Consider the following 115,343-nt stretch of genomic DNA (forward strand, 5'->3'; position numbering starts at 1 on the left):
CTTCAAGACGCTGTGCCTATGACTTTAGGGCAAGAGTTTGAAACTTATGCGTTGATGGTTGATAGGGATATTGAGCAGGTTTTAGACGCTAGGAATTGGGTAAGAGAGCTTAATTTAGGCGGCACGGCCATTGGCACAGGGATCAATTCGCACCCGGATTATCGCAGTTTGATTGAAAAGAAAATCCAAGAAGTAACGGGCCGCCCCTTTGTCATGGCTAATAATTTGATAGAAGCCACTCAAAGCACGGGAGCGTATGTGCAAGTGAGTGGGGTGTTAAAGCGTATTGCGGTCAAACTTTCTAAAGTTTGTAACGATTTGAGGTTGCTCAGTTCAGGCCCTAGAGCCGGGTTGAATGAAATCAATTTACCTAAAATGCAGCCGGGCAGCTCTATTATGCCCGGTAAAGTCAATCCGGTGATCCCTGAAGTGGTCAATCAAGTGTGCTTTGCGGTGATTGGGAACGATTTGAGCGTAGCGTTAGCCGCAGAAGGAGGGCAATTGCAACTCAATGTGTTTGAGCCGGTTATCGCTTACAAGCTTTTCCATTCCTTTGTGATTTTAGGGCGCGCGATTGAAACTTTGACGACTAAATGCGTGGAAGGCATCACGGCTAATGAAAAGATTTGCCACGATTATGTCTTTAACAGCATTGGCATCGTTACCGCGCTAAACCCTCATATCGGCTATGAAAAATCCGCTATGATCGCCAAAGAAGCTTTAAAAAGCGATCGCTCTATCTATGACATCGCTTTAGAAAAGAAAATCTTAACTAAAGAGCAACTGGACGATATTTTCAAGCCAGAAAACATGCTAAGCCCTCACGCTTTCAAAAAGCATAAAGACTGAACGCTTTGCAACACTCACGCCTTCAAACTTTACGCTCCCTTTATATGGAGCGTCTTTTGGGCGAAACTTATACGGATATTAGCCTTATAAAGCCCCAAAATAAGCCCCTTAACAAACAAGTTCATGAGGGTATAGAAAATTGTAATTTGTGCAAACGCCACCAACATTCAAAACCGGTGATCGGGCTTTTTAACCCCACTTCCAAGCTCGCTTTCATCACGCTCACCCCCATGTTGGATAGCCAATTACATTTCTTAAACAATTTAAAAGCGGCCATGTTAGAGAGCATTATCCAAAAGGTTTTTAACTACCCCTTAAAAGATTGCAGTATTTTATCGCTTCTTAAATGCGACTCTAACAGCCTCAATTTAGAAGAAGAAATCAACGCATGCCTGCCTCATTTAACATGGCAATTAGACAACAGCGCTTCAAAAGTCATTGTGGTATTTGGCGAGGTTTTGCCCAAACGCCTTTTAAACCTTTCTAAAGAAGAATCCTTTGGGCGCATCGTGTCTTTAAAAACCAAACATTTTTTAAGCACCTACGCTTTAGAAGACATGCTCAAAAACCCCACGCTCAAAAAAGAAGCGTTAGCGCATTTTAAAATAGCACTCCAATTTCTCAATCAGTCTTAAAATACGCCTTATTTTTTAACCCATCTCCTTACAGCACGCAACAAAGGTAAGGATTTTTGATAGGCTTTGCGATAGATTTTAAAAGTGGTGTTTTGAGAGAGTTCTAATAAAGGTGAAGCGTTTTGCAAAAGGCGCTCATAATTAACCCTCAAATCATCATAATTAACCCTCAAATCATCATAATTAACCCTCAAATCATCATAATTAACCCTCAAATCATCATAATTAACCCTCAAATCATCAATAGATATTAAAGGCTCATTCAAATCACGATAGAAAATGAAAGGATTATCGTGATAAATCGTGTCGTTTTCTAAAATCGTTTTAAAAAAATCTAGGATTTTTTTAAAACTCAAATCTTGGTAAAAGTAAGCTTTCCCATCAAGGGTGTTTAAAGGGTTTTCATAGAGCATGTCTAAATAAGCGTTTGGGTGCGTGTGCAAGTATCTCACGTAATCAATCGCTTCATCAAAATCTTTAAAATCACAAATGTTCACAAAACTTTTGGGGTTAAAGTCTTTCGCCACGCTAGGACTCCCCCAATAAATAGGAATGGTATGGCTGAAATAAGCGTCAATGATTTTTTCAGTTACATAGCCATAGCCTTGAGAGTTTTCAAAACACAGGTTGAACTTGTATTGGCTTAAAAATTCGCTCTTGTTTTTGACATTATAGCCTAAAGTGTTTTTCACGCTCCCTCCCCCAGTAACTGGCTCTATGGAATTTAAAGCGTCATAGAAAGCGTTTCTTATAGGGGCGTTAGGGTTGCTTGCGACAAAGCTCGCAAACCCTCTTTTCAAAGGATCGCTCTCATCATTCACTACTGCGCACAAATTAGGGTGGTTTTCTTTAAAATGATGGGAGGGTTTTTTTAAAGCATAAAGGCTGTCAGGTTTGAGTTTGTAGGGCGCAGTGGTGTCATTCACGCTCTCGGCTTTATGGTGTAGCCTATCATAATATAAAGGCATCCTCAAATAACGATCTCTAAAATCTAATTCATCAAAGCCTATGGCGTAATCAAAGAGGTTGAAATTAGGGACTTCGTTTTCACCGGTGTAAAACACCCTTTTAGCGTTTTGATAGGATAGGATTTTTCTGGCTGATCCAAGGGGGTTACCAAAAACGATGTCCGCAGGTTTATTAGGGTTTCGTCGTAAAGTGATTGTGTAATGCTGGCTTAAAATGAAATACAGAATGTTCTTTTTAAATTCTTTAACCTCTTCATCTCCCCACCAATTCGCCACAGCGATTTTTAGGGGGGGGGGGGGGGGAGATTTAGAGGCCATTTTTTCAATGGAAGCGCTGTCTATAAAGGCGTCTAGTAAGGGTTGGAACATGGTTATCCTTATGATTTAAAGGAGTATTTTACAAAAAAAAATTTTTTAAATCAAAGGCTTGATTAGGGCTAAATTAGGCTCATTGATGCAATGCGTGGCGTGCTGTTTTAAAATTTCTTTAGCGTTGAAAGCGATTTTGATATGAGCATGTTTGAACATGCTCAAGTCATTCGCTCCATCGCCCACGACTAAGGTGCGATCTTTACTGATATTTAATAAGCGTTGTAAGGCGAGGAGCATTTCACCTTTAGAGTGTGAAAACATCATATGCCCGGTAACCAAGCCGTTTAAGGCGTTATTTTCCACGATCAGCGTGTTACTGAAAGCCGCATCTAAATGCAATAAATCCCTGTAATGATTGGTCGCTAGATCAAAGCCCCCACTGAAGCAAACCACTTTGTAATTTTTCTCTTTTAAGGCACTAATGAGATCAAACGCCCCCTCAAACAAAGGCAGACTTTCACAAACTTCTTTGGCTAGTTTTAAGGGCATGTTTTTGAGTTTAGAAACCCTTAAAATAAGACTTTTATGAAAATCTGTCTCGCCATTCATAGCCTTCAAAGTGATTGTTTTCACTTCATCAAACACCCCCCACGCCCTCGCTAAAGACTCAATCGTCTCAGCATTGACTAGCGTGGAGTCAAAATCAAAAACGGCTAGTTTTTGCACCCAATACCCTAAAATTAAGATTTCCTGCTTTTAGCGATCCCTTTGATATATTGATCAGCCAAATACAAGCCATGGTTTTCATTACCAATCAACTCAATTTTATCCAAAATATCCTTGAAAAGCACTTCTTCTTCATGCTGTTCAGACACATACCATTGCAAGAAATTGAAAGTCGCATGATCTTTGCCTTTTATGGCGTGATCGACGATATTATTAATGGACTCGCTGATGTGTTGCTCATGTTCATAGGCTTTTTGGAAAATTTGAGTCAAACCTTCAAACTTATGCTCAGGCGCACTGATGCTGGTCAATTGCACAGGCACATTGTTTTCATTCAAGAAGACGATAAGCTTTTTGGCATGCTCGTATTCTTCAGCCGCATGGTCAAACAAGAAAAGCCCCGAGCCGTCTAAGCTATGGGTATAGCACCAAGAACTCATGCTCATATACAAGTTGGAAGAGTTCATTTCCTTATTCACTTGTTCGTTTAGCAACTTAATGATGTCTTTTGATAACATAGTATCTCCTTTGTGTTGGTTTAAGTTGTCCCATAATTATAGCATAAATGATAATGAAAAAGTAAACAAGAGTATGAAAATTTTTAAAAACTTATAAAAATGACTTATAAAAATGAGAAAGAACACCAGCTAAAAAGCATTCTTCAATCCAAAAATGCTACAATGTTTATCTTTAAAATGAAAGGCGATTTAACCATGGACTTTTTAGAAAAAGTATTAGACAATCAAGTTACTGAAAGTAAAGAATTAGTGAAGCTTTATGATTATGATTTATACACGCTAGGGGAAGCAGCGGATCAAATGCGTCAAAACATGCACCAAAAAATCGTGTATTTTAATGTCAATAGGCATTTAAACCCTAGTAATATTTGCGCGGACGCTTGCAAGTTTTGCGCTTTTTCAGCTCACAGAAAAAACCCTAACCCCTATGAAATGAGCTTAGAAGAAATCCTAGAAAAGGTTAAAAACTCCTACAACAAGGGGATTAAAGAAGTCCATATCGTGAGCGCTCATAACCCTAACTACTCTTATGAGTGGTATTTAAAGGTATTTGAAACCATCAAACAAGAAATGCCTAACTTACACCTAAAAGCCATGACCGCTGCGGAAGTGCATTTTTTAAGCACCAAATTCAACAAACCTTTTGAATTGGTGTTAGAAGACATGCTCAAAGCCGGGGTGGATTCCATGCCGGGTGGGGGGGCTGAGATTTTTGATGAAGAAGTTAGGCGTAAAATCTGTAGTGGTAAGGTGGGATCTTCTCGGTGGTTAGAAATCCATGCTTATTGGCACAAATTAGGCAAAATGAGTAACGCTACCATGCTTTTTGGGCATATTGAAGATAAAATCCATCGCATCGATCACATGCTAAGGATCAAAAAAATCCAAAGCCCTAAAAATAAAGTGGAAAACAAAGAAGGGGGCTTTAACGCATTCATTCCCTTGCTGTATCAAAAAGAAAACAACTATTTGAAAGTGGGAAAATCCCCTAGCGCGATAGAAATCTTAAAAACCATCGCTATATCTCGCATTCTTTTAAACAATATCCCTCACATTAAAGCCTATTGGGCGACTTTGGGCTTGAATTTGGCTTTAGTGGCTCAAGAATTTGGCGCTAACGATTTAGACGGCACGATAGAAATAGAGAGCATTCAAAGCGCGGCAGGCGCGAAAAGCCGGCATGGTTTAGAAAAAGAAGATTTGATATTTAAAATCAAGGATTCTGGCTTTGTTGCGGTAGAAAGGGATAGTTTGTATAATTTTATACAAAAATTTTAATGATTTTTAGCGTTTTTAAGAATGATTAGTTATAATAACGCTACTAACAACACTCAAGCTAAAATCTATTAAGGAAATCAGTATTAAAAAATTTATTCTATCCTCTCTTGTTTTCGCATGTATCAATACCAGCGTTGAAGCTTTAGAAAATGACGGCTCTAAACCAAACGATTTGACTCCACCAAAAGAAGCCTCTCAAGAATCTCAAAGAAATGAAGCTCCAAAAAATGAGACTCAAAAAGAAACTTCTCAATCCAATCAAACGCCTAAAGAAATGAAAGTCAAGTCCGTTTCTTATGTCGGGCTTTCTTACATGTCTGACATGCTCGCTAATGAGATTGTAAAGATTCGTGTGGGCGATATGGTGGATTCTAAAAAAATAGACACCGCTGTTTTGGCTTTGTTCAATCAAGGGTATTTTAAAGACGTTTATGCCACTTTTGAAAGCGGCATATTAGAGTTTCATTTTGATGAAAAAGCCAGGATTGCCGGGGTAGAAATCAAGGGTTATGGGACTGAAAAGGAAAAAGACGGCTTAAAATCCCAAATGGGGATCAAAAAGGGCGACACCTTTGATGAGCAAAAATTAGAGCATGCTAAAACGGCTTTAAAAACAGCTTTAGAGGGTCAGGGCTATTATGGGAGCGTGGTGGAGGTGCGCACCCAAAAGGTCAGTGAGGGCGCGTTATTAATTGTGTTTGATGTGAATAGGGGGGATAGCATTTATATCAAACAATCCATTTATGAGGGAAGCGCGAAATTAAAACGCCGCATGATTGAATCTTTGAGCGCGAACAAGCAACGCGATTTCATGGGCTGGATGTGGGGCTTGAATGACGGAAAATTGCGTCTAGATCAATTAGAATACGATTCTTTGCGTATCCAAGATGTGTACATGCGTAGGGGTTACTTAGACGCTCATATTTCTTCGCCTTTTTTGAAAACGGATTTTTCTACCCATGACGCTAAGCTTCATTATAAAGTCAAAGAGGGGATCCAATACAGGATTTCAGATATTTTAATAGAGATTGACAACCCGGTAGTCCCCTTAAAAACCTTAGAAAAAGCGCTTAAAGTTAAAAGGAAAGATGTCTTTAATATTGAGCATTTAAGAGCGGATGCGCAAATTTTAAAAACCGAAATCGCCGATAAGGGCTATGCGTTTGCGGTGGTGAAGCCAGACTTGGATAAAGATGAAAAAAACGGGCTTGTGAAAGTCATTTATCGTATTGAAGTGGGCGATATGGTGCATATCAATGATGTCATCATTTCAGGGAACCAGCGCACGAGCGATAGGATCATTAGGAGGGAATTGTTACTAGGGCCTAAGGATAAATACAACTTGACTAAACTCAGAAATTCCGAAAATTCTTTAAGGCGTTTAGGGTTTTTCTCTAAAGTCAAAATTGAAGAAAAAAGGGTTAATAGCTCACTCATGGATTTATTAGTGAGCGTAGAAGAGGGGCGTACTGGGCAGTTGCAATTTGGTTTGGGCTATGGCTCTTATGGAGGGCTCATGCTTAATGGGAGCGTGAGCGAAAGGAATCTTTTTGGCACAGGGCAAAGCATGAGCTTGTATGCTAACATCGCTACAGGGGGGGGTAGATCTTATCCGGGCATGCCAAGAGGAGCGGGGCGTATGTTTGCGGGGAATTTGAGCTTGACTAATCCAAGGATTTTTGACAGCTGGTATAGCTCTACGATCAATCTTTATGCGGATTATAGGATAAGCTACCAATATGTCCAACAAGGCGGTGGCTTTGGGGTGAATGTCGGGCGCATGCTAGGTAACAGAACCCATGTGAGCTTAGGGTATAACTTGAATGTTACCAAACTCCTTGGTTTCAGCAGCCCTTTATACAACCGCTACTATTCCTCTGTTAATGAAGTGGTCGCTCCAAGGCAATGCTCTACCCCCGCATCGGTGATTATCAATCGCTTATCAGGCGGTAGAACCCCCTTACAACCTGAAAATTGTTCTAACCCTGGAGCGATCACCACTTCACCAGAAATAAAAGGTATTTGGGATAGGGATTACCATACGCCTATCACCAGCTCTTTCACCCTTGATGTGAGTTATGACAACACTGATGATTATTATTTCCCTAGAAATGGGGTTATCTTTAATTCCTATGCGACAATGTCTGGCTTGCCAAGCTCTGGCACGCTCAATTCGTGGAACGGGTTAGGCGGGAATGTCCGTAACACCAAAGTCTATGGTAAATTCGCCGCTTACCACCATTTGCAAAAATATTTATTGATAGATTTGATCGCTCGCTTTAAAACGCAAGGGGGCTATATCTTTAGGTATAACACCGATGATTACTTGCCCTTAAACTCCACTTTCTACATGGGGGGCGTAACCACGGTGAGGGGCTTTAGGAATGGATCGGTTACGCCTAAAGATGAGTTTGGCTTGTGGCTTGGAGGCGATGGGATTTTTACCGCTTCTACTGAATTGAGCTATGGGGTGTTGAAAGCGGCTAAAATGCGCTTAGCGTGGTTTTTTGACTTTGGTTTCTTAACCTTTAAAACCCCAACTAGGGGGAGCTTCTTCTATAACGCTCCCTTCACAACAGCGAATTTTAAAGATTATGGCGTTGTAGGGGCTGGGTTTGAAAGGGCGACTTGGAGGGCTTCTACAGGCTTGCAGATTGAATGGATTTCGCCCATGGGGCCTTTGGTGCTCATATTCCCTATAGCGTTTTTCAACCAATGGGGCAATGGCAATGGCAAGAACTGTAAAGGGCTGTGCTTCAACCCTAACATGGACGATTACACGCAACATTTTGAATTTTCTATGGGAACAAGGTTTTAAAATGCGCATTAACAGAGAAGAAATTTTGGATTTAATGAAAAACGCGCCCTTGAAAGAATTAGGGCAAAGGGCTTTGAGGGTGAAGCAATGCTTGCACCCTGAAAACTTGACGACTTTTATTGTGGATAGGAATATCAATTACACCAATATTTGTTTTGTGGATTGCAAGTTTTGCGCGTTCAAACGCACCTTAAAAGAAAAAGACGCCTATGTGTTGAGCTATGAAGAAATTGATCAAAAGATTGAAGAATTGCTCGCTATTGGCGGCACGCAGATCCTTTTTCAAGGGGGGGTGCACCCGCAGCTAAAGATTGACTATTATGAAAATTTAGTCAGCCATATCGCTCAAAAATTCCCCACTATCACCATTCATGGTTTTAGCGCGGTTGAAATTGATTACATTTCTAAAATCTCTAAATTGTCTTTAAAAGAAGTTTTAGAAAGGTTGAAAAACGCCGGTTTAAGCTCCATTCCAGGAGCGGGAGCAGAGATATTAAGCGATAGGGTGCGCGATGTGATCGCTCCTAAAAAATTGAGCAGCGATCGGTGGATTGAAGTGCATAGAATGGCCCATCTTTGCGGGATTAAAAGCACGGCTACCATGATGTTTGGGAGCGTGGATAATGAAGAAGATGTAATAGAGCATTTACAAAGGGTGCGCGATTTGCAAGATGAAACCGGCGGTTTTAGGGCTTTTATTTTATGGAGTTTTCAGCCCAACAACACCCCTTTAAAAGAAGAAATCCCAAGCATTAAAAAAGCGAGTTCCAATCGGTATTTACGCTATTTGGCATGCAGTAGGATTTTTTTGGATAACATTCAAAACATACAAAGCTCATGGGTTACTCAAGGCTCTATGATAGGGCAGTTAGCCTTATTGTTTGGAGCGAATGATTTAGGGAGTGTGATGATGGAAGAAAATGTAGTGAAAGCAGCCGGAACGAGTTTTTGCATGAATGAAGCGGAAATGATAGAGCTTATTGAAGACATTGGGAGCGTGGCGGCTAAACGAAACACCGCTTATGAAATCTTAAAGCGTTATCCGGCTAAAGCAAAGGTATAAAGAGCATGAAAAAATTTTTAATCACTTTATTATTAGGAGTTTTTATGGGGTTACAAGCGAGCGCTTTGACACACCAAGAAATCAATCAAGCTAAAGTCCCTGTGATTTATGAAGAAAACCATTTATTGCCTATGGGGTTTATCCATTTAGCTTTTAGAGGGGGTGGGAGCTTAAGCGATAAAAACCAGTTGGGTTTGGCGAAATTATTCGCGCAAGTTTTAAACGAAGGCACTAAAGAGCTTGGTGCGGTAGGGTTTGCGCAACTTTTAGAGCAAAAAGCGATCAGTTTGAATGTGGATACCAGCGCAGAAGATTTGCAAATCACTTTAGAATTTTTAAAAGAATACGAAGATGAAGCCATCATGCGCTTAAAAGAGCTTTTAAAATCCCCTAATTTCACGCAAAACGCTTTAGAAAAAGTCAAAACCCAAATGTTAGCCGCGCTTTTACAAAAAGAAAGCGATTTTGACTATTTGGCTAAATTGACTTTAAAGCAAGAACTTTTTGCTAACACCCCTTTAGCTAACGCAGCTTTAGGCACTAAAGAGAGCCTCCAAAAAATCAAGCTAGACGATTTGAAACAGCAATTTTCTAAGGTCTTTGAACTCAATAAACTCGTGGTGGTGCTTGGGGGCGATTTGAAAATCGATCAAACCCTTAAGCGTTTAGATAACGCTCTTAATTTCTTGCCGAAAGGTAAAGCGTATGAAGAGCCTTATTTTGAAACGAGCGATAAAAAAAGCGAAAAAGTCCTCTATAAAGACACTGAACAGGCTTTCGTGTATTTTGGTGCGCCCTTTAAAATCAAGGATTTAAAACAGGATTTAGCGAAATCTAAAGTCATGATGTTTGTGCTTGGGGGGGGGTTTGGCTCTCGTTTGATGGAAAAAATCAGGGTTCAAGAGGGCTTGGCTTATAGCGTGTATATCCGCTCCAACTTTTCTAAAGTGGCGCATTTTGCTAGCGGGTATTTGCAAACCAAGCTCAGCACTCAAGCTAAAAGCGTTGCATTAGTTAAAAAAATAGTCAAAGAATTTATAGAAAAAGGCATGACGCAACAAGAATTAGACGACGCTAAAAAGTTTTTACTAGGCTCTGAGCCTTTAAGGAATGAAACGATCTCTAGCCGCTTGAACACCACTTACAATTATTTTTATTTAGGTTTGCCTTTAAATTTCAACCAAACGCTGCTCAATCAAATCCAAAAAATGAGTTTGAAAGAAATCAATGATTTCATTAAAGCGCACACCGAAATCAATGACTTGACTTTTGCCATTGTGAGCAATAAAAAGAAGGACAAATGATGCCATTTGAAGCTGTAATCGGGCTAGAAGTCCATGTCCAACTCAACACCAAAACCAAAATCTTTTGCTCTTGCTCTACAAGCTTTGGAGAAACCCCCAATTCTAACACCTGCCCTGTGTGTTTGGGTTTACCGGGAGCTTTACCGGTATTGAATAAAGAAGTGGTTAAAAAAGCCATCCAATTAGGCACAGCCATTGAAGCCAATATCAACCAATATTCCCTTTTTGCGAGGAAAAATTATTTTTACCCTGATTTGCCTAAGGCTTATCAAATTTCGCAGTTTGAAGTCCCCATTGTGAGCGATGGGAAGTTAGAGATTGACACTAAAGACGGCGCAAAAATCGTGCGTATTGAAAGGGCCCACATGGAAGAAGACGCCGGTAAAAATATCCATGAGGGCAGTTATTCTTTAGTGGATTTGAACCGCGCTTGCACCCCTTTATTAGAGATTGTCAGCAAGCCGGATATGAAAAATAGTGAAGAAGCCATAGCGTATTTGAAAAAGCTCCATGCTATCGTGCGTTTTATAGGGATTTCTGATGCGAACATGCAAGAGGGGAATTTCAGGTGCGATGCGAATGTGTCCATTAGACCCAAAGGCGATGAAAAGCTTTACACGAGGGTGGAGATTAAAAATCTAAATAGCTTTAGATTCATTGCTAAAGCGATTGAATACGAAATAGAGCGCCAAAGTGCGGCGTGGGAAAGCGGGCGTTATAATGAAGAAGTCATTCAAGAAACGCGCCTTTTTGACACTAATAAAGGGATCACCCTTTCTATGCGCAATAAAGAAGAATCAGCGGATTACCGCTATTTTAAAGATCCGGATTTGTATCCTGTTTTTATTGATGAAAAACTTTTAAAAGAAGCTCAAAAGATCAATGAATTGCCTAGCGCAAAAAAAATCCGCTATGTGAGAGATTTTAACCTTAAAGAAGACGATGCGAATTTATTGGTGAGCGATCCTTTATTGGCGGAGTATTTTGAAAGCATGCTCCATCTTGGGGTTAAGGCTAAAACGAGCGTAACATGGCTTTGCGTGGAATTATTAGGGCGCTTGAAAGCCGAAATCACTTTAGAAAATTGCGGAGTTAGCGCTCACATGTTAGGTGCTTTAGCCAAACGCATTGATGAGGGCAAGATTTCGGGCAAGAGTGCTAAAGATGTGTTAGACAAGCTTTTAGAAGAGCAAGGGGGCGATGTGGATACCCTTATTGAACAAATGGGCTTGTCTCAAGTCAATGACGCGGAAGCGATTGTTAAAGTCATAGAAGAAGTGTTAAAAAGCAACGCTGATAAGGTGCTTGAATACAAAAGCGGTAAGGATAAGCTTTTTGGGTTTTTTGTAGGGCAAGCGATGAAAAATCTAAAAGGCGCTAATCCTAGCGTAGTGAATGCTATTTTGAAAGAGAAATTGGGTTGATGAGGAAAATTTTTTCTTATGTTTTGAAGGCTTTGTTGTTTATTGGGATCGTTTATGCAGAGCCGGAATCTAAAGTGGAAGCCTTAGAAGGGAGGAAGCAAGAGTCTTCTTTGGATAAAAAAATCCGCCAAGAGATAAAGAATAAGGATTTGAAGAATAAGGATTTGAAAAATAAAAAAGAAGAAAAGAAAAACACCGCAGAAAAGAAAGAAACAAAAGCCAAAAGAAAGCCCAGGGCAGAAGTCCATCATGGGGATTCCAAAAATCCCACTCAAAAAATAACGCCTCCTAAAATCAAAGAGAGCACTAAAGGCATGCAAAATCAAAGCATACAAAATAATGCACCAAAACTTGAAGAAAAAGAGACAACCTCTCAAACTCTTGAAAAAAATAAAGGGACAAGCCCTAGCTCTCAATTCAATTCCATTTTTGGTAATCCTAATAACGCTACCAACAACACCCTTGAAGATAAGGTCGTAGGGGGCATTTCATTGCTTGTTAATGGCTCGCCTATCACGCTGTATCAAATCCAAGAAGAGCAAAAAAAATCTAAAGTGAGCAAAGCTCAAGCCAGGGATCGTTTGATTGCGGAGCGCATTAAAAACCAAGAAATTGAACGCTTAAAAATCCATGTAGATGATGACAAGCTAGACCAAGAAATGGCGATGATGGCGCAACAGCAAGGCATGGATTTGGATCATTTCAAACAAATGCTTATGGCTGAGGGGCATTATAAACTCTATAGAGATCAGCTTAAGGAGCATTTAGAAATGCAAGAATTGTTGCGTAATATCTTACTCACCAATGTGGATACCAGCTCTGAAACCAAAATGCGCGAATATTACAACAAACACAAGGAGCAATTCAGTATCCCCACAGAAATAGAAACCGTGCGCTACACTTCAACGAGTCAAGAAGATTTAGAAAGGGCTATGGCAGATCCTAATTTGGAAATTCCAGGAGTGAGTAAGGCCAATGAAAAAATAGAGATGAAAACCTTAAACCCCCAAATCGCTCAAGTCTTTATTTCGCATGAGCAAGGTTCTTTCACGCCCGTTATGAATGGGGGTGGGGGGCAGTTTATCACCTTTTATATCAAGGAAAAGAAGGGTAAAAACGAAGTGAGCTTCAGTCAGGCCAAGCAATTCATCGCTCAAAAATTAGTGGAAGAATCTAAAGATAAGATTTTAGAAGAGCATTTTGAAAAATTGCGCGTTAAGTCTAGGATTGTGATGATTAGAGAGTGATTTTTAGATTGTGCAACACTTCAATTTCCTCTATAAAGATTCTTTATTTTCTATCGCTTTATTCACTTTCATTATCGCTCTTGTGATTTTATTAGAACAGGCTAGGGCGTATTTCACCCAAAAGAAAAACAAAAAATTTTTACAAAAATTCGCCCAAAATCAAAACGCTTATGCGGGCAGTGAGAATTTAGACGAGCTTTTAAAGCATGCTAAAATTTCCAGTTTGATGTTTTTAGCCAGAGCGTATTCTAAAGCGGATGTACAAATGAGTATTGAAATCTTAAAAGGGCTTTTGAATCGCTCCTTAAAAGATGAAGAAAAAATCGCTGTTTTAGATTTATTAGCCAAAAATTATTTTAGTGTGGGGTATTTGCAAAAAACAAAAGACACCGTGAAAGAAATTTTGCGCTTTTCCCCAAGGAATGTGGAAGCGTTGTTGAAACTTTTGCATGCGTATGAATTAGAAAAAGATTATTCAAAGGCTTTAGAGACTTTGGAATGTTTGGAAGAATTAGAAGTGCCTGAAATTGAAACGATTAAAAATTACCTCTATTTAATGCATTTAATAGAGAATAAGGAAGAGGCGGCTAAAATCTTGCATGTTTCAAAGGCGTCGTTAGATTTGAAAAAAATCGCTCTAAATCACTTAAAATCGCATGATGAAAAGCTTTTTTGGCAAGAAATTGATGCCACCGAGCGTTTAGAAAATGTGATCGATCTTTTATGGGATATGAATATCCCTGCTTTTATTTTAGAAAAACATGCCCTTTTGCAAGACATCGCGCGATCCCAAGGGTTGCTTTTGGATCACAAACCTTGCCAAGTTTTTGAATTAGAGGTTTTACGCGCTCTATTAAATAGCCCTATGAAAGCGAGTCTGACTTTTGAATACCGCTGCAAGCATTGCAAACAAATCTTCCCTTTTGAAAGCCATAGATGCCCTGTGTGTTACCAGTTGGCGTTTATGGATATGGTGCTTAAAATTTCTAAAGAAAGCTATGGGGGTGGATTGAATGCAAGAAATTGAAATTTTTTGCGATGGCTCTTCTTTAGGCAATCCCGGGCCAGGCGGCTATGCGGCGATTTTACGCTATAAAGATAAAGAAAAAACCATCAGTGGGGGCGAAAATTTCACCACGAATAACCGCATGGAACTAAGAGCGCTCAATGAAGCGTTAAAAATTTTGAAACGCCCATGCCATATCACGCTTTATAGCGATTCACAATACGTGTGCCAAGCGATCAATGTGTGGCTGATTAATTGGCAAAAAAAGAATTTTACTAAAGTTAAAAATGTGGATTTATGGAAAGAATTTTTAAAAGTCTCTAAAGGGCATTCTATCATGGCTGTTTGGATCAAGGGGCATAATGGGCATGCCGAGAATGAACGATGCGATAGTCTCGCTAAATTAGAGGCGCAAAAACGGGTCAAAACGACCACTTAAAGGGAATAATGATGAAAAACAAACGCTCTCAAAATAGCCCTTATGTAACGCCTAATAACCCTTATCTAACGCTAGAAAAAGCTTTAGGGTATTCTTTTAAAGACAAGCGTTTATTGGAACAAGCCCTAACGCATAAATCATGCAAGCTCGCTTTAAACAATGAGCGCTTGGAATTTTTGGGCGATGCGGTGTTGGGCTTGGTGATAGGGGAGTTGCTATACCATAAATTTTATCAATACGATGAGGGGAAACTCTCTAAATTAAGGGCTTCTATTGTGAGCGCGCATGGTTTCACGAAATTAGCGAAAGCGATTTCTTTACAGGATTATTTGCGCGTTTCTTCTTCTGAAGAAATTTCTAAGGGGAGGGAAAAACCCTCTATTTTGTCAAGCGCTTTTGAGGCTTTAATGGCTGGGGTGTATTTAGAAGCAGGGTTAGCTAAAGTGCGTAAAATCATACAAAATTTACTCAATCGCGCTTACAAGCGTTTGGATTTGGAGCATTTGTTTATGGACTATAAAACCGCCTTACAGGAATTAACCCAAGCGCAATTTTGCGTGATCCCTTCGTACCAATTGCTCAAAGAAAAAGGGCCAGACCACCATAAAGAATTTGAAATGGCTCTATACATTCAAGATAAAATGTATGCGACCGCTAAAGGCAAAAGCAAAAAAGAAGCCGAACAGCAATGCGCTTATTATGCGCTTCAAAAACTTAAGGAAGCCAAATGAACACTTTGGGGCGTTTTTTAAGGCTAACGACCTTTGGGGAATCGCATGGGGACATGATAGGGGGGGTATTAGACGGCATGCCTAGCGGGATTAAAATAGACTATGCACTATTAGAAAATGAAATGAAGCGCCGCCAAGGGGGGAGGAACGTTTTCATTACGCCACGAAAAGAAGACGATAAGGTGGAAATAACAAGCGGGGTTTTTGAAGGTTTTAGCACAGGGACGCCCATAGGGTTTTTAATCCACAACCAAAGGGCTAGGAGCAAGGATTACGATAACATTAAAAACCTTTTCAGGCCTAGCCATGCGGATTTCACTTATTTTCATAAATACGGCATCAGGGATTTTAGGGGTGGGGGGAGGAGTTCGGCCAGAGAGAGCGCTATAAGAGTGGCTGCTGGGGCGTTTGCTAAAATGCTTTTAAGAGAAATTGGCGTTGTTTGTGAAAGCGGGATTATTAAAATTGGGGGCATTAAAGCCAAAAATTACGATTTTAATCACGCCTTAAAAAGCGAGATTTTTGCCCTAGACAAAGAACAAGAAGAAGCGCAAAAAACAGCCATTCAAAACGCTATCAAAAACCACGATAGCATTGGGGGCGTGGCTTTGATTAGGGCAAGGAGCGCAAAAACCAATCAAAAACTCCCCATTGGCTTGGGTCAAGGGCTATACGCTAAATTAGACGCTAAAATCGCTGAAGTCATGATGGGGCTTAACGGGGTGAAAGCGGTTGAAATAGGCAAGGGGGTAGAAAGCTCTTTACTAAAAGGCTCAGAGTATAACGATTTAATGAGTCAAAAAGGGTTTTTGAGCAATCATAGCGGGGGGGTTTTAGGGGGCATGAGCAATGGGGAAGAAATTATTGTTAGAGTGCATTTCAAACCCACGCCAAGCATTTTCCAACCTCAACAAACCATAGACATTAATAATAACGAATGCGAATGCTTGTTGAAAGGCAGGCATGATCCTTGCATTGCGATTAGAGGGAGCGTGGTGTGCGAGAGTTTGCTTTCGTTGGTGTTAGCCGATATGGTATTACTCAACTTGACTTCAAAAATAGAGTATTTAAAAACGATTTATAATGAGAATTAAACGAAATTGGATACAATCAGCTTAAAAAGGATACAAATGGAAAAATTACCTAAAAAACGAGTTTCTAAAACCAAATCACAAAAACTTATCCATAGCCTAACCACCCAAAAAAACAGAGCCTTTCTCAAAAAAATCAGCGCTAATGAAATGCTTTTAGAGTTAGAAAAAGGGGCGTTCAAAAAAAATGAAGCCTATTTTATTTCTGATGAAGAAGATAAAAATTACGTTTTAGTGCCGGACAATGTGATTTCTCTTTTGGCAGAAAACGCCAGAAAGGCTTTTGAAGCCAGGCTTAGGGCGGAATTAGAAAGGGATATTATCACCCAAGCGCCGATTGATTTTGAAGACGTGCGCGAAGTTTCCTTGCAATTATTGGAAAATTTACGCCAAAAAGACGGGAATTTGCCCAATATCAACACCTTAAACTTTGTCAAACAAATCAAAAAAGAACACCCTAATTTATTTTTTAATTTTGACAACATGTTCAAACAACCCCCTTTTAATGAGAATAATTTTGAAAATTTTGACAATAGCGATGAGGAAAATTTTTAATGCAAACCATTGATTTTGAAAAATTTTCACAATACTCCAAGCCCGGCCCACGATACACCAGCTACCCCACAGCGGTGGAGTTTAAAGAAAATTTTAATGAAGAGAGCTTGAAAACGGCGTTTTTTAACCATGACCATCTCAAAAACCCCATGCCTTTATCGCTTTATACGCATTTGCCCTTTTGCAGGAGTGCGTGTTATTTTTGCGCTTGTTCAGTCATTTACACCAGCTTAGAAGAGAAAAAAACCCGCTATATCAGCTACCTTAAAAAAGAACTCGCTCTTTTAAAAAACGCCATGGACACTAACAGAGAAGTGTCGCAATTCCACTATGGAGGTGGCACGCCGACCTTTTTTTCACCCATTCAATTAGATGAGATCACGCAAAGCATTCAAGAAGTTTTCCCCAATTTCAGCAAAGATGTTGAAATGAGTTGTGAGATTGATCCTAGGCATTTCACTAAAGAACACATGCAAACCTTGTTTGATAGGGGGTTTAACCGCTTGAGTTTTGGGGTTCAGGATTTTGATTTGGAAGTTCAAAAAGCCATTCACAGGATCCAGCCTTTTGAAATGGTTCAAGAATCGGTGAAACTCGCCAGAGATTACGGCATCAAATCCATTAATTTTGATTTGATTTATGGCTTGCCCAACCAGACTAAAGAGAGTTTTTTAAAAACCTTGGAATCAGTTTTGAAATTAGATCCGGACCGATTAGCGGTGTTTAATTACGCGCATGTGCCTTGGGTGAAAAAAACGATGCGTAAAATTGATGAAACCTTATTGCCAAGCCCTAGAGACAAGCTAGAGATTTTAGAATCCCTTATTAGTTTTTTAGAAAAAGCCAACTACCAAATGATAGGCATGGATCATTTCGCTAAAAGCGATAATGAATTGTATCTAGCCCTTCAAAAAGCGGAATTACGGCGTAATTTTCAAGGCTATACCACGAAAAAATTCACTCAAACCATTGGCATTGGCGTTACAAGCATTGGCGAAGGGGGCGATTATTACACGCAAAATTATAAGGATTTGCACCATTATGAAAAAGCCCTTGATTTGGGGCATTTACCGGTAGAAAGGGGTGTAGCGCTCAGCCAAGAAGATGCGTTGAGAAAAGAAGTGATCATGCAAATGATGAGCAATTTAAAATTGGATTACTCTAAGATTGAAGAAAAATTTTCTGTTGATTTTAAAGTGCATTTTAAAAAAGAATTAGAAAAATTAAAGCCTTATGAAGAAGCGGGCTTGCTTTCTTTCAATTCTAAAGGCTTTGAGATGACAAAAACAGGGGGCATGCTCGTAAGAAACATGGCTATGGAGTTTGACGCGTATTTGCGTGGGGGCGAAAAACATTTCAGTAAAACGCTATGAATGAAAATGTTAATGGAAATATCTTTGAAGAAGTAGGGGACGCTTGCGTTAAATGCGCTAAATGCGTGCCAGGTTGCACCATATACCGCATTCATAAAGACGAAACGACTTCGCCTAGAGGCTTTTTAGATTTGATGCGCCTAAACGCTCAAAACAAGCTCCAATTAGACACGAATTTAAAACACCTTTTAGAAACTTGTTTTTTATGCACCGCTTGCGTGGAAATTTGCCCTTTTCATTTGCCCATAGACACTTTAATAGAAAAAGCCAGAGAAAAAATCGCTCAAAAATACGGCATCGCTTGGTATAAAAAATCCTATTTTTCCCTTTTAAAAAACCGCAAAAAAATGGATAGGGTGTTTTCAACTGCGCATTTTTTAGCCCCTTGCGTTTTTAAGCAAGTAGGGGATAGTTTAGAGCCTAGGGCGGTGTTTAAAGGCTTGTTCAAACGCTTCAAAAAAAGCGCTCTGCCTCCCTTAAATCAAAAAAGTTTCTTACAAAAACATGCAGAGGTTAAGCCTTTAGAAAAACCCATTCAAAAAGTGGCCATTTTTATAGGGTGCTTGAGCAATTACCATTACCAGCAAGTGGGGGAAAGCTTGTTGTATATTTTAGAAAAACTCAACATTCAAGCGATCATCCCTAAGCAAGAATGCTGCTCAGCCCCTGCGTATTTTACCGGCGATAAAGACACCACGCTTTTTTTAGTGAAAAAAAACATAGAATGGTTTGAAAGCTATTTAGATGAAGTGGATGCGATCATCGTGCCTGAAGCCACATGCGCTAGCATGCTTATCAATGATTATTACAAGGTGTTTTTAGGCGAGAAAGATAAGGATTTGTATGTGAAGCGCTTGGAAAAGATCACGCCTAAAATCTATCTGGCGAGCGTGTTTTTAGAGAAACACACCCCTTTAAAAAGTCTTTTAGAAAAAATCCCTAAGGGAAAAAAAGAGGTTATCACCTATCATAACCCTTGCCATGCCAAAAAAACCCTAAACGCTCATAAAGAAGTGCGAAACTTGCTCAATGCGCATTATGAAATTAAAGAAATGCCGGACAATTGCTGCGGTTTTGGGGGGATTACCATGCAAACCGAAAAGGCGGGATTTTCTTTAAAAGTGGGGCTTCTTAGGGCTAAAGAAATCATGGACACTCAAGCTAGAATTTTGAGCGCAGAATGCGGGGCATGCCACATGCAATTAAACAACGCTCTAAAGTCTTTAGATGACCCTAACACCCCCTCTTTTTCACACCCTTTAGAACTCATCGCTAAAGCTTTAAAAAGCGCTGAATAAAAAGCCTTTTTAACCCCACTTTCTAACATCTTTTTATATAATACAGAACTTTAACGCCACTAAAAGGAATGAAAAATGCAAGAAATCAGCGCCTATAAACTCATCAAAGAAAAACTGCACGCCATACCCAACCTTCGCCATAAAGGGAGCTTGTTTGAAAAAATTTCTAAGCAATTTTTACAAGAGCATGACAGCGCTAACGAATACGAGTCTATTGATCTTTGGTATGATTGGGAATTAAGGGGGAAGGAGCGCGATAAGGGGATTGATATAGTCATTACGACCTCAAACAAAGAATACATCGCCGTGCAATGCAAATTCCATCAAAACAGCATCTCATATAACGACATTTCACCTTTTTTAACCCAATTGCAAAGCGGGGTAGGGGAGGTCAGGTTTAAAAAAGGGATCATCATCTCCACTTCTAATTTAACCTCTGAAGCCCTTAAAGCAATTGAGCAAATCAGAAGCACAGGAATGGGGATTGACATTGATGAAATCACTGAAGAGGATTTCATTTATTCTCGTATTGATTGGGAAAAGTTTGATCCCACAAAAACCGAAGACGAAATCCCCTTATGCGATAAGAAAAGGCCGCGCCCTCACCAAACAGAAGCGATTGAAAAGACTAAAGAATATTTTTCTGACCCTAAAAACGCTAGAGGCAAGCTCATTATGGCATGCGGGACCGGCAAAACCTATACTTCTTTAAAAATCATGGAAGCTTTAGACCCTAAGATCACGCTTTTTTTAGCGCCAAGCATCGCCTTGCTTTCTCAAACTTTTAGAGAATACGCACAAGAAAAAAGCGAGCCTTTTTACGCTTCTATCGTGTGCAGCGATGATAAAACCGGGCAAAGCAAGAACGAAGACAATGATGATATTAAATTTTCTGAGCTCCCTTTAAAGCCCTCCACTCGCCTTGAAGACATTTTAAGCGTTCACAAAAAAGCGCAAAAAGAAAACAAGCGCTTCATTATCTTTTCAACTTATCAAAGCACGTTGCGTATTAAAGAAGCGCAAGAAGCGGGTTTGAATGGAATCGATCTCATCATTTGCGATGAAGCCCACAGAACGGTAGGGGCTATGTATTCCACGAATGAAAGGGACGATAAAAACGCTTTCACGCTTTGCCATAGCGATGAAAATATCAAAGCTACAAAACGCCTTTACATGACCGCCACGCCTAAAGTTTATAGCGAAAGTTCCAAAGCTAAAGCCAAAGAGAAAGATAATGTTATCTATTCCATGGACGATGCAGAGATTTTTGGCGAAGAAATCTATACGCTCAATTTTGAACGAGCGATCGCTTTAGATCTTCTCACAGACTACAAAGTCATGATTTTAGCGGTGAAAAAAGAAAATTTAAGCGGCGTTACTAACAGCGTGAATAAAAAGATCAGTCGGCTTGAAGCCGAAGGCACTAAATTGGATAAAAGCTCATCAATAACGAATTTGTTTGTAAGATTATCGGCACTCATAAAGGGTTAGCCAAGCAGGATCTAATCGTTTTAGATGATGAAAACAAAGAAGATCACAACTTGCAAAACCAATACGACACCGCTCCTTCTCAAAGAGCCATAAGCTTTTGTAAAAGCATTAACACGAGCAAGAACATTAAAGACTCCTTTGAAACGATCATGGAATGCTATGATGAAGAGCTCAAGAAAAAGAGTTTTAACAACCTAAAAATCAGCATCGATCACATTGATGGCACCATGAATTGTAAGGATAGGCTTGAAAAATTAGAAAACTTGAACGCATTTAAGCCTAACACTTGCAAGGTTTTAAGTAATGCTAGGTGTTTGAGCGAGGGGGTGGATGTCCCAGCGTTAGATAGCGTTATCTTTTTTGATGGCAAAAGCGCGATGGTGGATATTATCCAGGCGGTGGGTAGGGTGATGCGAAAAGCCAAAAACAAGAAAAGAGGCTATATCATTTTGCCTATCGCTTTAGAAGAGAGTGAAATCAAAAACTTAGATGAAGCTGTCAATAACACCAATTTCCAAAACATTTGGAAAGTGATAAAAGCCTTAAGAAGCCATGATTCAAGCCTGGTTGATGAAGCCACTTTTAAAGAAAAAATCAAAATCTTTGGAAGCGATGATGCAAGCAATTTAGACGATGAGGAAGAGTTACAAAAAAATAAAACCGAGCAAGCCCCAAACGATCCCAAACAAGCCCAAAAAACCCTTTTTGACGCTATCTTATTGCAAGATCTAGCGGACGCTGTGTATAACGTCATGCCCACTAAATTAGGGGACAGGAATTATTGGGAAAATTTCGCCAAAAAAACGGGCAACATCGCAAAAACCTTGAATGAGCGCCTGAAAGACATTTTTGGCAAAAACCCTGAAATTTTTGACAACTTTTTAACTTCGTTAAGAGGCAATATCCACCAAAACATCAAAGAAGAGGAAGCCTTGGACATGATCACTTCTCACGTCATCACTAAGCCCATTTTTGATGCGATTTTTGGGGACAATATCCAAAACCCTATCGCAAAAGCCTTGGATAAAATGGTTTTAAAACTCTCCGATTTAGGATTAGAAGGGGAAACCAAAGATCTTAAAAACCTCTATGAAAGCGTGAAAACCGAAGCGGCGCGCGCCAAAAGCCAAAAAACCCAACAAGAACTCATTAAAAACCTCTACAACACTTTCTTTAAAGAAGCCTTTAGAAAGCAGAGCGAAAAACTGGGGATCGTTTATACGCCTATAGAGGTGGTGGATTTCATTTTAAGGGCCACTAACGGCATTTTGAAAAAGCATTTCAATACGGATTTTAACGATAAAAACATCACGATTTTTGATCCTTTCACCGGCACCGGGAGTTTTATCGCTCGTTTGCTTTCTAAAGAAAATGATCTCATTAGCGACGAAGCCTTAAAAGAGAAGTTTCAAAAAAGTTTGTTCGCTTTTGACATCGTGCTTTTGTCTTATTATATCGCTTTAATCAATATCACCCAAGCCGCGCAAAGTAGGGACAGCTCGTTAAAAAATTTCAAAAACATCGCGCTCACGGACAGCCTGGATATTTATGAGGAAAAAAACGATAAGGGGGTATTCTCATTTTTTGAAGATTTGAAAGAAAACAAAGACATCAAAGACACTCTAGCCGACCAAAACATCAGAGTCATCATCGGCAACCCGCCTTATTCAGCCGGCGCCAAAAGCGAAAACGATAACAACCAAAACCTAACCCACCCTAAGCTTGAAAAATTAGTTTATGAAAAATACGGCAAAAATTCCACCGCCCAAGTGGGGAAAACCACACGAGACACGCTCATTCAAAGCATCTACATGGCAAGCGATCTTCTCAAAGATAGGGGGGTGCTAGGCTTTGTGGTGAACGGGAGCTTCATTGACTCTAAAAGCGCGGACGGGTTCAGGAAATGCGTGGCCAAAGAATTTTCGCGCCTTTATGTGCTGAATTTGAGGGGCAATCAGCGCACTTCAGGGGAAGTGTCAAAAAAAGAGGGAGGGAAAATCTTTGATAGCGGATCCAGGGCGACGGTAGCGATTGTCTTTTTTGTGAAAGATAAGAGTGTTCCCAATAATACGATTTTTTACTATGAAGTGGGAGATTATTTGAAAAGAGAAGCCAAACTCAATTTGCTCGCGGGTTTTGAAAATTTGGAATCGGTGCCTTTTAAGGAAATCACCCCGAATGACAAAGGCGATTGGATCAACCAAAGGAATGACGAATTTGAAAAACTCATCCCTTTAAAAAGAGACCCAAAACTCAAAATATTTGATACTATTTTTGATCTCAATTCTAATGGGGTGGCAACTAATCGTGATCCTTGGGTGTATAACTTTTCGCCAAAAATTTTAATGCAATCGGTGCAAACATGCATTGACACTTATAACGCTGATTTGAAGCGCTTCAATGAGCGTTTCAGGGAAGCCTTCAAACAACGCACGGCTAAAGATAAAGGTATCAAACCAGCCGATCGTTACAAACAACTTAATGATAAAGAAATCACCACCGATAAAACGAAAATCGCATGGACTCGTAGTTTGAAAAAAGGATTTATTAAAAATACAAATCTGCCAGAAAGCAGTGAGGAGCGCATGCGATTGGCCATGTATCGCCCTTTTAACAAACAATGGCTTTATTTTGATAAAAATTTAAATGAAGAACAATATCAATTGCCCAAAATTTTCCCGGATAAAAGCGCGCGCAATGTGGTGATCAATACCGGTGTGGGTAATGGTAAGAATTTTAGCGCTCTTGTAAGCGGTGCTATCCCCGATATTAATTTAATAGGCGATGCCAACGCTTACCCTTTGTATTATTACGATGATTTAGGGAATCGCTATAACGCTATCAGCGGCTATGCTCTCAATCTGTTTAGGAGGCATTATAAAGATGACTCTATCGTTGAAGAAGAGATTTTTTACTACATTTATGCGGTTTTACACCATAAAGGCTATTTGGAAAAATACAAAAACTCCCTCGCCAAAGAAGCGCCGCGAATCGCTTTGAGCGAAGATTTTAAGGAACTCTCTATTCTTGGCAAAGAATTAGGAGAGTTGCATTTGAACTATGAGAGCGGGGAAATGCACACAAGCGTTAAATACACCACACTGATGAACGCCGAAGTGGAGGGCTATTATGATGTGGTTCAAATGAAAAAGGATAAAAAAGGGGATAGCATCATCTATAACCAAAATATCACCATCACTCAAATCCCCAAAAAAGCCTTTGAGTATGTGGTGAATGGCAAAAGCGCGATTGACTGGGTGATCGAACGCTACCAAAAGACTACGGATAAAGACAGCTTGATTGAAAACAACCCGAACGATTACGCCGGCGGCCAATACATTTTTGAACTCCTTTGTAGGGTCATCAAACTTTCTGAAAAAAGCGTGGATTTGATAGAAAAGATCAGCGAGAAGAGGTTTGAGTGAGCGAAAATAGTATCATAGAAATTAAAGAGCGAGAAATCTTAAAAGAAAAGATTATTGAGCTTCTAAAAAAGAGCGAGGATCAAAATAAGCCTGTCGCTATTGCCATTAATGGGGATTGGGGGATAGGAAAAACCTATTTATGGAAAAATGAATTAGCTCCACTCATTAGAAAAGAACTTAAAAAAAATCCCATTTACACCTCTGTTTTTGGGAAAAAAGATGAGCAAGCGATCATTGAAGATCTTGTCGCTCAATTTTTAAGCGCTGAAAAACAAAAAACTAATCCAATAAGAAACATCATTAATGGGATACTTTCATTTCTTAGCATGCATTTTGGGGTAAAAATAAATGTTAATATTGATTTTTTATTTAAAATGCTTAAAAAAGAGCATATGGAAAATACCATTGTGTGTATTGATGAGTTTGAAAGACTATCTGATAAGATCCCAGTGCAAGATATTTTGGGGTTGATTTCTGAACTCAAGGAACATAAGGGGTGTTGTGTTATTGCGATTTACAATGACCTTAAGCTCTTTACTGATGAGACACAGAATGAACAAAAAAGAAAAATATTTGATGCTTATTGTGAAAAAGTTTTTGACAGAATTTTTAACTTTTCTCCTTATGCAAAAGAACAAATTGAAGTAATGGGCGATCATCCAATTAAGACTGATTTTGAAGCTTATCCGTATATGAAAGATATTTTCAATATTGATGATAACACAACCAATCTTAGAACATTTCAAAAATTAAATAATATATATGATGAATTGCAACTAAAAGAATATCCAAATGATGACTTTAAAAAAATATACCAATATTTACTATATCTAATATTATATGCATATTATTTTGATTTATATGACAAATATTTTATTCCACCTAAAGATCCAAGACCAATAACAAATCTCTTTTCTCCAAACTCTACAATCTTTAAAGAAGTGATGGAGCAACAAGCACCAATAATAAAAAATGGTATAGAGAGTATAAAAACAAACGCTTCTTATAATCCAAAAGAACTCCAAAATTGCCTTAAAAACATGATAAATAAAATCATTCAAGATACAAAATACCACAATGATTTTTTAAAAAAGTGTCAAACAAGCAAAGACTTTGAAGAGGCATCAATTGAGTTTTTTCTTGAAAATAAAGACAATCTCAAAGCTTTCCCTTATATTTTTGGTTTTAGAATTCTTAATTATAACTCTAATTTTTCATTAAGGGCAGTTATGGAAAACCATAGAGATGAATGTTTGGAATTAATAGAAAAATGGTATAAAAGCGCATCCCAATACCGCAATGAAAATCAGCAAGATTTGGGGGAATATTTTTGGATCAATGATTACACTTTTAGCTTGCCACTCAAAGAAACACTTAAATTATTAAACATCAATCTTTCAAAAGATTTTCTTTTGTATTCATACAACCACCCACTTTAATTGATTTTCTCAAATTAAAAAACGCATTTTCCAACTATCCTAAACGGATTTATCCCAAAATCCCCCCAAAAACAGAAAAAATCGCAGAGCCAAACCGCTAAAACCCCTTAGAAAATTTAAAATTTTAAGTTTTAGGGGTATTTTTCTTAAGAATTTAGGTTTTTTATAGATTATTATGTTATTATTATACGAAATGTAGACTTTTAGAAGGAAAAATGTTGTATGAAAAAGTTTGTAGTGTTTAAAACGCTCTGTTTATCGGTAGTGTTAGGTAATAGTCTTTTGGCAGCAGAAGGTAGCGCAGAAGTGCAAAAACAATTGGAAAAGCCAAAAGACTATAAAGCAGTGAAAGGCGAGAAAAACGCTTGGTATTTGGGGATTAGCTATCAAGTCGGTCAGGCTTCACAAAGCGTTAAAAACCCCCCAAAGAGCAGTGAATTTAACTATCCTAAGTTCCCTGTGGGTAAAACCGACTATCTCGCCGTTATGCAAGGCTTAGGGCTTACTGTGGGTTATAAGCAGTTTTTTGGGGAGAAGAGATGGTTTGGTGCCCGTTATTACGGCTTTATGGATTATGGGCATGCCGTGTTTGGAGCGAACGCTTTGACATCAGATAATGGTGGGGTGTGTGAGCTTCACCAACCATGCGCGACCAAAGTAGGGACAATGGGCAATCTGTCTGACATGTTCACTTATGGTGTGGGTATTGACACTTTATACAATGTCATCAATAAAGAGGATGCGAGTTTTGGATTCTTTTTTGGGGCTCAAATCGCGGGTAACTCTTGGGGTAATACGACAGGGGCCTTTTTGGAAACTAAAAGCCCTTATAAGCACACTTCCTATAGCCTTGATCCGGCGATTTTCCAGTTCCTTTTTAATTTAGGGATCCGCACCCATATTGGCCAGCATCAAGAATTTGACTTTGGCGTGAAGATTCCTACTATCAATGTTTATTATTTTAACCATGGGAATTTGAGCTTCACTTACCGCCGTCAATACAGCCTTTATGTAGGGTATCGTTACAATTTCTGATTTAAAACGCTTGTTTTTCTCTAATTGGATTTTCAATTAGAGTTTTCTTACACAATCTCTTGCTTTCTTTTGAAACATTTTTGAAAGTTTTTTAAAAATTAGAATTAAAATCTTTTTGATCATGTTATGATAGTTCAAAAATTTAACAAGGATTAAGCATGCCCTATTCCTCTAAAATCCAATCCCTTTCAGAATCCGCAACGATCGCTATCAGCACACTCGCTAAAGAATTGAAATCGCAAGGAAAAGATATTTTGAGTTTTTCAGCGGGCGAGCCTGATTTTGACACCCCGCAAGCGATTAAAGATGCGGCTATAAAAGCCCTAAATAATGGATTTACCAAATACACTCCAGTGGCTGGGATTCCTGAATTACTCAAAGCGATCGCTTTTAAATTGAAAAAAGAAAACAACTTGGATTATGAACCGAGTGAAATTCTAGTGAGCAATGGTGCTAAGCAGAGCTTGTTCAATGCGATTCAAGCCTTAATAGGGGAGGGCGATGAAGTGGTTATCCCTGTGCCTTTTTGGGTAACTTACCCTGAGCTTGTGAAATACAGCGGTGGGGTGAGTAAATTCATTCAAACCGATGAAAAAAGCCGCTTTAAAATCACCCCCAAGCAGCTTAAAGATGCCTTAAGCCCCAAAACGAAAATGCTCATTCTCACCACCCCATCAAACCCTACCGGCATGCTTTATAGTAAGGCGGAGTTAGAGGCTTTAGGCGAAGTTTTAAAAGACACTCCAATTTGGGTGCTTAGCGATGAAATTTATGAAAAGCTTGTTTATAAGGGGGAGTTTGTTTCTTGCGCGGCGGTGAGTGAAGAGATGAAAAAACGCACCATTACCATTAATGGCTTGAGCAAGTCAGTAGCGATGACGGGTTGGCGTATGGGCTATGCGGCGAGCAAGGATAAAAAATTAGTCAAATTGATGAATAACTTGCAAAGCCAATGCACTTCCAATATCAATTCTATCACGCAAATGGCTTCTATTGTGGCGCTTGAGGGGTTGGTGGATAAGGAAATTGAAACGATGCGTCAGGCTTTTGAGAAGCGCTGTGATTTAGCCCACGCAAAAATCAATGCGATTGAAGGGTTGAATGCTCTAAAACCTGATGGGGCGTTTTATCTGTTTATCAACATTGGCAGTCTTTGTGGGGGGGATTCGATGCGATTTTGCCATGAATTGTTAGAAAAAGAAGGCGTGGCGTTAGTGCCTGGAAAGGCTTTTGGATTGGAAGGCTATGTCCGTTTGTCTTTTGCATGCTCAGAAGAACAGATTGAAAAGGGGATTGAACGCATCGCTCGCTTTGTCAAATCAAAGGGGTAAAAAATTGGCATTTAAAAAAGGGGGACTTAATCTTGTTTGGAATTTTATATTACATTGTAGTTAGTGGCGTAGCGTGGTATAATGGTTTGATTTAAAAGTTTGAAAAGTGCAGTTTTCATAACTAAATGAATTTTTGAAAGGAATAGAGGAATAATTATGGCAGTAAGATTTGATAACAACAATAACTCTGAATGGTATGGAAGAAATGCGAATATTTTTTGACAAAAATGGCTCGTCTTTTGGGGTTATTTTATGACTATTCTCCCAACAACAAACTTCTAAGTGCAAAAAGTCATGATTTTGGAAAGAATTTAAACTCTATGGATGTTGAACTTTCAAACCCTAACACTTTTGTTCAATCTCTTTTAAAATTAGGGTCTTTTTTGCATGGAAAAACGATTGAGTTTCTTGATAATCCAACAAACTATCCACCAGTTACTTTGGCACTTTGAAATTGCTAATGATTTAGAAAGTGGTAAGATAGTTGGTAAAAAAATTATTAGTGATGCTTTATTGGGCGTTAGCTGTTGTTTTATGGATAATGAGAATTTAAAAAATTTAAAAAAATTACTATCACAAGATCAAATAAATCTATCAAATGCGATTATAACGGCTATCAATCAAGTAGAGAATGATCTATGTGTGATCAATCCTACTTCCGCCATAATTGACAAGATTGAATACCATTTCCGTGACAATACATTCCATTTTATCTTTAATGTTAGCGATAGCTATAGCTTCGTCTTAAGCGAAAAATCAAGATTAATTATTGAAGTGCCTAGAGTAGCATTAGAAAATATTAAGTTACCTGATATGAAAGAAATATGTGTTAATCAATGGTATATAAACATTTTTATAAATATATCGAAATATTCTATCTATGAAGGTTCTTATATCATTGATCTGCACTTAATAGATGACTAAACCCTAAATGAAACACCCCCTAGAAGAATTAAAAGACCCCATAGAAAATCTTTTGCTATGGATTGGACGCTTTTTGCGTTATAAATGCACAAGCCTGTCTAATTCCCAAGTGAAAGACCAAAACAAGGTTTTTGAATGCTTGAACGAATTCAATCGTGCGTTCATCAGCTCAAGCCAATTGGAAAAAGTTTGCAAAAAAGCCCGCAGTGCCGGATTACTAGGTATCAACACCTACGCACTGCCCCTACTCAAATTCTACGAATACACAAAAAAGCTTTCTTTAAGATCGCTCAAAAGCATTGATGAAGTCATGTTGGCTGAATTTTTGAGTATTTATACCGGAGGTTTGAGTTTAGCCACTAAGAAAAACTACAGAATCGCCCTACTAGGGCTTTTTAGCTATATAGACAAGCAAAATCAAGATGGAAATGAAAAATCTTATATCTATAATATCACGCTTAAAAACATCAGCGGAACCAATCAAAGCGCGGGCAACAAGCTCCCTACTCATTTAAACAATGAAGAATTAGAAAAATTTTTAGAGAGCATTGATAAAATAGAAATGTCCGCTAAAGTGCGCGCACGAAACCGCCTACTCATTAAAATCATCGTTTTTACAGGCATGCGCTCTAATGAAGCTTTGCAGCTTAAAATAAAGGATTTTACTTTAGAAAATGGCTGTTATACGATTTTGATTAAAGGTAAGGGCGATAAATACAGGGCGGTGATGCTCAAAGCTTTCCACATTGAGAGCCTTTTGAAAGAATGGCTCATAGAGAGGGAATTGTATCCTGTTAAAAACGATTTATTGTTTTGCAACCAAAAAGGCACGGCTTTAACGCAAGCGTATTTGTATAAGCAAGTGGAGCGCATCATCAATTTTGCAGGACTCAGGCGAGAGAAAAATGGGGCGCACATGTTAAGGCATTCTTTTGCGACTTTGCTTTATCAAAAACGCCATGATTTGATTTTAGTTCAAGAAGCTCTAGGGCATGCGAGCTTGAACACGAGCAGGATTTACACGCATTTTGACAAAGAGCGTTTAAAAGAAGCGGCGAGCATTTGGGAAGAAAATTAAAAACACCCCCTACTCCCTTAAAAAAATGATTTTTACCATAAAACGACTAAAACCCCATTTTTTAATAAATTAAAGAGTTTTTAGCTTGCTCATTTAAAATTTTGCTTTTCAAATTCCAACAGCCACTTTTTGACTTCTATGCCCCCATTATACCCCCCTAAAGCGCCATTTTTACGCACCACTCTATGACAAGGCACGATCAAAGAAATAGGGTTATTATGATTAGCGTTGCCAATGGCTCTGCAAGATCTAGGGTTATTAATGAGCTTTGCGATTTCATCGTAACTTTTTGTCTTGCCATAAGGGATAGTTAATAACGCAGACCAAACTTGTTTTTGAAAGGGAGTTCCTATCAAATCCAAAGGCGCATCAAATTCAAAAAGTTGTCCCAAGAAATAACGCTCCAAGGCTTGAACGCTGAGTTTTAATGGGGTATTCATAGGGGTGTTATGAGAAAAATTGGCCGCATCAAAGTCCAACCTTAATAAATGGCTCTCATTAGCGCACAAATGCAAATACTCTAAAGGGAAACTCTTAGGGGTCTTAAAATAGTAGTGGTATAAAACCATTAATTAAAAAAAGAGTTTGTATAAAATAATCAATAACGACAAACCATACACCCCCAAAATCAAAGCTTTATGCATTTTTTCATTCAAAAGCCCCATGATCCATTTAATCCCAATGCTCACGCCCATAACAGAGCCTAAGCCCACAATCGCCCCTGCTAAGAGCACTTCTTTATTGATGATGTGGTGATAGATTAAAGAAAAAGCTCCTGAAATAGAAGAAAACAGAATAAAAAATAACCCCAACGCCACGCATTTTTTAGAATCATACCCTAAAAAATAATGCATCAAAGGCACCATGAGCATCCCCCCACCAATCCCTAAAGTGATGGCAAAAAACCCTGTGAGCGCGCCAATTAAAAATAATTTTAAACCTTGCAAATGGTAGCGTTTAGTATCCGCTATCAAATCTTTTTTTTTGGGTTTCAAAACAAATTGGATCATAGAATACACGACTAAAAGTGCAAAAATTACCATTAAAATTTTACTGGAAACGATTTTTAAAACAAATCCGCTAAAACTCGCCCCTATCAGCCCCCCTGCCCCTATCAACAAGCCTAAAGAAAAATCAAGCGATTTTTTTTTGAAATTCAAAACAGAGCCAACAAACGATGAAAGCGCCATTTGCAAAATGGAAATGCCGATGGATTCTTCAAAAGAATGCCCGGTTGCGAGCATGATAGGGACAATGATCAACCCCCCACCAATGCCAAAAATCCCAGATAGAATGCCAGTAAAAAGCCCTATCGCTATGTATAACACATAAATATCCATAAAAACCCTTAAAAAGTAAAACCCCCTCTTAAAAGAAAATTAAAAATAACCCTATTCTAATCAAACGCTAATACCAAACCCCCTAAACAACGCCTTTAAAAGTGATGCTTTTATTGGTCTGTTTTATTTTTGCAACACAAAGCATGCGAATCTTCATTGGGTTCGCTAAGAGAGAGATTCCTTAATTCATAAGCCAATTTAATAGACGCCGTAGCTTCATCTAAACCAAACCCCCCTTGAGCTAAAATCTGTTTGTAGCTTTCTATATACAGGTTATCAAAGCTCTGCGTGAGATTGATTTCTTCACCTTCTATAATCATTCTGCGATAAACTTTCTCTTTAGCCACTCCCATGTGTTCTGGATTGATGGAAAAAAACCATCTTATTTTGGCATGCTCTAAAAAGAGTATCCCCCCCACACAATCAGTCTCGTCTCTGTTGATAACCTTGTCTTTAACGCCTCCAAACAAATAGATTAAAGCATCAAAAATGTTTATGCCCATTTGAGTGGCTAGCCCCCCACTCCTATTCACATCCGCTCGCCATGAAGAAAAATACCATTTCCCTTGAACGCTGATATAAGTGAGCGTGATGTCAAACACCTTTTCAGGGTTTTTGTCTAATTCGCTCTTAATTTTTTCTTTCAAAGCCAGCGTGTCGCAATGCAAGCGCAAGGGCAAAAGACTGAACACCCTTTTTTGGTGTTTCACCTCTAAATCTTTCAATTCTTGTATTTCGCCAGGGTCTAAAACTAAGGGTTTTTCACAAATCACATGCATGCCGTTTCTTAACCCGAAACGAATATGATCAAAATGCGTGTGCGTGGGCGTGCAAACACTCAAATAGTTGATTTCTTTACCCATAGCCCTAGATTGCTCTAAATGCTTTTCAAAATCTTCAATATTGGTAAAAAACTCTGATTGCGGGAAATACTCATCTAAAACCCCCACGCTATCATGAACATCAAAAGAGCAATCCAAAAAATGCCCTGTATCTCTAATCGCTTGCAAGTGCTTGGGAGCGATAAATCCCCCTGAACCAATCATAGCAAAAAGCATTCAACTTCCTTCAAGAATTTTAATCTTATGTTAGCAAAGATTAGCTTATTTAAGCTTATATTATTGGCAATTAAAACACTCCACCGATCGATCCAACACGCTTTTTTCATCTATGCTAGGGCTTTCGCTACGCAAATAATAAGTGGATTTGAGTCCCAATTTCCAAGCGAGCGTGTAGATTTCATGCAAGGTTTTACCGCTAGCGTTTTCTATGCGTAAAAACACATTGATGCTTTGGCCTTGATCGATCCACTTTTGGCGCACGGCCGCTACTTTAATCAAATCTTTAGCGTCAATATCATAGGCTGATGTGTAAAAATTCCAAGTTTCTACATTCAAATTAGGCACTACCACAGGAATTAGCCCGCTCAAATTTTCTTCAAACCATTTTTTCTTATAAATGGGTTCAATCGTTTGGGTTGTGCCTACTAAAATAGAAATGGAGCTTGTGGGAGCGATCGCCATTAAATAGCCATTACGCATGCCATTGGCTTTGACTTTTTCCCTCAAACCTTGCCAATCGCAAGCGTGATTGAAAAGCCCTTTTTCGGTGAGCTTTAAGGCTTCATTATTGGCTTTATCAATAGGGAAAATCCCCTTACTCCATTCTGAATTTTCAAAATCCTTATAAACCCCTTTTTCTTCCGCTAGATTCGCGCTCGTGTCAATCGCATGGTAGCTGATTTGCTCCATTAAAGCGTCAATTTTTTCTAAATGCTCTTTAGACCCCCAAGCGATTTGGTGTTCTGCGAGCATTTGCGCTTCACCCATAACCCCTAACCCTATGGCTCTATTTTGTAAATTGGTGGCTTTGACTTTGCGGTTAGGGTAGAAATTCAAATCAATCACATTGTCTAAAAGCCTGACCATGATCGGCACGACCCTTTTAATGTCTTCTTCGGTGTTGATCTTGCTTAAATTGATGCTCGCTAGATTGCACACCGCCGTTTGCCCGTCTTTAGCGATTTTAGTAGCGATATAGATTGGCTTGCCCTTAAGAATATCCGTGCTAGTGAGCTTGTTAGCGCATTTAGTGATATTATTATCTGTGGTTACCAACTCTTTTTCTTCAAAAAACTCTATGGTGCCATCGGTGTATTCTATTTGCATGTAGTAGTGGTTGGGTGCGGTGTTTTGAAAAATCTCCGTGCATAAATTAGACGATCGAATGATTCCTGCATGAGCGTTTGGGTTGCACCGATTGGCGTTATCTTTAAAGGCTAAGAAAGGCAAGCCGGCTTCAAAATAATTCATTAAGATTTTTTTCCATAAATCTTTAGCGTTGATGTATTCTTTAATGATTTTGGGATCTTTTTCATACTCTAAATAGCGTTTTTCAAAATCCTGCCCATAAAGCTCAGTCAAATCCTTACACTCATAAGGGTCAAACAAAGTCCACATCGCGTCTTCTAAAACCCTTTTCAAAAACAAATCGCACACCCAAAGAGCCGGGAACAAATCATGCGCTCTTCGCCTTTCATCGCCGCTATTTTTCCTTAAATCAATGAACTCCATCACATCAATGTGCCAGATTTCCAAATACACCGCAATCGCACCCTTTCGTGTGCCTAATTGATCCACCGCAATCGCCACATCGTTAGCGATTTTCAAAAAAGGGATCGTGCCAGCGCTCGCATTTTTATGCCCATCAATATAACTCCCAATAGAGCGCACTAAAGAAAAATCCCAGCCAATCCCCCCGCCGTATTTGGACAACAGCGCCATTTCCTTATAGCTGTCAAAAATCCCCTCAATATTATCCGGCGTGCTGCCAATATAGCATGAGCTGAGTTGGTGTTTGGTGGTGCGCGCGTTCGCTAGAGTGGGGGTCGCGCACATCGCTTCAAACTTGCTCAACACTTCATAAAATTCTAAAGCGATTTTGTTAGGTTCTTGTTCGTTTTGCGCCAAAAACATCGCAATGCTCATAAACATGTGCTGGGGCAATTCAATAGGGTGATTGTTAGCGTCTTTTAACAAATAGCGATCATACAAGGTTTTAATCCCTAAATAATTGAATTGGAAATCCCTTTCAGGCTTGATCTGGCTATTTAAAAACTCTAAATCAAATTTTTCCTTAAAGCCCTTAAGGATGCGGCCCTTTTCTTCAGCGTTTTCAAAATACTCTTTCAAATGCCTATACCCTGTAAAACCACTCACTTTATGGTATAAATCATACAAAAAAAGCCTTGAAGCGACAAAACTCCAATTAGGCGTGTCAATATCTATTTTATCCACAGCGGTTTTAATCAAAGTTTGTTGGATTTCTTCAGTAGTGATCTTGTCCCTGAATTGCAACCTCGCATCCACTTCCAGCTCACTTTGGCTCACGCCCTCTAAATTGTCCGTAGCGTCCTTAGTGTATTTTTGGATTTTGGTAATGTCCAAAGGCTCAATGCGCCCGTTTCGTTTAACCACCGTAATCAAAATTTTTCCTTAAATTTGAATTAAATCGTTTGTTTTTTAAATTTGGAATTGTATCAATAAAAAACTTAAGAAAAAGAAAAGTTCAAGTTGGATCTGTTTTATTAATAAGAATGAGTTTTAAAGTTTTTTATTTTTTTATACCCCCTCCATTTAATTACATTGAGTTAAAATCACCACCCCCATTTAGTGCAAAGCTTAAGAAAACCTTGAAGCCCCAAAATGACCAAACCCTCTACAAGGAGATTGCTAGGATGCCCACAATACGCCGAAATTTCATGCATAGCGATAATAAAGGGTATCGTTAAAAGCATCACATAAAAATCCCTTAGTCTTGCTCCTAACACAGCGTCATAAAACGCGCCAAAAAACCTAGCCTTAAAAATGGCTTTAAAAAACTTGGGGAATCCTTGCCAAGTTTCAATAACTAAATAACCTACCGACCTGCCTTTAGGATTAAACAAGAGATTAGACAACAAAGCCGCTATTAGACCCACTAACCACACATAATAGCTGTATTTAGGGTCAAAAAGCGGATCGCTAGCTTGAACCATTTATGTCATAAAAAATCCTGGTGGTTATGGAGATACATCCTCCATAGACTAGAGCCATTGCCCATCGATATTCCAAATCGCTCAAACGCTCTTTGATATTCATACTCTCTCCTTTCTCCCCTAAAACTACCTATCATACACAAAATGACGATCATAGGTGGGTTCTCTTGGAGCTTGCGGCTCTCTATCAACGCCACGGATAAAATCTTCTACCCTATCGCCTATTTCAGCCCCAGAATATGCCCCTATTCCACCACCAATGCCTGCACCAAACACAGTACCCCACGGACCTCCAAGAGCCCCAATCATTCCACCCATTGCACCACCCATTCCAGCTCCAACACCACCTCCTATATCTCTGCCAAGCTGACCCCTTGCCTCTATTTTAGGACCAGCTATAGCCACATTAGCCATTGCACCGCATAAAACCACTACACAAGCTTTTGATCCACTCATAACAAATCCTTTCATAAAATTGAGATTCAAGGCATGTTGGGCACACCTTGATGAGAATATTTATACCACAACCCTATTAAAAGCATTGTTACAGATCAGCAAAATATCACAAAAAAAATTAATAAGTGTTTTGTTTATACACAAATTACAGAATTAAAGTAAATGATTATAATATTTTAGGATTTTTCATTATTGAAGCAAATTAAAGGTTTCTTAAAAAACTTAAAATACTCATTTTCAATAATAAGAATGGGTTTTAAAATTTTTTAATTTTTTATACCCCCTCCATTTAATGACATTTGGGTTAAATCACCACCCCCATTTAGCGCAAAGCTTAAGAAAACCTTGAAACCCCAAAATGACCAAACCCTCTACAAAGAAGTTGCTAGTATGCCCACAATACGCCGAAATTTCATGCATAGCGATAATAAAGGGTATCGTTAAAAGCATCACATAAAAATCCCTTAGCCTTGATCCTAACACAGCGTCATAAAACGCGCCAAAAAACCTAGCCTTAAAAATGGCTTTAAAAAACTTGGGGAATCCTTGCCAAGTTTCAATAATGAAATAACCTACCGACCTGCCTTTAGGATTAAACAAGAGATTAGACAACAAAGCCGCTATTAGAATCGTTAGCCACACATAGTAACTATCTTTAGGGTTGAAAATCGGATCACCAACATCTGAGCGATAAAGAGCTGTTCTAAAAACTATGGAGTAACAAATTATAGCAACTAAACCCATTGCCACATTGTATTCAGTATAACTCAAACGCTCTTTTGAGCCATTCAAGTTCTCTTTTGTAGTATCCATGTTATTCCCTTTCCCCCCATCACCTTGGCTCATTTAAGATCACCAAGCATGCCCAAAACTATAGCCGTAATCATAAAGATCACGGATAGGTTCTCTTGGGGTTTGTGGCTCTCTAGTTTGTGGCTCTTTAGCTTGAGGCTCTCTGTTTATGAAATCACGGATAAAATCTTCTACCCTATCGCCTATTTCCCGACCAAGCTGACCCCCAATCGCAGCTCCTGCTGGACCTCTGGCAGCTCCCATTGCTGAACCAATATCTCCTCCCAAATCTCTACCAAACTGACCCCTTGCTTCTATTCTAGGACCAGCTATAGCCGCATCAACCATTGCACCGCATAAAACCACTACACAACTAAATGTTCTTAATCCACTCATAACAAATCCTTTCATAAATTGAGATTCAAGGCATGTTTGGCACACCTTGATAAGAATATTTATACCACAACCCTATTTAAAAGCATTGTTACATATCGGCAAAAGATCACAAGAAGCTCAATAAATGTTTTGTTTATTCACAAATTACAGGATTAAGGTAAATGATTATAATATTTTAGGATTTTTCATTATTGAAGCAAATTAAGGTTTCTTAAAAAACTTAAAATACCCGTTTTCAATGTTGGTTTGAGGGGCGCGTGAAAGGCTCAACGAACCGCTAGGAATGTCTTTAGTGATGGTGGTGCCGCTGCCGATTAAGACATTAGAGCCGATATTTATAGGGGCGACTAGCTGGCTATCGCTCCCTATAAAGACATTTTCACCGATGATCGTTTGGTGTTTCTTTTTACCATCATAATTGCAAGTGATCACGCCAGCCCCCACATTTGTGTTTTTCCCTATCTCGCAATCCCCTAAATAGCTCAAATGCCCCGCTTTAGCGCCTTGGAGTGTAGCGTTTTTAGTCTCTACAAAATTCCCCACATGGCTATCACAAATCACGCTTTTAGGGCGCGCATGGGCAAACGGCCCCACACTGCTATTAACAATTTGGCTCTCTTCTATCACGCTATAAGCCTTAATATGTGCATCTTCTATCAAGCAATTCCCAATCAAACGCACCCCTTGCTCTAAAACGCACTCCCCCTTAAAACTCACGCCTTTTTCTAAATAAATACTACTAGGTAATTGCATCATTACCCCCGAGTCCATGGCGTTTTTTCGCAGTCTTTCTAGCATGATTTCTTCAGCTTTCGCCCTTTCTGTTTGGCTATTCACCCCTAAAAAACACTCTTCTTCTAAAAAAATAGCGTCAATTTTTTCGTTCCCCTTAATACCCAAAGCGATTAAATCCGTGAGATAGTATTCTTTTTGGGCGTTTTGGTTATTAAGCTTGGGCAAGTATCTTTCTAAAAACTTTCTTTCAAAAAAATACACGCCAGCATTCACGCTTTTAATTTCTTTTTCTTCATCATTAGCGTCCTTTTCTTCTACAATCTTTTTAACCTGATGGTTTTCTAAAACAACGCGCCCATAACCTTTAGGGTCAGCTAAATGCAGTAAGCCTATAGCGTTATTCTGGCTTTCTAATAAGGGGGTGAGAGCGTCTTTAGTGATTAAGGGCATGTCCGCATTCAAAATCAAAACCCGCTCATGTTGAGTGGGAATAGGCGTTTTATCTTCTTGCATGATGGCCCCACCTGTCCCTGAATATTTTTCCACGATTTGAGTGTGAAAGATTACGCCCTTAAAACGCTTTAACACCGCTTCTTTAATGCGTTCTTGTTGGTGGTGTAAGACAAGATGCACATCATCACTGATTGAAAAAGCCGTTTCTAAAATGTAAAATAACATAGGCTCCCCGCAAATCGTGTGCAAAGTTTTAGGCAGGCTAGAATGCATGCGAGTGCCTTTGCCAGCGGCTAGTATGATTACAGAAAGCATTAAAATCCTTTTTTTAGGGAATTTTAACATGCCTTATCTTATAATTTGACTTCGTTTCATCAAAGATTTAAGGCTAGAATTTTGCGTTTTTTCATTTTTTTCATTCTCATTTGCCCTTTAATATGCCCTTTAATGAGCGCTGATAGCACTTTGCCTAGCGTCAATCTCTCTTTAAACGCTCCTAACGATCCTAAGCAGCTTGTAACCACCCTTAATGTCATCGCTCTGCTCACGCTTTTAGTTTTAGCCCCATCGTTGATTTTAGTGATGACGAGTTTCACCCGTTTGATCGTGGTGTTTTCTTTTTTAAGGACCGCTTTAGGCACGCAACAAACCCCCCCCACTCAAATTTTAGTCTCGCTCTCTTTGATATTGACTTTTTTCATCATGGAACCTAGCTTGAAAAAGGCTTATGATACAGGGATTAAGCCTTATATGGATAAAAAGATTTCTTACACCGAAGCGTTTGAAAAAAGCGCTCTGCCTTTCAAGGAATTCATGCTTAAAAACACACGAGAAAAGGATCTAGCGCTTTTTTTTAGGATTAGGAATTTGCCTAACCCTAAAACCCCTGATGAGGTGAGTTTGAGTGTTTTGATCCCGGCGTTTATGATAAGCGAGTTGAAAACAGCGTTTCAAATCGGCTTTTTACTCTACTTGCCTTTTTTGGTGATTGATATGGTGATCAGCTCTATTTTAATGGCGATGGGCATGATGATGCTCCCGCCTGTAATGATTTCTCTGCCTTTTAAAATTTTGGTGTTTATTCTAGTAGATGGGTTTAATTTATTGACCGAAAATTTAGTGGCGAGTTTTAAAATGGTTTGATATTAAACATTCAAGCCATAAAAGGATAGCTTGAAATTAATTTAAAACTCATAATTCAAATACGCTGTAATGGATCTCCCTGGAGCGGGCTCTCTCCCTGTAGGGCTTGTGCCAATCCCCCTAAAATAATACTTCATGTTAAAAAGGTTATTGATTTGCAAACTCCCGGTGATTTTATGCCTACCGCTTTGCCATAAAATTGAGCTTACTTGGACATTCAACACAAAATACAAGGGCAATAACCCCACTGAATTACAACCATACTCTAGCCCCCCTGTGTATTCTGGGTTTAAGGGCAGGCACACGGTTTGATCTTTAGCTTGATTGAGCATGGAACTATAAGCGCGGCTATAAAAATAACTACTAATTCCAAAAGTCGTGTGCTTGTAAGTATACATCATGTCAAATATGAATTGGTTAGGACTCACATAGGGCAAGCGCTTCCCTTTAATGTCAAAGGGTTTATTGACAATGCCTGTAAAATAATAAGCAATATCATCAGCATTAGAAGTGATGCGCGCATCAATATAAGTGTAAGCCACATGAAATTGCAAACCCCTAATCGGCGCGTAATACAATTCTAATTCCACCCCTTGACTTCTGGCATCCACAGGCTGTGGGCTATAGCCTCCCGCATAGTAACGCTTGGCAAAAATCACAAAATAATTCGTGTTAAAGCTCAATAGATTTTTATAACTATAGCGTTGCCCCACTTCAATTTCATTAAAAATTTGGTTGTAATTAGTCCTAGTAATGCCTACCATTGTGTGTTGTGGGGGGATAAAACTGCGGCGGTAGTTCGCATACCATATCCAATTTTCCATAGGTTTATAGCCGATGTTAAGGGCGGGACTCCATTCGTTTTGACGCTGTTTTTTACTGGTCCATACGGAAAAATCGTGCTTTTCTGGCTCTTTATTGTTATAGTTCAAAAAAGTGTATCTAATCCCTGGAGTTATCGCTAATTTAGAATCAAAAAGTTCTATTTTATCGCTCAACCATACCGCTGTATAGTTGTTAAACATTTCTTGATTGTTACTAGGCTTTTTAGAAAGAACATATGGGGGCATATGGCACACCCCATCAATAATATCTGATTTTTCGCATGTGCTTTGATCGGATCTAATGAACATGTCCATCGTCATAAAACGCATGCCCACATTAAAAGTTTGCTTAACTTTATTGGTATTGACAACTAAGTTCAAATTAGGCTCAAAAGCGTTCATCACATAGCGCCTTAAATGATCAAAGATGAAAAATCCTGGATAATTTTGATTGGTATAAACAGGGCCTAATTTAGGATTGGTATTGACATTTAAATAGTTAGAATCAAATTTAAAATCCCTTGACATGTCATGCCCATAGTAGCTGAAAGTGAAATCCCCCCCGACTCTATCCGTGTCCCCAAAAAAGTTTTGATACACAGCTCCCCATCGCTTCGCTCTCCCGCTTTTATCATTATTAGGGCGGTTATTTTGAAAACGATTTTGATTATACGCTTCTATGCCTAAAGATCCAGGGTCTGTCAAGAAATAACTATAATATTGAAAAAAAGCGGTGATCTTGTTGCTATCATTGATTTGATACAATGAATCTAGCATGTAGTTTTGAATATCCGTAGGGCTGTTGTATCTAAACCCTTGCCCTTTGAGCCAATTGACTTGAGCTTGGATTCCAAAATGCTTATTCATCATACCCCCCGTTCTTAAATAGGTGTTAAAAAGCATGTTATTAACTAAGCTTTTATCAATGTTTTTAGAATTTTGATTGAAAAACCCCCCATTTTCAGATTTGCCCCAAAAAGTGGTCCTCTCGCTCACTTGACTTTCCCAATTGGTAGGAATGCCTTTGGTGATAATGTTGATCACACCGCCAAAAGCGTTAGGGCCATAACGCACGCTCTCCCCACCCTTGGTTACGCTGATTCTATCCACAGATTGAAAGGTTACAGGAAAAATAACCGTGCCAATTTCAACATAGGGCGCGACATAAATAGGAATCCCATTGACTAGAATCATTCCCGTATTAGAATGCCCTGGGCCTCCCGCACCAAACCCCCTAATGGAAATGCTAGGCACAGCTCCAATACCGGTAGAGTTTCTAATATGCACGCCTGGCACATTTTGCAAAGCTTCTTCAATGCTTTGATTCGCGCTTTTAGTGAGCTGCTTGTTAGAAATCACCGTGCGAGATCCCATATAGTTTCTAACTTCCTTGCTCCTCCAACTTAAAGGCGCTTCTTTATCGTTAGCCACCCCTGAAGCTTCTACCCTTTCTAAATTATGAGTTTTGACAGCATGCGCGCTATGACTCAAAACAGCCAAAGAGACTAAAATTCTTTTCATTTACCACCTTTTATGAAAAATGTTCTTTTTTACAACAAGGTGAAATTTATAATAACTATTATTAGTTTTAGCTTAAATTTTTGAAAAATTATTATTTAGATAATATTAATGACTTTTTTATCAAAAATACCGATTAATGCGAATGTTGATAGAAAGGATTGGGATATAAAGAAAAATAAAAATTTTTTAATATTTCTAATGGGGGAATTTTAAACGAATAAAGGGTTTTTAACCCTTTATGGGGCTAACCTTTAAACCAAAATTTGAGTCGCATAAAAAGCTATCAAGGAAAACGCATACGCTACAACGGTTGTGAAGATGAACAAATACACTACAAACTTTATCCCTCCAGCTTCCCTACCAAAAGTGATGGTCGCTGCAAAACAAGGGATATAAAACATCACAAACACGATAAAAGCGATCCCGCTAGGCACGCTGACTTCTTTTCTTAAAATCCCTCTAAAAGCGTCAGATTTTTCATTTTGATCCCCTAAAGAAAACAACACGCCCAAAGTAGAAACCACCACCTCTTTAGCCATAAATCCGGTTACAAGCGAGACGCTCAAACGCCAATCAAAATCCATAGGGCTAAAGACTTTTTCTAAATACGCCCCACCTCTTCCTACAATGCTGTTTTTTAAATTCTTTTTATCCAATTCTGCTTTTAATTCTTTTAATTTTTCTTCTTTGGCTTCGCTTGAAAGAGTGGTGTTTTTATCCACTAACAAGCTTTCTTGTTTATAAGTTTTCATAGCCGCATCGCTTTTAGGGTATTGGGACATAAACCAGATTAAAATCGCTCCCACTAAAATATAAGTCCCGGCTTTTTTTAGGTAGGAAAGCGATTTGGTATAGATACTGAAATAGACCATTCTCCAACTGGGAAAGCGGTATTTGGGCATTTCCATGATAAAAGATTCGGTTTGTCCTTTAAACACGCTTAATTTGAGTAATTTGGCCATCACTAACGCCACAACCGCCCCCAAAATATAAATACAAAACAGCACAAACCCCGCGCTTGAAGAAGGGAAAAACGAGCCTACAAACAGCACATAAATAGGCAGCCTTGCCGAGCAGCTCATAAAGCCGATCACAAAAAGCGTGATCAGTCGTTCGTTATAGTTTTGTAAGGTTCTTGTCGCCATGTAGGCAGGCACTGAGCAGCCAAAACCGGTGATTAAAGGGATAAAACTCTTCCCATGCAAACCAAATTTATGCAAGATCCCATCTAACAAAAACGCTACCCTACTCATATAGCCTGTCGTCTCTAGTAAAGAAATCCCAAAATACAACACCACAATTAAAGGCAAGAATGAAACCGTCGCTCCCACTCCCCCAATAATGCCATCACCCACCAAAGACGCTAAATCTTCATTAGCCACATTTTCTTTGATGCCATCGCTCAAAAATTTAAACCCTGCTTCAAGCGCTTTTTGCACTCCCCCCCCTATTAAAAAGCTCAAGGAAAAAATGATAAACATAAACCCTAAAAAAATGAAAATCCCATAACGCGGGTGCATTAAAATCTTATCAATCTTATAAGTGTGTTCAAAACTCGCGTTTTGTTGGTTTTCACTGATCACTAATTGAGCGATTCTTTGAGCGCTCTGGCTGTATTTTAAAGACTCCTTAAAGCTTTGAGACGGGACTTTTATGTTTTCATTGTTTATAGTGTTTTGAGAATAAAGTCTGACAATTTCATCTAATAAAAGCTCTGTATTCAAGCGATCTTCTTTGGATCTTGCGCTTGTAGGCACGCACACAACCCCTAATTCTTTAGAAAGCTTTTCTGTATCAATTTTAACGCCTTCTTTTTGCGCCTCATCCCACATGTTGAGCGCAAGAAGCATTTTTTTATTCGTGTCTAATAGCTGAGCGCTTAAGGCTAAATTACGCTCTAAATTGGTGGAATCCACCACATTAAGAATGAGATCGTATTGCCCTTTTTCTAAAAAATCTTTAGTAACCTTTTCTTCAGTGGTGAAATCATTGAGCGCGTAAGTGCCAGGTAAATCAATGATAGTGATTTGATGCTCTTTGTGTATCAAACCCACTTCCATTTTATCCACGGTAACCCCGGCAAAATTCCCCACTTTCAAATGGGCGTTGCTCAAAGCGTTGATGAGAGACGATTTCCCCACATTAGGCTGACCTACAAGAGCGATAGTGATTTCTTTCACTTCCAATTCTCCAAATAAGTTTTTTTAATTTTTGGTTATATCGTTTTGATATTAAAAGTTGGCACTATAGCGCTATAAGACTAATTGTTATATAATAAAAGCGAGACAAGAATGTTAAAATGCGAAAGAGGCGTGTGATGTTGTGCGTGTTTGATATAGAAACCATTCCTAGCGTGAGCTTGTGTAAAGAGCATTTTCAATTAGAAGAAAATGATGCGCTAAAAATCTGTGAATGGAGTTTTGAAAAGCAAAAAGAAAAAAGCGGGAGCGAGTTTTTGCCTCTTTATTTGCATGAAATCATCTCTATTGCAGCAGTCATTGGCGATGATTACGGGCAGTTTATCAAAGTGGGGAATTTTGGTCAAAAACACGAGAATAAAGAGGGTTTTACAAGCGAAAAAGAGCTTTTAGAGGACTTTTTTAGATACTTTAACGAAAAGCAACCGCGTTTGATAAGCTTCAATGGCAGAGGTTTTGATATACCCCTACTCACGCTCAAAGCCCTTAAATACAATTTAACCTTAGACGCTTTTTACAGCCAAGAAAACAAATGGGAAAATTACCGCGCGCGTTATAGCGAGCAATTCCATTTGGATTTAATGGATAGCTTGAGCCATTATGGATCCGTTAGGGGGTTGAATTTGAATGGCGTTTGCTCTATGATGAATATTCCTGGTAAGTTTGATGTGAGCGGGGATTTAGTGCATGCGATTTATTACAACCCACATTTAAGCCAAAAGGAGAAAAAAGAGATTATTGATAGCTATTGCCAAAGCGATGTGCTTAACACTTACTGGCTTTTTTTAAAATACGAAGTGCTGAAAGGGGCTTTAAATAAGGAGCAATACCTTGGGCTATTGAATGATTTTTTAGCCAAATTCCCTAAAGAAAAATCCTATTCAAGCGTTTTTATTAACGCTTTAGAGAAAGAGATTAGGGAGTTTGCTTGAAGTTTTATAATTGTATAAACAATCTATCTAATATTTTTAATAAAGAGTCTTTTATGCCTACAATATCAAAAAATAAACCATATAGTTTTATTAAAAACCTTGAGTTTTACACAATTAAACGCATTAAGGATATGGGATCTCACCCTAGCGAAGACCATTTAAATAAATTGCTAGAATTGTTTAAACAAGATTTAAGTATTGATCTAAAAAGAGAGATAGCAAGCTCTATTGGTAGGCAACTTGATGATGATATTATTTATAATTTTTTAAAGCAAGAAGCTTTTAAAGAACATTACATGGAAGTTGTTTATCAATTTTTACGCACTGCTTTATATAAATCTAAGGATATGCGATTCGCAAAATTATGCGATGACTTGTTGCAATACTATCAAAATGAAAACATGCAAAAAATGAAACAATACTATGACTATCGCCATACCAAAAAACCACCTTTAAAAATTATAGAAAATATTATTAAAAAACCTTCTTTATTAATTGGGGATAATGCGCAAACGCTCAATAAAATCGCTCCTAGTTCTGTCAATCTTATTTTCACTTCACCACCTTACTATAATGCTAGAATTTATAGCGATTATAAAAATTACAAAGATTATCTAAGCGCCATGTCTCAAAGTTTAAAGGCTTGTTTTAGAGTGTTAGAAGAGGGGCGTTTTATTATCATTAATGTTTCACCTGTGATTACCAAGAGAGCTGGGCGTGAGTTTGAAAGCGTGCGTTATCCTATTCATTTTGATTTCCATCAAATTTTAATTGACAATGGATTTTACTTTGTAGATGAAATCTTATGGATTAAACCTGATTTTAGTGTGCCTAATCGTATCGGAGGGTATTTGCAAAATAAAAAACCTTTAGGATACAAACCTAATTGTGTGAGTGAAAGTTTGTTAGTCTATCGTAAAAAAGCCCCTTTTCTACTAGATAAAAATATTAAAATAGCTGAAAAACGACTAAAACCAATTAAACAAAATCATACTTTATTTGGAAAAAAAGAATTGCCTATAGAAACCACCAATTGTTGGTATATTACTCCAAAGTCTAGTAAAGATCATCCGGCGGTATTCCCTGAAAGTCTTTATGAAAGAGTGCTAAATTACTACTCTTTTGAAAATGAAGTTGTATGCGACCCTTTTGCCGGTAGTGGCACTTTTGGAATGGTTGCAAAATCTATGGGGCGTATTCCTTTATTATGCGAACAACATCCAAAATACGCTCAAAATCTAATCAAACTTGGTTTTAAGGAAATCTAAAAATGAATTTTAATGAATTAGCTTTAAATCATACGATTGATTTACTCTTAAAAGGAAAAGATTATAGAGAAGTAGTTTTAAATACTATCAACACAGAGTTTTTAGATTTTGCTATATCTTTTTTTAAAGATATTGTTTATGCAAAAATGCATGATAAATCTATAGATTTTAGTTGGTATCAGCAGTATGTTATGGATAATAAAGATCCAAAAGATATAGCCATTTTGTGTGGAACCAATATCAAAACTAATACTTATGGGACTTCTACTAAAGAAGTTGTTTTAGATATTGCACAAAATAATTTAAAATATCTATATGAAATATTGCAGAATTTAGAAAACGACAACATGACAGATTTAGGTATCAATATTAAAATTACTTATAAGGATGTTAGTGTTAATTTAGACTTAAAAGAAAGCTTGCTTGTTATTAATGCCTTAGCAACCAAGAAAATTGCTTTAAGGGGAAGTGCATATTCTATGATAGGTAAAAGAATTGAAAAGCCTTTAATGTTAGAATTGTGCAAGCGCTGCGGTATTTCAGAAAGTCATATTGACGCAACTAATTTTAAAAAAGACAAAAAATTGGAGTATGATAGAGAAGTAGATTTTAAACTTTATAATAAGGATAGGAGTAAAGTTTATAGGGTAGAAGTTAAATTAATGAGTAAAGGCAATCCCGAAAGTGCTGATGCGGTCATTGCAAGAGATACGGATATTTTTATAGCTTATACCTTAAGCGAACAAAATAAACAACAGCTTGAATATTTAAATATTGTTTATTTAGCTCTAAAAAATAATTCCAATATTCTATTAGATTTTAAAAAACTCTGTAAGCGTTTGGATATACCATTGATAAATCATGCACGATAAATTTGTGTTCTATCTAAGATATTGTGGGTTTTAGGAAAACTACCTTTAATTCAACCCAATATCCATCAATGAGCCTTAAGTTACTAGACACGCATCGCTAAAAACAAACTCCTATCCCAAATTTTTGGCATAAGAAGAGGTATAAAGCCTCTTCATAAAAAGGATTGAGCGATTTTAATGTCTTTCTGGGGGCTGTATGCCTAGCCAATCTTTATAGAATGTCTCTATATCAGGCTCAAAATCATGGATCACAGGATACCAAGGAGTTGGGGCTTCAACATCCAAAAGGATGCCGCAATCCGGGCAAATATACTCCCGATACACTTGCCAGTGAGTATCACTAGCTAAGAGTTTAGGATACACCTCTTCCATTTTTTCTGCTGTATCGCGCACATAGATGTTTGCATGCAATTTCCAATTCTCCTCTGGAGCGCAAAACGCATGACCGCATGAACACTTAATCACCCACTTCTTTTGAGGATCTTGCACCACAAACAAATGCGGCCCCAAGGGTAAGACGATTTTGTCATCAAAATCCACCTTATCTTGCAACACCTTCAAATACATTTGGAACCTCTCATGATCTTTAGGCATGCTCAGCATCTTTAAGACAGTGTTCCAATCCAAGTTCCCCTCTACTAAATTTTTAATTTGTTCTTGTGTGTATTTTGACATAACCATTCTCCTTCGCAAAAATCTTATTTCTCATCAACCAACACAACCGTGCGCACATCGGGCAATTTGCTCAAATCCATCCTGTATTTAGATCCATAGGTGAATACGCCAAGCTCATCTTCTTCCACAGTCCAACTCTTTGGCAAGTTCCAGAATGTTTTAAAATCATTCAAGAACCTAGGCGAGAGATCAAAGCTAGTCGCATACATGTGCTTAACCTGTTTGGAAGCCTCTTTTTCAAGGATAGCGTTTCTTTCTTGCTCCATCCATTCTTTTACAGGGATGGATCTAGCCTTTCTGTTTTCAAGAATTTCTTTTCTTCTGGCCTTCGTTTTGGCTTCATCGCCGACCCACACGCCGTCTTTATTTTGACTCACCACCGCGCCATAAACCTTGTAAGCGTATTCTGGCAATAGCTGTTTGCTGTTGAGATCTTCTAAAATCGCGTTCAAATCCCTTTCAATCGGATCGCCAAATCCAGGACCGCCTTTGATGTAATTCAAATACAAGTCGTAATTGTCAAAGCAGTTCTCGGTGGTGATGCATTGCTTATCCCTTTTGACTTGAGACGCATGAGAAATGTGCTTTTCATAATCGCGATCAGTTGGGTTAAAATCACCCCCCAAAGGCAAGCTGGCGTTATTTTTAATCCTGTTTTTTAAATCGGTGTTGTGCGCTTCAAACCTATAGCCACTAGCCGCTGGATAGCCCCCCATCATACCCCAATCGCTATTCATATAGCCATTACCCATAAAGAACATGGTCCAATCATGTGCACCCCACACCATTCTTAAAGTTTCAAACCCATTACCGCCTCGATATTTCCCATACCCACCGGTATTGGCTTTGACATTCCTGCCTAAATAAAGAAGAGGCTCTGCCATTTCCCAAATTTCAACATCGCCCATATCGCCTTCTGGGTTCCAAATAGCCGCTGCGTGATTTAGGCCGTCTTTTATCGCACAAGCTCCAGTCCCACAAGAACTCGTCTCAAAGCTATTCACCGCATGGATTTCTCCATCCTGGTTGATACCACCGCCTTGCAACCAATTGGAAGTGTTAGCGTTCCCAGAATTGACCTCTTCTAAATACCCTCGGCTGTAATACGCTTGAGACAAACCTCTCCACAAAGCGCTCCAGCCTGATACCAAGAAATGCCACGCATAAGCATGCCCGGTGCGCCTGTCATCTGGATTCATCCAAGTCCCTTTTTTGAGTCTGAATTGAGTCGCAAAATAAGCGCCATCGTTGATGCGAGAAGTGGGTATCAGCGTTTGAGTCATCATCACCCAAATACCGCTAGTAAAAGACACTTGGTTGCAATTGAAAGAGTGCCATCCCCACCTGGACGCGCCATCAAAATCTAATTTCCATGTAGCGTCTTTATTGATAGTGATTTCCACAGGAGAGTGCATGATTGTGTCTAGCTTAGCAAATTCAGAGCACACGCCAATATCCTTATGTGCATAAGGCACATCCACAAACGCTACCTTTCTATACTTGCCCGGTATGGTCATGGATTTGATCCTAGAGATAAGGCCTCTTCTCCCCTCTTCAATCACCTCATCAATAAATCGCATGTAAGAATCAATGCCGTCTTCTTTAATGACTTCCATCACTAAATCCCTAATCATATGGCATCCTGCAATCCTAGTCCTTTCATCTAGAATCCAATATTTAGGCGTTCTTACCGATCTTTGAGATTCATGCAACCAATCTTTAAAGCTTTCATCATTCGCCCCTGTCTTACGGCAAGTGATCATGTATCCATCCCCAAATCTTTGAACCTGTCCGGTACTCATCGATCCTGGAGTAACCGAACCGGTATCAATCACATGCGTAACGCCGCCTACCCACCCAATCAATTTTTCATCGTGGAAAATAGGCACAAGAGTCATAATATCGCATGGGTGCACATTCCCAATCGCGCAGTCGTTATTGGTGAAAATATCCTTGTCATTGATGCCTGGGTTATCTTCCCAATTATTCTCTACCATGTATTTGATAGCCGATCCCATAGTGCCTACATGGATAATGATACCCGTAGAAGTCAGCACGCTATCGCCCACAGCGTTATAAAGCGTGAAACACAATTCACCCTCTTGCTCAACAATAGGGCTTGCCGCAATCCTTTTAGCTGTTTCTCTGGCATGCACGATACCGCCTCTTAATTTAGAGAACATCTTCTCATAACCAATCGGATCTCTTTCTTTAAACTCTAGTTTTTTGAGACCATTATAATGCCCTGTTTTTTCTGTCCTGGCTAGGATTTCATCTCTAGCTTGTTTTAAAGTTTTGCCGTTTTTCAATAAATTTGCCATTTTGAACTCCTTTATTTAATTTCTTTCAAGTGGAACAATCGGTGTTTGTCTAGTCTTGTCGCAAAGCCTTTGGGTATCACAAAAGTGGTTGAATCCGCTTCCACGATCGCAGGCCCTATGACTTCATTTCCAGGCAGTAACTTTTCCATGTGCCACACATCTGCATCCACCCATTTCTTATGACGATAGAATTTTCTAACGCCTATTTTGGCCTCTTTTGGAGGCGTAGCACCATGCTCTTTTTCAACCGGAATCACAGGTTTTTGCGTAGCCACAACACCACGCATGATCACGCCAGTCACGCTAAAGCCAAGCTCTGGCGAACACGCTGATTCAGAATAAACGCGAGCGTAGGTTTTTTCATATTCTTTGACAATCTCTTCCCAATCAGCCACGCTTGCAGCTTTTGATACAGGAGAAGTGATCTCTAAGTCATTCAATTGCCCCATATACTGCATCCTGTATCCAGGTCTTAGAATCACATCTTTTTCAGAGAATCCATTAATCTTAAACTCTTCAATCACTTTGAGAGTCAATTCATCCCATGCGTCTTGAATGATCTTGCATGCCTCTATTTTGGACTCGTCTGAAGAATACTGCGGAATAGCAATATCAACGCTCTTGTCGTATCTGTATTCAAAATCAGCGCAAGCACAACCAAAAGCGCTAAACCCAGCCGCCCATGCAGGCACTACCACATCCTTAAACCCTAAGCTTTCTGTATAGCCATAAGTGTGAACAGGTCCTGCGCCACCATATGAAAAGCACACAAAATCAGACGGGCTATACCCTTTAGCGCTAATATTGGATCGCAAGTATTCTTTAAGATCCAAATCAAGCAACTCAATCACACCTGCAGCCGCATCTTCTACGCTAATGCCTAGCGGATCAGCGATTTGTTCTTTAATGTGTTTTTTAGCCCTATCCACATCTAATTTAATCAAACCGCCTAAGAAATTATCCGGGTTCAAATAGCCTAAAACAATATGGCAATCGGTTACTGAAACCGTGTCTAAACCGCTGTCTTTCCAGCAAGTGCCAACTCTATACCCCGCGCTGTCAGGCCCTAGTTTGACCGATCGGCTGTGTGGATCAATGCGCACAAAACTCCCCGCACCCGCACCAACGGAATCCATAGCCACAAGCGGTAGAGATAAAACAAGGCGCGCCATATCAGGGTCAGAAGCGATGTTGAAATTGCTCTTAACGATAAGCGCCATATCAAAGCTCGTGCCGCCAATATCGCTGCATGCAATATTGTCATAACCCAGCGTTTCGCCTAGCAATTTAGATCCGATCACGCCTCCAATAGGGCCGCTCACAATAGTCCTAGCGAGTTCTTTAGCTTTCCAACTAATAGTGCCTCCATGCGTTGCCATCACACGAAGATCAAATTTAGCACCATGCTCTTTGAAACGGTTGCTGACTTTAGAGAGGGTTTGTCTGCTTGGCTCAGCCGCATAAGCTTCTAAGATAGTGGTGTTCATTCTGTGGCTTTCTTTTCTTTGAGGGTAGTAATCCACAGAAGCGAATACGGGAATATTTTTACCCAATTTTTCAATCTCTTTTAACGCTATATCTCTAACAATCCGCTCGCTTTCAGCGTTTTTATGAGATTGCAACAAACAAATCACAATGGCTTTCGCGCCTGCTTCTAAAAGCTCCTTAACAGCAACTTTAACCTCTTCTGGGCGCACTGGGATAACCACTTGTCCCTTGACATCGGTTCTTTCTGTAACGCCTCTAATCCTTTTTAAAGGAATCAGCGGATCATCATACTTGTGCGTGTTGATATGCAACCTTTCTTCTAGCGCATACCCCAAGTAGGATTGCAACGCCCTGCCCATAGAATGCATTTGCTCAAAACCCTTATTACAAATCAAGCCCACTTCCATCCCGCGCCTTTGGACGACCCGATTGAGCATCGCCGTGCCTGAATACACGCAAGTGACCAACTCTGGATAAACCTTACTGACATCCGATTTCCAATGCGATAAAGCGTCTTGCGAGCTATTATAAATAGCTAAACTCTCATCTTCTGGGTTGCTTTGGGCTTTACCAACTACGAAACTGCCATTTTCTTTCACAAAAAATGTGTCCGTCATGGTGCCACCGGCATCAATACCCATCACCTGAACTCTTGCGTCTTTCATTTAGACTCCTTTGAATTAAAGTGTTGCTCAAGGCAACCTATTAGAAGTATAAGGCTGATTTTTAAACGGAAATCGTTTATTTCAAAGTTGTTTGTAATAAGGGAAAATTTGGTGTAATAAAGTGAAAAGTAGTAACAAATTCATTCAAAACGCTACTGATATTCATCTTAAATTGCCCAAAAATATCATATAAATATCATATAGGCAGAAAAATATTAAACTGATATTAAATCAAAAGGCAAAATTCAATTCTAATGTGCCGATCTGATGGTGCTTAGGCTGGGATTGAAAGGTTTTACTAATATCAGTGATCGTAAAAGCCACCCTGAGGCTGCGCCACATCATAGCCGCTCCTATTTCACTGGCATAAACAAAGTATTCCAGATTAGCAATGCCTCTAGTTTCAGGGCTATTGCCTTGAATGAAGATGTTAAGAGGTTGGAAGCGCCCAAAAGCCCCTACAAAAAAATAGATAGAAAACTTATCGCTATAAGGCATGCCCCCATCAAAAGCGGTATTGACCTTATTGACCCCATAATCAGCGTCCAAGTTATACCCAGCCCTAAAGAGCGAGCCGAGTTGGAAATAATCCCTCGCATTACCCAATTCCACATTAAACCCAGGCATCAACTCCATAGAAAAAAAACGAGTCTTTAAAAGGGGGACTTTTTTAAGCAATTGGTAGTGCAATTCAAAGATAAATTCGTTTTTGAGCTGCGTGTTCCAGCCATAAAATTGGGGGTCATGGCCCCATTTATGAATGAGACGTTGTGTTTGAGCGGCTAAAGAATCTTGCCCTGTCGTACCTAAAGAAATCGTGAATAACTCCATGAAAGTTTGATGGCGGTTATACACGTTCAAATTCACCCTCAAATACCCCCCATAAGGGTGGTTGTCATGCAAATGCACCAGTTTTCTGTTTTTAAGCGAAGGGGTATACATGTCTTGGGCGAGAGAAATGCCAAAACGAGTAACCCTAGGGCTTTTATTGAAAAACCCTAAATACGAAGACCATTTCATCGCTTTATTTTTAGAAAAATCAAACTCTTTAGTAGAAAAGCCTATTTGATTGCCTGCAGTATAATACTCATCAATGTAAGGATTGATATAACCATCATTTTCAGTCATCAAATTGATAGAATAGCGTTTAGAGGGCGTTAATGGAGTGGGAATAATCTCTTTTGCCCATGCAAACATTCCTAATAATAAACATAAAATAAATTTGAAAAACAAAACACTTCCTTAGGTTATTGTGGGGTTATTGTAACGAAATAAGGCTTAATTACAAGAGCGTTTAAGGGATAGAAAGAGAAAACTTTACCCATTGAAAAGAGCATGGTTTTAGGCATAAAAAACTCACACTAAAAAATAAAACACCCCACACACGACTAAGCCTACAAAAATTAAAGTCAAAACGCAATAGCCCATAATATCTTTAGCGCCCAAACCCGCAATGGCTAAAGCGGGCAAAGCCCAAAAAGGCTGTATCATATTCGTCCAAGCGTCTCCCCAAGCGATAGCCATAGAAACCACGCCCGGATCCACCCCCAAGCTCTGTCCAGCCGGAAGCATGATAGGAGCTTGAATCGCCCATTGCCCCCCACCAGACGGGATGAAAATATTGACAATCCCTGCGCTCAAAAAAGTCATGAGCGCGAAAGTTTTTTCATTAGCGATGTGCGTGAAGGCTAAAGAAAGCATTTGCGCTAAAGAATGACCTCCCACGCTATGGCTTGCCATCATCCCCATAATCCCGGCATAAAAAGGGAATTGCAATAAAATCCCGGCCACGCTCCTAGCGGAACGATCGATCGCTTTCACATAAGCCAAAGGGGTTTTATGGAGCAAAATCCCTAAAAAAAGGAAAATCGTATTGACAATGTTTAAACTAATCCCTCCCCCTTTAAAAAAATAAATACCCAGATACCCAAAACCCAAAAAAACCAAAAGATAAGAAAGCAAAGCGCTGTTTTCCAAAAAATGCGCGATCGTTTTGTCTTGTTGGTGGTCAATGAGTTCAATCTCTTTGTATTCGTCTTTTAAAAGCTTTGAATCAATCTCAACAATTTCTTCTTTTTTAGGGTGGATCATTGCCATTAAAAAGGGTAACCCTACAAGAATGATCCCTATAATGATTAAATTATAGGCAGAAAAAATCGTCTGACTGATAGGAATAGCTTTTTCAATCACCCCAGCGCTTATTTTGGATAGATTTTCATTTTGGGTGGCAACGCTTAAAGGGATAGAGCCTGATAAACCCCCATGCCAGATGACAAAACCCGAATAAGCGCTAGCAATGAGCAGCCTGTAATCCACCCCTTTAACATTTTTGGCGATCTCTTTTGCAAAAATCGCGCTAATCACCAAGCCAAACCCCCAGTTGATCCAATTAGCGATTAACGATAAAAAAGTAACCAACCATAAAGCCGTATAATACCCTTTAGGTAAAGACGCTAGATATTTTAAAAGTTTTTGGACTAATTTAGCGCTAGCTAGAGCCTGACCCAACACCAAGATAAGAGCCATTTGCATAGAAAAACCTAAAAGCGTCCAAGCGCCATTCCCCCAACTAGAAATGACAGACGAAGCATCTTGCCCTGTCAAGCAATAAACAAGAACAAACACGATAAACGATAAAAGAGCGACCAAGACAAAGGAGTCCGGCAAACATTTAGACGCCAAAAACACGCACGCTGAAGTCAAATGCCTTAATAAAAACATAAACACCCCCTTTTATAAGCTATAAGCACACTTCAAATTCAGCTTCTGTTTTTTCTCTCACTTGATCAAGGCTGACCCCTTCTTGCAATTCCACTAATCTCATGGCGTTATTGGAAAACTCAAACACCGCTAAATCCGTTATCAATTGATGCACCACGCCTTTTCCCGTTAAGGGTAATGAGCATTCTTTTTTCACTTTAGACTCCCCGTATTTGTTGCAATGCTCCATGATGACAATCACTTTTTTAGCGCCATGCACCAGATCCATAGCCCCTCCCATGCCTTTTATGAGCTTTTTAGGGATCATCCAATTAGCCAAATCCCCATTTTGTGAGACTTCCATCCCTCCTAAAATCGCTAAATCAATATGCCCCCCACGAATCATCGCAAACGAATCCGCGCTATTAAAAAACGAAGCGCCCGGCACCACGGTTACGGTTTCCTTTCCTGCATTGATAAGATCCGCATCAACGCCCCCTTCTAAAGGGTAAGCGCCAATCCCTAATAGCCCGTTCTCGCTTTGGAAAACGATATTCATCCCGCTCACTTCATTAGCCACCAGTGTGGGCAATCCTATCCCTAAATTCACATACATGCCCTCTTTCAATTCCTTTGCCGCTCTTTTAATGATAGCCTCTCTCATTTCGCGCTCCTTGTGGTGGTTTTTTCTATCCGTTTTTCAAATTTCTCGCCCTTATAGATGTGTTGCACATAGATTCCTGGCAAGTGTATTTCATCTGGGTCTAATTCCCCGGCCGGGACAATTTCTTCCACTTCAGCGACGCATATTTTTGCCGCCATCGCGCACAAGGGGTTGAAATTTCGGGCCGTTTTTCTAAATACCAAATTCCCTAAAGTGTCGCTTTTATAAGCTTTAATAAGCCCATAATCGCCCGTTATCGCTCTTTCTAAAATATACTCCTTGCCGTTAAATTCTCTTGATTCCTTGCCTTGAGCGATCAAAGTCCCAACCCCTGTTGGGGTGTAATAAGCGGGTATCCCAGCCCCTCCAGCGCGCAAGTTTTCAGCCAGTGTACCTTGCGGTGTCAAAACGACTTCAATTTCTCCATTCAGCATTTGCGATTCAAAAATCTTATTCTCCCCCACATACGAAGCGATAATCTTTTTAATCTGCTTTTTTTCTAAAAGAATGCCAAGCCCAAAATCATCAACGCCACAATTATTGCTCACGACAATCAAATCCTTGATGCCTTTCTTATAAATGTAATCAATGGCGTATTCGGGTATCCCGCACAGCCCAAAACCGCCCACTAAAATAGTGTCCCCATCTTTTAACCCACTCAACGCTTTGTCTAAATCGGTTATAACCTTGTTCATCTCATTCTCCTTATTTTTGTTCAACTACCACTGATAGCCCTTGACCGCCGCCCACGCACAACGACGCGCAGCCCACGCCATGCCCACTCCTTTTCATTTCATGCAATAAAGTCACTAATATCCTAGCGCCGCTTGCGCCAATAGGGTGGCCAATCGCTATCGCGCCTCCATTCACATTCACGATATTAGGGTTTAATTCAAGTTCTTTTAACACGGCGATGCTTTGTGCAGCAAAAGCTTCATTGAGTTCAAAAAGATTGATGTCATTGAGATTCATTTTGACATTTTTAAGGTTGTTTTTAATCGCAATACTAGGGCATATACCCATTATATCCGGACTGCAACCACCCAAACCAAACCCCTTAATAGTGGCCATGGTTTTTAACCCCAATGTTTGCGCTTTTTTAGTGCTGCATAAAATGATAATACTCGCGCCATCATTGATTCCTGATGAATTCCCTGCCGTTACCGATCCGTCTTTTTTAAAGGCGGGTTTGAGCTTTGCAAGGGATTCTAGCGTCGTGTCTCTAGGGTATTCGTCTTCTTTGAAAACCACCACGCCTTTTTTACTTGCTATTTCAATAGGCGTGATTTCTTCTTGGAATTTCCCTGCATTAATGGCGGCTCTCGCTTTGAGTTGCGATTGGAGTGCGAATGCGTCTTGATCTTCTCGGCTTATGTGGTATGCTTGAGCCACATTATCAGCGGTGATCCCCATGTGGTAATCATTGAATGCGTCCCATAATCCGTCATGTATCATGGAATCTATCATGTTCGCATTCCCCATTCTTTTCCCGTCTCGCATGTCAAACGACAGATAAGGCGCTGCACTCATGTTTTCCACGCCACCGCACACCACCACTTCATCGCGCCCAAGCATGATGCTGTCATGCGCTAACTGGATAGCTTTCATAGATGATCCGCAAACCATATTGACGCTAAAAGCGTTTCTGTCATTAGGGATGCCAGAATCTAGTTGGATCTGCCTAGCGATATTTTGACCCAAACCAGCGCCTAAAACATTGCCTAAAACGACAGAATCCACATCGCTAGGCTCAAGTCCGCTCGCGTTCAAAGCGTCTTTAAGCACGCTAACGCCCATTTGCCTAGCGCCCACATTCTTTAGAGAGCCTAAAAAACTCCCTACAGCGCTACGCTTTGCCGCCACTACAACCACTTCATTCATGTTTTTGCCTTTAAGTTGATTTAATGATCATAGTATCACTTTTAAGTGATTGAAACCCTAATAAGTTTTATTCTGTTTTAGGTTTTGTTTTGGATTAAGGGTGATCCGTTTATTTTTTTCACAAAAATATTATTTTAGCATTCAATGATTGTCGCACGATTCTTTATCGTCTATTCTATTAATATAGGAGTAGGAATATAGGGGGCATTCGCTCAAGCGCTCTTTAATTTTAAGCGCGATTATGCTACAATTAGGGGCATTATGCTTTCAATAAAGGGTGTTTTTGACTAAAAAATTCATGTCTTGGATGGTGGTTATCGGGGCTTTAATTTGCGTGCTTTTAGGGGTGTTTATCTTCTTTACTAGCATGTCGGTTAAAAAATCTTTAACCGCTTATCTTAACGCTTATTTGGATCAACGCCCCCATATTAAGGGCATGGGGATTGCAGGTGCTCCTTTTGAATGCGAAGGGTTTTTTAAAATCGCATGCGTTTCTAAGGAGCTTCGTTTTTTAGATCCTCAAAACTCCCCTATTATGGATTTTAAAGATTTAAATATCAAGCTCCATTCTTTAGATAAAAGCTCTCTTACCCTTTCTGTCCATTCTCAAATCCAATCCCCTATTTTAGAACAAGATATTCAGCAAAAAATCCATCAAATCCCCTTAAAAAACTTGAATGCCTTATTGGAAAAATTCAAACCCACGCGCTTGAATTGCTCTTTAACATTCAACGCTTTAGATGAAAAAACCTTAAACGACAACTTAAAATGCGATTTGACTAATGCGGAAAATATCCTTGCTTACACTTTTTTTCAAGAGGGTTTAATGGAGGCGCAAGAAAATCTATCCCTTAAAAATATTTTTAAAACCTTGAGTTCTAAAGACGCTAAAGCCATAGAAGAGTTGCAAGATAAACTGTGTTTTTTAGCACCAAAGTTGAGCGTTTCTATCCAAGCGCGCCATTTTAAAAACGTTTTAGAGTCCTTTTATCAACAAAATAAAGAGAGTTTGGGCTTTTTTTCCCCTTATTTTAGCTTGCGTTCTCAAACCCCTATCGTCTCTTATGAAAGCGCGTTAGCTTCTTTAGAAAACTATTTTATGGCTTTGTTCCAGTCCCATTTTAAAGACGATACCGCGCTCCAACAGAATTTTAAAGGATTGTTGCAAGCCTTTGTTTCTATGGCTAAAGACAAACGATCTCAGATCGCTCTTAATGCCCAAGCTAAAGACAACACCAAGCTTACTTTTAACGCCTTGTTAGAAAGCCTAAGCGTGAATTTCTTTCAATCCTACAAAATAAGCCATGAGTGATTTCAAAGTCCCCCCCAAAGCCAAAGGGTTTAAACGCCTTTTTAAAGCCCTTTTTTATTCTAAAGACGGGCTTAAATGCGCATGGGCTGAAGAGAGCGCGTTCAGGCAAATTATTATCTTGGCTCTTTTTTGCATCGTTCTAGCGAGCTATCTAGCTAAAGATTTTTTAGAATGGGGGCTATTGATTGCGCCTTGTTTTTTATCGGTGGTGGTTGAACTCATCAATAGCTCCATTGAAAAGGCTGTGGATTTTACTGGCACCGAGTTCCACCCTTTAGCTAAAAAGGCTAAAGACATGGCCAGTGCAGCCCAACTGATAGGGCTTATTTTTTGGGCTTTTGTTTGGGGGCGTTATCTTTTAACGCTTTATTTTAATTAAATTTTAGGGAGACACATGCAAGATCATTTAGTCAATGAAACAAAAAATATTGTAGAAGTGGGGATTGATTCTTCTATTGAAGAGAGCTATTTGGCTTATTCCATGAGCGTGATCATAGGGCGCGCCTTACCGGACGCTAGAGACGGCTTAAAGCCTGTGCATAGGCGTATTTTGTATGCGATGCATGAATTAGGCCTTACTTCCAAAGTCGCTTATAAAAAAAGCGCTAGGATCGTGGGTGATGTGATTGGTAAATACCACCCCCATGGCGACACCGCAGTTTATGATGCGCTAGTGAGAATGGCACAAGATTTTTCCATGCGTTTGGAATTAGTGGATGGGCAGGGCAACTTTGGCTCTATTGATGGCGATAACGCCGCAGCGATGCGTTACACTGAAGCCAGAATGACTAAGGCGAGTGAAGAAATTTTAAGGGATATTGATAAGGACACCATTGATTTTGTGCCTAATTATGATGACACCTTAAAAGAGCCAGATATTCTACCAAGCCGTCTGCCTAACCTTTTAGTCAATGGGGCTAATGGGATCGCCGTAGGGATGGCGACTTCTATCCCCCCCCACAGAATTGATGAAATCATAGACGCTTTAGCGCATGTCTTAGAAAACCCTAACGCTGAATTAGATGAAATCTTAGAATTTGTCAAAGGGCCTGATTTTCCCACTGGTGGGATCATTTATGGCAAGGCGGGTATTGTTGAAGCCTATAAAACGGGGCGAGGGCGCGTGAAAGTGCGGGCCAAAGTGCATGTGGAAAAGACAAAAAATAAAGAAATCATCGTTTTAGATGAAATGCCTTTTCAAACCAATAAAGCCAAATTAGTGGAACAAATCAGCGATTTAGCACGAGAAAAGCAAATTGAAGGCATTAGCGAAGTGCGCGATGAGAGCGATAGAGAGGGCATTAGAGTGGTGATTGAATTAAAAAGAGACGCGATGAGCGAAATTGTCTTAAACCACCTTTACAAACTCACCACCATGGAAACCACTTTTAGCATCATTCTACTCGCTATTTATAATAAAGAGCCTAAGATTTTCACGCTTTTAGAGTTGTTGCGCCTTTTCTTAAACCACAGAAAAACCATTATTATAAGACGCACGATTTTTGAATTGGAAAAGGCTAAGGCTAGAGCGCATATTTTAGAGGGCTATTTGATCGCATTAGATAATATTGATGAAATCGTGCGACTCATTAAAACAAGCCCAAGCCCAGAAGCGGCTAAAAACGCCTTAATGGAGCGTTTTACTTTGAGCGAAATCCAAAGCAAAGCCATTTTAGAAATGCGTTTGCAACGCTTAACAGGCCTTGAAAGGGATAAGATCAAAGAAGAATACCAAAACTTATTAGAGCTTATTGATGATCTCAATGGCATTTTAAAGAGCGAAGAACGCTTGAATGAGATCGTCAAAACAGAGCTTTTAGAAGTCAAAGAGCAATTTTCTTCTCCAAGGCGCACTGAAATTCAAGAATCTTACGAAAGTATTGACACAGAAGATTTGATCGCTAATGAGCCTATGGTGGTGAGCATGAGCCATAAAGGCTATGTGAAAAGAGTGGATTTAAAAGTTTATGAAAAGCAAAATCGTGGCGGTAAGGGCAAGCTTTCAGGAAGCACTTATGAAGACGATTTCATTGAAAACTTTTTTGTGGCTAACACGCATGATATTTTGCTCTTTATCACCAATAAGGGGCAATTGTATCATTTGAAAGTCTATAAAATCCCAGAAGCAAGCCGGATCGCTATGGGTAAAGCGATTGTGAATTTAATCTCACTCGCTCCGGATGAAAAAATCATGGCAACCCTAAGCACCAAAGACTTTAGCGATGAACGCTCTTTAGCCTTCTTTACAAAAAATGGCGTGGTGAAGCGCACCAATTTGAGCGAATTTGAAAGCAACAGGAGTTGTGGTATCAGAGCGATTGTTTTAGATGAAGGCGATGAATTAGTGAGCGCAAAAGTTGTGGATAACAACGCTAAGCATTTGCTCATCGCATCGCATTTGGGCATTTTCATTAAATTCCCTTTAGAAGAGGTACGCGAGATCGGAAGAACTACTCGTGGGGTTATAGGCATCAAGCTGAATGAAAACGATTTTGTTGTCGGTGCGGTCGTTATTAGCGATGATGGCAACAAGCTTTTGAGCGTGAGCGAGAACGGGCTTGGTAAGCAAACTCTAGCTGAAGCGTATAGAGAGCAATCTCGTGGAGGTAAGGGGGTCATTGGCATGAAGATCACTCAAAAAACCGGCAATCTAGTGGGCGTTATCAGCGTGGATGATGAAAACTTGGATTTGATGATCCTTACTGCAAGCGCGAAAATGATTAGAGTTTCTATTAAAGATATTAGAGAAACCGGAAGAAATGCCAGTGGGGTAAAACTCATAAACACCGCCGATAAAGTCATGTATGTCAATTCTTGCCCTAAAGAAGAAGAGCCAGAAAATTTAGAAACCTCTTCGGTGCAAAATTTATTTGAGTGATGCGTTTCTTTTCATTCTGTTATTTTTTATTTTATTTTTTAGGGGTTTCTTTGCATGCCCTTAGCCCCCTAGAAAATCAAGAATTTTTAATTTCGTACCGCTTGAAAATCGTTGATTCTAGAGTGATGGGCGAAGAGTATTCTGTTTCTAAACCTATCGTTAGCCGCATTAAAACAGCCCCCTATGTTTTAGACTATCATTGCTCTATTATTACTAGCAACTTACCCAATTTGAAAAACCCCTTGCTCCAAATAAAGTTAGAACGCTTCCTTTTAGAAATAGCGTTAAAAAAAGAAAAAGAGCGAGTCATTGATTGCATTTTAAAAAGCCAAGTCGCTATCACGCATTATGATCATAGCTATAAAAACGGCACCACTACCACAAGCATTCTTAACCTCAAAGCCTTAAGCGTTAGAGCGAGTTTAGTGGGAGATGCGCTGTTTTTAGATATTTTTAGAAAGGAAGAAGAATGAAAATCGCCATTGTAGAAGATGATATTAACATGCGTAAAAGTCTGGAGCTTTTTTTTGAGCTTCAGGACGATTTAGAGATTGTGAGTTTTAAAAACCCTAAAGACGCTTTAGCCAAGTTAGATGAAAGCTTTGATTTAGTCATCACGGATATTAACATGCCCCATATGGACGGCTTGGAATTTTTACGCCTTTTAGAAGGCAAATATGAATCCATTGTGATTACCGGTAATGCGACCTTGAATAAAGCCATTGATTCCATTCGTTTGGGCGTGAAAGACTTTTTCCAAAAACCTTTTAAACCAGAATTGCTTTTAGAGTCCATCTATCGCACTAAAAAAGTTTTAGAATTTCAAAAAAAACACCCTTTAGAAAAACCTTTAAAAAAACCACACAAACACAGCTTTTTAGCCGCTTCAAAAGCGTTAGAAGAGAGCAAACGGCAGGCCTTAAAAGTCGCAAGCACGGACGCTAATGTCATGCTATTGGGCGAAAGCGGGGTGGGTAAGGAGGTTTTTGCTCATTTCATCCACGAGCATTCGCAACGCTCCAAGCACCCTTTTATAGCGATCAACATGTCCGCAATCCCAGAGCATTTATTAGAAAGCGAGCTTTTTGGGTATCAAAAAGGAGCGTTCACGGACGCCACAGTGCCTAAAATGGGGCTTTTTGAAAGCGCTAATAAAGGCACGATCTTTTTAGATGAAATCGCTGAAATGCCCTTTCAATTGCAAAGCAAACTTTTAAGAGTGGTTCAAGAAAAAGAAATCACGCGCCTTGGGGATAATAAGAGCGTTAAAATTGATGTCCGTTTCATTTCCGCTACCAACGCTAACATGAAAGAAAAAATCGCTTCAAAAAAATTTAGAGAAGATTTGTTTTTCCGCTTGCAAATCGTGCCTATAACTATCGCGCCTTTAAGAGAAAGGGTAGAAGAGATTTTACCCATTGCTGAAATCAAGCTTAAAGAAGTGTGCGACGCGTATCATTTGGGGCCAAAATCTTTTTCAAAAAACGCCGCAAAACGCCTTTTAGAATACTCTTGGCATGGGAATGTGCGAGAGCTTTTAGGAGTGGTGGAGAGAGCGGCGATTTTAAGCGAAGGATCAGAAATCCAAGAGAAAGATTTGTTTTTGGAAAGGTAGGGAGTTAGGGGGTTTTAAGGGGGATAATTATTCAAAACACTCTCTCCTTAAAAATAAGTTTTTATAATAAAGTAACTAAAACCCCATTTTTTATTAGTGTGCTTATTGTGTTTTAAACTCATTTATAGTAGGATTAGCTTGAAAGAGCTAAAGAATTAAATGCCTTTTCTTTTGTAATGGCTTGCGGAGTAGAAAAAATCGCATGCTTCTCTCTATAATCTATAATTGCTAACCACTTAATGATGATTTAACTTTCGCCCCTATTTTTCTTAATTTCGTGGCTCTCATTCTATTAATAATTTTTGTGTAGGATTAAGTTCAGTGAGTTTAGGGGTTCCCAAACCTACCCCTTGTAATTGAGCCATAAGGAGGAACGGTGGCTCACTCTCGCTATTTTATAAAGGTTTGAAACGCTATAGTTGGTGTCGCTTCGGTAATGGTTAGGGAGTGTTCCAATAGCCTCTGTTTTCCTTAATATTTTCTCATTTTTCAAACTCTCATGCAATGGATTTTAAAGGCATGGCTTCCTTGCTAACTCTTGCATGATCAAGCGGCTATTATCGCCTCTAGCCTTGTAATTTTCTGCTCTCTAATATTTGGCTGTCTGTTATTTTATTCAGCCTTACTTTAACAAACAAACCCCATGCAAGCTATTTCAATTCCAAAGCTAAAAATTTTCCCGTGTAGCTTTGGGTTTTTTCGCAATTTTGTGCCACCTCTAAAGGCGTGCCGCTCGCAATGACTTTCCCACCTTTATCCCCCCCATCAGGCCCCATGTCTATAATGTAGTCAGCGTTTTTGATAATGTCTAAATTATGCTCAATCACTAGCATGGAATTGCCTAATGCCACTAAAGAATGCAAAACCTGTAAAAGGTGATTCACGTCTTCAAAATGCAAACCGGTAGTAGGCTCATCTAAAATATAAAGGGTTTTGCCTGTGTCTTTTTTACTCAATTCTTTAGCCAATTTGATCCTTTGAGCCTCCCCCCCGCTTAAAGTCGTAGCGTTTTGCCCTAAAGTGATATAGCCTAAGCCCACATCTATAAGCGTTTTTAACTTCACAGCGATTTTAGGGAATTTAGCAAAAAATTCATAAGCTTCTTCCACGCTCATGTTCAACACATCGGCAATGGATTTGCCTTTCACCTTGATTTCTAAAGTTTGGGGGTTGTATTTAGCACCCTTACAGCTATCGCATTGGACTAACACATCAGGCAAGAAATGCATTTCTATTTTAATATCCCCATCGCCTTGGCATTTCTCGCACCGCCCCCCTTTAACATTAAAGCTGAAACGGCTCGCGCTATAGCCTAAAATTTTAGCTTCTTTTTGCTCGGCAAATAAAATCCTGATTTCATCCATCACTCCCGTGTAAGTGGCGGGGTTGCTTCGTGGGGTTTTGCCTATGGGGGCTTGATCTAAATAGATCACTTTATCTAAATGCTCCAACCCTACAATCTCCACCCCATTCAAGCTTTGAGCTTTTTTAGCATGGTTTAAAAGGGTTTGAGCGGTGGGCAAAAGGGTTTGTAAAATCAGCGAGCTTTTACCGCTCCCGCTCACCCCAGTAATGCACACCAATTGTTTTAAGGGGATTTGAACGCTCAAATTCTTAATGTTATTGATATTGACATTTTTAATTTCTAAAAAATGCTTTTCTTTAGGGAGTTCAAATTTAGGGCGCTCAATCTTTTTAGTGCCGTTGAGATACAAGGCGGTAGAATGGTTATTTTGCAATAACTCTTTCACGCTCCCGCTAAAAACCACTTCACCCCCATGCCTTCCAGCCTTTGGCCCAATATCCACAACAAAATCCGCATGCTTAATCGTCTCTTTATCATGCTCTACGACAATGAGCGTGTTCCCCTTTTTTTGTAAATTCCTAAGGGTGTTGATGAGTTTGAGCGTGTCTTTTTCATGCAAGCCAATGCTAGGCTCATCTAAAACATACAAAACCCCTGTCAAACCACTCCCGATTTGACTGGCGATTCGTATCCTTTGGCTCTCCCCTCCGCTAATCGTTCGCGCATCCCTCCCTAAAGTCAAATACCCTAGCCCCACATCGTATAAAAAAAACACCCTTTCTAAAATCTCTTTTAAAATGGGTTCAGCGATCTTTTTTTCTTGCTCGTTAAGATAGCTAAAATGCGTGGGATCATTAAAAAAATGATAAACTTCTTCAATGGGCTTAGTTAAAAAATCCGCCATTTTCAAGCCAGCGACTTGAACGCTCAAACTGGAGGCTTTCAAACGATGCCCCTCGCACGAAGAACAGGTTTTTTCGCTCATGTAATCGCTCAAATCCTTTTGCTCTTTAAACATGTCATAAGCGATTTGGATAATGCCTTTCCAAGGGCGTTTCAAGGGGCTGTTTTTAAAATGAAAGCTGATTTCAGTGCCATTCCCATACAAAAGAGCGTCCTGTTGCTCTTTATCCAATTCGTTAAAACAAAGCGCGCTGTCAATGCCATTATAAGCGCAAAAGCCTTCAAACATTTGAGCGTAATAACTGCGGTTATACCCAAAAATCACTTTGATCGCCCCTTGATTTAAAGGCGTGTTAGGATCTAAAATCTTACTAATATCTAGGCTAAATTTTGTCCCCAAACCCAAACAGCTCTCGCACGCCCCTTTAGGCGAATTGAAGGAAAAACTCAAAGGCTCTAATTCTTCAAAACTCATCTTGCACTTAAAACATGCCTTATGCTCGCTGTAATGCTTCCTAATGCTTGGCGCGTTGTCTTGCAAGATTTCCACTTCTAATTCCCCATAGCTTTCTTTAAGGGCTTTTTCTATTGCGCTAGCGATCCGTGAAGCATTTTCGCTATTGATAACCACCCTATCCACCACCGCTTCAATGGTGTGTTTTTTGGTTTTGTGCAAATGGATTTCTTCATCTAAACGCACCATCACCCCATCAACAAAAGCCCTCACATACCCCTTCAAACGCAAGCTCTCTAATTTATCGTTAAACGAACCTTTTTTATCTTTAATAATGGGGGCTAGAATAATGATTTTAGAATTTTCTTCTAAATGACAGATTTGAGAAATAATATCGCTCGCGCTCATAGAACTAATAGGCTCTAAACATGTGGGGCAAAATTGCTCCCCAACCCTTGCAAACAGCAACCTTAAATAATCATAAATTTCAGTGATCGTCCCCACAGTGGATCTAGGATTTTTAGAAGTGGTTTTTTGATCAATAGCAATCGCAGGGGTTAGGCCTTCAATTTTATCCACATTAGGCTTACCCACTTTGTCTAAAAATTGCCTAGCATAGCTAGACAAACTCTCTAAATAGCGCCTTTGGCCTTCAGCGTATAAAGTGTCAAACGCCAGAGTGGATTTACCCGAACCGCTTAATCCGGTAAAAACAACAAACTGGTTTTTAGGGATTTCTAAAAAAATATTTTTGAGATTATTTTCCCTAGCCCCTTGAATAATGATCTTATCCATAATGGTTTTATGTTGCAAGAGTTTCCTTAAAATTCCTTAAAATTAAGAAAGTGGATTAAAAGGAGCTATTATACTTCAAAAAAGAATGGTTTTATTATCATTTCTTATTCATAAGAGTTAAAAATATTTGCTTGATTAAGGATAAACATGCTATTATTTTATGAGACAATTTTAAAGATAGGAATGTAAAGGAATGGAATTTATGAAAAAGTTTGTAGCTTTAGGGCTTCTATCCGCAGTTTTAAGCTCTTCGTTGTTAGCCGAAGGTGATGGTGTTTATATAGGGACTAATTATCAGCTTGGACAAGCCCGTTTGAATAGTAATATTTATAATACAGGGGATTGCACAGGGAGTGTTGTAGGTTGTCCTCCAGGTCTTACCGCTAATAAGTATAATCCAGGACATACCAATATCAACTGGCATGCTAAATACGCTAATGGGGCTTTGAATGGTCTTGGGTTGAATGTGGGTTATAAGAAGTTCTTCCAGTTCAAGTCTTTTGATATGACAAGCAAGTGGTTTGGTTTTAGAGTGTATGGGCTTTTTGATTATGGGCATGCTGATTTAGGCAAGCAAGTTTATGCACCTAATAAAATCCAGTTAGATATGGTTTCTTGGGGTGTGGGGAGCGATTTGTTAGCTGATATTATTGATAAAGACAACGCTTCTTTCGGTATTTTTGGTGGGGTCGCTATCGGCGGTAACACTTGGAAAAGCTCAGCGGCAAACTATTGGAAAGAGCAAATCATTGAAGCTAAAGGTCCTGATGTTTGTACCCCTACTTATTGTAACCCTAACGCCCCTTATAGCACCAACACTTCAACCGTCGCTTTTCAAGTGTGGTTGAATTTTGGGGTGAGAGCCAATATCTACAAGCATAATGGTGTGGAATTTGGCGTGAGAGTGCCGCTACTCATCAATAAATTTTTGAGTGCGGGTCCTAACGCTACTAACCTTTATTACCATTTGAAACGGGATTATTCGCTTTATTTAGGGTATAACTACACTTTTTAAATAAAAGGGTATCTTTAAGCCCTTTTTAGTCTTTATTAAAAAGGATTACTAGTTTGAGTTTTCGCATCTTAAAAAGCTAAAATTGATTATAAAGAAACTTTTGAGCGTAACCAACAAAACCAATACCATTGAGTGGGCGTTTGGAAAATTCATCTAGGGGTTTTAAGGGGGTTGTTTGCAAGAAATAGAGAGTTTGCACCAAAGCGTTTTGTTGCAAGAAGTTTTGCAAGCGTTCGCACCTTTAGAAGAAGGGGTTTTGATAGATTGCACTTTAGGGTTAGGGGGGCATTCTAAAGCGATTCTATCCCAAAAACCGCACTTAAAACTCATTGGCATTGATAAAGATAAGTTCGCTCAAGAAATCGCTAACGAACGATTGAAAGCCTTTGAAGGGCGTTATAATCTCTTAAGTGGGGGTTTTGCCAAACGCTTTAAAGAAGCCCTAGAAACGCATAACAAGGAGATTAAAGGGGTTTTAGTGGATTTAGGGGTAAGCTCTTTACAGCTTGATGATGATAACAGAGGGTTTAATTTCCACTCGCACGCTCTGGACATGCGCATGGATTTAGAAGGCGATTTGAACGCTCAAAAAGTCATCAACTCTTATCCTGTAGTGGCGTTAGAAAAAATCTTTAAAGACTATGGCGAAATCAAAGAATACAAAAAAATCGCCCACAAAATTGCAGAAAGGCGCGCTAAAAAACCCTTTAAAGACGCTAAGGATTTGAGCGATTTTTTAAGCTCCCTTTCTAAAAATAAAAAAATCCATCCAGCGACTTTGGTGTTTCAAGCCGTTCGCATAGAAGTCAATAGCGAATTAGAAGAATTAAAAGAGTTTTTACAATGCGCTAGAAACCTTAAGGGAGCGATTTTGTGCGTGATTTCTTTCCATTCTTTAGAAGACGCGTTAGTAAAAAACGCTTTTAAGGATTACGCTAAAAATTGCGTTTGCGATCCTTTAAGTTTCAAATGCGCTTGCTCTAACAATCACGCTTTAGGCGAAATTTTAACCAAAAAGCCCATCACTCCAAGCCCAGAAGAAATTAAAAACAACAGGCGTTCACGAAGCGCTAAAATGAGGGTGTTTCAATTCAAGCCATGAGTAAGTTATATGAGTAAGCCATGAATATCAAAACCCATTCTTCAAATGAAAAAGAACGCTTTATACGCATAGAAGAGGACGAAAAGAAAGAATTGTTTGCTGGAACTGCAAATGAAAATTCGCATGGTCTTTCTTTAATGGCTTTAATAGGGGTATTGGTTTTTGGGGGCGCGTTTTTAGCTCTGTTAGCGCCTAAAATCTATTTAAGTAATAATATCTATTATATTAGCCGTAAAATCAACATCCTAGAAGATCAAAAACGCCTGCTTTTAGAAGAACAACAAATCCTAAAAAACGAATTAGAAAAAGAGCGTTTTAAATACTATATAGAAAATAGTGAAAATATTGGCGATATTGCATTTTAAATAAAACCCCCTATCTTAAGAGAGTCTAATTAATGCTTTATTTCAATACGAAATGTAAAGCCCTTTTTAAACCCTTAATGTTTAGAAAAAACCCCCTTAAATGGTATAATAAATGGGCTAAAAGCCCATAAAAGTTAATCAAGGAGTAACCATGAAAAAAACGATTTCAGCGTTGTTTTTATCAGCGTGTATAGGGTTATCGTCTGTTTATGCAGATAACGCCTTGATTTTACAAACCGACTTTAGCCTAAAAGATGGGGCCGTCTCGGCGATGAAAGGCGTCGCTTTCAGCGTTAATTCCAATCTTAAAATCTTTGATTTAACGCACGAAATCCCCCCGTATAACATCTGGGAAGGCGCTTACCGCTTGTATCAAACCGCTAGTTATTGGCCAAAAGGTTCGGTATTTGTGAGCGTAGTTGATCCGGGCGTAGGCACTAATCGTAAATCGGTGGTATTGAAAACTAAAAACGGCCAGTATTTCGTCTCGCCGGATAACGGCACGCTGACTTTGGTGGCGCAAACTTTGGGGATTGATAGCGTGCGTGAAATTGATGAAAAAGCTAACCGGTTGAAAGGTTCTGAAAAATCCTACACTTTCCATGGCCGTGATGTGTATGCTTACACTGGGGCGCGCTTGGCTTCTGGGGCGATCACATTCGAGCAGGTCGGGCCTGAGCTTCCCCCAAAAGTTGTTGAAATTCCTTACCAAAAAGCGAAAGCCACAAAAGGGGAGGTGAAGGGTAATGTCCCAATTCTTGATATCCAATACGGCAATGTTTGGAGCAATATCAGCGATAGATTGCTCAATCAAGCAAAAATCAAACGCAACGATATATTGTGTGTAACTATTTCTAAAGGTTCCAAGAAAAAATACGAAGGGAAAATGCCGTATGTTGCGAGCTTTGGCGATGTGCCAGAAGGCCAGCCGTTGGTCTATTTAAACAGCTTGTTGAATGTTTCCGTGGCGCTGAATAGGGATAATTTCGTGCAAAAACACCAAATTGAATCTGGCGCTGATTGGAATATTGATATCAAGAAGTGCACTAAGTAAAGCGTTGTTTAGAAAATTAAGGGGGGGTCAAATTTTAACTACCAAACTTTGATTAACACAGCCTAATTAATGATAAATAAACTATAAAACAAACGCTTGTTTTTAAAATTTTGTTTTAATATGAAACACTAATCCCTTGTAAAAGCTTTAAATTTCAAAAAACAAACAAACCATTCCCTTAAATTGTATAATAAAGGCACTATAAACTAAAAAGAGATAACCATGAGAAAACTATTCATCCCACTTTTATTATTCAGCGCTTTAGAAGCGAACGAGAAAAATGGCTTTTTCATAGAAGCCGGCTTTGAAACCGGGCTATTAGAAGGCGCACAAACGCAAGAAAAAAGACACACCACCACAAAAAACACTTACGCGACTTACAATTATTTACCCACAGACACGATTTTAAAAAGAGCGGCTAGTTTATTCACCAATGCCGAAGCGATTTCAAAATTAAAATTCTCATCTTTATCCCCTGTTAGAGTGTTGTATATGTATAATGGTCAATTAACTATAGAAAACTTCTTGCCCTATAATCTAAGCAATGTGAAGCTTAGCTTTACAGACGCTCAAGGCAATGTGATCGATTTGGGCGTGATAGAGACTATCCCCAAACACTCTAAGATTGTTTTACCTGGGGAGGCATTTGATAGTCTAAAAGAGGCGTTTGATAAAATTGGCCCCTATACTTTCTTTTTTCCAAAATTTGAAACCACTAGCACTTCTATTTCTGATACTAACACGCAGAGGGTGTTTGAAACGCTCAATAAGATTAAGACAAATCTTATAATGAAATATAGTAATGAAAATCCAAACAATTTCAACACTTGTCCTTACAATAATAATGGTAATACAAAAAATGATTGTTGGCAAAATTTCACCCCACAAACCGCAGAAGAATTCACTAATTTAATGTTGAACATGATCGCTGTCTTAGACTCCCAATCTTGGGGCGATGCGATCTTAAACGCTCCTTTTGAATTCACTAACAGCTCAACAGATTGCGATAATGATCCTTCAAAATGTGTAAATCCCGGAGTAAATGGGCGTGTTGATACTAAAGTCGATCAACAATATATACTCAACAAACAAGGTATTATTAATAATTTTAGAAAAAAAATAGAAATTGATGCGGTTGTTTTAAAAAATTCAGGGGTTGTGGGGTTAGCTAATGGATATGGTAATGATGGTGAATATGGCACATTAGGAGTAGAAGCCTATGCCTTAGAACCCCAAAAACTCTTTGGCAACGACCTTAAAACCATCAATTTGGCTGATTTAAGAACCATCTTGCATGAATTCAGCCACACTAAAGGCTATGGACACAATGGGAACATGACTTATCAAAGAGTGCCGGTGATGAAAGATGGTCAAGTGGAAAAGGATAATAGTGGCAAACCAAAAGATTCTGATGGCCTCCCCTATAATGTGTGTTCGCTTTATGGGGGTTCCAATCAGCCCGCTTTCCCTAGCAACTACCCTAATTCCATCTATCACAATTGCGCGGATGTCCCAGCTGGCTTTTTAGGGGTAACAGCAGCGGTTTGGCAGCAGCTCATCAATCAAAACGCCTTGCCGATCAACTACGCTAACTTGGGGAGTCAAACAAACTACAATCTAAACGCTAGTTTGAACACGCAAGATTTAGCCAATTCCATGCTTGGCACCATTCAAAAAACCTTTGTCACTTCTAGCGTTACCAACCACTATTCTTCAAGCGCTTCGCAAAGTTTTAGAAGCCCTATTTTAGGGGTTAACGCTAAAATAGGCTATCAAAATTACTTTAATGATTTCATAGGGCTAGCTTATTATGGCATTGTGAAATACAACTATTCTAAAGCCCTTAATCAAAAATTCCAGCAATTGAGCTATGGTGGGGGGATAGATTTGTTGTTGGATTTTATCACCACTTACTCCAATAAAAATAGCCCTATAGATATTCAAACCAAAAGGAACTTTTCTTCCTCTTTTGGTATCTTTGGTGGGTTAAGGGGCTTGTATAACAGCTATTATGTGTTGAATAAAGTCAAAGGGAGCGGCAATTTAGATGTGGCTACTGGGTTGAATTACCGCTATAAGCATTCTAAGTATTCTGTAGGGATTAGCGTTCCTTTGATCCAAAGAAAAGCTAGCGTCGTTTCTAATGGTGGCGATTACACCAACTCTTTTGTTTTTAATGAAGGGGCTAGCCATTTTAAGGTGTTTTTTAATTACGGGTGGGTGTTTTAAGTATAAAATCCATTAAGTGCGAAATCCATGACAGAAATAATATTTTTTTAAATAAAAGCCTTATTTTTGTCTCTTTTTCGTATAATAAGATTTAAGTTAGTATTGATAGTGGTACGCTAAGATTTTTCAATCTTGTGCGATCCAATCAGTATTTCTTAATAAGATCATAGCTTTAATATTCAAAATAATATAGAAAGGAAAGTTATGTATGCGGCTCATCCTATTAAACCCCTAAAAGCCCCTAAACTCAAGACTAAATTTTTAAGGCGTGTGTTTGCGGGCGCGTCTATTAGGCGTTGGAATGACCAAGCATGCCCTTTGGAATTTGTGGAATTAGACAAGCAAGCCCATAAAGCGATGATTGCGTATTTACTCGCTAAAGATTCAAAAGACAGGGGTAAAGATTTAGATTTAGATCTTTTAATCAAGTATTTTTGCTTTGAGTTTTTGGAGCGCCTGGTTTTAACCGATATTAAACCCCCTATTTTTTACGCCCTCCAACAAACGCACAGCCAAGAATTAGCCTCCTATGTCGCGCAAAGTTTGCAAGATGAAATCAGCGCGTATTTTTCTTTAGAGGAACTCAAAGAGTATTTAAGCCACAGACCCCAAATTTTAGAAACTCAAATTTTAGAGAGCGCGCATTTTTATGCGTCTAAGTGGGAGTTTGATATTATTTATCATTTTAACCCCAACATGTATGGCGTGAAAGAAATTAAAGATAAAATTGACAAGCAACTCCACAATAACGATCATTTGTTTGAAGGGCTTTTTGGGGAAAAAGAAGATTTGAAAAAATTGGTGAGCATGTTTGGGCAGTTGCGTTTCCAAAAGCGCTGGAGCCAGACCCCAAGAGTGCCGCAAACCAGTGTCTTAGGGCATACCTTGTGCGTGGCGCTTATGGGGTATTTGTTGAGCTTTGATTTAAAAGCTTGTAAAAGCATGCGGATCAATCATTTTTTGGGCGGGCTTTTCCATGATTTACCCGAGATTTTGACCCGAGACATTATCACGCCCATCAAACAAAGCGTTGCAGGGCTTGATCACTGCATTAAAGAAATTGAAAAAAAGGAAATGCAAAACAAAGTCTATTCTTTTGTGTCTTTGGGCGTTCAAGAAGATTTGAAATATTTCACCGAAAACGAGTTCAAAAACCGCTACAAAGACAAGTCCCACAAAATCATTTTCACTAAAGACGCTGAAGAATTATTCACGCTTTATAACAGCGATGAATATTTTGGGGTTTGTGGGGAGCTTTTGAAAGTGTGCGATCATTTGAGCGCGTTTTTAGAAGCTCAAATCTCTCTTTCTCATGGCATTTCCAGTAACGATTTGATTAAAGGGGCTCAAAACCTTTTAGAATTGCGATCCCAAACGGAACTGCTTGATTTGGATTTAGGGAAATTGTTTAGGGATTTTAAGTAATGAATTATAAAGAATTATTAGAATTTAACGATTACGCTATGGATTTAACCATTCGCACAGCTCATCATAGCACTGCTATTGAAAACAATCCTTTGAGCCTTGCTGAAACTATAAGTATTTTAACCACTGAATACATTCCTAGAGAAATGCCTCAAAGAGCTTTCTTTGAAGTGAAAAACTATCAAAACATGCTCTTCTTTCTATTAGAAAATCTGAATAAAGGACAAAGCGTTGATAGTTTTTTTATAAGAGAGTTGCATGGGATTTTAATGAATTTTTTACTCCCTAATAAGGGGGCTTTCAAAACGACTGATAATACGATTTTAGAAGCTAGTTTTGAAACGACCCCTCATTTTCAAGCGCCTATGGCTATGAAAGAATGGTGCGATAATCTCAATTATAAGATGAAAACCTTACAAGATAAAGAAGAAAAACTAAAAACTATTTTAGAACAACACATTTTGTTTGAAAGGATACACCCTTTTAGCGATGGTAATGGTAAGGTGGGCAGAATGCTAATCTTTTATAGCGTTTTAGAGCAAAACTTAATACCATTTGTGATCACCAAAGAACAAAAAGAGGCTTACATTAAGGCTTTAGACACGCGCAATACAGAAAGCTTATACCAACTCGCCAAAGTATCCCAAGAGTTTGAACTCACACGCATACAAGGGCAAATGATACTCAATAAGAATAAGCCCTAAAATCATGGTTTTCAAGCGCGCATCAAATAGAGCCTTTTTCTCTCGCTTGAAGAAGCGATGTTGAGCAATTGGCGGTATTTGGTGATCGTTCTTCTTACCATTTTCAAATGGAATTTTTCTTCAATGAGTTCTAAAATCTTAGCGTCGCTCAAAGGCTCTTTTTTGTCTTCATTTTTGATCAATTCTAAAAGATAGTCTTTAATCACAGCGTTTGAAGTCTCGCTATTGTCTAAGGCGGTGCTAAAGAAATGCTTAATAGGGAAAACCCCCCTTTCGCATGCCAAATATTTATTAGAAATGGCCCTTGAAATCGTGCTTACAGAGTGGTTAAACTCATTGGCTAAATCTAATAGCTTTAAAGGACGCAATTCCTTACCCTTAAAAAAATCGTATTGATACTCTAAAAGCATGAGGCCGATTTTATAAATCGTGGCCTTTCTTAAATTTAACGCGTCAATTAAATCTTTGGCCTCTTTTAGTTTTTCTTTCAAATAATCGCTATCCTTAAAGCGATTTTCTTCTAAACTGATCGTCGGGTAGCTCTCATCATTCAAACGCACGATGATTTCATTATCCACTTCTAGAATAAAAAGCTCAGGAATGACTTCTATTTCTTTTTCTAAAAACTCAATGGCTGGGGGGTTTTTAAAGGATTTTAAAATCTTTAAAGCCTTTTCATAATAAAAATCTTTAGAAAATTCATGGTGTTTTTCTAAATTCAAAATGATTTTTCGCGTTTCTTCATAAAGCTCATTATCGTCCAATTCCCTACTCTCTAACTGGAATAAAAAGCTCTCTTTCACATCTTTAGCGCCAATGCCAGCGGGATTAAGGTAACTAAAACGCTCGCGCACTTTTTCATAAACTTCGCTCTCTACCCCTAAAATCTTAGCCCTTTCTTCAATGTTTTCTTCAAAATACCCTTCACCATCCAACCCGCTGATAATATCCATAGCGATTTTTTGAGAGGTTTCAGTGGGAAAGAGAGGGGGAATGATTTGAGATTCTAAAGTTTCAAAAAGACTTTTAGATGCGGTTGCGAAATTTTCTAAATGATCGCTGCTCTTTTTAGCGCTAAAACGATCGCTAAAATTTTTGATGCGTTTGTTTTCAATTTTGATTAAGGGGTTATCTAAAGCGTTTTGTTTCAACACTTCTTCCAAGTCTTCAAGCTCGCTTTGTAAAATGGGAAGCCACCCTTTTAAGGTAGCGTTTAATTTGTTTTTAGGGCTAAGGTTTGCACGTAAGATCGCCATATTCACACCTTAAAATTTTCCCCTAAATAATACTTACGCACCAAAGCGTTTTCATAAATTTCATTAGCGTTCCCGCTCGCTAAAAGCGTGCCGCTTTTAATCACATACGCCCTGTGGCACACGCTCAAAGTCTCTCGCACATTGTGATCAGTAATCAACACGCCGATGTTTAGCTCAATCAGGCTTTCAATGATTTTTTGAATGTCAATCACTGCAATCGGATCCACGCCCGCAAAAGGCTCATCTAATAGCACGAATTTAGGGTTTTTCATTAAAGCCCTAGCGATTTCTACGCGCCTTCTTTCCCCCCCACTCAAACTCATGCCCTTGCGCTCTCTTATGGCTTGGATATTAAAAGCATCAAGCAAGCTTTCCATTTTTTCTTCGCTCTCTTTAGAGTTTTTAAAAGTGCTCTCTCCTGCTAGGGCCAGATTCTCTTCCACGCTCAATTCTTTAAAAATGCTAGATTCTTGGGGCAAGTAGCCTATGCCTAAATTAGAACGCTTGTGTAAAGGGTATTTAGCTAAATTCACATCGTTTAAATAAACGCTCCCCCCACTAGGCTCTAAAAGCCCACATATCATATAAAAGGTGGTGGTTTTACCCGCCCCATTAGGCCCTAAAAGCCCCACCACTTCGCCGCTTTTCACTTCTAAAGAAACATCTGAAACGATTTTGGTTTTTTTAATCTGTTTGTTTAAATGCTCTGCTTTTAAAATATCCATTCAAGCGACCCTTTAAGCGATCTTTATCGTATAAAAACGGCTAGTTGATTCGGTTTTGATTTCCACAACCTTAATAGCTAAATCGTATTTTTTTAAAATTTTTTCTAATTTTTCATCACCCCATTCCACAAAATGAATCCCCTTTTCTAACAAACACTCCAACATGCCAAGCTCCAAGCAAGCCTTTAAATCGCGCATGTAAAAATCGTAATGGAACACGCTCTCGCTATAAGCATGCATCAAGCTAAAGGTTGGGGAAGTCGCTTGAATGTCTAAACCCAAATGTTTCAAGCACGCTTGAACTAAGGTCGTTTTACCGCTCCCCACAACGCCCTTTAAAAGCACCACTCCCTTAAAATCATCTTTTAAAATTACAGCCGCCACTTTGTCCAACTCATCTAAATTCGCCCTCATAACAATTCCACGCTTTTGATTTCAAACTCGCTCTTAATTTCTTCAATCAGCTCAGAGTGGTTAGCCATAAATTCTTGCAACGCTGTTGGGGCTTCTTTGGGTTTGGCTTCTTTAGTCTCTTTAGTTTCGTTTTCTTTAATCTCTTTTTCTTGAACCTCTTTAGTGTCGTTTTCTTTCGTTTGAAGCGCTTTTCCAACCGCTTCTTTAGTATCGTTTTCTTGCATTTCAGCCGTCGTTTCGGTGGTTGGTTGGGGTAAGATTTTTTCCCTTAAAGAAGAGATTTTAAAATCTTTAACCTCTTGAGTTTCTAGAGTGCTTTTATTTTCCAAATGATGTTTTAAAGCGATTTTGATATTTTCGCCCTTTCCAAAAACCCCATCAACGATACTTTTCACGATTTTAAATCGTTCTCTTAAAAGCTCTTTATCTTTATTGGTGGCTAAAGACTCCCAAGTCAAGGTTTTAGTTTGGCTGTCAAAATCAATGAAACGGATATTTTTTTCAAACACCGCCCCTAACTCATAATTGCGCTCATAAACCAATGTTTGAACTTGCTTGAAAAGGTTGTGAAAAATGCGATCTTTAGCTGAAAGCATGGGAGTTTGCGGGGTTTCTGCACTCTCTATTCTTTCTGCACTCTCTCTTTTTTCTGTTCCCTCTATTCTTTCTGTGCTTTTGGGTTCTTGTTTAGGGGCGTTAGCGTTTTGATTTATTGGTTTAAAAACGCTTTCTTTGCTTTGTTCTAATTCCAAAATCGCATCGTCTAGGGCTTTGAGTTTCAAAGCTTCTTTGAATTTCATTTTCAATAACAACAGCACAAAACTGGCATTTGCCCCTTCTTTCAAAAGACTGAGACTATTCATAATGATTTTAAAAAAGCGCTCTATCAAAAGGATAGAATACGAATCAGGGCTTAATAATTTCGCTTTCAAAAAAAGCATCATTTCTTCTAAAACGCCCTCTGTTTCATAATTTTCTAAAATGGCATAACGCTCTTGCAATCGCACTTCATCTTGGTTAATTAGGCTTTGGAAAAAATCTTCTAAAACGCTTCGGTCAATCGCCCCTAACATTTCAGCCACCTTGCTTTCTGTGATAGCGTTATCGCAATAATTGATGGCTTGTTCTAAAAGAGTGATCGTATCCCTCAAACTCCCTTGCCCGCTGTGAGCCAGTTTTTCTAACGCGCTGTTTTCATAGCTCACTTGTTCTTTTTCTAAAATGGTTTTTAAATGAGAAATAACGGAATTTTCAGGGATTTTTTTAAACCTGAAATGCTGGGTGCGGCTGAGTATGGTAGCGGGCAATTTCAAGGCATCCGTTGTCGCTAAAAGGAATTTCACATGGCTAGGAGGCTCTTCTAAAGTCTTTAAAAGCGCGTTAAACGCTTCAGTGGTGAACATATGCACTTCATCAATGATAAAGATTTTATAGCGCCCAAAGCTTGGTTTGTAGCGCGTTTGCTCTATGAGGTTACGGACATCATCAATCCCCCTATTAGACGCCCCATCCATTTCTATAATATCTATGTGGTGGTTGTTTAAAGCGCTCTGGCATTGGATGCAAGTATCGCAAGGCACGGCTTTTGGCCCTTCTTCACACATCAAAGCCCTAGCAAAAATCCTAGAAGAGCTGGTTTTGCCTGAACCTCTTAATCCGCTGAATAAATAAGCGTTAGCCAAACGCTGGTTGTCTAGGGCTAAAGAAAGCGTTTTAGCCACGCTCTCTTGACCGACTAGCTCGCTAAAATGTTTGGGGCGGTATTTTAACGCTAAAACTTGCATATTGATTGTAATCCTTAAAACTCATTTAGGAGTATTGTAATGCAAAATGACTTAAAACTAGCCCCTTTTTAAGTTTTACTCAATAGCGCTAAAAAATCCCTGAATAAAGTAACGCTGAGCGTTCCCATGATAGCGGTTACAAAGAGATTCACGCCCATAAAAATTTTTTGGTTGTTTAAAAGTTTAGAGCCATAGCGTAAGGACAAGGTGCATAACAATAAAAGCCAAGAAAGAGCCGCCGATAAAGTGCCGGCTAGAAAGACGAATTTTTGAGCTAGGTTAAAAGATAAAGCGCTCGCGCCAATTAAAAACACCATTTCCAAATACACTTGAGGGTTGAGTAAAGTAACGCCTAAAGTGAACAATAAGGTCTTTTTTAAGGATAGTTTTTTGGGGGTTTGGACTTGCTTCTTTTTAAAGGTTTGAAAAAGGGTTTTTAAAGCTAAAAAAGCGTAAAATCCGGTAAAAACTGCCCCAAATAAATTCAAAAACAAACTCAAATAAAGGTTTTTCGCAAAATAAGCCCCCACGCCAAACACGCCCATGCTCATTAACACAATATCGCACATAAAACACAGAGCGCAAATCAAAAACACATAATTCCTAGCCATGCCTCGCTCTATAATAAACAAGGATTGCGCCCCCACCGCCGCGCACAAAGAAATCGCTAAACCAAAACCTTCTATAAAAACCACAAACATCTTGATCCTTTCACTCAAAATAAGCTAAAACCATAACGCTACCATCAAAAATTCAAAAACGATATTTTAAAATTTTAGGGTTTAAAACGACCTTTATAAATAAAAATTAAATGATGATACACAATGGTTGCACGAAATTTAAAAACCCCATTTTTTACCGCTCTTAGTGGCGTTTGAGAATAAGTTAAAATTAATATGGTAAAATGCCAAAATTTGCTGTCGTCATGCGGCAAAAATTTAGACAACAAGGAATTGGGAATGAGAAGGAGTTTGGCTTTTTGCCTGTTAGCTTTGCTTGGATTACAGGTTTTAGGCGCTAGGGATTTTTCGCAACTCAAAAACGAAGAACTTTTAAAATTAGCAGGCACTCTGCCTTCTAATGAAGCGATTGATTATCGCATGGAAGTGTCTAAACGCCTTAAAGCTTTAAACGCTGAGGACGCTAAGAAATTCCGCGCGAATTTCAGCCAGATCGCTAGGAAGAATCTTTCTAAAATGAGCGAAGAAGATTTCAAAAAAATGCGTGAAGAAGTGCGTAAAGAATTAGAAGAAAAAACCAAAGGTTTGAGTGCTGAAGAAATCAAGGCAAAAGGACTTAATGTGAGCGTTTGCAGCGGTGATACGAGAAAAGTTTGGTGTAGGGCTGTTAAGAAAAAAGACGAACATTGTTCTCCTAAGTGAGATAAAATTTAATTTAAAAGGAAAAATATGAAAAAAGCGTTGAAAATACTTTCTATTAGCGCGTTGTTATTTGTGGCTTTAAACGCCAAAGATTTCAGCAAAACAAGCGATGAAGATTTGGCTAAAATGGCTGGTGTTGTCGCTCCTCAGGATATTGTGGATTACACAAAAGAGTTGAAAATGCGCATGAAAAAAATGCCTGAAGACAAGAGAAAGGCGTTTCATAAACAATTGCATGAATATGCGACTAAAAACACAGACAGCATGACCGTGGCGGATTTTGAAGCCCGCCAAAAAGCCATTAAAGAAGCGCTTAAAAAAGGCAACATGGAAGACATGGATGATGATTTTGGGTTGAGATCATGCAAGCATGGGAAAATGCACAAACACCATAAACATGGTGGTCATGACAAACATGGCAAAGGGCATGACAAAGAACAAGGCAAAAAAGACCACGATCACAATGATCATGGCGAAAATGAAAAATAGAGCTTAAATTACACCCCTTTCTCTATCAAAGCTTCAAATTCTTTAAGCAGAAATCCTAAACGCTTTGTGGCGTTTGGGACAAATGCGTTCTGTTAAGCGTTATCAAAATTCTGTTCTCATTGAATATTGCTTATAAAATTCAAAAGATGGTTTCATTATTACAAAAATTAACAATCCAAAGATAAATAGATTAAAAACACCCCAAAATCTTTTTTTTTTTTTGAAATCCAATAAATTTATGGTAAAGTTAAACATATTGTAAATAAACTTTCATTTCTATTCATGTTTATTTACAATAAAAAAATTACTTTAAGGAACACTTTATGAAAAAACAATTTTTACTCTCTCTCTCTCTCTCGCTTCATCGCTCTTGCATGCTGAAGACAACGGCTTTTTTGTGAGCGCGGGCTATCAAATCGGCGAAGCGGTGCAAATGGTCAAAAACACTGGTGAATTGAAAAACTTGAACGACAAATATGAGCAATTAAGCCAATCTTTAGCCCAACTGGCTTCGTTAAAACGAAGCATTCAAACGGCGAACAACATTCAGGCTGTCAACAATGCTTTAAGCGATTTGAAAAGCTTTGCGAGTAACAACCACACAAACAAAGAAACATCGCCCATCTACAACACCACGCAAGCTGTTATCACTTCAGTATTGGCTTTTTGGAGCCTTTATGCGGGGAACGCTCTCAGTTTTTTTGTGAACAATTTGAATGATGGATCTAATGCTCCTCTTGGAAGAATCCATAAAGATGGGAACTGCACAGGATTACAACAATGTTTTATGAGCAAAGAAACTTATGATAAAATGAAAACGCTTGCTGAAAACCTCCAAAAAGCTCAAGGCAATCTCTGTGCCTTATCAGAATGCTCTAGCGATCAATCAAGTGGAAACAAAACTTCCATGACTACAGCTCTTAAAACCGCGCAAGAGCTTATGGATTTAATCGAACAAGCCAAGGTTTCTATGGTGTGGAAAAATATAATCATCGCAGGTGTTACAAACAGACCTGGTGGTGCTGGTGCTATCACATCCACTGGTCCTGTAACCGACTATGCGGTGTTTAACAACATCAAGGCGATGCTACCTATCTTGCAACAAGCGCTCAAACTAACTCAGAGCAACCACACCCTATCTACTAACTTGCAAGCTCAAGCTATGGGATCTCAAAAAAATCGTGAATTTGCTAAAGACATTTACGCTTTAGCTCAAAACCAAAAGCAAATCCTTTCTAACGCTTCAAATATATTCAATCTCTTTAATTCTATTCCTAAAGACCAACTTAAGTATTTGGAGAACGCTTACTTGAAAGTGCCACATTTGGGTAAAACCCCTACTGACCCTTACAGACAGAATGTGAATTTGAATAAAGAAATTAATGCGGTTCAAAACAATGTAGCTAATTATGGCAATCGGATTGATTCGGCTTTAAGCGTGGCTAAAGATGTTTATAACCTAAAATCCAATCAAACAGAGATTGTAACCGCCTATAACGACGCTAAGAATTTGAGCGAAGAGATTTCTAAACTTCCCTATAATAAGGTCAATGTAACAAACATCGTTATGTCGCCTAAAGATCCTACAGCGGGCCAATACAACTACCAAATCAACCCAGAGCAGCAATCCAATCTTTCTCAAGCTTTAGCGGCGATGAGCAATAACCCCTTTAAAAAAGTGGGCATGATCAGCTCTCAAAACAATAACGGCGCTTTGAACGGGCTTGGCGTGCAAGTGGGCTATAAGCAATTCTTTGGCGAAAGCAAAAGATGGGGGTTAAGGTATTACGGCTTTTTTGATTACAACCACGGCTACATCAAATCCAGCTTTTTTAATTCGTCTTCTGATATATGGACTTATGGCGGTGGGAGCGATTTGTTAGTGAATATTATCAACGATAGCATCACAAGAAAGAACAACAAGCTTTCTGTGGGTCTTTTTGGAGGCATCCAACTAGCAGGGACTACATGGCTTAATTCTCAATATGTGAATTTAACAGCGTTCAATAACCCTTATAGCGCGAAAGTCAATACTTCCAATTTCCAATTTTTGTTCAATCTCGGTTTGAGGACCAATCTCGCTACAGCTAAGAAAAAAGACAGCGAACATTCCGCGCAACATGGTATTGAATTAGGCATTAAAATCCCCACCATTACCACGAATTACTATTCTTTTCTAGGCACTCAATTGCAATACAGAAGGCTCTATAGCGTGTATCTCAATTATGTGTTCGCTTACTGAGTGATGCAGGCTCTCTTTTTTAAGGGAGGTGTTAAAAAATACCGCAACATCAAGCTTTTTATCATTGATGATGAAATCTACAAAACCAACGGCGCGACAACAAACCCTAACGCCACGCTCAAAGACACGACTAAAACCCCAGGGATCAAAAACGCATGATCAAACACATAACGGCCCATTTTAGTGGTGCCGGTGTTATCCATAGCGATCGCTCCTAGTAAAGTGGGGTAAGTGGGTAACACAAACAACGCCGAAACGCTCGCAAAAGAAGCCACGATAATATACAAATGCTCGGTATGATGAGCGCTAATGCCTAGGGCTGTGATCACGCTTGGGATGAGCGCTTTAGAGGTGGCAGCTTGCGAATACAAAAGCATGGAAGCCAAAAAAAGCGCTACGGCTAATAAAAACGGATAGTCTGCAATCAAAAACGAAGCGTATCGCTTGATTTCATCTATATGATTGCTCACAAAAGTATCGCCTAGCCATGCCACGCCTAACACGCACACGCACGCTTGCATGCCGGATTTAAACACGCTTGAATGAGCGATTTCATTAGCGTTGATCTTACAAAAAAGCGCAATGAGAGTCGCCACGCTCAGCATGAAAGACACGATCGCTTGATCTCTGCCTAAAACCACCGGGCTAATCAAAGCGATATTTTTAGAAATCGCGCTCGCATAAAAAACGATCGCTACAACCCCACCGATAAAAATCCATAGCGATAATTTCGCGCTTTTTGAGGTTTCTTTTTCTTTTTTCATCATAGGGGGCGAAATTTTGCCCGCTTCCAAGCGTTCTAAATAATTCGGGTCGCTGTCTAACTTTAAATTAGTGAAACTCATCACAAACGCCGTGAGCATGCAAGCTAAAAAAGTTGTAGGGATCCAAACCATTAAAAGGGTGAGATAATCCGCCCCTAAAGGCTCTAAAATACCGCTCATAAACACCACCGCTGCGCTCACCGGGCTTGCGGTAATAGCGACTTGACTAGAGACTACTGCTAAGCTTAAAGGCGCTTTGGGTTTGATGTTTTGGCTCTGGCTCACTTCCACAATCACCGGGATCAAAGAAAAAACCGTATGCCCAGTGCCGGCTAGTATCGTTAAAAAATACGCCACGCTCGGCGCGAGGTAATTGATTTGCTTGGGGTGTTTCCTTAAAATTTTTTCAGCGATTTTGACTAAGTAATCCAAGCCCCCCGCTTTTTGCATGGCGCTGATAGCGCTAATGACTGCCATGATGATTAAAATCACATCAAAAGGGATTTTGCCCGGATTTAGCCCCAAAAATAAGCATAAAATAAGCACGCCCAAGCCCCCAGCATAGCCCACTCCCAAGCCCCCTAGCCTTGCCCCTAAAAAAAGCGAAAAAAGTAACACGATAATTTGAAAAAAGGCATCCACCATTAACCCTTTTAAATTTATTTTAACAACGATTCACTATACTATAAAATCTTTTAAATTTCAAAAGGTAGTCTATAATGAGAATGTTTTTGAAATTCTTGATTCTCTTATTTTGTTTGAAAGGGCAAGTTATGGCTCAAAATTTACCTACCATTGCTTTACTAGCGACAGGAGGGACGATTGCCGGGAGCGGCGCGAGTGCGAGTTTGGGCCGTTATAAGAGCGGTGAGTTGGGCATCAAAGAGCTTCTTAAGGCTATCCCTAGTCTTAACAGACTCGCTCGCATTCAAGGGGAGCAGGTTTCTAACATCGGCTCACAAGACATGAATGAAGAAGTATGGTTCAAACTCGCCAAGCGCGCCCAAGAATTGCTAGATGATAGCCGTATTCAAGGCGTTGTCATCACGCATGGCACGGACACTTTAGAAGAGAGCGCGTATTTTTTAAATTTAGTTTTACGCTCCACAAAACCGGTGGTGCTAGTGGGAGCGATGCGTAACGCTGCTTCTTTGAGCGCGGATGGCGCTTTGAATTTGTATAACGCGCTGAGCGTAGCGATCGATGAAAAAAGCGCGAATAAAGGCGTGTTGGTGGTGATGGATGATAGTATTTTTAGCGCTAGGGAAGCGATTAAAACGCACACCACCCACACTTCCACCTTTAAAGCCCTAAATAGTGGCACGATAGGGAGCGTGTATTATGGCAAGGTGCGTTATTACATGCAACCTTTAAGAAAGCACACGACAGAGAGCGAATTTTCTATTTTAGAGCTAAAAACCCCCCTGCCTAAAGTGGATATTATTTACACGCATGCTGGCATGACCCCTGATTTATTCCAAGCGAGCCTGAAATCGCATGCAAAAGGCGTTGTGATAGCCGGGGTGGGTAATGGGAATGTGAGTGCTGGGTTTTTAAAAGCAATGCAAGAAGCGGGCCAAATGGGGGTGGTTATCGTTCGTTCTAGCAGGGTAGGCAGTGGTGAGGTTACTTCAGGCGAGATTGATGACAAGGCTTATGGCTTTATCACAAGCGACAATTTAAACCCCCAAAAAGCTAGGGTGCTTTTACAACTCGCTTTAACTAAAACAAACGATAAAGAAAAAATCCAAGAAATGTTTGAAGAGTATTGAACGATTCTCTTAGATCACCCAATTATTAAAGATAATTGGGTGATTTGGTTTATTTTGTTTTTGACTTTATTTTCATCAAATATTGATAACTATCAAAATAGATTTTGATGAAGCTCCCCCTATTTTAAAAAAGAGAGTTTTTAATAAGCAAACACATAATTGAGGTACACGCTATAGAGCCTTCGGTATTCTAGCTTAGTGCCTAGAAAAGAATAATAATTCGTGTTAATGGTGGGGATTTTAATGCCTAATTCAATACCATGTTGCGCGGAATGTTCGCTGTCTTTTTTCTTAGCTGTAGCGAGATTGGTCCTCAAGCCGAGATTGAACAAGAATTGGAAATTGGAAGTATTGACTTTCGCGCTGTAAGGGTTATTGAACGCGGTTAAATTCACGTATTGAGAATTAAGCCATGTAGTCCCTGCTAGTTGGATACCTCCAAAGAGACCCACAGAAAGCTTGTTGTTCTTTCTTGTAACGCTATCGTTGATAAAATTCACTAACAAATCGCTCCCCACGCCATAAGTCCATATGTCAGAAGAAGAATTAAAAAAGCTGGATTTGATGTAGCCGTGGTTGTAATCAAAGAAGCCGTAATACCTTAATCCCCATCTTTTGCTTTCGCCAAAGAATTGCTTATAGCCCACTTGCACGCCAAGCCCGTTCATTGCGCCGTTATTGTTTTGAGAGCTGATCATGCCCACTTTTTTAAAGGGGTTATTGCTCATCGCCGCTAAAGCTTGGTTAAGATTGGATTGCTGCTCTGGGTTGATTTGGTAGTTGTATTGGCCCGCTGCTGGGGCGTTTTGATCGTGAGGTAGTGTAATAATGTCTTTTGTATTGACTTGGTTATAGGGGAGTTTAGAAATCTCTTGGCTTAGATTATTGGCGTTGCTATAGGCTGTTACAATGTTTGCTTGATTGGATTTTAGGTTATAAACATCTCTAGCCACGCTTAAAGCCGCATCCACCCGGTTACCATAATAACTCACATTGTTTTGAATCGTTTGAACTTCTTTATTCAAATTCACATTCTGTCTGTAAGGGTCAGTAGGGGTTTTACCCAAATGTGGCACTTTCAAGTAAGCGTTCTCCAAATACTTAAGTTGGTCTTTAGGAATAGAATTAAAGAGATTGAATATATTTGAAGCGTTAGAAAGGATTTGCTTTTGGTTTTGAGCGAAAGCGTAGATGTCTTTAGCGAATTTGGGGTTTGTTTGAGATCCTGTAGCTTGAGCTTGCAAACTAGCAGATAGGGTGTGGTTACTTTGAGAAAGCGTAACCGCTTGTTGCAAGATAGGTATCATCGCCTTAATGTTGTTAAACACCGCATATTGCGTTGGGTAATTAGTGGATGTGATAGCACCGGATGCGTTTGAAACGCCACTGATGACGATATTTTTCCACATCATAGCCGTCTTAGTGTTTGCGATTAAATCCATAAGCTGTTGCGCGGTTTCAAGAGCGTTGCTTACGGTTGAGTTTGGCGGGTTTGATGTTGAGTCTGTTGTGGCGCATCCGGATAAAGCGCAAAGATTGTTCGCTTTAGTGGCAGAGTTTGTTTGAGCTGCTTGGAGGCTTTCAGCGAGCGCTTTCATCTTGTCGTAAGTGGTTTGATCCATAGCGCAATTTTCAAGTCCTGGGCAGTTGCTGACAATTGTGCTAAAAGGAGGGTTACCCTGAACGCTAGCGGCGTGATTCCCATTACCCACAAAAAAAGTGAAATAGTTCCCCGCATAAAGACTCCAAAAACCCAATACCGAAGTGATAACGGCTTGCACGGCGTTAAAGATGGGCGATTGGGTGGTGCTGTTGTAGTTGTTGTTGGTAAAGCTTTTTAAATAGTTTAAAGAGCTATTGACCAGCTCAATGTTGTTGGCGTTTTGAATGCTTTGCTTCAACGAAGCCACTTGATTTAAATACTGGTTTAATTGCTCGTATTTTTCGTTCAAGTTTTTCAATTCGCCGGTGTTTTTGACCATTTGCACCGCTTCGCCGATTTGATAGCCCACGCCTACAAAAAAGCCGTTGTCTTCAGCGTGCAAGAGCGATGAAGCGAGAGAGAGAGAGAGTAAAAATTGTTTTTTCATAAAGTGTTCCTTAAAGTAATGTTTTTGTTGTAAGAATATCATGGAGTGATAATATATTTACAATGAACCTAATTTTACTATAAATTGATTGGATTTCAAAAAAAAAAAAAAAAAAGATTTTGGAGTATTTTAATCTATTTATCTTTGAAGCGTTGATTTTTGTAACGATAAAATGATCTTTTGAATTTTATTATCAGTGTTTAATGGGAATAAAGCCAAACTAAAACAAGAACGCGTAGCTGACAAAAACTTCTTTATTCCTAAAAACGCTGAAGTTTTGTCGGATCGTTTGTTGCTGCCACACATTGCTAAAGCCGAAGTTTTTCCAACTTTGCGCGCTCAAGCTATAGTAAGGGATTTTTAACCCCACATTGAAGCGGTTGCGCTTGCCTATATACAAAGAACCCCCAAAATTCACAAAAAACCCCCCACCCGCTGCAAAAAATTTATCATCTTGATGGGTGTTTTGGTTTTTATATTGAGAACTCCATAATATTGCGTATTCCACCCCACCCCCACCAAACACGCCTATTTTAAAAAACAGCATTTTTTCTGTTTTTAAAGCGAGTTTTAAAAGGGTGTCTATGGGGAGATTAACAAACACATTCACGTTCAAACCAAACGCCATGAAATGCCCGTTATTGAAGAGAAAATCTTGAGGGTTTGGGGTTTTTTGCAAATTTAAAGAGCCTTGAGTGTTTGAAGCGCTATCGTAGGTTTTAATCGCGCTTGGGTTATAATTGGCTTGGGATAAAAGGGTATTACCCCCCACTTTTTGACCCAATTGCGCTTTAGCGTATTCTACATCCCCCCACACCCTTAATCCTAAAATATGGTATTTATCAATAGCTATTTCATCGCCTATTTGCCCGGTATAAGACAGGTTTTTACCCCCCTTATAATGGGCTTTTAATTTCTCGCCATAACACACGCTACTAGGGCAAGTGGGGTTGTCTTTATAGGCTTGTTGCCACATGCTTGTGCTCACATTAGCCCCTGTGCCTAGCCTAAAACCCAAATAAATGTGATTTTTCGTTTTAAAAAAAGGCGTTTTTTCAGTGGCATTGCCCCACAAAACCCCCAAACTGGCTAAAAAAACAAGCGCTTTCAAACGCTTTTTTGATTCAATTCTACCCATAATGGCACTTCACTTTGCAACATTTCTTGATTAAAAAATTCCTCTATACTCTCTCGCATGCTCTTTATTTCTGTAAGGGTATTGACGCAGTTGCGAAACGCGCTCGCTTGCATTTCGCCCTTAGCGTAAGCATGCAAATTTTTCCTAAACATGATCACCCCCCTATCCCCATAAAACTCCACCATTTTATCAAAATGTTCTAAAACCAGGTCTTTTTTCACGACTGCGGGCAATTTTGTGGTGTTGTTTCTGATTTGCCAAAATATCCATGGGGCTCTTAAGGCTGCTCGCCCTATCATTAGCCCATCCGCTTGCGTGATTTGCAAAACTTCAAAGGCTTTTTTCACGCTGTCAATTTCGCCATTGGCTATCACCGGCTTTTTTAAAATCCCTTTCATTAAAGCAATACTTTCATAATCTATTTTGTCTTTTTGATACCTATCGCTTCGTGTCCTCCCATGCACCACCACATAATCCACCGGCGCATCATTTAAGGCATGAGCGATTTCTTTAGGGATTTTCTTTTCAAAGCCTAAACGCACTTTCACGCTTGTGATCTTTTTATTGGTGTTTTCTCTAATCACTTTTAAAAGCTTCACTAAGTGGTTTAAATCCTTCAATAACCCGCTCCCGTTACCATGATTAGACACTTTAGGGGCAGGACAACCGCAATTAAAATCAATCCCACTCACATGATCTAAAGCGTTGATTTTCTCCACCGCTTCCTTGACTACGCCCTCTTTAGAGCCTGAAATTTGCGCCATGAAATGATCTTCTAAAAGGGATTTTTCTAACATTTTAGAAGTTTTATCAAACGCATACACCAACGAATGCGAGCTCACCATTTCGCTTGTGGTAACATCCACGCCAAATTTTTTCACCACGCTCCTAAAAGGCAAATCCGTATAGCCTGCTAGAGGGGCTAGAAAAAGCCATTTTTTATTTTTAAAGTCCATCCGCTCTCATATCAAAGTTTTTGCTGTATTTTGACACAATCAAGGTTAAAAAGCGCTTTAAAATTAGCGTTTGATTAAAATCAAGCTTTTTTATAGATTGATTAAACTCTGTTTGAAACGGGTTAAAAAACCATGCGTTGGTTGTTTTAAAAACTCTGCGTATAAAACAGGCCGTAAGCGTTTAGGGATATCCAACCTCCTAGCTCTGTCTTTAAAATCCTTTGGCATGCTTAAAGTTTTTGGGGGTTTAAGAGCGATAAACACATGCTCTTTATCGCTTTCAATGATGAATTTTTGAGCGATTTCTAAGCTAAAAAAATGGCGTTTGATTTCTTCTTTTTGAGAAAAGCTCAACACATACCCCTTTTGCTTTAAGATTTTATCCACCATAAACAGCGCGTTTTGCGAACGCTTAAAAAAAGTGATCCCATGCATTTGTGAAACGGGCATCAAAGGATAAAGCCGCTCTTTTTCTTGATCCAAAAATTTAAAGCTTTGGATAATGCCCTTAGAATAATGTTGCATCAAGGAGTTAGCGTAATTTTTCCTGAAAAAATTGCGTTTGAATTTTAAAGAAGAATTAGAACTATCTTCAAAAAATTCCCGATCTTTAGCAAGCGTTTTAAGGGTTTCTTTAGGGGTGTAGAGTAAGGGGCGAACGATCGCATAAGATTCTCTTTTTTCATAGGCTTGAAAGCTTAAAAGCGTGTTTAATCCAGCACCTTTACTTAATTGCATCAAAAACCATTCCAGTCTGTCATTCAAGTGGTGCGCTAAAATCAAATGTTTGTAAGAATGCTCTTTGATTAGGGTTTCAAAAAAATCATAACGAACTTTTCTCGCTTGCATTTCAAAATTGCGCGCAATCTTTGGAGCGTAATGGATATGGCATTTTTTATGGTGTGTTTTTGCGAGTTTTTGAGCGTGTTGGATGATTTCAAGGCGTTGTTTTTGCGTGTTATAATCCACTAAAGCGATGTCAAAAGCGATGTTTTCTCCAACTAAAAGATGAAACAAGCAAATAGAATCCAACCCACCTGAAAAACCCAATAAATTTTTCCCCTCTCTTAAAGGCTCTAAATAGGTTTTAAAATCTCGCGCTATCAAATCGGTGCTAAACGCATGCTGAATGGGTTGCGCTTTTATGAAGTTTCCTTGTGGATTAAAACGCCTTTGAGTAAGCTCGCGCCTTCTATGCCTAAAATTTCATTCCTGAGTTTTTCCACTTCATTCAAACCTGGAGCTTTTGCGTGAACGGCTTTATTGCGGATGTTTTGAATGAGGCTTAGGCTTTTTGAAAAAGGATAATTGATGAATCTTTTTAAGTTTTCTTCTAAATGGTCTTGGACTTTTTCGTGTTTGAGTAGGAGTTTCATGGTCCCAAGATTGGGCTTTTTAGCGAAAAAATCTTCAAGCGTAAAAGATTTTCCTTGGACTTTATAAACTAAATCATAAAGGCTGGGATCTTTTTTGCAAACCTTTAAAAGAACTTGTTTAGCAAAAGTATAAATTTCGTATTCTAAGGTTTTGGAGTATTTGACGATGATGCTGGTAAAATCATTCAAAAGATCGTTTTCGCTTTGTAAAAGCTCTAATTCTGCATGAATGATGTTATTGATGCTATCAGGGTGTAAGAGGTAAAAAAGCCTTTTGCCAAAAACAAAACGCATGAAATTTTCTTGCATGGTTAAATATTCTTTGCTTTTATACACGCTCAGATAATGTTTTTCATCGCCTAAAAAGTAAGAACGCTCTTCTTTTAACTTAACCGGCAAAGGATAAACATAATTATTCCCATAAATGGCGTAAGTGTGGTTGTTTGGCGCAATGAAATTGGCTAAAAATTGATCCCTTAAAAGGCTGAAGTCTTCCCTGACTAATTCCCTTAAATCGCTGATAATAAAAAAGTCTTCCACTTCCAAATTTTTTTCTTTATAATAACTAGGGATCAAACTCTCATCAATCTCTTTAGAAACCTTTACCACCTTAGCGGCAAATAAATTAGCGTAATCGGTCAAAAAAAGCTGCAAAAAATTTTTTTCGTTGGTGGCTTTGTAAATTTCTTCTAAGGAGTCGTGCTTTTCTTGATCGTTGAGCTTTGATCGGATTTTACCAAAACCCACTTGGGATTTTTCCTGTAAAACGCTTAAATGCTGTTGGATAACATCTTGTTGGTAGTAAGGATTGTAGAGGATTAAAAGGTGGTTCATGCCTTGCCTTACTTTAAGATTTCTTTAAGATTTTGCTTGATCTCATCAGGATTTTGCTCGTATTCTTGGATGAGTTCTTTTAAAATTTCAAACAATTCGTCAAAATCCTGTGGGTATTCTTTCTTAAAACCCACGATCAAATCCAAAGTCTTGCCCGCCTTGTTTGATGGATCGTTTTCGCCCTCAAGAGCGTTTTTTATATCCAAAACCATATTGGCAATGCGAGTGGTTTGCCCAGGGCTTGAAATGCGTTTGAATAAAAAACCCTTAAGCGCGTTTAAAAGCTTAAGAGTTGGGCAAATTTTAGAAAACATCGCTTTTCCTTATTAAAACATTTAAAATGCCGCTTGTTGGATTAGACCGTTTCAAGCTTAGCCAAAAAGCTTTTTTGATGCGTTTTTGAAATTTTAACACAATTTTAGTTCATTCCTCTTCAGGCTCAACATCTATGAAATCTTCGCCCTTGATAAAATCTTCGCCAGTTTGAATCCATTTTTCCAGTCCTTGAGCGCACTCTTGCGTTTTTTTAACGCTTTCTTCGCATGCTTGAATGCATTTTTCTAGTTCAAACACGCTCGGAAAACATGTTTGTTTGAATCTGGTTTCATCGTTGATGAGATCTAAGATTTCTTGTTTTTGTCCGTCAAAATTAGATTTCATTTCTCCTTTAGCTTTTTCAAGTTTTTCTATTTTTTGGCTTTCTTTCCAAGAATCCCACACTTCAAAAGCAAGACCGATAAGCGGTAAAGCTTTGTTTATGTTGCCTGCCAAGTTTACAGCACCCCAAGGTTTGAATTTCAAAGCCAAATCTATGCCCACAAATTTTCCCGTAGCCACTAGCGCGTCTCTAGCCAGTTTAATGTTAGTTGCATTGATGAACCCGCTTTGATTTAAAAAATTGATTCCAATTTTCCCCAATGTTCCGGCATGTTTTTCAAAAAAACTCATATCGGCATTAAAACCAGTTTCAATTTTAGCCATTTCATTGAAAATCCCTTGCGTTTGTTTTTCAAATGCATTTTGGACTCTTGTGTCTATATTGATACCTTTATCACCTATTTCTCTAATAGCAAAATCATTAAAGGTTTCTAGGCTGGTGCCAGAAACTTGAAGGATGAGATCGCTAAAATACCTTATTATAAATTCTTTTAAATGAATACGGGCTTGAGAAATTTCTTTATTTAAATCTTGAATATCCTTTCGCCTTTTTTCAATCATTCTATTCAAATATTCCATTTCTCTATTAATATCTTGCAACGCTTGTTTTGCGGGCGACATTTGCCTATAGATAACATCTTGAATGACGCTTTTTTTGGCTTCTTCTATGATGGTTAATTTACCGCCATTTTCTTTAATCTTTTTTTGAGTCGCGTCTTGCAAAGTTTTGATGTGTGAGAGTTTTTGGAATTCTTCTTTATGCTTTAGCCAGTGTTCCACCCCCAAATCAAAAGGGTTTGCTGCAACAGCGACAATAATCAAACTTTCTTTTTCTTCTTCGCTTAAAGAAATCAAATCATTCAGTCGGCTTTGGATGTTTTCTTTTTTAATCTTAAATCTTTTGTTGTAATCTTCTTCATCTTCAATATCCGCTTCTTCATCAAAACGGCTGATGACAAAGATCGTCCTGGATAAAAGATTGAGCGTCCTAAACAACCAGTTCAAGTCGTCCTTATGGCTTTCTTTGATGGGGTTTGACGGGTTGAGCGCGTATAAAATGAGATGGGCTTCGCTGATATATTTTTTTGTAATATCTTTATAGCGTTCTATTTTGCCGCTATCAGTTATTTTTTCTTTAAACCCGAATAGTCCCGGGGTGTCAACCAGCTCCATTTCATCATCTATGTTATAGATTTTAACTTCATCGCTGGATTCTCTGTGGTCTATCTTCATGCTCTCATCTAGCCGCTCGATCCAAGCTGCCGCTATGGATGTTTTCCCTTCAGAAAAACCTCCCACTAAAGCCACTTTCAGTTTTTGACCAGAAACATCTTTAATCGCATTACGGATCTTGTCTTTGAGAGACTCTTCAACCTTGATGCCGTATTCTTCCCCAGTATGGACAAAATCAAGTAATTTTTTAAGAATTTCTTGATTCCTCTTTTGGTTTCTTTTAAATTGTTCTAGCGTTTCATTCTTCATTAGCATGCTCCTTGTTTTGATATTGTTAGATTGATGCTATGAGAGATGTATCCTAATTTTTCATGGGCTTCTTTCAATTGTCCTTTCATGCGTTCGTAATTATCAACAGGTCTAATATTGGCTTTGAGTTTTCCAATCTTTTCCCATATGTCTTTTTTGCGACTTTCAAGTCGGCTTTTCACATCCTGCACAATTTTTTCACAAATTTGATATAAATTCTTATCCACTTCTTTTTTTTGTTGGGATCTTTGATATCTTGAACTAAAAAAGCTCCAGATTGATCTAGCTATTCCAACTAATCCTGTAATAATCCCTGCAGTCAGAGCAAGCCAACCCATAGGACTCCAAGCGTTAAATATCCCAAGCAAACCCAAACCTCCTATTGAAGCGGCTAATTTTGTTCCATCAATACCGCTATCAGTATCAAAATTAAGATTAAAGCCTCTATCAATACTGATGCGCTCTAACATTGCTAGAGAATCTTTAATTCTGTATTCAAGTTGTTTAATAGCTTCTTTTATCTCTCCATCAAATCGTTTCTCACATTCTCTAAACCGCCATTTTATGTCTTCATGCAATGTTTCAATTCCTTGAATGAGTTCATTTTTAAAAATTTCTTTACATTCCTCATCTTCAATATTTTTGTTAATATGCACATACATTTTTTCTCTCAAGTCAGATTTGAATTGATCGATTTCGTAGAACGCTGAGTTGGTTAAATTTAATATAAATTTTTCTGTAGAACGATCCAGATTATAGCGGGCTTCTTGTTGGTGTTCTTGTGTTTCTTTAATCATTGGATCGATCCGTTTCTCAATCGTGGTTTTTATCGCTTTTTGCAATTGTTCTACCACTTTTAAGGCTTTATTGCAGTTTGATTGAATGATTTTGGCACGCGAGTTTTTAAGAAGCTCTTCGGCTATAAATTCTGCTAATGGTTTGAAATGGGATTGATACAATAATTTTCCTGCTTTAAAATCTTTTAAAAATTTTTGTTTCTTTTCATAAAAATCAGTCCCTGGAATCAAAGCTTGCGCAAGGCCATAAAAAGCCATTTGGGCGCTGACTATTTGATGTCCCATGTAGTGTTTGCCTAAAATATTTTTCATCTCTTTATTTAAAATTTTTAAGCTTCCTTTTTCGTTTTCATTAATAAGCCCATCTTTTAAGGCTCTTGGGCTATTAATCGGTTTGTTGAAAATCGCCCATACCTCTGTTTGCGAATCAAGCTGTTTTTGGATTTTTTCAATCGTTCCCCTTTTCCCTTCTTCTCCTTTTTGCGGAGGATTAGGCGTTTTGGTAACATAAAAAATAGCATGGGCTTTTTGCGTTGCGTTAGAAATCTGATCAATCGCTTTTTGTTCGTCGCCTTCTATCCCTGGAACATCCAGCAAAGTAAAGGTTTGATGGTTGTATTGGAAAGAATAAGATCGCGTTTTTGAAGTGAAATCGCTCCTCCCATCGCCTATGATCGCTCCATCTTGCAATGAATGGAGTTCGTTTAAAATAGCTTGTCTTTTGCGTTCATCATTTTGATAGTTATTTTGGTAATTGGAATAAAGCCGCTTGAATCGTTCTTGTTGAACTACTTTGCTTTGTTCTTTAAAAAACAGCCTCAAACATTCAATGAGGGTTGATTTCCCCGCACCGGTTTCCCCATAAAAAGCAATGGTAAAATTTTCCCATTCTTCATTATTTTTTAAACTTTCAAGCTCTTTTAAACTTTTAAGTTCTAATTCTTGAAACACCTCCAACGCTTCTTGGTTGAATTTCTTTAGTTTTTCATCTTTATCATCAGTGTTTTTAAAAATACTTTGAAGATCTTCAATACTCTTTTCTACGCCAAGATAAATGCTTTTCATTTTGCATGCCTCAAGCGGATTTTTCTCGTGCATTTTAACAAAAAAAAAAAAAAACGCAAACCCCCACCCTCTAACCACGCTCTAACCGTGCTTTTAGCCTTATGGCTAGCTTTTAAAAAGGGCTTAAAACCTTAGCGAGTAAGATATTGTCTTTAAACGCGCTGGGCACAATCGTGTAATGCCCGGGTTGTAAAGGGGTGGTTAGTTCGCTGTCATTGATTAAAATTTCCCCATCCACTTCAGGCGCCCACCTGAGATCCCTTGCTTTGTAAAAATACTCGCCCTCTTTATGTTCCACTAACGCCTTGATGGGCTTATTCAATAAAGCCTTAAAAGAATGGTTTTGGTGTTTTAAAGCGATTTTATTCAAGGCTTTGATGCGGGCGTTGATGATTTTTTTAGGCACTTTCTCTAAAGAATAGGCATGCGTGTTTTCTTCCGCGCTGAAAGCAAAAATATTCAATCTATCAAACTGGAACTCGTCTAAAAACGCGCTCAATTCTTCAAATTCACCCTCATTCTCTTCTGGATGCCCTACAATGATCGTGCTTCTTATAAAGCTTTCTTTAACCTGCTTCATGGCATCTAAAAGCTTTAAATGGTGCGCTTGGCTGGAGTTGCGCCGCATCTTTTTAAGCATGGAATCGCTGATATGTTGGATGGGCATGTCAAAATAATTTTGAAAAATAAGCGAGTCTTCAATCGCGCCAATCAGCTCTAAAGTGGTGCTAGAGGGGTAGAGGTATAGAATGCGAGCGCTTTTTAAGGCTTGTTGTTTGTCAATCGCTCTAATGAGCTGGATCAAGCCGTCTTTTTGCCCCTTATCGTATAAAAATGAGCTGGAGTCTTGAGCGATAAAAGTCATATCCTTATAGCCTTTAAGGGCTAGATCCTCCACTTCTTTTAAAATGGAGTCTAATTCTCTGCTTTGCAATTTCCCCTTAAAGCTAGGGATAGCGCAAAAAGAGCATTTTTGGTTACAACCCTCAGAAATTTTAACATAAGCATGCACGCTAGAACCTGTGATGATGCGCGCGTTATAATGCTCGCTTAAAAACACTTGCTCGCTGAATTGGTTTTGTTTTTTAGCGATTAAAATATCAATTTTGTCATAATCCCCCACACCGGTAAAAATATCCACTTCAGGGATCAGCTCTTTGATTTCATCTTTATAGCGCTCGCTCAAGCACCCGCTCGCAATCAAAATCGCCCCCTCTTTTTTGTCTTTAGCGGCGTTGAGAATGGTTTGGATACTCTCTTGTTTGGCGCTTTCAATAAACCCGCAAGTGTTGATCAAAATCACATCGGCGTTTTTAGCGTCATTAGTGAGCGTGTAATTATAAAGCTTGCCTAACATCACTTCTGAATCCACCAGGTTTTTAGAGCAACCTAATGAGATCAAGCAGAGTTGTTTGTTTTCTTTAACTTGCATGTCAGTGGCTTTTTAAGTTTTTCAGATCCACTTCCCAAAAGAAATCAATCCATTCAGGAGCGTCTTTTAAGAATGCGTCAGCTTTGTATTTCGCACTTGTTTTTTGGAACAAACTCGCACTATAAAACTTTTTATCAGGGTGTTTGTCTTGTAGCACTTTAAGCACCGCTTCTAAAGAATTACCGCTATCTACGATTTCATCTACCACCAAAATGGTTTTTAGACGCTCTTTGATCGTGGGGGTATTTTCAATTTTTAGGGCGTTTTGTCGCTTGGTGGTGTCATAAGAAATCGCATTGATTCCATAAACTTCCCTTAAATCCCAGTGCAAACTCAAAAAATGCGTCAAAGTCATGCCCCCTCGCATCACGCACACAAGGGCTTCTGGAACTCCGCAAATTCGCTCCACTTGTTTAGCTAACTCCAAGCTGTCTTTTAAAAAGGCTTCATAAGAATAATGCATTGTGATCCTTAAATTTCGTAATATTGCTTCAAAAAGGTTGCATTCGCCGCACCGTCAAATTCCCTTAAATTCAAATCGTTTAGGGCTAATTCTAGGGCGTTTAAGGCGTAGGCGGTTTTATAGACAGGAATGATCCCCATGTGGTTGATGCGAATGAGCGCGTCTTTATAAGGCTCTTGACCGGGCGCAAATTGCACCTGGTATTTTTCTTTCAAAAGATTTCGCAATTCTTTGGCATGCTCATTAACAATCGTTGTCATGCTCAAGCTCGGGCTTTTAGGGAAAATCTTTAAACCGAGCGCTAAAACGGCTTTTTGAGTGGCTAAAGCGACTCGTTTAGTCTCTTGATAGAGCGCTTCAAAGCCCCCTAAATTTTGCACCAATTCAAAATAGCGCTGCAACCCTAAAGTGTGTAAAATAGGAGCGGTGTAGCTTGTGGTGTTGTTTCTTTGGTTTTTCAATTCGCTCTTTAAATTGAAATAAAACCCCACATCGCGTTCTTCTATGCGATCAATCGCCTTTTGGCTCAATGCGACTAGGCTCATCGCAGGAGGCAACATGAACGCTTTTTGACTCCCTCCAATGAGCGCATCCACATGCGTTATTTCTAAAGGCTCAACCCCTAAAGCGGTGATAGCATCTACTATCACAAAAACATTCGGGTTAGTTTCTTTGATCGCTTGAGCGATTTTTTCTACAGGGTGTCGTAACCCCCCACTAGACTCGCATGCTTGAATGCAAAACGCATCAATGTTAGGGTTGGCTTTAAGTGTATTTAGTATTTCATCCACTTGAGCCGGTGTGTCCCATTCATAGACTAATTCATGGGCTTTGATAAAATGGGCTTTAGCGATCTTGCCAAACCTTTCGCCAAACTTGCCCGCATTAACAAAAAGCAACTCTTTTTGACACAAGGAAATCACACTCGCTTCCATAGCCCCCGTCCCGCTGCTATTTAAAAGCAAAACTTCTTCTAAACCGGTCATTTTTTTTAAATTTTCTCGCACGCTTTGGAAAATCTTTTCAAAATCTTTAGTGCGGTGGTGGGGCATTGGCTGAGAAAAGCTTGAACGCATCTCTTCATTAATGGCTACAGGGCCTGGAGTGAAAAGCAACATTAAAATTAACCTTTAATTTTTGAGAGAATTTAAAAGTTATCATACTAAAACGCGCTTAAAATTAAGCCTTATTGTTTAAGAAAATCGCTTTTTAATGCAAATAAAATGCTAAAATGCCATGATTTAAAAAGAATTTAAGGCAATGATTGGATAAATTTAGTCTTCGCGCGTGTTTTTTAACCCTTTTTTTTAGCGGGTATTCTAAAAAAGCTCCTGGAACGATAGGGAGTTTAGTAGCGTTGTTACTGGGCTTACCTATTTTAATTTTTTCGGCTAACACTTTGTTTTTAGGGGCGATTTTTGTTGGGCTTATCGCTATCGCTCAAATAGACAAGGAAGAAGAAGAGACTAAGATTCATGACAGCTCTTACATTGTGATAGACGAATTAGTGGGCATGTGGCTTGCGATGGCGATTAGCGGGTTATCGTTAGCGGGCGTGGTTTTGAGTTTTATCTTTTTTAGGATCTATGATATCACTAAGCCCTCACTCATTGGCAAAATAGACAAAGAAGTTAAAGGGGGCTTAGGGGTGGTGGCTGATGACGCTTTAGCGGGCATTTTAGCCGGATTGAGTGCGTTATTAGTCATCAGTGTTTTAGAATTTTTTAACATTAAACTTTAATTTTAAGAAAATTCAAAAGCCTTTTTTTAGGTAAATATAGATAGACTTTATTGCAATCGTTTTCAGGGAGTTTGATCGTGGAGTTTTGCGTTTTATTTGGTGGGGCGAGTTTTGAGCATGAAATCAGCATTGTGAGCGCGATCGCGCTTAAAGGAGTGTTAAAAGATAGGATTAAATATTTTATTTTTTTAGATGAAAACCATCATTTTTATTTGATTGAAGAATCCAACATGCATTCAAAATACTTCGCTCAAATCAAAGAAAAAAAATTACCCCCCCTAATCCTCACGCATAATGGCTTGCTCAAAAACTCGTTTTTAGGCGCTAAGATTATAGAATTGCCTTTAGTGATCAATCTTGTGCATGGGGGCGATGGCGAAGACGGGAAATTAGCGAGCTTGTTAGAATTTTATCGTATCGCTTTCATAGGCCCTAGAATTGAAGCGAGCGTGCTGAGTTACAACAAGTATTTAACCAAGCTTTACGCTAAAGATTTAGGAATAAAGGCTTTAAATTATATTCTTTTGAATGAAAAAAACCGCGCTAACGCCCTGGATTTGATTGGGTTTAATTTCCCTTTCATCATCAAGCCCAGTAACGCCGGGAGCTCCTTAGGGGTGAGTGTTGTGAAAGAAGAAAAAGAATTGATTTACGCTTTGGACAGCGCGTTTGAATATTCTAAAGAGGTCTTAATAGAGCCTTTCATTCAGGGCGTGAAAGAATACAATTTAGCCGGCTGTAAGATCAAAAAGGATTTTTGTTTTTCCTATATTGAAGAGCCTAACAAACAGGAATTTTTAGATTTCAAACAAAAATATTTGGATTTTTCACGCACCAAAGCCCCTAAAGCGAACCTTTCTAACGCCCTAGAAGAACAATTAAAAGAAAATTTTAAAAAACTCTATAACGATTTGTTTGATGGCGCGATCATCCGTTGCGATTTTTTTGTCATAGAAAATGAAGTGTATCTCAATGAGATCAACCCCATTCCTGGCAGTTTGGCCAATTATTTGTTTGATGATTTTAAAACAACGCTAGAAAATTTAGCGCAATCATTACCCAAAACCCCTAAAATCCAAATCAAAAACTCTTATTTGTTGCAAATCCAAAAGAATAAGTAATGGCTAAACGCAGTATCGCTTATTTGGATAGCGTTTTTGACATTTCCTACACTTTTATAGACCACCATAGCCCTTTAAACGCCTTGTTTTTGCATGGCTGGGGGAGTTCTAAAGAAATCATGCAACAAGCGTTTCAAGGCTGTTTTTTAAATTACAACCATTTGTATGTGGATTTGCCCGGCTTCAATCAAAGCCCTAACGATGAAAAAGTTTTAGAAACTAAAGATTATGCTAATATCATCAACCTGTTCTTAAAAAGCGTGGGTAAAAAAGCGCATGTCGTTTTTGGGCATAGCTTTGGAGGGAAAGTAGCGATCTTGTGTGAAAACGAACGGATGGTTTTATTGAGCAGCGCTGGGATCTTAGAGCCAAAACCCTTAAAAGTGCGTTGTAAAATCCTTTTAGCTAAAATCTTTAAAAAACTAGGTTTGAATTTAGGGTTTTTGAGGAGTAAGGACGCTATGGGGCTTAATCAAGCGATGTATGAAACCTTTAAAAAAGTAGTTAGCGAAGACTTTAGCGAGCATTTCAAACGATGCGAGAAAGAAGTTTTATTATTTTGGGGTAAAGATGATAAAGCAACCCCCTTAAGCTCCGCTCAAAAAATGCAAACCTTATTGAAAAAGAGCGCCTTATTTGTTTTAGAAGGGGATCATTTCTTTTTTTTAAACCAAGCAAAAGAGATTGAAAAACTAGTGGAGAATCATTATCATGCAAAGTCTTAGTTGGCTGAATTTAGCGTTTCGTTGGCTCTTTATAACAGGGCTTGGCTATTATATAATGACTTTATTGCAATGGTATCATTACAGCGTGTTCAGGATTTTAACCAAGCACCATAAAATGCGTTGGCATGGGATTTATTTTTTATTGCCTTTAGGGGTGTTTATCCTATCGTATGCTTTCAAAATGCCGTTTGTTTTTGATTTCTTTTGTGGCGTGATTCAAATGCCCATGCTCATTATCTGGGCCAAACGCAACGACAAGCCTTTAGTTTTCACGCCAAGGGTGAAGCGCTTTTTCATCTTCTTATTACTCTTTTTAATCTTGCATGAAATCTTAAATACAGAATTAGTCCCTTTGGATGGGATTTCACTCGTGCTTGGCTGTTTGTGTTTGTTTATATTCGTTTTAAGCGCTTCTTTAATCTTTGAAAAAGCCTTATCCAAGCAGTATTTGCAAACCGCTAAAGATAAAATCGCCTCTTTAAAAAATTTAAAAGTCATCGCCATTACCGGAAGCTTTGGGAAAACCAGCACCAAAAATTTCTTGCTTCAAATCTTACAAACCACATTCAACGTGCACGCAAGCCCCAAAAGCGTCAATACCCTTTTAGGGCTTGCGAATGATATTAACCAGAATTTAGACAATAAGAGCGAAATCTATATCGCTGAAGCCGGGGCAAGGAATAAGGGCGATATTAAAGAAATCACCCGCCTTATTGAACCACACCTTGCCGTGGTCGCAGAAGTGGGCGAACAGCATTTAGAATATTTTAAAACTTTAGAAAATATTTGCGAGACTAAAGCGGAATTATTGGATTCCAAACGCTTAGAAAAAGCCTTTTGTTACTCTGTGGAAAAAATCAAGCCCTATGCCCCTAAAGATAGCCCTTTAATAAATGTTTCTAGCCTGGTTAAAAACATCCAATCCACTTTAAAAGGCACTTCTTTTGAAATGCTTTTAGATAGCGTTTGGGAAAGATTTGAAACAAAGGTTTTAGGGGAATTTAGTGCTTATAATATCGCTTCAGCCATTTTAATCGCTAAGCATTTAGGCTTAGAGACCGAAAGGATCAAACGGCTTGTTTTGGAACTCAACCCTATCGCCCATCGTTTGCAACTTTTGGAAGTGAATCAAAAAATCATCATAGACGATAGCTTTAATGGGAATTTAAAGGGCATGTTAGAGGGCATTCGTTTAGCGAGTTTGCACAAAGGGCGTAAAGTCATCGTAACACCAGGATTAGTGGAAAGCAATACAGAAAGTAATGAGGCTTTAGCGCAAAAAATAGACGAGGTTTTTGATGTCGCTATCATCACAGGGGAGTTGAATTCCAAAACGATTGCTTCACGATTGAAAACCCCCCAAAAAATCTTACTCAAGGATAAGGCGCAATTGGAAAATATCTTACAAGCCACCACGATTCAAGGCGATTTGATTTTATTCGCTAATGATGCCCCTAATTACATTTAGGAAATGAACATGCAACATTTATACGCTCCTTGGCGCGAAAGTTATTTGAAAGAGAAAAATAAAAGTTGTGTCTTTTGTGAAATTTCTCAAAACCCTACAAAAGATCCAGAGAACAGAGTGCTTTATAGAAATAACGATCTCTTTGTGGTGATGAACGCCTACCCTTATAACCCGGGGCATTTGTTGATCATTCCCCATGCACATCAAGCGAGCGTTGAACTTTTAGATCTTAACATTTGGCTGAACATGAATGCTTTAGTGCCTAAAGTGTTAAAAGCGTTGTATGCTTATGGCGCTCAAGGGATCAATTTAGGTTTGAATTTGCACAGAAACGCCGGAGCAGGGATTCCTGAGCATTTGCACATGCATTTAGTGCCTAGGTTTTTAGGCGATAGCAATTTTATAAGCGTTATCGCTCAAACCAGGGTGTGCGGGATGGATCTTAATGAAACCTATCTTACCTTAAAAAACTTATTAGAAAAGGAGCTTCATTGAAAACAAACGCTTTTAGTTTGGGTGTGTTACAATTGATTTTAATTCATTTTAAGGAGTGTCAGCGATGAAGGCGCGTGGGTTTAAGGCAAAGATGCGTGGGTTTAAGATTTTTTCAGGGAGCGCTCACCCTGCATTTGGCAAAGAAGTGTCAAAGCATTTAGGCTTTCCCTTATCCAAAGCGGTGATAGGCAAATTCAGCGATGGCGAAATCAATATCCAAATCAGCGAATCGGTGCGCGGTAAGGATATTTTTATCATCCAGCCCACTTGCGTGCCGGTCAATGACAATTTAATGGAATTGTTAGTCATGGTAGATGCTTTAAGGCGCAGTTCGGCCAATTCTATCACAGCGGTGTTGCCGTATTTTGGCTATGCCAGACAGGACAGAAAAGCGGCTCCACGAGTGCCTATCACGGCTAAAATGGTCGCTAATTTGATGCAAGAAGTGGGGATTGAAAGGATCATTACGATGGATTTGCATGCCGGGCAAATCCAAGGCTTTTTTGATGTGCCGGTGGATAATTTATACGGATCTATCGTTTTTAGAGACTATATCCGCTCTAAAGCGTTAAAAAACCCTGTGATCGCTAGCCCTGATGTGGGTGGGGTTACAAGAGCTAGGTATTTTGCCAATCAAATGGGGTTAGATTTAATCATCGTGGATAAGCGCCGTGAAAAAGCTAATGAAAGCGAAGTGATGAATATTATCGGATCAGCCAAGGAGCGCGATGTGATTTTAGTGGATGACATGATTGATACCGCAGGCACGATCTGTAAAGCCGCTTTGGCCTTAAAAGAGCAAGGGGCAACTTCTGTCATGGCGTTAGGCACGCATGCGGTTTTGAGCGGGAATGCGATCAAGCGCATTAAAGAAAGCGCGTTAGATGAAGTGGTGGTAACTAACTCTATCCCTTTAGTTCAAAAATGCGATAAAATCACCACCTTAAGCGTAGCACCCTTATTTGCGGAAGTGATCAGAAGGATTTATCATAACGAAAGCGTCCAATCGCTTTTCACTTAAAAAAGGAATAAAAAAGCGGGAGTGGTGGATTCTGTAGGACTTGAACCTACGACCAATCGGTTATGAGCCGAGCGCTCTGACCAGCTGAGCTAAGAATCCAAAATTCCCAAAGGACGGTTTGCTATTGTATCCAAAAATATAGCGAAAAGCAAGCAGGTTTTCTAGGATTGCAAACAGGATCATAAAAGTGATAAAACTGCTCCCCCCATAGCTGAACAAAGGCAAGGGAATGCCTACCACAGGGGCTAACCCTAAAGTCATGGCGATATTCACGCTGGAATAAACAAAGATTAAAATAGAAATCCCAAGGGCTACAATCTTTAAAAACCAATCGCTGTTGCTTTCAAACAGATAAAAAAATAAATGCAAACTCAAGCCTATATAAATCGCAAAAAGCAATATAGCCCCTAAAAAACCAAAACGCTCCACGAAGTAAGCGAAGATGAAATCGCTCGTTGCGATAGGCAAGAATTTGAATTTGGTTTGCGTGCAAGCTTCTTTAGATTTGCCTAAAAACCCGCCCGATCCTATAGCGATAATGGATTGCATGACATGGTAATTAGGCTTTTCAGAAAGAAAGTCTGCGATGCGCTTTTTTTGGTAATCATGCAAAAAATGATAAGCGATAGGCGAAGCCACTATTAAAGCGATTAAAAGAGGGAGCCACACCCTAGTCTTTAAACCCACGATAAGTAAAATCCCAAAACCCATGATCAGCACAATAAGAGCCGTGCCTAAATCAGGCTGTTTTAAAATCAAAGCCGCCGGTAAGCAAATGTAAAAACTAAGCTTTAAAAACATGCCCCAATCATAGCCCTTAAAAGGAGGTGGGTTGATTTTAATCAAATGCGCTAATAGTAAAAGGATAGCGATTTTCACAGGTTCGCTGGGCTGTAAGGTGATAGAGGTAAAGGGAATGACTAGCCATCGTTGAGCCCCAAGCTTGCTAGACCCCATAAAATCCACTAACGCCAATAAAATAACGCACACCCAATAAAACACAAAGAGCCACCGATCGAGCTTCCTAAAAGGGATAAAAAACACGATCCAAAAGAGAAGAAACCCTATCGCATAATAAACCCCTTGTTTCAAGCTCAAAACCGCGCTGCTCTCAAAAATCAACAAAAAAGAAACCACCAACAAGGGAATAATAAACACAAAAGGCAAAAGATCAAAATGCATCCAAATCCTTTTGTCTAATGCCATGCGTTTTTCATAACCCCTAATCTTATTGTGTTAATTTTTTGATTGTATCCAAGTTGAGATAATTCTCCTTAAAGAGAGAAGTTATCATGCCAACTTCACCAGGCAAATTGATTTCGCCCGTCTCATCATTAAAGCACTTTTCTAGCACTTTCAAATACGCAAACCCAATGCCTTCTGTGATAACAGCAGCGGTTGCGCCCCCTGCAACACTCCCCACAACAGGAATGAATTTAAGGAAACCATTAACGAGCGTTCTCCCCACTTGCGCGACAGCGGTTACGCTTAACAATCCTGCGACCAAACTCGCGCCCACAGATTTATCCAAATCCATTCCAAAAGCGTCATTCATTTTATAGATCATCCCCGCTTGAATGGGCGCAATAGCGAGCACATCGCTAAAGGGTATGGGGATAAGCCCAGCCGCTCCAGCCGCTCCTGATGCAACATGGATAATGGTTTTACATTCCTCTATCATGGCCTGTTTTCTTTTTTGAATATTAGCTTTTTGAATACTCAAGAAATGCTTTTTCTTATTTTCTTTAGCGTCTGAAAGACATTTTTCTGTTTCAGCTACCAACTCTTCTAAACCTTCAATGGGGACTTCAATACCTCTAAATGAAAATGCAACGGAATTGACCCTCACATAATCTCTGACAAAACCTTTAAACCCCCATTCTTCGTCTATGATCCCTTTAGTTTCTTTAACAAACGCATCGCCGGCTTCGGCTTGAGTGTTTGTGAAAACGACAATCGTTGGGATATTCCAATCTTTAGTGAAGCTTAATAACTCTCTCTCTCTCTTGAATCCTACCAGAAGTCTCTTTAACGCACAAATACGCCACATCAATGGCTTCTTTTTCATCAAGCGTTTTAAAAGAATCTTCCATTTCTTTTTTAATGCTTTGCATGGTATCGTGGTAATCTTTACCTTCAATGCCTTTGGTGTCCCAAAAAACCAAGCCCTTCTGTTCATCAATGTATTTTTCAAGGTGCTGAGTGATAGGCTTTCCTACGCCTGCTTTAGCGATTTCTTTACCAAATAGAGCGTTAATGAGCGAGCTTTTACCCACCCCAGTAGCTCCCATAAGCAAAATATTCATCTTTGGTTTTTCTTTTTTGATGTGTTCAAGCATCTTGCTCATGTTCAATCCTCCCTCTTTCCCATCAAGCGTGAATGAGTCGCCTAAAAAGCCACGCAAAATGCCGTTCAGTTTATCATGCCCGTTATGTTCCATTAGAACCCCTTTAAAAATGATTTGAGCCACACAATGTTGGTGCACCGATTATAGCGTATTCAAATAATGAAATAGGATTTTTTTAAGGTTTTGAGTAGAATAATGGTTTTTAAAAATGCAAAAAAGAGTTTGAATGCAAAAAGTTTTCATCGCCCCTACCCATTACAAACGCATTGATGAATTTTTAGCCAAAGAATTGCAAATTTCTAAAAACCAGGTATTGAATTTGATTAAAGAGGGGTTAGTGTTTTGTCAAAAAAAGGAGGTCAAAAAAGGGGGGCTAGCCTTAAAAGAGGGCGATGCAATCACGCTTTTAACGCCCAAAATCACGCCCAAATCCTTAAAAAGAGGGCTTGATTTAGAAATAGAAGTCATTTTTGAAGATGAAGACTTGTTAGTGTTGAATAAGCCCCCTAATTTAGTCGTCCATAAAGCCCCAAGCGTGAAAGAGCCTACTTTAGTGGATTGGTTAAAATCTCAAAATTACGAGCTTTCTAATTTGGGCTCAAAAGAGCGCTATGGGATTGTGCATCGTTTGGATAAGGACACGAGCGGAGGGATTGTCATCGCTAAAAACAATTTTACCCATGTTCATTTGAGCGAGCAACTCAAAACTAAAACAATGGGGCGCTATTATATCGCCTTGCTTTCAACGCCCTTAAAAGAAGAAAAAATGAGCGTGGAATGCTATTTGGCAAGAAACCCTAATAACCGCTTAAAAATGATAGCGCTCAAAGCGGCTAAAAAAGAAAAAAGCCGTTATTCTAAAAGCGAATTTACTAGCTTGCTGACTTCTCAAAATGGCATGGATTTGATAGGGGCTAAACTATTCACTGGGCGCACGCACCAGATCAGAGCGCATTTAGAATATTTGAACAGACACATCATAGGCGATAATCTTTACGGGCTTAATGGGGCGCTTTCTAAAGAAGACATAAGAATCATGTTGCATGCCTATTTGATAGAGTTCAAACACCCCAGAAGCGAGCAAAAACTGCGCTTTAAAGTTCCCCTATTAAAGGATATGTTAGAATATCTTAAAAAAGTTTTTGACAAGGAGAATTTAGATGAGGTCTTGGATGAAGAAAAAATACTTCACGCTTTTATTGCAAAGTAGTGTGGTATTAGCGGTTTTTATAGGGTGTTCTTCTACCAGGAATCATACTTTTTCAGCCCTTAATAATCAAGAAAATATAGATACTAAGCTTCCGGTAGTCCATTCTGTTAAAACCATTAACGATGTGAGTTCAGTGGGTTTTGAATGGCCTAAAATCGCTGATACTTATGATATTGATGGGTTTATTTTGTATCGTTTGAAAAAAGACTCCAAGCTTAAAAGAATCGCTACGATTAAAAACCCTTATGCGACCCATTATTATGATGAGGGGCTAGAAACAGAGAGTTCTTACACTTACCAATTAGCCACTTACAAGGGCGATAAAATTTCTAATCTTTCAGACCCCATTCTAGTAAAAACCTCTTTTATCAATCCTGTAGAAAGCGTGTTTGCAAGCCTTGAATACCCTAAAAGCGTGAAAGTCTTTTGGAGCCCACACCCAAATCCCAGCGTTTCTAAATACATTATTCAAAGGCAGAATAAAGACGGCAAATTTTTAAATGTAGGGGCTGTAAAAAACCGCTTATTCGTGGAGTTTTTTGATAAAGATTTAGAAGATGGGCAAAAATACCGCTACCAAGTCATTGCTGAAAATTTCATGGGGGATAAATCCAGGCCTAGCGTGATAGTGGAGGGGAAAACCAAAGATTTACCCAAAGAAATCACTAACGTTAGAGTGAGCCAAAACCTCACACGACACATTGAATTGAGTTGGGATAAATCCACCCAAGAAGATGTGATAGCTTATCGCATTTACGCTTCCAATAACCGCAACGATAAATACAAATTCATCGCTCAAACCACCAACACTTCCTATGTGGATAAAATAGAAAAAGACAACCTCACGCGCTATTATAAAGTCGTCGCCCTTGATAAAACGCATCTTGAAGGGGCGTTACCCAAAGAGCCTGCCATGGGTGAGACCGCTGACAGGCCCGAAGCCCCTATCATCACTAAAGGGACTATTCAAGACTCTTCAGCTTTCATTCAATGGGAAAATAACCCAAGCGCTAAAATAGCCACTTATGCGGTGTATCGCTTTGAAGCCAATTCTAAAACCCCTTTGCGCTTTGGGAATATCACCAAAAACCAATTCGTGGATAAAGACATGAAAGTGGGCGTGGCTTACCGCTATCAAGTGGTGAGCGTGGATAAAGATGGTTTAGAGTCGCACCCAAGCAAAGAAGTGCGTTTGTTTTTAGAGCGCTAAAAGGGTTTTAATGCCCCATTTTTTAGCCAAGCTAGACTCCAAGCCTTTAGAATACCCCTTAATTGAAGGGGATTTTTGTTTTCATAAGGAATTTTTAAGCTTAAAAAACCCCACTAAAAGCTGTGTGTATGCGAGTTTTAAGGATCGCATTTTTTTATTGCAAAAAATCCGGCGAGCGGGTGATTTTTTAATCAAAAGCGAAAAAGCAACGCCCTTAAAAAGGGAGGTTTTAAAACAAGCTTTAAGGATTTATTCGCAATCTTTTGAAGTCATTTCGCATAATTTGCAAGAAAATTCTAAACATGCGAGCCAAAAAAAAGCCCTTGATTTAGAGGTTTTTGAAGACTTTATTCAAAAAAATCAAGCCCCTATTTTAGTAGAAATTGGTTTTGGGAGTGGGAGGCATTTGATAGAACTAGCCAAAAACAACCCCACTAAAACATGCTTAGGGATAGAGATTCACACCCCATCTATCGCGCAAGCGTTAAAGCAAATTGAATTGTTGGATTTAAAAAATCTGCACATCTTGCAAGGCGATGGCCGTTTGATTTTAGAGAGCATGCCAAATTATAAGTGCGAAAAAATTTTTGTGCATTTCCCTGTGCCATGGAATGAGAAAAAACACCGCCGGGTGCTAAGCGAAAAATTTTTAAACGAAGCTTTAAGGGTTTTAAAGCCTAAAGGGTTTTTGGAATTACGCACCGATGATGGTCTTTATTTTGAAGACAGCCTAAAATTAGCCCTAAAAAATTTTCAATGCGAGATAGAAATCAAAAAAAACGCTCAAATCCCGGTTGTCAGCAAGTATGAAGTGCGTTGGAACAAACTCAAAAAAGATATTTATGATTTAAGAATTTATTCTTTAGAATTGGATGAAACCCCTTTTGATAACCATGCATTTGATTTTTCTTTTGATACAATAACAATGAGTAAAAAGAGCGTTGGAGCGATTTTAAAAACCCCAAAAATCATCCAAGAGGGGTATTTTGTGCATGTTTGTAATATTTATGAGAATAAGGGGGATTTTTTAGTGGAATTGAGTATGGGGGATTTTGATTGGCCTGTGCGTTTGTTTGTTTTATTGGCAGAAAATCAGATTTTTTACCTCAATAAAAGCCCCTTAAAAACTTTAAACAACCACAAAGCGCATCTTTTGCTTCAAAATATCCTAAGCCAAAAGGGAATTGGATGAGTGTGATCATCGCAGCGAACAATCTATGCTTACAATACCAGCAAAACGAACCGGTCATTAAGCATGCTAATTTGCACATCAAACGGAAGGATTTTGTGTTCATTTCAGGGCCTAGCGGGAGCGGTAAAAGCACACTTTTGCGTTCGTTTTATGGGGATTTAAAACTTTTTAGTGGCAAGTTAGAAGTTTGCAATATCAACATGAATAACGCTTCAAAATCAACGATTTTAGATTTGCGTAAAAATATTGGCGTGGTTTTCCAAGATTATAAATTGATCCAAGATTACACGATTGAGCAAAATATCAAACTACCCATGGTCATTTGCGGAATCAAAAAAGAAGAATGCCATTTGCAGCTAGAAAAACTTTTGGGGCATATTGATTTACGCCATAAGGCTAACCGCTACCCCAAAGAGCTCAGTGGGGGCGAACAACAGCGAGTGGCTATGGCTAGGGCTATGGCGAACTGCCCTGAACTCATTTTAGCCGATGAACCTACCGGGAATTTAGACGATTATTCTAGCGATAAAATCTGGAGCTTGTTAAGGGGCATGAACACGCAATTAAACGCTACGATCGTGGTGGTTACGCACAAATTCCCTAAAAATTTTAGCGCTTATCACCGAAAATTTTACATAGAAGAGGGGGAAGTTTATGAATACTCTTAAAAAGCATTTAGCCTTTATCATTCCCCTAGTGGCGTTATTGTTTAGCTTGGAATGTGTGTTGTTTATCAATCAAGCGATAGAACAAAAAGAAAAAAAATTGATTGAAGATTATTCAGTCGTGTTGGCCAGCACGCAAAAATTAGGCTTGGAATTGTTGCGTCAAAATTTTAGTGAAATCACGGCTTTAAAAGAAATTGATCCTAATTATTCTTTAGAGCCTCTTCAAAAAACTTTAGGCACAGACGGGCTTAAGGAATTAAGAAAGAATTTACCCTTTTTTTATTCTTTACAACTTTCCACATTCCCCACTCAAGAGCGTTTAGAAAACATTAAAGAAAAATTGCTCAAAATCCCTGGCGTTCAAAAAGTTGAAGTCTTTGCCAAAACTTACATGCAAGTGTATGATCTCTTGAGTTTTATTAAAGCAGCGGTCTATATCTTTGCGTTAGTGGTCTTTGTTTTATCGGTTTTATTGATGTTTAAGCAAGTCCGCATCTGGATCTATCAATACCATGAGAGATTAGAGATCATGGATTTATTAGGGGCTTCGGTGTCTTTTAAAAACGGGTTTTTGTATAAAATAGCTTTAATGGATTCTCTAATCGCTAGTTTTTTAGCCCCCATGCTCATGCTTTATATCACTTCGCAAAAAGGTTTTGAAAAAACGATGGATACTTTGGGTATTATAGGAGGCGCGTTTGTTTTAAACCATTTTTTATGGGGACTGCTTTTTAGCCTTGTGGTCTCATTTGTTTCTGTTTTACTTGTAGCTTGGAGGACTAGACATGTATAAATTAGGGGTGTTTTTGTTAGCCACCTTACTATCAGCTAACACGCAAAAAGTGAGCGATATTGCTAAAGATATCCAACATAAAGAAACCCTCTTGAAAAAAACCCATGAAGAAAAAAACCAACTAAACAGCCGTTTGAGTTCTTTAGGCGAAGCGATCCGCTCTAAAGAGCTTCAAAAGGTTGAGATGGAGCGCCAAATGATCGCTTTAAAAAAGAGTCTTGAAAAAAATCGTAACGAAAGTTTGGCTCAAGAAAAAGTCCTAACCAACTACCGTAAGTCTTTAGATCATTTGCAAAAACAGCGATCATCTTTACAAAAGAGGGTGTTTGATACGCTTTTAGAGGATTTTCTTTTTTCACAAGCCCTAAAGGGGCAGAATTTAGCCTCTTCTAATGATGTGATTTTACAAGTAGCGTTTGAAAACTTGCACCAAAGCACTCTGTCTAAAATGTCGCAACTAAGCCAAGAAGAAAAAGATCTCAATACGCAAGCTTTAAAAGTCAAAAGCAGCATTCAAAAAATCTCCTCTGTCATAGATGAGCAAAAAACTCGTGAAGCAACCTTAAAATCCTTGCAAACCGAACAGAATAAGCTCATTTTGAGCATGCAAAAAGACTATGCGATCTATAACCAACGGCTAACCCTTTTAGAAAAAGAACGCCAGAATTTAAACGCTCTTTTAAAACGCTTGAATATCATCAAACAAAACAGAGAAAATGAAGAGAGGGTCAGTTTGAAAAAATCTTCTCAAGCTTTAGAAGTCAAACAAGTGGCTAGCTCTTATCAAAATATCAACACCACGAGCTATAACGGGCCAAAAACGATCGCTCCTTTGAACGATTATGAAGTGGTACAAAAATTTGGCCCCTATATTGATCCGGTTTATAATTTAAAAATTTTTAGCGAGTCTATCACGCTAGTGTCAAAAACCCCAAACGCTTTGGTGCGTAATGTTTTGGACGGGAAAATCGTGTTCGCTAAAGAAATCAACATGCTTAAAAAAGTCGTTATTATTGAGCATAAAAACGGGATCCGCACGATTTATTCTCAATTGGATAAAATCGCCCCCACCATTAAAAGCGGCATGCGGATCCAAAAAGGCTATGTTTTAGGGCGCATTGATCAACGCTTGGGCTTTGAAGTTACCATGAGAGAAAAACATATTAACCCCTTAGAACTTATCGCACGCAATTAAACAAATCATTTTTATTGCCGATATTGGCTAAAGAGCTTATGCAAACAAATAAATCATTATACTTGTAGGCATGGAAAAATTTGGAGGTTTTTATGGTCAATGAAGTTCAAGGGGTTGGGATTCCCACATCTCACACAAGCGTTCAAACAACCCCCACAAAAGAGATCAGTCGCACAAATACTATAAACACTATTGATGAATCTAAGACAACGATAGACCCTGATCAATACAAACCCAAACTAGAATTATTGAGCGAGCGTCTGAATGAAGAAATGAAACGCATTGGCACGGATATTAATTTTAGTTATAACGATACGATCAAAGGGTTGGTGGTTTCAGTCAAAGACGCTAATGGGGATAAGGTGATAAGAGAAATACCCTCTAAAGAAGCCGTGGAGCTTATGCAAAGAATGCGCGATGTGATAGGCATCATCTTTGATAAGAGAGGCTAAACATTAGAGGTAAAACATGGCAATAGGTTCATTAAGCTCATTAGGGCTTGGCAGTAAGGTTTTGAATTACGATGTGATTGACAAGCTTAAGGACGCTGATGAAAAAGCGTTAATCGCCCCACTAGACAAGAAAATGGAGCAAAATGTTGAAAAACAAAAAGCCCTTGTAGAAATTAAAACGCTCCTTTCATCTCTAAAAGGCCCGGTTAAAACGCTTTCAGATTATTCCACTTATATCAGCCGAAAAAGCAATGTTACAGGCGATGCGTTGAGCGCGAGCGTGGGGGCTGGCGTGCCTATTCAGGATATTAAAGTGGATGTGCAAAATTTAGCGCAAGGCGATATTAACGAACTAGGGGCGAAATTTTCTTCAAGAGATGATATTTTTAGTCAAGTGGATACCACGCTCAAATTTTACACGCAAAACAAGGACTACGCCGTTGATATTAAAGCAGGAATGACTTTAGGCGATGTGGCTCAAAGCATCACGGACGCTACCAATGGCGAAGTGATGGGCATTGTGATGAAAACAGGAGGGAATGACCCCTACCAATTAATGGTGAATACCAAAAACACCGGCGAAGACAACCGAGTCTATTTTGGCTCACACCTCCAATCCACGCTCACTAACAAAAACGCCCTTTCTTTGGGGGTTGATGGAAGCGGAAAAAGTGAAGTGAGTTTGAATTTAAAGGGGGCTGATGGGAGCATGCATGAAGTCCCTATCATGCTAGAGCTCCCTGAAAGCGCTTCTATCAAGCAAAAAAACGCGGCGATCCAAAAGGCTATGGAGCAGGCTTTAGAAAATGACCCTAATTTTAAAGATTTGATCGCTAATGGGGATATTTCCATAGACACTCTTCATGGGGGGGAATCTTTAATCATTAATGACAGGCGTGGGGGAAACATTGAAATTAAAGGGAGTAAGGCTAAAGAGCTTGGGTTTTTGCAAACCACCACCCAAGAAAGCGATTTATTAAAAAGCTCTCGCACGATAAAAGAGGGTAAATTAGAAGGGGTAATTAGCTTGAATGGTCAAAAACTGGATTTGAAAGCCTTAACCAAAGAGGGCAACACCAGCGAAGAAAACACAGACGCTATCATTCAAGCGATTAACGCTAAAGAAGGCTTGAGTGCGTTTAAGAACGCCGAAGGCAAGCTTGTGATCAATTCTAAAACCGGAATGCTCACCATTAAGGGCGAGGACGCTTTAGGCAAGAATAGTTTGAAAGATTTGGGTTTGAACGCTGGCATAATGCAATCTTATGAAGCTTCACAAAACACGCTTTTTATGTCTAAAAATTTGCAAAAAGCGAGCGATTCAGAATTCACTTATAATGGGGTGAGCATCACACGCCCCACTAATGAGGTCAATGATGTGATTAGCGGGGTTAATATCACTTTAGAGCAAACCACAGAGCCTAATAAACCTGCCATTATCAGCGTGAGCAGGGACAATCAAGCCATTATAGACAGCCTTAAGGAATTTGTCAAAGCCTATAATGAGCTTATCCCTAAATTAGATGAAGACACGCGTTATGACGCTGACACTAAAATCGCTGGGATTTTCAACGGCGTGGGCGATATTCGTGCAATTCGATCTTCTCTTAATAATGTGTTTTCTTACAGCGTGCATACGGATAATGGGGTAGAAAGCTTGATGAAATACGGGCTTAGTTTAGACGATAAGGGCGTGATGAGTTTGGATGAG

The 115,343-nt window shown here is 39.1% G+C and carries 93 protein-coding genes, 1 tRNA gene and 6 pseudogenes (2 of these 100 cut by a window edge); 56 read left to right on the forward strand and 44 right to left on the reverse strand.

Annotated elements, in window-relative coordinates; all coding sequences use genetic code 11:
• Both aspA and J5F42_RS03490 read left to right on the forward strand, forming a co-directional pair.
• Positions 1 to 849 carry the 3' portion of an aspartate ammonia-lyase gene (gene aspA / locus J5F42_RS03485; RefSeq protein ID WP_001217488.1) on the forward strand. 558 nt of this gene lie to the left of the window's left edge, so the window shows 849 of its 1,407 coding nt (coding positions 559–1,407); its start codon lies off the left edge, out of view; the stop codon is at positions 847 to 849.
• Positions 850 to 893: 44 nt separating this feature from the next.
• Complete coding sequence (locus J5F42_RS03490; RefSeq protein WP_078295321.1) at positions 894 to 1,484, forward strand: uracil-DNA glycosylase family protein; 591 nt, start codon at positions 894 to 896, stop codon at positions 1,482 to 1,484.
• A gap of 8 nt (positions 1,485 to 1,492) precedes the next feature.
• Here J5F42_RS03490 and J5F42_RS03495 read toward each other — a convergent pair whose 3' ends face one another.
• Genes J5F42_RS03495 through J5F42_RS03505 form a run of 3 tightly spaced genes read right to left on the reverse strand, consistent with a single transcriptional unit; the run spans position 1,493 to position 4,008 of the window.
• A complete protein-coding gene (locus tag J5F42_RS03495) occupies positions 1,493 to 2,821 on the reverse strand; it encodes a glycosyltransferase family 10 domain-containing protein (protein WP_283491562.1) in 1,329 nt (442 codons plus the stop codon).
• A 45-nt stretch (positions 2,822 to 2,866) separates the two neighbouring features.
• Positions 2,867 to 3,490, reverse strand: coding sequence for a phosphoserine phosphatase SerB (serB, locus tag J5F42_RS03500; protein ID WP_078287156.1), 624 nt, complete (start codon positions 3,488 to 3,490; stop codon positions 2,867 to 2,869).
• Between the two features lie 14 nt (positions 3,491 to 3,504).
• Positions 3,505 to 4,008, reverse strand: a complete 504-nt coding sequence (locus J5F42_RS03505) for a ferritin (RefSeq protein ID WP_000949227.1) — start codon at positions 4,006 to 4,008, stop codon at positions 3,505 to 3,507.
• A 195-nt stretch (positions 4,009 to 4,203) separates the two neighbouring features.
• Between J5F42_RS03505 and mqnE the strand changes: the two genes are divergently transcribed.
• The 19 genes and pseudogenes from mqnE to xerH all read left to right on the forward strand — a co-directional run bounded on the left by mqnE (position 4,204) and on the right by xerH (position 30,358).
• Complete coding sequence (gene mqnE, locus J5F42_RS03510; RefSeq protein WP_283491563.1) at positions 4,204 to 5,286, forward strand: aminofutalosine synthase MqnE; 1,083 nt, start codon at positions 4,204 to 4,206, stop codon at positions 5,284 to 5,286.
• An 82-nt stretch (positions 5,287 to 5,368) separates the two neighbouring features.
• On the forward strand, positions 5,369 to 8,104 hold the full coding sequence (gene bamA, locus J5F42_RS03515; RefSeq protein WP_283491602.1) for an outer membrane protein assembly factor BamA: 2,736 nt from the start codon (positions 5,369 to 5,371) through the stop codon (positions 8,102 to 8,104).
• Position 8,105: 1 nt separating this feature from the next.
• A complete protein-coding gene (locus J5F42_RS03520) occupies positions 8,106 to 9,167 on the forward strand; it encodes a dehypoxanthine futalosine cyclase (protein ID WP_165524239.1) in 1,062 nt (353 codons plus the stop codon).
• A gap of 5 nt (positions 9,168 to 9,172) precedes the next feature.
• Positions 9,173 to 10,471 (forward strand): M16 family metallopeptidase, encoded by a 1,299-nt coding sequence (locus J5F42_RS03525; protein ID WP_283491564.1) that lies wholly within the window; start codon positions 9,173 to 9,175, stop codon positions 10,469 to 10,471.
• A complete protein-coding gene (gatB, locus tag J5F42_RS03530) occupies positions 10,471 to 11,895 on the forward strand; it encodes an Asp-tRNA(Asn)/Glu-tRNA(Gln) amidotransferase subunit GatB (RefSeq protein WP_283491565.1) in 1,425 nt (474 codons plus the stop codon). The genes J5F42_RS03525 and gatB overlap by 1 nt, the downstream gene beginning before the upstream one ends.
• Entirely contained in the window at positions 11,895 to 13,142 is a 1,248-nt protein-coding gene (locus J5F42_RS03535) for a SurA N-terminal domain-containing protein (protein WP_283491566.1), read from the forward strand. Before gatB ends, J5F42_RS03535 begins: the two co-directional genes overlap by 1 nt.
• Before the next feature lie 10 nt (positions 13,143 to 13,152).
• Positions 13,153 to 14,169, forward strand: a complete 1,017-nt coding sequence (locus J5F42_RS03540) for a tetratricopeptide repeat protein (RefSeq protein ID WP_283491567.1) — start codon at positions 13,153 to 13,155, stop codon at positions 14,167 to 14,169.
• Positions 14,156 to 14,624 (forward strand): annotated as a pseudogene (gene rnhA / locus J5F42_RS03545) (ribonuclease HI). The gene J5F42_RS03540 and the pseudogene rnhA overlap by 14 nt, the downstream one beginning before the upstream one ends.
• On the forward strand, positions 14,599 to 15,318 hold the full coding sequence (gene rnc / locus J5F42_RS03550) for a ribonuclease III (protein ID WP_283491568.1): 720 nt from the start codon (positions 14,599 to 14,601) through the stop codon (positions 15,316 to 15,318). Before rnhA ends, rnc begins: the two are co-directional and overlap by 26 nt.
• Positions 15,315 to 16,412 carry a chorismate synthase gene (aroC, locus tag J5F42_RS03555; protein ID WP_283491569.1) on the forward strand — a complete coding sequence of 366 codons (1,098 nt, stop codon included), beginning with the start codon at positions 15,315 to 15,317 and terminating at the stop codon, positions 16,410 to 16,412. The genes rnc and aroC overlap by 4 nt, the downstream gene beginning before the upstream one ends.
• Positions 16,413 to 16,448: 36 nt before the next feature.
• Entirely contained in the window at positions 16,449 to 16,964 is a 516-nt protein-coding gene (locus J5F42_RS03560) for a DUF2603 domain-containing protein (protein WP_000413462.1), read from the forward strand.
• Complete coding sequence (hemN, locus tag J5F42_RS03565) at positions 16,964 to 18,337, forward strand: oxygen-independent coproporphyrinogen III oxidase (RefSeq protein WP_283491570.1); 1,374 nt, start codon at positions 16,964 to 16,966, stop codon at positions 18,335 to 18,337. Before J5F42_RS03560 ends, hemN begins: the two co-directional genes overlap by 1 nt.
• A complete protein-coding gene (locus J5F42_RS03570; protein WP_283491571.1) occupies positions 18,334 to 19,635 on the forward strand; it encodes a (Fe-S)-binding protein in 1,302 nt (433 codons plus the stop codon). Before hemN ends, J5F42_RS03570 begins: the two co-directional genes overlap by 4 nt.
• Positions 19,636 to 19,710: 75 nt before the next feature.
• Positions 19,711 to 24,551: pseudogene (locus J5F42_RS03575) on the forward strand (type ISP restriction/modification enzyme).
• A complete protein-coding gene (locus J5F42_RS03580) occupies positions 24,548 to 25,990 on the forward strand; it encodes a P-loop NTPase fold protein (RefSeq protein WP_283491572.1) in 1,443 nt (480 codons plus the stop codon). The pseudogene J5F42_RS03575 and the gene J5F42_RS03580 overlap by 4 nt, the downstream one beginning before the upstream one ends.
• A gap of 222 nt (positions 25,991 to 26,212) precedes the next feature.
• Positions 26,213 to 27,025 carry an outer membrane protein gene (locus J5F42_RS03585; protein WP_283491573.1) on the forward strand — a complete coding sequence of 271 codons (813 nt, stop codon included), beginning with the start codon at positions 26,213 to 26,215 and terminating at the stop codon, positions 27,023 to 27,025.
• A gap of 158 nt (positions 27,026 to 27,183) precedes the next feature.
• A complete protein-coding gene (locus J5F42_RS03590; RefSeq protein WP_283491574.1) occupies positions 27,184 to 28,356 on the forward strand; it encodes a pyridoxal phosphate-dependent aminotransferase in 1,173 nt (390 codons plus the stop codon).
• Between the two features lie 272 nt (positions 28,357 to 28,628).
• Positions 28,629 to 29,280: pseudogene (locus J5F42_RS03595) on the forward strand (hypothetical protein); the annotation flags it as partial.
• Positions 29,281 to 29,287: 7 nt separating this feature from the next.
• On the forward strand, positions 29,288 to 30,358 hold the full coding sequence (gene xerH, locus J5F42_RS03600) for a tyrosine recombinase XerH (RefSeq protein ID WP_283491575.1): 1,071 nt from the start codon (positions 29,288 to 29,290) through the stop codon (positions 30,356 to 30,358).
• A 61-nt stretch (positions 30,359 to 30,419) separates the two neighbouring features.
• Here the strand turns inward: xerH and J5F42_RS03605 are convergent.
• The 9 genes and pseudogenes from J5F42_RS03605 to glmU form a co-directional block, all read right to left on the reverse strand.
• Positions 30,420 to 30,927 (reverse strand): annotated as a pseudogene (locus tag J5F42_RS03605) (methylated-DNA--[protein]-cysteine S-methyltransferase).
• A 3-nt stretch (positions 30,928 to 30,930) separates the two neighbouring features.
• On the reverse strand, positions 30,931 to 31,698 hold the full coding sequence (locus tag J5F42_RS03610; protein ID WP_097682539.1) for a sulfite exporter TauE/SafE family protein: 768 nt from the start codon (positions 31,696 to 31,698) through the stop codon (positions 30,931 to 30,933).
• Positions 31,699 to 31,808: 110 nt separating this feature from the next.
• The gene (locus J5F42_RS03615) at positions 31,809 to 32,756 is read right to left on the reverse strand and encodes a Gfo/Idh/MocA family protein (protein WP_283491576.1); all 948 of its coding nucleotides are present in this window, start codon (positions 32,754 to 32,756) and stop codon (positions 31,809 to 31,811) included.
• Positions 32,757 to 32,816: 60 nt separating this feature from the next.
• Positions 32,817 to 35,183 carry a ribonucleoside-diphosphate reductase subunit alpha gene (locus J5F42_RS03620; RefSeq protein ID WP_283491577.1) on the reverse strand — a complete coding sequence of 789 codons (2,367 nt, stop codon included), beginning with the start codon at positions 35,181 to 35,183 and terminating at the stop codon, positions 32,817 to 32,819.
• 170 nt (positions 35,184 to 35,353) lie between these two features.
• Positions 35,354 to 35,837: pseudogene (locus J5F42_RS03625) on the reverse strand (hypothetical protein).
• Between the two features lie 23 nt (positions 35,838 to 35,860).
• Positions 35,861 to 36,205, reverse strand: coding sequence for a pantothenate kinase (locus J5F42_RS03630; RefSeq protein WP_283491578.1), 345 nt, complete (start codon positions 36,203 to 36,205; stop codon positions 35,861 to 35,863).
• 294 nt (positions 36,206 to 36,499) lie between these two features.
• Positions 36,500 to 37,003: a hypothetical protein gene (locus tag J5F42_RS03635; protein WP_021187401.1), complete on the reverse strand. Its 504-nt coding sequence runs from the start codon at positions 37,001 to 37,003 to the stop codon at positions 36,500 to 36,502.
• 39 nt (positions 37,004 to 37,042) lie between these two features.
• Positions 37,043 to 37,378, reverse strand: coding sequence for a pantothenate kinase (locus tag J5F42_RS03640; RefSeq protein ID WP_078272245.1), 336 nt, complete (start codon positions 37,376 to 37,378; stop codon positions 37,043 to 37,045).
• A 201-nt stretch (positions 37,379 to 37,579) separates the two neighbouring features.
• Positions 37,580 to 38,881, reverse strand: a complete 1,302-nt coding sequence (gene glmU, locus J5F42_RS03645) for a bifunctional UDP-N-acetylglucosamine diphosphorylase/glucosamine-1-phosphate N-acetyltransferase GlmU (RefSeq protein ID WP_283491579.1) — start codon at positions 38,879 to 38,881, stop codon at positions 37,580 to 37,582.
• Between glmU and J5F42_RS07895 the strand changes: the two are divergent.
• Both J5F42_RS07895 and fliP read left to right on the forward strand, forming a co-directional pair.
• Positions 38,838 to 38,927, forward strand: a pseudogene (locus tag J5F42_RS07895) (flagellar biosynthesis protein flip); the annotation flags it as partial. The gene glmU and the pseudogene J5F42_RS07895 sit on opposite strands and share 44 nt — an antisense overlap.
• Positions 38,928 to 38,962: 35 nt before the next feature.
• The gene (gene fliP, locus J5F42_RS03650; protein WP_001210277.1) at positions 38,963 to 39,709 is read left to right on the forward strand and encodes a flagellar type III secretion system pore protein FliP; all 747 of its coding nucleotides are present in this window, start codon (positions 38,963 to 38,965) and stop codon (positions 39,707 to 39,709) included.
• Between the two features lie 41 nt (positions 39,710 to 39,750).
• On the opposite strand, the gene J5F42_RS03655 is transcribed toward fliP, so the two are convergent.
• Together J5F42_RS03655 and feoB are read right to left on the reverse strand one after the other, a co-directional pair.
• The gene (locus tag J5F42_RS03655) at positions 39,751 to 42,054 is read right to left on the reverse strand and encodes a TonB-dependent receptor family protein (protein WP_283491580.1); all 2,304 of its coding nucleotides are present in this window, start codon (positions 42,052 to 42,054) and stop codon (positions 39,751 to 39,753) included.
• A gap of 251 nt (positions 42,055 to 42,305) precedes the next feature.
• A complete protein-coding gene (gene feoB, locus J5F42_RS03660) occupies positions 42,306 to 44,234 on the reverse strand; it encodes a ferrous iron transport protein B (protein WP_283491581.1) in 1,929 nt (642 codons plus the stop codon).
• A gap of 137 nt (positions 44,235 to 44,371) precedes the next feature.
• Between feoB and J5F42_RS03665 the strand changes: the two genes are divergently transcribed.
• The 3 genes from J5F42_RS03665 to J5F42_RS03675 are packed head-to-tail and all read left to right on the forward strand — an operon-like array spanning position 44,372 to position 47,324.
• The gene (locus J5F42_RS03665; RefSeq protein ID WP_097699882.1) at positions 44,372 to 45,184 is read left to right on the forward strand and encodes a 3'-5' exonuclease; all 813 of its coding nucleotides are present in this window, start codon (positions 44,372 to 44,374) and stop codon (positions 45,182 to 45,184) included.
• 53 nt (positions 45,185 to 45,237) lie between these two features.
• Positions 45,238 to 46,452 carry a DNA-methyltransferase gene (locus tag J5F42_RS03670; protein ID WP_097699883.1) on the forward strand — a complete coding sequence of 405 codons (1,215 nt, stop codon included), beginning with the start codon at positions 45,238 to 45,240 and terminating at the stop codon, positions 46,450 to 46,452.
• A gap of 2 nt (positions 46,453 to 46,454) precedes the next feature.
• Complete coding sequence (locus J5F42_RS03675) at positions 46,455 to 47,324, forward strand: CfrBI family restriction endonuclease (protein WP_283491582.1); 870 nt, start codon at positions 46,455 to 46,457, stop codon at positions 47,322 to 47,324.
• 174 nt (positions 47,325 to 47,498) lie between these two features.
• Here J5F42_RS03675 and J5F42_RS03680 read toward each other — a convergent pair whose 3' ends face one another.
• From J5F42_RS03680 to J5F42_RS03715, 8 genes are all read right to left on the reverse strand, one after another.
• Positions 47,499 to 47,999: an acetone carboxylase subunit gamma gene (locus J5F42_RS03680; RefSeq protein ID WP_001877024.1), complete on the reverse strand. Its 501-nt coding sequence runs from the start codon at positions 47,997 to 47,999 to the stop codon at positions 47,499 to 47,501.
• Between the two features lie 23 nt (positions 48,000 to 48,022).
• Positions 48,023 to 50,320, reverse strand: coding sequence for a hydantoinase B/oxoprolinase family protein (locus J5F42_RS03685; protein ID WP_078263075.1), 2,298 nt, complete (start codon positions 50,318 to 50,320; stop codon positions 48,023 to 48,025).
• Positions 50,321 to 50,331: 11 nt separating this feature from the next.
• Complete coding sequence (locus J5F42_RS03690; protein ID WP_097699253.1) at positions 50,332 to 52,473, reverse strand: hydantoinase/oxoprolinase family protein; 2,142 nt, start codon at positions 52,471 to 52,473, stop codon at positions 50,332 to 50,334.
• A 231-nt stretch (positions 52,474 to 52,704) separates the two neighbouring features.
• Positions 52,705 to 53,706 carry a lipid A deacylase LpxR family protein gene (locus J5F42_RS03695; protein WP_097699254.1) on the reverse strand — a complete coding sequence of 334 codons (1,002 nt, stop codon included), beginning with the start codon at positions 53,704 to 53,706 and terminating at the stop codon, positions 52,705 to 52,707.
• Between the two features lie 123 nt (positions 53,707 to 53,829).
• Positions 53,830 to 55,194 (reverse strand): TIGR00366 family protein, encoded by a 1,365-nt coding sequence (locus tag J5F42_RS03700; protein ID WP_097681147.1) that lies wholly within the window; start codon positions 55,192 to 55,194, stop codon positions 53,830 to 53,832.
• A gap of 19 nt (positions 55,195 to 55,213) precedes the next feature.
• Positions 55,214 to 55,837: a 3-oxoacid CoA-transferase subunit B gene (locus tag J5F42_RS03705; RefSeq protein ID WP_078248067.1), complete on the reverse strand. Its 624-nt coding sequence runs from the start codon at positions 55,835 to 55,837 to the stop codon at positions 55,214 to 55,216.
• On the reverse strand, positions 55,834 to 56,532 hold the full coding sequence (locus J5F42_RS03710; RefSeq protein WP_001045176.1) for a CoA transferase subunit A: 699 nt from the start codon (positions 56,530 to 56,532) through the stop codon (positions 55,834 to 55,836). Before J5F42_RS03710 ends, J5F42_RS03705 begins: the two co-directional genes overlap by 4 nt.
• Before the next feature lie 10 nt (positions 56,533 to 56,542).
• Positions 56,543 to 57,718: an acetyl-CoA C-acetyltransferase gene (locus tag J5F42_RS03715; protein WP_097699255.1), complete on the reverse strand. Its 1,176-nt coding sequence runs from the start codon at positions 57,716 to 57,718 to the stop codon at positions 56,543 to 56,545.
• Between the two features lie 367 nt (positions 57,719 to 58,085).
• Here J5F42_RS03715 and J5F42_RS03720 point away from each other — a divergent pair, with 367 nt between their 5' ends.
• Genes J5F42_RS03720 through flgR form a run of 5 tightly spaced genes read left to right on the forward strand, consistent with a single transcriptional unit; the run spans position 58,086 to position 63,523 of the window.
• The gene (locus J5F42_RS03720; protein WP_430407958.1) at positions 58,086 to 59,030 is read left to right on the forward strand and encodes a hypothetical protein; all 945 of its coding nucleotides are present in this window, start codon (positions 58,086 to 58,088) and stop codon (positions 59,028 to 59,030) included.
• Complete coding sequence (locus J5F42_RS03725; RefSeq protein WP_021172888.1) at positions 59,023 to 59,409, forward strand: diacylglycerol kinase; 387 nt, start codon at positions 59,023 to 59,025, stop codon at positions 59,407 to 59,409. The genes J5F42_RS03720 and J5F42_RS03725 overlap by 8 nt, the downstream gene beginning before the upstream one ends.
• Positions 59,410 to 59,424: 15 nt before the next feature.
• The gene (gene gyrA, locus J5F42_RS03730; RefSeq protein WP_283491584.1) at positions 59,425 to 61,908 is read left to right on the forward strand and encodes a DNA topoisomerase (ATP-hydrolyzing) subunit A; all 2,484 of its coding nucleotides are present in this window, start codon (positions 59,425 to 59,427) and stop codon (positions 61,906 to 61,908) included.
• Positions 61,908 to 62,381 carry a hypothetical protein gene (locus J5F42_RS03735; RefSeq protein WP_198929632.1) on the forward strand — a complete coding sequence of 158 codons (474 nt, stop codon included), beginning with the start codon at positions 61,908 to 61,910 and terminating at the stop codon, positions 62,379 to 62,381. The genes gyrA and J5F42_RS03735 overlap by 1 nt, the downstream gene beginning before the upstream one ends.
• Positions 62,378 to 63,523, forward strand: a complete 1,146-nt coding sequence (flgR, locus tag J5F42_RS03740) for a transcriptional activator FlgR (protein WP_097699258.1) — start codon at positions 62,378 to 62,380, stop codon at positions 63,521 to 63,523. Before J5F42_RS03735 ends, flgR begins: the two co-directional genes overlap by 4 nt.
• A gap of 650 nt (positions 63,524 to 64,173) precedes the next feature.
• Here flgR and uvrA read toward each other — a convergent pair.
• Entirely contained in the window at positions 64,174 to 66,999 is a 2,826-nt protein-coding gene (gene uvrA, locus J5F42_RS03745) for an excinuclease ABC subunit UvrA (protein WP_283491585.1), read from the reverse strand.
• A gap of 175 nt (positions 67,000 to 67,174) precedes the next feature.
• Here uvrA and hopE point away from each other — a divergent pair, with 175 nt between their 5' ends.
• The 7 genes from hopE (at position 67,175) to J5F42_RS03780 (ending at position 74,875) form a co-directional block, all read left to right on the forward strand.
• Positions 67,175 to 67,996, forward strand: a complete 822-nt coding sequence (gene hopE, locus J5F42_RS03750) for a Hop family outer membrane protein HopE (protein ID WP_079332205.1) — start codon at positions 67,175 to 67,177, stop codon at positions 67,994 to 67,996.
• Between the two features lie 175 nt (positions 67,997 to 68,171).
• Positions 68,172 to 69,098 carry a 16S rRNA (cytosine(1402)-N(4))-methyltransferase RsmH gene (rsmH, locus tag J5F42_RS03755; protein WP_097699260.1) on the forward strand — a complete coding sequence of 309 codons (927 nt, stop codon included), beginning with the start codon at positions 68,172 to 68,174 and terminating at the stop codon, positions 69,096 to 69,098.
• A 20-nt stretch (positions 69,099 to 69,118) separates the two neighbouring features.
• Entirely contained in the window at positions 69,119 to 69,463 is a 345-nt protein-coding gene (locus J5F42_RS03760; RefSeq protein ID WP_283491586.1) for a hypothetical protein, read from the forward strand.
• A gap of 151 nt (positions 69,464 to 69,614) precedes the next feature.
• Positions 69,615 to 70,517, forward strand: a complete 903-nt coding sequence (locus J5F42_RS03765) for an SAM hydrolase/SAM-dependent halogenase family protein (protein WP_283491587.1) — start codon at positions 69,615 to 69,617, stop codon at positions 70,515 to 70,517.
• A 222-nt stretch (positions 70,518 to 70,739) separates the two neighbouring features.
• Entirely contained in the window at positions 70,740 to 72,746 is a 2,007-nt protein-coding gene (locus tag J5F42_RS03770) for a porin family protein (RefSeq protein WP_283491588.1), read from the forward strand.
• A gap of 204 nt (positions 72,747 to 72,950) precedes the next feature.
• Entirely contained in the window at positions 72,951 to 74,171 is a 1,221-nt protein-coding gene (locus J5F42_RS03775) for an HD domain-containing protein (RefSeq protein WP_283491589.1), read from the forward strand.
• Entirely contained in the window at positions 74,171 to 74,875 is a 705-nt protein-coding gene (locus J5F42_RS03780) for a Fic family protein (protein ID WP_283491590.1), read from the forward strand. The genes J5F42_RS03775 and J5F42_RS03780 overlap by 1 nt, the downstream gene beginning before the upstream one ends.
• Positions 74,876 to 74,886: 11 nt before the next feature.
• Here the strand turns inward: J5F42_RS03780 and J5F42_RS03785 are convergent, their stop codons facing one another.
• From J5F42_RS03785 to J5F42_RS03805, 5 genes are all read right to left on the reverse strand, one after another.
• Positions 74,887 to 76,131, reverse strand: coding sequence for an RNA polymerase factor sigma-54 (locus tag J5F42_RS03785; RefSeq protein ID WP_283491591.1), 1,245 nt, complete (start codon positions 76,129 to 76,131; stop codon positions 74,887 to 74,889).
• 2 nt (positions 76,132 to 76,133) lie between these two features.
• Positions 76,134 to 76,856 (reverse strand): LPS export ABC transporter ATP-binding protein, encoded by a 723-nt coding sequence (lptB, locus tag J5F42_RS03790; protein ID WP_000353240.1) that lies wholly within the window; start codon positions 76,854 to 76,856, stop codon positions 76,134 to 76,136.
• A 12-nt stretch (positions 76,857 to 76,868) separates the two neighbouring features.
• Complete coding sequence (gene tsaE, locus J5F42_RS03795; RefSeq protein WP_021175853.1) at positions 76,869 to 77,270, reverse strand: tRNA (adenosine(37)-N6)-threonylcarbamoyltransferase complex ATPase subunit type 1 TsaE; 402 nt, start codon at positions 77,268 to 77,270, stop codon at positions 76,869 to 76,871.
• Positions 77,267 to 79,054, reverse strand: a complete 1,788-nt coding sequence (locus tag J5F42_RS03800; RefSeq protein ID WP_283491592.1) for a DNA polymerase III subunit gamma/tau — start codon at positions 79,052 to 79,054, stop codon at positions 77,267 to 77,269. The genes tsaE and J5F42_RS03800 overlap by 4 nt, the downstream gene beginning before the upstream one ends.
• Positions 79,055 to 79,122: 68 nt before the next feature.
• Complete coding sequence (locus tag J5F42_RS03805) at positions 79,123 to 79,755, reverse strand: LysE family transporter (RefSeq protein ID WP_000498348.1); 633 nt, start codon at positions 79,753 to 79,755, stop codon at positions 79,123 to 79,125.
• A gap of 258 nt (positions 79,756 to 80,013) precedes the next feature.
• Here J5F42_RS03805 and J5F42_RS03810 point away from each other — a divergent pair, with 258 nt between their 5' ends.
• The 3 genes from J5F42_RS03810 to sabA (J5F42_RS03820) all read left to right on the forward strand — a co-directional run bounded on the left by J5F42_RS03810 (position 80,014) and on the right by sabA (J5F42_RS03820) (position 83,167).
• Positions 80,014 to 80,436: a DUF1104 domain-containing protein gene (locus J5F42_RS03810; protein WP_283491593.1), complete on the forward strand. Its 423-nt coding sequence runs from the start codon at positions 80,014 to 80,016 to the stop codon at positions 80,434 to 80,436.
• Between the two features lie 27 nt (positions 80,437 to 80,463).
• Positions 80,464 to 80,925: a sialic acid-binding protein gene (locus J5F42_RS03815; RefSeq protein WP_078303596.1), complete on the forward strand. Its 462-nt coding sequence runs from the start codon at positions 80,464 to 80,466 to the stop codon at positions 80,923 to 80,925.
• 334 nt (positions 80,926 to 81,259) lie between these two features.
• On the forward strand, positions 81,260 to 83,167 hold the full coding sequence (gene sabA, locus J5F42_RS03820) for a Hop family adhesin SabA/HopD (RefSeq protein WP_283491603.1): 1,908 nt from the start codon (positions 81,260 to 81,262) through the stop codon (positions 83,165 to 83,167).
• Between the two features lie 77 nt (positions 83,168 to 83,244).
• Here the strand turns inward: sabA (J5F42_RS03820) and J5F42_RS03825 are convergent, their stop codons facing one another.
• Positions 83,245 to 84,576, reverse strand: coding sequence for an anaerobic C4-dicarboxylate transporter (locus J5F42_RS03825; protein ID WP_283491594.1), 1,332 nt, complete (start codon positions 84,574 to 84,576; stop codon positions 83,245 to 83,247).
• Between the two features lie 74 nt (positions 84,577 to 84,650).
• Here J5F42_RS03825 and J5F42_RS03830 point away from each other — a divergent pair, with 74 nt between their 5' ends.
• Entirely contained in the window at positions 84,651 to 85,703 is a 1,053-nt protein-coding gene (locus tag J5F42_RS03830; protein WP_283491096.1) for an asparaginase, read from the forward strand.
• A gap of 140 nt (positions 85,704 to 85,843) precedes the next feature.
• Here J5F42_RS03830 and sabA (J5F42_RS03835) read toward each other — a convergent pair whose 3' ends face one another.
• From sabA (J5F42_RS03835) to J5F42_RS03885, 11 genes are all read right to left on the reverse strand, one after another.
• The gene (gene sabA, locus J5F42_RS03835; protein WP_283491097.1) at positions 85,844 to 87,793 is read right to left on the reverse strand and encodes a Hop family adhesin SabA/HopD; all 1,950 of its coding nucleotides are present in this window, start codon (positions 87,791 to 87,793) and stop codon (positions 85,844 to 85,846) included.
• Between the two features lie 220 nt (positions 87,794 to 88,013).
• Positions 88,014 to 88,931, reverse strand: a complete 918-nt coding sequence (locus J5F42_RS03840; RefSeq protein WP_283491098.1) for an outer membrane beta-barrel protein — start codon at positions 88,929 to 88,931, stop codon at positions 88,014 to 88,016.
• Positions 88,901 to 89,887, reverse strand: a complete 987-nt coding sequence (locus J5F42_RS03845; RefSeq protein WP_283491099.1) for a tRNA dihydrouridine synthase — start codon at positions 89,885 to 89,887, stop codon at positions 88,901 to 88,903. Before J5F42_RS03845 ends, J5F42_RS03840 begins: the two co-directional genes overlap by 31 nt.
• A 90-nt stretch (positions 89,888 to 89,977) precedes the next feature.
• Positions 89,978 to 90,994 (reverse strand): tRNA lysidine(34) synthetase TilS, encoded by a 1,017-nt coding sequence (gene tilS, locus J5F42_RS03850; RefSeq protein ID WP_283491100.1) that lies wholly within the window; start codon positions 90,992 to 90,994, stop codon positions 89,978 to 89,980.
• A 35-nt stretch (positions 90,995 to 91,029) separates the two neighbouring features.
• Complete coding sequence (locus J5F42_RS03855; protein WP_283491101.1) at positions 91,030 to 92,097, reverse strand: HP0729 family protein; 1,068 nt, start codon at positions 92,095 to 92,097, stop codon at positions 91,030 to 91,032.
• An 8-nt stretch (positions 92,098 to 92,105) separates the two neighbouring features.
• Entirely contained in the window at positions 92,106 to 92,411 is a 306-nt protein-coding gene (locus tag J5F42_RS03860) for a hypothetical protein (protein WP_346772045.1), read from the reverse strand.
• 109 nt (positions 92,412 to 92,520) lie between these two features.
• Complete coding sequence (locus tag J5F42_RS03865) at positions 92,521 to 94,236, reverse strand: LeoA/HP0731 family dynamin-like GTPase (RefSeq protein ID WP_283491102.1); 1,716 nt, start codon at positions 94,234 to 94,236, stop codon at positions 92,521 to 92,523.
• A complete protein-coding gene (locus J5F42_RS03870; RefSeq protein ID WP_283491103.1) occupies positions 94,236 to 96,098 on the reverse strand; it encodes a GTPase family protein in 1,863 nt (620 codons plus the stop codon). The genes J5F42_RS03865 and J5F42_RS03870 overlap by 1 nt, the downstream gene beginning before the upstream one ends.
• A 112-nt stretch (positions 96,099 to 96,210) precedes the next feature.
• A complete protein-coding gene (gene rimO, locus J5F42_RS03875) occupies positions 96,211 to 97,530 on the reverse strand; it encodes a 30S ribosomal protein S12 methylthiotransferase RimO (protein WP_097699777.1) in 1,320 nt (439 codons plus the stop codon).
• Position 97,531: 1 nt separating this feature from the next.
• On the reverse strand, positions 97,532 to 97,993 hold the full coding sequence (locus J5F42_RS03880) for a phosphoribosyltransferase (protein WP_097699778.1): 462 nt from the start codon (positions 97,991 to 97,993) through the stop codon (positions 97,532 to 97,534).
• Positions 97,994 to 98,001: 8 nt separating this feature from the next.
• Positions 98,002 to 99,111, reverse strand: a complete 1,110-nt coding sequence (locus J5F42_RS03885) for a pyridoxal-phosphate-dependent aminotransferase family protein (RefSeq protein ID WP_097699779.1) — start codon at positions 99,109 to 99,111, stop codon at positions 98,002 to 98,004.
• A gap of 146 nt (positions 99,112 to 99,257) precedes the next feature.
• Here J5F42_RS03885 and J5F42_RS03890 point away from each other — a divergent pair, with 146 nt between their 5' ends.
• The 6 genes from J5F42_RS03890 to J5F42_RS03915 all read left to right on the forward strand — a co-directional run bounded on the left by J5F42_RS03890 (position 99,258) and on the right by J5F42_RS03915 (position 104,564).
• The gene (locus J5F42_RS03890; RefSeq protein WP_097699780.1) at positions 99,258 to 99,734 is read left to right on the forward strand and encodes a phosphatidylglycerophosphatase A family protein; all 477 of its coding nucleotides are present in this window, start codon (positions 99,258 to 99,260) and stop codon (positions 99,732 to 99,734) included.
• A 77-nt stretch (positions 99,735 to 99,811) separates the two neighbouring features.
• The gene (locus J5F42_RS03895) at positions 99,812 to 100,855 is read left to right on the forward strand and encodes a D-alanine--D-alanine ligase (protein ID WP_097699781.1); all 1,044 of its coding nucleotides are present in this window, start codon (positions 99,812 to 99,814) and stop codon (positions 100,853 to 100,855) included.
• On the forward strand, positions 100,855 to 101,580 hold the full coding sequence (gene estV, locus J5F42_RS03900) for a lipase EstV (protein ID WP_097699782.1): 726 nt from the start codon (positions 100,855 to 100,857) through the stop codon (positions 101,578 to 101,580). The genes J5F42_RS03895 and estV overlap by 1 nt, the downstream gene beginning before the upstream one ends.
• Entirely contained in the window at positions 101,567 to 103,048 is a 1,482-nt protein-coding gene (locus J5F42_RS03905) for a Mur ligase family protein (RefSeq protein ID WP_283491104.1), read from the forward strand. The genes estV and J5F42_RS03905 overlap by 14 nt, the downstream gene beginning before the upstream one ends.
• Positions 103,049 to 103,057: 9 nt before the next feature.
• Positions 103,058 to 103,543, forward strand: a complete 486-nt coding sequence (locus J5F42_RS03910) for an HIT family protein (RefSeq protein ID WP_060474600.1) — start codon at positions 103,058 to 103,060, stop codon at positions 103,541 to 103,543.
• Between the two features lie 64 nt (positions 103,544 to 103,607).
• Complete coding sequence (locus tag J5F42_RS03915) at positions 103,608 to 104,564, forward strand: ribose-phosphate pyrophosphokinase (RefSeq protein WP_000647423.1); 957 nt, start codon at positions 103,608 to 103,610, stop codon at positions 104,562 to 104,564.
• Between the two features lie 22 nt (positions 104,565 to 104,586).
• On the opposite strand, the gene J5F42_RS03920 is transcribed toward J5F42_RS03915, so the two are convergent.
• The 4 genes from J5F42_RS03920 to J5F42_RS03935 form a co-directional block, all read right to left on the reverse strand.
• A tRNA-Ile gene (locus J5F42_RS03920) sits at positions 104,587 to 104,663 on the reverse strand.
• The gene (locus J5F42_RS03925; protein ID WP_097699803.1) at positions 104,625 to 105,770 is read right to left on the reverse strand and encodes an FtsW/RodA/SpoVE family cell cycle protein; all 1,146 of its coding nucleotides are present in this window, start codon (positions 105,768 to 105,770) and stop codon (positions 104,625 to 104,627) included. Before J5F42_RS03925 ends, J5F42_RS03920 begins: the two co-directional genes overlap by 39 nt.
• A gap of 22 nt (positions 105,771 to 105,792) precedes the next feature.
• Entirely contained in the window at positions 105,793 to 106,614 is an 822-nt protein-coding gene (locus tag J5F42_RS03930; protein ID WP_283491105.1) for a YcjF family protein, read from the reverse strand.
• The gene (locus J5F42_RS03935) at positions 106,541 to 107,005 is read right to left on the reverse strand and encodes a GTPase (protein WP_283491106.1); all 465 of its coding nucleotides are present in this window, start codon (positions 107,003 to 107,005) and stop codon (positions 106,541 to 106,543) included. The genes J5F42_RS03930 and J5F42_RS03935 overlap by 74 nt, the downstream gene beginning before the upstream one ends.
• Before the next feature lie 133 nt (positions 107,006 to 107,138).
• Between J5F42_RS03935 and J5F42_RS03940 the strand changes: the two genes are divergently transcribed.
• The 8 genes from J5F42_RS03940 to fliD form a co-directional block, all read left to right on the forward strand.
• Positions 107,139 to 108,122 (forward strand): RluA family pseudouridine synthase, encoded by a 984-nt coding sequence (locus J5F42_RS03940; RefSeq protein WP_097699787.1) that lies wholly within the window; start codon positions 107,139 to 107,141, stop codon positions 108,120 to 108,122.
• Positions 108,085 to 109,332, forward strand: a complete 1,248-nt coding sequence (locus J5F42_RS03945) for a fibronectin type III domain-containing protein (RefSeq protein WP_164864744.1) — start codon at positions 108,085 to 108,087, stop codon at positions 109,330 to 109,332. The genes J5F42_RS03940 and J5F42_RS03945 overlap by 38 nt, the downstream gene beginning before the upstream one ends.
• Positions 109,333 to 109,342: 10 nt before the next feature.
• On the forward strand, positions 109,343 to 110,524 hold the full coding sequence (trmB, locus tag J5F42_RS03950; RefSeq protein ID WP_283491107.1) for a tRNA (guanosine(46)-N7)-methyltransferase TrmB: 1,182 nt from the start codon (positions 109,343 to 109,345) through the stop codon (positions 110,522 to 110,524).
• On the forward strand, positions 110,521 to 111,192 hold the full coding sequence (locus J5F42_RS03955) for an ABC transporter ATP-binding protein (RefSeq protein WP_097699790.1): 672 nt from the start codon (positions 110,521 to 110,523) through the stop codon (positions 111,190 to 111,192). Before trmB ends, J5F42_RS03955 begins: the two co-directional genes overlap by 4 nt.
• Positions 111,179 to 111,985, forward strand: coding sequence for an FtsX-like permease family protein (locus tag J5F42_RS03960; protein WP_079362034.1), 807 nt, complete (start codon positions 111,179 to 111,181; stop codon positions 111,983 to 111,985). Before J5F42_RS03955 ends, J5F42_RS03960 begins: the two co-directional genes overlap by 14 nt.
• On the forward strand, positions 111,978 to 113,180 hold the full coding sequence (locus tag J5F42_RS03965; protein WP_283491108.1) for a murein hydrolase activator EnvC family protein: 1,203 nt from the start codon (positions 111,978 to 111,980) through the stop codon (positions 113,178 to 113,180). Before J5F42_RS03960 ends, J5F42_RS03965 begins: the two co-directional genes overlap by 8 nt.
• Positions 113,181 to 113,272: 92 nt before the next feature.
• Entirely contained in the window at positions 113,273 to 113,632 is a 360-nt protein-coding gene (locus J5F42_RS03970; protein ID WP_001863742.1) for a flagella length regulator FlaG, read from the forward strand.
• Positions 113,633 to 113,648: 16 nt separating this feature from the next.
• On the forward strand, positions 113,649 to 115,343 hold the 5' portion of the coding sequence (fliD, locus tag J5F42_RS03975) for a flagellar filament capping protein FliD (protein ID WP_283491109.1). Its footprint extends 363 nt past the window's final position; 1,695 of the gene's 2,058 nt are visible here — the first part of the coding sequence; its start codon is at positions 113,649 to 113,651; its stop codon lies beyond the right edge, outside the window.

Source organism: Helicobacter pylori (genome assembly GCF_030062585.1).
In the GTDB taxonomy this organism is placed as follows: Bacteria; Campylobacterota; Campylobacteria; order Campylobacterales; family Helicobacteraceae; genus Helicobacter; species Helicobacter pylori_CN.

What these genes read in the sequence shown, in the direction of transcription:
- J5F42_RS03815 (WP_078303596.1), top strand. Translation starts at nt 80,464, where the DNA reads ATGAAAAAAGCGTTGAAAATACTTTCTATTAGCGCGTTGTTATTTGTG.
- J5F42_RS03805 (WP_000498348.1), bottom strand. Translation starts at nt 79,755, where the DNA reads ATGTTTGTGGTTTTTATAGAAGGTTTTGGTTTAGCGATTTCTTTGTGC.
- J5F42_RS03655 (WP_283491580.1), bottom strand. Translation starts at nt 42,054, where the DNA reads ATGAAAAGAATTTTAGTCTCTTTGGCTGTTTTGAGTCATAGCGCGCAT.
- J5F42_RS03690 (WP_097699253.1), bottom strand. Translation starts at nt 52,473, where the DNA reads ATGAAAGACGCAAGAGTTCAGGTGATGGGTATTGATGCCGGTGGCACC.
- J5F42_RS03670 (WP_097699883.1), top strand. Translation starts at nt 45,238, where the DNA reads ATGCCTACAATATCAAAAAATAAACCATATAGTTTTATTAAAAACCTT.
- J5F42_RS03855 (WP_283491101.1), bottom strand. Translation starts at nt 92,097, where the DNA reads ATGAACCACCTTTTAATCCTCTACAATCCTTACTACCAACAAGATGTT.
- hopE (WP_079332205.1), top strand. Translation starts at nt 67,175, where the DNA reads ATGGAATTTATGAAAAAGTTTGTAGCTTTAGGGCTTCTATCCGCAGTT.
- J5F42_RS03710 (WP_001045176.1), bottom strand. Translation starts at nt 56,532, where the DNA reads ATGAACAAGGTTATAACCGATTTAGACAAAGCGTTGAGTGGGTTAAAA.
- J5F42_RS03715 (WP_097699255.1), bottom strand. Translation starts at nt 57,718, where the DNA reads ATGAATGAAGTGGTTGTAGTGGCGGCAAAGCGTAGCGCTGTAGGGAGT.
- J5F42_RS03520 (WP_165524239.1), top strand. Translation starts at nt 8,106, where the DNA reads ATGCGCATTAACAGAGAAGAAATTTTGGATTTAATGAAAAACGCGCCC.
- gyrA (WP_283491584.1), top strand. Translation starts at nt 59,425, where the DNA reads ATGCAAGATCATTTAGTCAATGAAACAAAAAATATTGTAGAAGTGGGG.
- J5F42_RS03845 (WP_283491099.1), bottom strand. Translation starts at nt 89,887, where the DNA reads ATGGACTTTAAAAATAAAAAATGGCTTTTTCTAGCCCCTCTAGCAGGC.
- J5F42_RS03830 (WP_283491096.1), top strand. Translation starts at nt 84,651, where the DNA reads ATGAGAATGTTTTTGAAATTCTTGATTCTCTTATTTTGTTTGAAAGGG.
- J5F42_RS03970 (WP_001863742.1), top strand. Translation starts at nt 113,273, where the DNA reads ATGGTCAATGAAGTTCAAGGGGTTGGGATTCCCACATCTCACACAAGC.
- trmB (WP_283491107.1), top strand. Translation starts at nt 109,343, where the DNA reads ATGCCCCATTTTTTAGCCAAGCTAGACTCCAAGCCTTTAGAATACCCC.
- glmU (WP_283491579.1), bottom strand. Translation starts at nt 38,881, where the DNA reads ATGCTTTCTGTAATCATACTAGCCGCTGGCAAAGGCACTCGCATGCAT.
- J5F42_RS03525 (WP_283491564.1), top strand. Translation starts at nt 9,173, where the DNA reads ATGAAAAAATTTTTAATCACTTTATTATTAGGAGTTTTTATGGGGTTA.
- rimO (WP_097699777.1), bottom strand. Translation starts at nt 97,530, where the DNA reads ATGCAAGTTAAAGAAAACAAACAACTCTGCTTGATCTCATTAGGTTGC.
- gatB (WP_283491565.1), top strand. Translation starts at nt 10,471, where the DNA reads ATGCCATTTGAAGCTGTAATCGGGCTAGAAGTCCATGTCCAACTCAAC.
- J5F42_RS03915 (WP_000647423.1), top strand. Translation starts at nt 103,608, where the DNA reads ATGAAGGCGCGTGGGTTTAAGGCAAAGATGCGTGGGTTTAAGATTTTT.
- tsaE (WP_021175853.1), bottom strand. Translation starts at nt 77,270, where the DNA reads ATGAGGGCGAATTTAGATGAGTTGGACAAAGTGGCGGCTGTAATTTTA.
- aroC (WP_283491569.1), top strand. Translation starts at nt 15,315, where the DNA reads ATGAACACTTTGGGGCGTTTTTTAAGGCTAACGACCTTTGGGGAATCG.
- mqnE (WP_283491563.1), top strand. Translation starts at nt 4,204, where the DNA reads ATGGACTTTTTAGAAAAAGTATTAGACAATCAAGTTACTGAAAGTAAA.
- J5F42_RS03885 (WP_097699779.1), bottom strand. Translation starts at nt 99,111, where the DNA reads ATGTTGCTTTTCACTCCAGGCCCTGTAGCCATTAATGAAGAGATGCGT.
- J5F42_RS03780 (WP_283491590.1), top strand. Translation starts at nt 74,171, where the DNA reads ATGAATTATAAAGAATTATTAGAATTTAACGATTACGCTATGGATTTA.
- J5F42_RS03760 (WP_283491586.1), top strand. Translation starts at nt 69,119, where the DNA reads ATGAATATCAAAACCCATTCTTCAAATGAAAAAGAACGCTTTATACGC.
- J5F42_RS03930 (WP_283491105.1), bottom strand. Translation starts at nt 106,614, where the DNA reads ATGTGGCGTATTTGTGCGTTAAAGAGACTTCTGGTAGGATTCAAGAGA.
- J5F42_RS03615 (WP_283491576.1), bottom strand. Translation starts at nt 32,756, where the DNA reads ATGCTTTTTGCTATGATTGGTTCAGGGGGATTTATCGCTCCCAAGCAC.
- J5F42_RS03635 (WP_021187401.1), bottom strand. Translation starts at nt 37,003, where the DNA reads ATGGATACTACAAAAGAGAACTTGAATGGCTCAAAAGAGCGTTTGAGT.
- flgR (WP_097699258.1), top strand. Translation starts at nt 62,378, where the DNA reads ATGAAAATCGCCATTGTAGAAGATGATATTAACATGCGTAAAAGTCTG.
- J5F42_RS03535 (WP_283491566.1), top strand. Translation starts at nt 11,895, where the DNA reads ATGAGGAAAATTTTTTCTTATGTTTTGAAGGCTTTGTTGTTTATTGGG.
- lptB (WP_000353240.1), bottom strand. Translation starts at nt 76,856, where the DNA reads ATGGATATTTTAAAAGCAGAGCATTTAAACAAACAGATTAAAAAAACC.
- J5F42_RS03610 (WP_097682539.1), bottom strand. Translation starts at nt 31,698, where the DNA reads ATGGATATTTATGTGTTATACATAGCGATAGGGCTTTTTACTGGCATT.
- sabA (WP_283491097.1), bottom strand. Translation starts at nt 87,793, where the DNA reads ATGAAAAAACAATTTTTACTCTCTCTCTCTCTCGCTTCATCGCTCTTG.
- J5F42_RS03725 (WP_021172888.1), top strand. Translation starts at nt 59,023, where the DNA reads ATGAGTGATTTCAAAGTCCCCCCCAAAGCCAAAGGGTTTAAACGCCTT.
- J5F42_RS03800 (WP_283491592.1), bottom strand. Translation starts at nt 79,054, where the DNA reads ATGCAAGTTTTAGCGTTAAAATACCGCCCCAAACATTTTAGCGAGCTA.
- J5F42_RS03870 (WP_283491103.1), bottom strand. Translation starts at nt 96,098, where the DNA reads ATGAAAAGCATTTATCTTGGCGTAGAAAAGAGTATTGAAGATCTTCAA.
- rnc (WP_283491568.1), top strand. Translation starts at nt 14,599, where the DNA reads ATGAAAAACAAACGCTCTCAAAATAGCCCTTATGTAACGCCTAATAAC.
- J5F42_RS03860 (WP_346772045.1), bottom strand. Translation starts at nt 92,411, where the DNA reads ATGTTTTCTAAAATTTGCCCAACTCTTAAGCTTTTAAACGCGCTTAAG.
- J5F42_RS03810 (WP_283491593.1), top strand. Translation starts at nt 80,014, where the DNA reads ATGAGAAGGAGTTTGGCTTTTTGCCTGTTAGCTTTGCTTGGATTACAG.
- J5F42_RS03490 (WP_078295321.1), top strand. Translation starts at nt 894, where the DNA reads ATGGAGCGTCTTTTGGGCGAAACTTATACGGATATTAGCCTTATAAAG.
- J5F42_RS03770 (WP_283491588.1), top strand. Translation starts at nt 70,740, where the DNA reads ATGAGAAAACTATTCATCCCACTTTTATTATTCAGCGCTTTAGAAGCG.
- J5F42_RS03880 (WP_097699778.1), bottom strand. Translation starts at nt 97,993, where the DNA reads ATGCATTATTCTTATGAAGCCTTTTTAAAAGACAGCTTGGAGTTAGCT.
- J5F42_RS03865 (WP_283491102.1), bottom strand. Translation starts at nt 94,236, where the DNA reads ATGAAGAATGAAACGCTAGAACAATTTAAAAGAAACCAAAAGAGGAAT.
- J5F42_RS03495 (WP_283491562.1), bottom strand. Translation starts at nt 2,821, where the DNA reads ATGTTCCAACCCTTACTAGACGCCTTTATAGACAGCGCTTCCATTGAA.
- J5F42_RS03640 (WP_078272245.1), bottom strand. Translation starts at nt 37,378, where the DNA reads ATGAGTGGATTAAGAACATTTAGTTGTGTAGTGGTTTTATGCGGTGCA.
- J5F42_RS03560 (WP_000413462.1), top strand. Translation starts at nt 16,449, where the DNA reads ATGGAAAAATTACCTAAAAAACGAGTTTCTAAAACCAAATCACAAAAA.
- J5F42_RS03765 (WP_283491587.1), top strand. Translation starts at nt 69,615, where the DNA reads ATGAAAAAAACGATTTCAGCGTTGTTTTTATCAGCGTGTATAGGGTTA.
- J5F42_RS03940 (WP_097699787.1), top strand. Translation starts at nt 107,139, where the DNA reads ATGCAAAAAGTTTTCATCGCCCCTACCCATTACAAACGCATTGATGAA.
- J5F42_RS03905 (WP_283491104.1), top strand. Translation starts at nt 101,567, where the DNA reads ATGCAAAGTCTTAGTTGGCTGAATTTAGCGTTTCGTTGGCTCTTTATA.
- J5F42_RS03590 (WP_283491574.1), top strand. Translation starts at nt 27,184, where the DNA reads ATGCCCTATTCCTCTAAAATCCAATCCCTTTCAGAATCCGCAACGATC.
- J5F42_RS03825 (WP_283491594.1), bottom strand. Translation starts at nt 84,576, where the DNA reads ATGGTGGATGCCTTTTTTCAAATTATCGTGTTACTTTTTTCGCTTTTT.
- J5F42_RS03910 (WP_060474600.1), top strand. Translation starts at nt 103,058, where the DNA reads ATGCAACATTTATACGCTCCTTGGCGCGAAAGTTATTTGAAAGAGAAA.
- J5F42_RS03705 (WP_078248067.1), bottom strand. Translation starts at nt 55,837, where the DNA reads ATGAGAGAGGCTATCATTAAAAGAGCGGCAAAGGAATTGAAAGAGGGC.
- J5F42_RS03680 (WP_001877024.1), bottom strand. Translation starts at nt 47,999, where the DNA reads ATGTCAAAATACACACAAGAACAAATTAAAAATTTAGTAGAGGGGAAC.
- J5F42_RS03675 (WP_283491582.1), top strand. Translation starts at nt 46,455, where the DNA reads ATGAATTTTAATGAATTAGCTTTAAATCATACGATTGATTTACTCTTA.
- J5F42_RS03665 (WP_097699882.1), top strand. Translation starts at nt 44,372, where the DNA reads ATGTTGTGCGTGTTTGATATAGAAACCATTCCTAGCGTGAGCTTGTGT.
- J5F42_RS03945 (WP_164864744.1), top strand. Translation starts at nt 108,085, where the DNA reads ATGAAGAAAAAATACTTCACGCTTTTATTGCAAAGTAGTGTGGTATTA.
- J5F42_RS03700 (WP_097681147.1), bottom strand. Translation starts at nt 55,194, where the DNA reads ATGTTTTTATTAAGGCATTTGACTTCAGCGTGCGTGTTTTTGGCGTCT.
- J5F42_RS03785 (WP_283491591.1), bottom strand. Translation starts at nt 76,131, where the DNA reads ATGGCGATCTTACGTGCAAACCTTAGCCCTAAAAACAAATTAAACGCT.
- J5F42_RS03955 (WP_097699790.1), top strand. Translation starts at nt 110,521, where the DNA reads ATGAGTGTGATCATCGCAGCGAACAATCTATGCTTACAATACCAGCAA.
- J5F42_RS03840 (WP_283491098.1), bottom strand. Translation starts at nt 88,931, where the DNA reads ATGGGTAGAATTGAATCAAAAAAGCGTTTGAAAGCGCTTGTTTTTTTA.
- J5F42_RS03735 (WP_198929632.1), top strand. Translation starts at nt 61,908, where the DNA reads ATGCGTTTCTTTTCATTCTGTTATTTTTTATTTTATTTTTTAGGGGTT.
- J5F42_RS03570 (WP_283491571.1), top strand. Translation starts at nt 18,334, where the DNA reads ATGAATGAAAATGTTAATGGAAATATCTTTGAAGAAGTAGGGGACGCT.
- J5F42_RS03720 (WP_430407958.1), top strand. Translation starts at nt 58,086, where the DNA reads ATGTCGGTTAAAAAATCTTTAACCGCTTATCTTAACGCTTATTTGGAT.
- xerH (WP_283491575.1), top strand. Translation starts at nt 29,288, where the DNA reads ATGAAACACCCCCTAGAAGAATTAAAAGACCCCATAGAAAATCTTTTG.
- J5F42_RS03925 (WP_097699803.1), bottom strand. Translation starts at nt 105,770, where the DNA reads ATGGCATTAGACAAAAGGATTTGGATGCATTTTGATCTTTTGCCTTTT.
- J5F42_RS03585 (WP_283491573.1), top strand. Translation starts at nt 26,213, where the DNA reads ATGAAAAAGTTTGTAGTGTTTAAAACGCTCTGTTTATCGGTAGTGTTA.
- J5F42_RS03505 (WP_000949227.1), bottom strand. Translation starts at nt 4,008, where the DNA reads ATGTTATCAAAAGACATCATTAAGTTGCTAAACGAACAAGTGAATAAG.
- estV (WP_097699782.1), top strand. Translation starts at nt 100,855, where the DNA reads ATGGCTAAACGCAGTATCGCTTATTTGGATAGCGTTTTTGACATTTCC.
- J5F42_RS03960 (WP_079362034.1), top strand. Translation starts at nt 111,179, where the DNA reads ATGAATACTCTTAAAAAGCATTTAGCCTTTATCATTCCCCTAGTGGCG.
- J5F42_RS03965 (WP_283491108.1), top strand. Translation starts at nt 111,978, where the DNA reads ATGTATAAATTAGGGGTGTTTTTGTTAGCCACCTTACTATCAGCTAAC.
- J5F42_RS03775 (WP_283491589.1), top strand. Translation starts at nt 72,951, where the DNA reads ATGTATGCGGCTCATCCTATTAAACCCCTAAAAGCCCCTAAACTCAAG.
- J5F42_RS03630 (WP_283491578.1), bottom strand. Translation starts at nt 36,205, where the DNA reads ATGAAAGGATTTGTTATGAGTGGATCAAAAGCTTGTGTAGTGGTTTTA.
- hemN (WP_283491570.1), top strand. Translation starts at nt 16,964, where the DNA reads ATGCAAACCATTGATTTTGAAAAATTTTCACAATACTCCAAGCCCGGC.
- J5F42_RS03685 (WP_078263075.1), bottom strand. Translation starts at nt 50,320, where the DNA reads ATGGCAAATTTATTGAAAAACGGCAAAACTTTAAAACAAGCTAGAGAT.
- J5F42_RS03935 (WP_283491106.1), bottom strand. Translation starts at nt 107,005, where the DNA reads ATGGAACATAACGGGCATGATAAACTGAACGGCATTTTGCGTGGCTTT.